Origin of the sequence: Pseudomonas mendocina (assembly GCF_003008615.1) — a bacterium.
GTDB lineage: Bacteria > Pseudomonadota > Gammaproteobacteria > Pseudomonadales > Pseudomonadaceae > Aquipseudomonas > Aquipseudomonas mendocina_C.
The window spans coordinates 2,089,293-2,202,496 of the sequence record NZ_CP027657.1 but is presented as its reverse complement, the minus strand read 5'-3'; the positions used below and the strand labels follow the sequence as shown (position 1 = coordinate 2,202,496).

Here is a 113,204-nt window from a genome sequence, read left to right as displayed (position 1 = left end):
TGACCCTGGTGCTGCTCTGCCTGGGCGTGGTGCTGTCGTTGCTCAAGGGCTTCGACTGGCTGGAGGCCCTGGTTCTCGCGGCCATCGCCGGCCTGCTGGCGTTGTTTCGCCGCGAGTTCTACCGCCGTAGCCGGTTGATGGATGTGCCGGCTTCCGGCCTGGTGCTGGCGGCCACGGCCGGGGTGATCGCCGCCTCGGTGTGGCTGCTGCTGTTCGCCTACCAGGATGTCGCCTACAGCCATCAGCTGTGGTGGCAGTTCGAGCTGGATGCCAATGCCCCGCGCGGCTTGCGCGCGGCGCTGGGCAGCGCGCTGGTGCTGCTGGCCGTCGGCCTGACTTGGTTGCTGCGCGCCACGCCGCCGAGCATCAGCCTGCCGGACAGCGAGGCGCTGCTGCGCGCGCGCGCCATCGTCCAGGCCTCGCGCCAGCCCGAAGGCGGCCTGGCACTGAGTGGCGACAAGGCCCTGCTGTTCCACCCCGATGGCGAAGCCTTCCTCATGTACGCCCGTCGCGGGCGCAGCCTGGTGGCGCTGTTCGATCCCATCGGCCCGCCAGCCGCGCGTGCCGAGCTGATCTGGCAGTTCCGCGACCTGTGCGACCGTCACCACGCACGGCCGGTGTTCTATCAGGTGCGCGCGGAGAACCTGCCCGGCTACATCGATATCGGCCTGACGGCGCTGAAGCTCGGTGAAGAGGCGCTGGTGGATCTGAAGACCTTCGACCTGGCCAGCAACGGTAAGGAGATGAAGGCCCTGCGCTACACCTGGAACCGCGGTCAGCGCGACGGCCTGAGCCTGGAATTCCACGCCCCCGGCCAGGTGCCGATGGCGGAGCTGCAGGCGATCTCCGATGCCTGGTTGCAAGGCAAGAGCGTGCGCGAGAAGGGCTTCTCACTGGGCCGTTTCAGCCCCGAATACCTGGCGCATTTCCGCGTCGTGGTGGTGCGTTTCGAAGGCCGCGCAGTGGCCTTTGCCAACCTCCTGGAGTGCGAGACGCACGCAGTGGCCAGCCTCGACCTGATGCGCGTGCTGCCGGATGCGCCGAAGTCGACCATGGAGTTCCTCATGCTCGGCCTGATCCAGCAGTTCCAGAGCGAGGGCTACGCCCGCTTCAGCCTCGGCATGGTGCCGCTGGCCGGCCTGCAGACGCGCAAGGGCGCGCCGCTGCCGCTGCGCCTCGGTGCGCTGGTATTCGACCGCGGTGAGAGTTTCTACAACTTCCAGGGCCTGCGCCGCTTCAAGGACAAGTTCCTGCCGCAGTGGGAGCCGCGCTACCTGGCCGTGCCGGCCGGGCTCGATCCCTGGGTGGCATTGGCCGACACCGCCACGTTGATCGCTGGCGGCCTGGGTGGACTGGTGAGGCGTTGAGATGAGCAGGACGACAAGGACGCTGGGTGGATTGTTGCTGGTTGTGGCCCTGGCTGCAGGCGCTGTGGGTTGGTGGTGGTCGATGCGTGCGGTTCCGCATCTGCAGACGGTGCAGATACAGGGCACCTCGGCGCAACTGCTGAGCCAGGGGGACGCGCGTCAGCGTGTGCTGCTGCTCGTACCGGCCGACCAGGCGCTGGACGAAACCACGTTGCGCCGCTTTGCCGAAGTGGGCGATCTGCGCCTGCTGCAATTGCCCTTCGTCGCGGGGGACTGCAAGGCGCAGCAGCAGTTGCTCAGCCAGGCCAGCGAACGCCTGGGTGGCGCGCCGACCCTGGTGGCTGGTATCGGCCCGGCGGCGGCCTCGGCCTGGCGCTGGCTGGCGGCGCAACACGATGATCAGGCCCAGGCGCTGTCGGTCGGCTTCGACCTGGCCAAGCCCGATTGCCCCGAGCCTTTGCCGAGCAAGGCCGAGCACGGCCACTGGATCGCCCTGTGGAACGACAATCCGGGGGATGACAACGCGCGGTTCCTGCGCGAGCAGGGCAACGGCGAGCCGCGGATCGGTGCGCTGGGTACGCCGCTGCCGACCCTGCTGGCCGATGAACTGCAACACCTGCTCGCCGGACAAGGTGCGGCGATGCCGGTGATCGAGCACCCCTCGACGCAACCGGCCGATACCCTGACCCTGTTCTATTCCGGCGATGGCGGCTGGCGTGACCTCGACCGCGCGTCCGCCGAGCACATGGCCGCGGCCGGTTATCCGGTGGTGGGCATCGACACCCTGCGTTACTACTGGCAGCACAAGAGCCCGGAACAGAGCGCCGCCGACCTGTCGCGGCTGATGCAGCAGTACCGCGACAAGTGGCAGGTGAAGCGCTTCGTGCTGGCCGGTTATTCCTTCGGCGCCGACGTGCTGCCGGCGATCTACAACCGCCTGCCGGCCAGTGATCAACAGCAGGTCGACGCCATGCTGCTGCTGGCCTTCGCCCGCAGCGGCAGTTTCGAGATCGCTGTCAGCGGCTGGCTCGGCAAGGATGGTGCGGAAGCGCCCACCGGCCCCGAACTGCGCAAGGTGCCGGCTGCCAAGGTGTATTGCATCTACGGCAGCGAGGAGACGGCCGAGAGCGGCTGCACCGAAGCCGGTGCCCCGGGGGAGCACCTGATGATCAAGGGCGGCCACCACTTCGACGGCGACTACGCTGCGCTGGCGCAGAAGATGCTGGCAGCGATCAAGGCGCGTCAGCAGCGTTAGTCTTGCTGACGCAGGCCAGTGGATTGCCGTGATTCTGTAGGAGCGGATTCATCCGCGAAAAATCGCGGCTAAAGCCGCTCCTACAAGGTTGCGCGCTGTCTCAACTGGCCTCGTTCACCGCACTCAGAAACGCTTTCGTCCGCTCCTGCTGCGGGTTGCCGAACAGCTGATCCGGGGTGCCCTGTTCATGGATGCAGCCTTGGTGGAAGAAGCACACGCGGTCGGCGAATTCGCGGGCGAAGCCCATCTGGTGGGTGACCATCAGCATGGTCAGGTTGTGCTCGCTGCCTAGGCGGCGGATGACATTGAGCACTTCGCCGCACAGCTCCGGGTCGAGCGCCGAGGTCACCTCGTCGAACAGCATTACCTTGGGTCGCATCGCCAGCGCGCGGGCGATGGCCACGCGTTGCTGCTGACCGCCGGAGAGCTGCGAGGGGAAATGGCGCAGCTTCTCGCCCAGGCCGACCATCGCGAGCAAGTCCTCGGCGCGTTCGGTGGCTTCCTTCCTGCCCATGCCGAGCACCTGCATCGGCGCTTCGATCACGTTCTGCAGCGCGCACATGTGCGGGAACAGGTTGAAGCTCTGGAACACCATGCCGATCTTGCCGCGCACCTTGCGCTGGTGGCTGGCGCTGGCCGGCACCAGACGACCGTCGCGGCCGGGCATGTGGGTCAGTGGTTCGTCGTCGACGGCGATCACGCCTTCGTCGATGCTCTCCAGAGTCATCAACGCACGCAGCAGGGTGGATTTGCCCGACCCGCTGGGGCCGATGATCGCCACCTTCTCGCCGGGGGCGACTTCCAGGTTGAGCTTGTTGAGCACGGTGAGATTGCCGTAACGCTTGGTCACGTCGGTGAAGCGAACGATGGGCTGGGGCATGGAGGAACTCCCGGCAGCGTCTGTGGAATTGAGGAAAGCAGTCATCGGGCAGTGACCTCCAGCCGATCTTCCACACGCCTTACGCACCAGGCCAGGGCCAGGCTCAGCAGGAGGAAGAAGAGACCGACCATGGTGATGGGCTCGAGGTAGCGGAAGCTTTCCGAGCCGATGTTCTTGGCCTGCTGCATGATTTCCACCACGGTGATGGCCGACAGCACCGGGGTGTCCTTGAGCATGGCCACCAGATAGTTGCCCAGCGCCGGCAGGATTGGCCGCAGCGCCTGCGGCAGGATGATCTGCCGGTAGGCCGACAGCGGCGACATGTTCAATGCCGTCACCGCTTCCCACTGGCCACGCGGCACGGCATCCAGCCCGGCGCGATACACCTCGGCGGTGTAGCAGGCGTAGTGCAGGGCGATGCCGAGGATGCCCGCCTGCAGCGCGGTGAGGTTCAGCCCGTAGTTGGGGAACACGTAGAACAGGAAGTACACCTGGATCAGCAGCGGCGTGCTGCGGATGAACTCGATCAGCCCGGCCACCGGCCATGACAGCCACAGATGCTTGCTGCGCCGGGCGATGGCCAGTAGCAGGCCGACGACGATGGCGATGGCGAAGCCGGCGAAAGTGATCAGCAGGGTGTTGAGCGAGGCCTTGAGCAGATCCGGGAGGATGCTCAGGGCGAAATCCCAGTCGAAGAAATTCATTGCAGGCCTCCGCGCATCCGGCCACGGGCAAGGCGTTTTTCCAGCAGGCGCATGCCGAGGTTGATCACCTGGGCCATGACGAAATACAGCAGCAGGGTCAGGGCGAAGATCTCCAGCGTCATGAAGGTCGCCTGATCCAGCTGGCGGGCGCGGAAGGCCAGGTCGGACAGGGTGATCAGCGACACCAGCGAGGTGTTCTTCAGTAGTTCGATCAGCAGGTTGGTGCCCGGTGGAATCGCCGCCAGCAGTGCCTGCGGGAGGATGATGCGCAGGAAGCGCTTCGAGGGCCGCATGTTCAGCGCCGTGCAGGCCTCGTACTGACCCTTGGCCACCGAGCGGATGGCGCCGCGCATCACTTCCGCGCCATAGGCGCCGATGTGCAGGCCGAGGCCGACGATGGCCACGGTGAAGGCGCTCATCTCGACGTTGAACGGTGGCATCGGCAGCACGAAGTACAGCCAGAACAGCTGCACCAGCAGCGAGGTGCCGCGAAAGATTTCGATATAGGTGATGGCCAGCCAGCGCAGTGGGGCGATCGGCGACAGCCGGCCCAGGGCGGCGATCACTGCCGAGACGATGGCCAGCAGCGAGCCCCAGAAGGTGACTTGCACGGTGACCCAGGCGCCTTGCAGCAGCAGGGGAAGAAGATCGGTCATGAATGTCTACCGCTCTATGTACGCAAGCGCGCCACGCACCGGAGTGCGCGGCGTGATCCGTTCATTACTGGCCGCAGAGTTCGGCGGCGGTCTTGTCGGTGATGTTGGACTGGTCGAAACCGAAGGGTTTCACCGTGGCCAGGTGCTCTTCGCTGCCGATCCATTCCTTCAATTGGGCATTGACCGCATCACGCAGATCCTTGTCTTCCGGGCGGAAGGCCAGGGCACCGTAGCCGGTGTGGGTCGGGTCGTCCTTGAACTCGGTGATGGCTTCGACGCTGTCGCCGCCCTTGTCGGCCAGGCCCTTCATGGTCAGCTGGGTGCCGACGGCGGCATCGGCGCGACCGGCGCGTACGGCCTGCAACTGCGCGGTAGTGTCCGGCACCTGGAGGATCTGCTCGTCGCTGATGCCGGCGTTACGGGCATAGCCCAGGTTCACTGTGCCGGACATGATCGCCAGCTTGGCACCGCTCTTGGCGATGTCTTCGTAGCTATGCAGGTTCTTCGGGTTACCGGCCTTGGTCAGCAGCGTATCGGGCAACTGGTAGTGCGGGTCGGTGAACAGCACCTGCTTGCAGCGCTCGGGGGTGATGTACATGCCGGCGGCGATCAGGTCGAAGCGGCTGGCGCGCAGGCCGGGGATCAGCGAGCCCCATTCGGTGAGCACCGGGTTGATCTTCTCGACACCCATGCGCTGAAAAATCTTGGTGACGATTTCCGGCGATTCGCCAGTGACCTTGCCATCGAGGGCGGTATAGGCGAAGGGGGTTTCGTTGGCATAGCCGATGCGCACGCTACTGCTGTCCTTGACCTTGTCCAGGGTCGAGGCCTGGGCGCCGGCGGCGAGGCCGGTGAGCAGGGCGCAGGCCAGCGCAAGGCGGCCGAAGCGGGAGGGGATAACGCTACTCATCTTGGTGTTCTCCTGTTTCTTGTAGTCCGCCAACGGCGGCGTGCTGTGTTAGGAGGCAGGTAAATCAAGAGCGTTGATGCACAGGAGACCTGCGCCGGGTGGTGGTTCTTCTAGGAATCTGTTTTCCACCCTTGGCCCGAGCATACAAAGGCTTTTTTGGCTGCGGCATTGCACTAGGACAATTGAATCGTAATGCCTCACGCGGGATGCTTGAACGCAGCCGCCGGAGGAGCCATCGATGCACAACTGGAAGAAGGCCCTGGCCAACGCTCGCCCGGGCGAGTCGAAATACAAGCTGCTGGTCCAGGCGGTCGCCGCCGACATCGAACAGGGTAACCTGATCGACGGCCAGCGGTTGCCACCGCAACGCCAGGTTTCGGATGCGCTGGGCATCAGCGTGCAGACCGTGACCAACGCCTACAAGGAACTGGAGCGCCAGGGCCGTGTGCGTTGCGAGGTGGGCCGTGGCAGCTTCGTCTCGCGGCGCACCAGCGAGCGCGTGGCCACCAGCATGCTCGATCGCAGCGAGCAGGCGCTGATGGACTTTTCCAACGCGCGCATCCTGCACACCGATGCCCACGACCGCCTGTGGCGACAGACCTGCCTGGAGCTGGCGCAGGAGCCGGATCAACCGTGGATTCATGCTTTTCGTCCGATTGCCGGTATGCAGCACCAGCGCGAGTCGGCAGTGCGCTGGCTGGCGCGTCTGGGCATGGATGTCGGCATCGAGGACGTGCTGCTGACCAGCGGCGCCGCCCACGCCATTTTTCTCGCCCTGGCCACCCTGGCCGGCCCAGATGACGTGGTGCTCTGCGAGGGCCTGACCGACCACGGGGCAATCGGCAGCTCGCAGGTGCTCGGCTTCACCCTCAAGGGTCTGGAGATGGATCGCTACGGCCTGAACCCTGAGCACTTCGAGGACATGTGCGGCAACGAACGGATCACTGCGCTGGTCTGCACGCCCAACCTGAACAACCCCACCAGCGCACTGATGCCCGACGAGCGCCGCCGCGAGATCGCCGAGATCGCTCGCCGCTATGGCGTTTACATCATCGAGGACGACGTCTACGGCCCGCTGCTGGCGGGCCAGCAGAGCACGCGGCCGCTGAGTCACTACGCGCCGGAGCTGTCGTTCTACTGCACCAGCATGACCAAGTCGGTGCTCACTGGCCTGCGCATCGGCTACCTGGTGATGCCCAAGCGCCTGGCCCTGCGCACCGAGAGCATCCTGCGGGTCAACAGCTGGATGGCGCCGTCGCTGCTCGGTGAGGTCGCCACACGCTGGATCGACTCGGGCGAGGCCGAGGATCTGGTGCAGTTGCAGCGGCAATTGCTGGCCAACCGGCAAGCGCTGGTGGAGCAGGAGCTGGGCGAGCACCTGATCGGCAATCACCCCTATTCGCTCAACAGTTGGTTGCGCGTGCCTGAAGGCTGGGAGACCGATGGCCTGCTGCGTGAGCTGCGCCGGCGCAACGTCGCGCTGACGTTACCCGATCCCTTCGTCCCGCCCGGCATGCCTCGGCCGCGCGCGGTGCGTCTGTGCGTCGGCGCCGAATGCAGCGAAGCGAAGATGCGCCAGGGCGTGCAGATCGTGCGTGACGTCTTCGAGCAGTACCCGAAGGTGCATGATTTTTAGCGCTGTTGAAGAGCTTCGCGGCTGAAGCCGCTCCCACAATTTCACCCGTCATGCTGATCAGCCCCCTCTCCCGCTTGCGGGAGAGGGTTGGGGAGAGGGGCTCGTGTAGCCCGGATGAAATCCGGGAGTGGTTTGCTCCGGTGCTACCCGGATTTCATCGAGGCTACAAGCTGCTGCGCGCGGCGCACCCTACGGTCGACGTGTCTGTAGGGTGCGCTGTGCGCACCGATTTCCACGCGGCACAAACGCCCAGATAAAAAATCGTCCTAGTACATTCAGCCTCTCAATTTCCCGCTCATACACTCGGCCGCACACCTTCACGGAACGTGCGCCATGTCTTCCATCCCCTTCGATGACCTGCTCCAGGCCCGCCAGCGTATCGCCGGCCTGGTGCGGCAGACGCCGCTGGAGCACTCGCCCAGCCTGAGTCGCCTGGCCGGTGTGCCGGTGTGGCTGAAGCTGGAATCGCAGCAGGCCACTGGCAGCTTCAAGCTGCGCGGTGCGAGCAACGCGGTGGCGCAGCTGGATGCCGAGCGCAAGCACCTTGGCGTGGTCACTGCCTCCACCGGCAACCATGGCCGTGCCCTCGCTTTCGCTGCTTCACAGCAAGGGGTAAAGGCCATCGTCTGCCTGTCCGAGCTGGTGCCGCAGAACAAGGTGCGTGCCATCCGTGAGTTGGGCGCTGAGGTGGTTATCAAAGGCCGCAGCCAGGACGATGCCCAGCTCGAAGCCCTGCGTATCGCCCGCGAACAGGGCGCCGCATTTATCCCGCCTTTCGATCACCCGCACGTGATAGCCGGCCAGGGCAGCCTGGGCCTGGAGATTCTCGAGCAGTGCCCGGACGTCTGCGAAGTGCTGGTGCCGCTGTCCGGTGGCGGTCTGTTCGCTGGCGTGGCACTGGCGATCAAGGCAGCCAGTCCGGCGATTCGTACCCACGGCATCAGCATGCAGCTGGGCGCCGCCATGCATGCCAGCCTCGAGGCTGGCGAACCGGTCGAGGTGGAGGAGCTGCCGACCCTGGCCGACTCGCTCGGCGGCGGTATCGGCCTGGACAACCGCTTCACCTATTCCATTACCCGCGAGCTGTGCGACCAGGTTCATCTGCTCGACGAAGCCGCCATCGCCCGCGGCATTCGCCATGCCTACCGCGAAGAAAGGCTGGTGGTCGAGGGCGCTGCCGCCGTCGGTATCGCCGCCCTGCTCGATGGGCTGATCGAGCCGCGCGGCCCGGTGGTGGTAGTGATCAGCGGCCGCAACATCGACATCGACCAGCACCTGCGGGTGATCAACGGCGCCGACTCCTGAGGAACCTCCATGGCCAAGACCCTGATTCTCAACCAGGCTGACCTGCGCGACTGCGTTGGCCTCGACACCGACAGCCTGGCAGTGGTGGAAAACGCCTTCCGCCTGCTTGCCACGGCCGCCGTGGCGATGCCGCCGATCCTGCGTCTGGACGTGCCCGAGCATAACGGCGAGGTCGACGTGAAGACCGCCTACCTGCCTGGCGTGGCGCACTTCGCGATCAAGGTCAGCCCCGGCTTTTTCGACAATCCCAAGCTCGGCTTGCCCAGCCTCAATGGCCTGATGATGCTGTTCTCGGCACAGACCGGCCTGGCCGATGCGCTGCTGTTGGATAACGGCCACCTCACTGCCGTGCGCACTGCCGCAGCCGGCGCCATCGCAGCCAAATGGCTGGCCCGCGAAGACGCCAAGGTGGTTGCCATTCTCGGTGCCGGCGAGCAGGCGCGCCTGCAGTTGCAGGCCCTGCGTCTGGTGCGCGATGTAAGCGAGGTGCGTATCTGGGCGCGTGATCCCGCCAAGGCCCAGGCCATGGCCGCCGAGCTGGACGATGCGCGCGCGGTGGACAGCGTCGACGCGGCGCTCGATGGTGCCGATATCGCCATCACCACCACGCCCAGTCGCGAGCCGCTGATCCAGCCGCAGCACCTGCGCTCCGGCTTGCATATCACCGCCATGGGCTCGGATGCCGAGCACAAGAACGAGATCGCTCCGGCCGTGCTGGCGCGGGTCGATGCCTACGTGGCCGACCGCCTGAGTCAGACCCGCGTGCTCGGGGAGCTCAATCACGCCATCGCCGCCGGCCTGGTGCATGCCAAGGATGACTTCGCCGAACTCGGCCAGGTGATCGCCGGCCAGCGCCCGGGGCGTACCGCCAATGACCAGATCACCCTGTGCGACCTGACCGGCACTGGAGCACAAGACACCGCCATCGCCAGCCTCGCCTACCAGCGCGCCGTCGCGGCCGGCAAAGGCCTCAGTTTCGATTCCTGAAACCTGCGGGCGCGGCACGCCGCGCCTGAATAACCGTTCCATCACGAGGGCAACGCAATGTCCGAAATCGTCGTCAACCTCCCCTTCAGCCGGGAGGAATATGCCCAGCGTCTGGCCAAGACGCGCAGCGCCATGCAGGCCAGAGGCATCGAACTGCTGATCGTCACCGACCCATCCAACATGGCCTGGCTCACCGGCTATGACGGTTGGTCGTTCTACGTGCACCAGTGCGTACTGCTGGCGCTCGATGGCGAGCCGGTCTGGTACGGCCGCGGCCAGGATGCCAACGGCGCCAAGCGCACGGTGTTCATGCAGCCGAGCAACATCGTCGGTTACCCCGATCACTACGTGCAGTCCACCGAGCGCCACCCGATGGACTACCTGTCCAAGGAAGTCATCGCCGCACGTGGCTGGGACAAGCTAACCATCGGCGTCGAGCTGGACAACTACTACTTCAGCGCCGCCGCCTATGGCTCGCTGCAGCGCAATCTGCCCAACGCGCGCTTCGTCGATTCGACTGCGTTGGTCAACTGGCAGCGGGCGATCAAATCGCCCACCGAGATCGGCTACATGCGTATCGCGGCGAAGATCGTCGAGAAGATGCACGCGGCGATCTTCGACAAGATCGAGCCGGGCCTGCGCAAGAACGAGCTGGTCGCCGAGATCTACCGCACCGGCATCCTCGGCGCCGACGGCCATGGCGGCGACTACCCGGCCATCGTCCCGCTGCTACCCACCGGCGCCGATGCCAGCGCGCCGCACCTGACCTGGGACGACTCGCCGATGATCAGCGGCGCCGGCACCTTCTTCGAGATCGCCGGCTGCTACAAGCGCTATCACTGCCCGCTGTCGCGCACCATCTACCTGGGCAAGCCGCCGCAGCATTTCCTCGACGGCGAGAAGGCCGTGGTCGAAGGCATCGCCGCCGGCCTGGAGGCGGCCAAGCCGGGCAACACCACCGGCGACATCGCCCGCGCCTTCTTCAAGGTGCTGGAGAAGTTCGGCATCCACAAGGACAGCCGCTGCGGCTACCCCATCGGTATCAGTTATCCGCCGGACTGGGGCGAGCGCACCATGAGCCTGCGCCCGAGTGACGAGAGCGTGCTGCAACCGGGGATGACCTTCCACTTCATGCCCGGCCTGTGGCTGGACGACTGGGGCCTGGAAATCACCGAATCGATCCTGATCACCGACAGCGGCGTGGAAACCTTCTGCGACGTGCCGCGCAAGCTGTTCGTGAAGGACTGATCCTGCGGCTGCCGCTCCACCTGTAGGAGCGGCCGGGCGGCGATCCGCTTTAGCCGCGAAGTTTTCCAGTCGCGGCTAAAGCCCCTCCCACAATGAGCTCCATCTTGAAGGCCCGACCATGACCCAACTGCGCGACAACCCCATCAGCCCCACCGTTGACTTCGACCGCGACGGCGTACAACACGGCTTCCTCAAGCTGCCCTATTCCCGCGACGATTCGGCCTGGGGCGCGGTGATGATTCCAGTCACCGTGGTGAAGCACGGCAGCGGTCCCACCGCGCTGCTTACCGGCGGCAACCATGGCGACGAGTACGAAGGCCCGCTGGCGCTGAGCAAACTGGCCCAGCGCCTGCGCGCCGAGGACGTCAGCGGTCGGGTGATCATCGTGCCGTTCATGAACACCCCGGCGGTGCAGGCCGGTACCCGCACTTCGCCCATCGACAAGGGCAACCTCAACCGCAGCTTTCCCGGCAAGCCGGACGGTACGGTGACGCAGAAGATCGCCGATTACTTCCAGCGCACGCTGCTGCCGTTGGCCGATGTGGTGCTGGACATTCACTCCGGCGGCAAGACCCTGGACTTTCTGCCCTTCGCCGCCTGCCACATGCTGCCGGACAAGGCGCAGGACGCCGCTTGCGCCGCCGGCATGCGCGCCTTCGCCGCGCCCTACTGCATGCGCATGCTGGAACTGGACGCGGTGGGCATGTACGACACCGCGGCCGAGGAGCTGGGCAAGGTGTTCGTCACCACCGAGCTCGGTGGTGGCGGCAGCAGCACGGCGAAAAGCCTGGCCATCGCCGAGCGCGGCGTGCGCAACCTGCTGATCCATTTCGGCTTGCTGCAAGGCGAGATCGAGGCGGGCGAGTCGGTGATGCTCGATATGCCCGACGGCGACTGCTTCGTCGCCAGTGAGGACGATGGCCTGCTGGAAATGTGCCGCGACCTTGGCGAGCTGGTCGAGAAGGGCGAAGTGATCGCCCGCGTACACAGCGCCCGCCGCACTGGCGCGCCGGCTGCCGAATATCGCGCCAAACGCAGTGGCTTGCTCGCAGCCCGGCATTTCCCGGGGCTGGTAAAAAGTGGGGATACCCTCGCGGTCATCGCCGAGGTGGTGGACTAGAAACGGTCGCGGCTAAAGCCCCTCCCACAGTCTGAGTGTCTCGTGGGAGGGGCTTTAGCCGCGATCTGGCCTCTACATCTTTAAACCCTTAGCCAACCGAGAAGCCGATGCACAAGCTCGACCGCTATGACCTGAAGATCCTGCGCATCCTGTCCGAGGATGGACGGATCACCAAGTCGGCCCTGGCCGAGGCGATCAACCTCTCGGTGACGCCGGCCTGGGAGCGGGTGCGCAAGCTGGAAAGCGCCGGGCTGATCAAGGGCTACCGCGCACAGATCGACTGGGCAGCGCTGTTTCGCAGCCAGCAGGTGCTGGTGGAAATCACCCTGGCCCGTCACACCGCGCAGGATATGCGCCGCTTTGAGCAGCGCCTGAGCGAGGCCCCGGAGGTGGGCTTCTGCTACGCCACCGGTGGCGGCGTCGACTACATCGCCATGATTCGCGCCCGCGATATCGACCACTACCAGCGCTTCATCGACCAGCTGCTGCTGGAAGACCTGGGCATCGAGCGCTACTTCACCTACATCGTCACCAAGACCATCAAGGCAGACACGTCGGGCGCGCCCGTCGAACTGGACGACTGACGTACGCCAACCATGAGATGTCGGACATCTGTAGGGTGGGTTAGCTGCCTGTTGAGGTGACCTAGCGTTTCGCTCCGTTGGTTGCGGCGTAACCCACCATCGGAGCACCACGTTTTCTCGCCTGGTGGGTTACGCGCCGCGCAGCGATAGTGGACATCTTCGATTCACGTTCAGCGTCGTTAACCCAGCCTACAGACAGTGGCTCGACCGCCCGCCTTCGTGTGATGTGGCAGCAGCGCTTCGTCTTCATCGCCGTGGCCTTGACGGCCTGTGGGGGCAGCTCACGGAGGGGCGCAATTGGGCGCCAATGGTCGGGAATACGAAGGCGTCAGCAGTAAACCGTTCGTCGACTGTTATCCCCTGGAACTGAACCAAAGGCTTTTTCCAGGAGTCCGTCTCCGGGACGGGCACGAGGCTCGTTTTCGATGCAATGCCTTGATTCGGAAAGGCTTCCGCGTAAAGGCCAATCACCAGGGTCACTGGGTTTGAATAAATTCTTCATGTCATTTTGTCTGGGAGGCGCTCTTTTACTGGGAATTTGTACCCAAGCCTCCGCCACCTTTCGCATTCATACCGTTCCCGCCGCCTCGCCGATAGCCGAGCCTGAGCCGGCCCGTGAAGTAATCGACCGAGCCTTGGGTGCACTGGGTACGCCTTATCGCTGGGGTGGTACCAGCCCCCGGCAGGGGTTCGATTGCAGCGGCCTGGTGCAATACGCCTTCAAGACCCAGGACGACCTCGACCTGCCGCGCACCTCCCGCGCGCTGTCGCGCCTGGACGCGCCTTCGGTGAAACGCAGCGACCTGCAGCCCGGCGACCTGCTGTTTTTCCGTATTCGCAGCCGCTCGGTGGATCACGTGGCCATCTACATCGGCGAGGGCCGCTTCGTCCATGCGCCACGTCGCGGCACCAAGGTGCGTATCGATCGCCTCAACAATTCGTACTGGCAGCGTCATTTCCAACTGGCCAAGCGGGTGGTGCCGGAGGCCTGATTGGCTGAGGATTTCCCACGGTAGCAGCCAGGCATACGTCATTCCCGCGAAAGCGGGAAACCATGGGGTGCCATGATGTTGTGCATGGCGTGGAGACGATGGTTTTGCACAAAGTCAGTTGTCACGCGTCATAGCTTCATCCGGGCGGCCGCCTGGCCGTCAGCTGGAAAACCTATCCTGCGGGTCAACAACGCGCTAGAATGCGCGCCGCTCGCGGCCATGTCGGCTGCGGCAGTGGGTTCCCTCACCCCACTCTACGAAAAAGGACATGCCATGACCCTGCTTCCTGCATCGGTCAGTCGCGCCGTGTTGGCTGCGCTGATCGCGTTTCATATCCTCATCATCATCGCCAGCAACTACCTCGTGCAGTTGCCGATGACTATCTTTGGCTGGCACACCACCTGGGGCGCCTTCAGCTTCCCGTTCATCTTCCTGGCTACTGACCTCACCGTGCGCCTGATCGGCAAGCATGCCGCGCGCGTGGTCATTGCACGGGTGATGGTGCCGGCGTTGGTGGCCTCTTACGTGGTCTCGGTGTTGTTCCATGAAGGCGCCTTCGGTGGCCTGGCGGCGCTCGGTGAGTTCAACCTGTTCGTGTTCCGCATCGCCCTGGCCAGCTTCCTCGCCTACGTGCTCGGGCAGCTGCTCGACATCCAGGTGTTCGATCGCCTGCGCCAGCTCAAGCACTGGTGGATCGCCCCGGCCGCTTCCAGCGTATTCGGTCAGGCCATGGACACCCTGGCGTTCTTCTCCATCGCCTTCTGGCAGAGCAGTGACCCGTTCATGGCGGCCAACTGGGTGGAGATCGCCGTGGTCGACTACGTGATCAAGCTGGCGGTCAGCCTGGCGCTGTTCGTACCGTTGTACGGCATGCTGCTCAGCGCCATCGTGCGGCGCTTGCCGCAGCGTACCGCCACAGCCTGAGCTGAATCCGTAGCCCGGATGCAATCCGGGAATGTTCTGTGCCCTGTCCCGGATTTCATCCGGGCTACGGCACACGAGAATTCCCCTATTGCCCCGCCACCTTCAGAAAAAACTGAGGTGACGCCGGGGCCGCTTGGAAAAAACGCCAAGCCGCTCTTCCCTAGCATGTCTCCCATGCCCATCGGCCCGGAGACATCGCCATGCCCCTCGACCATCCCCTGCTGTTCAAATCGCTGTGCTACGTCGACGGTCACTGGCTGCACAGCGACGACGGCGCCAGCATCGCCGTGCAGAATCCGGCCGACCAGAGCGTGATTGGCCACGTGCCGATGCTCAATCAGAAACAGATCATCGCTGCGGTGGACGCCGCCCAGCGTGCCTTCGCCGACTGGCGCGAACAGAGCCTGGAAACCCGCGCGGCGCTGCTGCGCCGTTGGGCCGAACTGATCCTGCAGCATCAGGAAGACCTGGCGCGCATCCTCAGCCAGGAACAGGGCAAGCCGCTGGCCGAAGCCCGTGGCGAGATCCGTTACGCCGCCAGCTTTATCCCCTGGTTCGCCGAAGAGGCGCGCCGCCTCTACGGCCAGACCATCCCTAGCCATATTCCGGGTGCCCAGCTCGGTACGCTGAAGGAGCCGGTCGGCGTTTGCGCCCTGCTCACGCCGTGGAATTTCCCCAGCGCGATGATCACCCGCAAGGCCGCCGCGGCCCTGGCCGCCGGCTGCACCGTGGTGGTCAAACCGGCGCATGAGACGCCCTATTCCGCCTTCGCCCTGGCGCAACTGGCCGAGGAAGCCGGGCTGCCCGCTGGCGTGTTCAACGTGGTGCTGGGCGAGCCGCAGATGGCCATGGAGACCCTGGTCAAGGACACCCGCGTGCGTTCGGTGAGCTTCACCGGCTCGACCCGCGTCGGCAAGCTGGTGCTGCAGGCGGCTGCCGAGGATGTGAAGAAGGTGGCGCTGGAGCTGGGCGGCAACGCGCCGCTGATCGTCTGCGCCGATGCCGATCTCGATCAGGCCGTGCAGGTCGCGCTGGACGCCAAGTTCCAGACCTCCGGCCAGGACTGCTGCGCCGCCAACCGTATCCTGGTCGAGCGCCCCGTCTACGAAGAATTCCTGCAGCGCTTCGCCAAGGCCGTGCGTGGCCTGCGCGTTGGCCCTGGCCATGACGAGCGCAACCAGATTGGCCCGCTGATGCACCAGGCTGCGCTGGACGCGACTGCTGCACGGGTCGCCGATGCGCTCGAACAGGGTGCGCGCCTACTGGCAGGTGGTGAGCCGCATGCCCTTGGCGGCTGGTTCTGGCAACCGACGTTGCTGGCGGACGTTACTGACAGCATGCGTATCTATCGCGAGGAGAACTTCGCGCCCATCGCCGGCGTGCGCGCCTTCGACACTCTGGACGAAGCCGTGACCATGGCCAATGACACCGAATACGGCCTGGCCGCCTACATTTGCTCCAACCGTGTGGATGTCGTCCACCCGCTGATCCGTCGCCTCGACCACGCCATGGTTGCGGTCAATGGCACCAAGTTCACCGGCCACCCGATCCCCTTCGGTGGCATGAAAGCCTCTGGCCTCGGCCGTGAGGGCGGCACGGAAGGCTTCGAGCCCTTCGTCGAAACCAAGTACTTCTGCATTCATCACCAGGGCCAGCGTTACTGAGCCCCTTCGGAGGATTACCCATGAGCCATTACGACGAGCTGTTCGCCCAGGACCGTGCCCACTTCATGCACCCGTCCACCCACGCTCACGATCACGCCAGCGGCGCGCTCAAGGGGCGCATCATCACCGGCGCCTCGGGTATCCGCATCCAGGATCATGAAGGCCGCGAGCTGATCGACGCCTTCGCCGGCCTGTACTGCGTGAACATCGGCTATGGCCGCACCGAGGTGGCCGAGGCCATCTACAAGCAGGCCAAGGAGCTGGCCTATTACCACACCTATGTTGGCCACTCGACCGAGGCCATCATCGAGCTGTCGGCGCGCATTATCGATTGGGCGCCGCAGGGTATGAAGAAGGTCTACTACGGTATGTCCGGCTCGGACGCCAACGAGACCCAGATCAAGCTGGTGCGTTACTACAACAACGTGCTCGGCCGCCCGGCGAAGAAGAAGATCATCTCCCGCCAGCGCGGCTACCACGGCTCGGGCATCATGACCGGCAGCCTCACTGGCCTGGCCAGCTTCCACCAGCACTTCGACCTGCCTCACGCGGACATCAAGCACGCCGCCTGCCCGCACTTCTACAAGGCGCCGGTCGGAATGGACGAAGCGGCCTTCGTGCGCCACTGCGCCGAGGATCTGGAGCGCCTGATCCTGGCCGAAGGGCCGGACACCGTGGCGGCCTTTATCGGCGAGCCGGTGATGGGTACCGGCGGCATCATCGTGCCGCCGCAAGGTTACTGGCAGGCGATCCAGGCCGTGCTGGCCAAGTACGACATCCTGCTGATCGCCGACGAAGTGGTCTGCGCCTTCGGCCGCCTGGGCACGCCGATGGGCAGCCAGATGTTCGGCATGCAGCCGGATCTGATCACCACTGCCAAGGGCCTGACCAGCGCCTATGCACCGTTGTCGGCGGTGATCGTCGGCGAGAAGGTGTGGAACGTGATCGACGAGGCCTCCAGCCGTGACGGCGCCATGGGTCATGGCTGGACCTACTCTGGCCATCCGATCTGCGCCGCCGCTGCGCTGGCCAACCTGAACATCCTGGAGCAGGAAAACATCGCCGCCAACGCCGCCGATGTTGGCGCCTACCTCAACCAGCAACTGCGTCAGACCTTCGAAGGCCATCCGCTGGTGGGTGAAGTGCGCGGTATCGGCATGCTCGCCGCGTTGGAGTTCATGGCCGACAAGGAGGCGCGTACGCCCTTCGACCCGGCGCTCAAGGTCGGCCCGCGGGTTTCCGCTGCCTGTCTGGAACGCGGCATGATCGCCCGCGCCATGCCGCACGGCGACATCCTCGGCTTCGCCCCGCCGCTGGTGCTGACCAAGGTCGAGGCGGATGAGGTGGTGGGGATCGCCAAGGCGGCGGTGGATGCGGTGGCCAGCGAGGTGCTCTGAGGCTGGCTGAACGGCGTAGGGTGCGCTGTGCGCACCGCGGCTGGCTCGGTGCTTCGGCCATCCATTCGCAGAGTTGCAGACGAAAGTGTGGGAGGGACATCAGCCGCGACAGCTTGAGTCCCTGAGAACAGGAGGTGATGGTTTTGTTTCGGTGCGCACGGCGCACCCTACGGTTCACAACGGTGCTGTAGGGTGTGCCCAGGCCGTGCGCACCGAGTCGATCAGCGTGGCTTGTCCAGCTTGCGCAGGAACACCGTCATTTCCTTCTCGGCCTGCTTGTCGCCCTTGGCCTGTGCCGCGGCGATGCCCTGCTGCCAGGCCCGGCGAGCGCCGTCGTGGTCGCCCTCGACCTGCAGCGCCTTGCCCAGCAGCTTCCAGGCGGCGGAGTAACTTGGGTCGAACTCGACACAGCGTTGCAGGTGCTCGGCCGCCTGTGCGGCATTGCCGCCATCCAGATAACCCTTGCCCAGGCCGAATCGCAGCAGGGCGTTGTCCATGCCCTTGGCCAGCATCTTTTCCAGCGCTTCGGTACTCATCTTGGCTCCTGCATCGTTATGTGGGCATCCCCGGATTTCATCCGGGCTACGCGCTGGTAGCCGGATGTGATGAGGGACTCAGAAGAACGTCAGGCCAGCCTGGAACAGGCGCTCGACGTCGCGGATGTACTTCTTGTCGACCAGGAACAGGATCACGTGGTCGCCGGACTCGATCACCGTGCTGTCATGGGCGATCAGCACTTCCTCGTCGCGAATGATGGCGCCGATGGTGGTGCTCGGTGGCAGGGCGATGTCCTTGATCATGCGGCCGATCACCTTGCTCGATTTGGCGTCGCCGTGGGCAATCACCTCCAGCGCTTCGGCGGCGCCACGACGCAGGCTGTGCACGCTCTCGATATCGCCGCGGCGCACATGGGTCAGCAGGGTGCCGATGGTGGCCAGCTGCGGGCTGATGGCGATGTCGATCTCGCCGCCCTGCACCAGGTCGACGTAGGCCGGGTTGTTGATGATGGTCATCACCTTGCGCGCGCCCATGCGCTTGGCCAGCAGCGAGGACATGATGTTGGCCTCGTCGTCGTTGGTCAGCGCCAGGAAGATGTCGGCGTCGTTGATGTTCTCTTCCATCAGCAGGTCGCGGTCGGAGGCACTGCCCTGCAGGACGATGGTGCTTTCCAGGTTTTCCGAGAGGTAGCGGCAGCGCGCCGGGTTCATCTCGATGATCTTCACCTGGTAGCGACTCTCGATGGCTTCGGCCAGGCGCTCGCCGATATGCCCGCCGCCGGCGATGACCACTTTCTTGTAGTCGTCCTCGAGGCGGCGCATCTCGCTCATCACCGCGCGGATGTGCGCCTTGGCGGCGATGAAGAACACCTCGTCATCGGCCTCGATGACCGTGTCGCCCTGCGGCATGATCGGTCGGTTGCGGCGAAAGATGGCCGCTACGCGGGTGTCGACGTTGGGCATGTGCGCGCGGATCTGGCGCAGCTGCTGGCCCACCAGCGGGCCGCCGTAGTAGGCCTTGACCGCCACCAGTTGCGCCTTGCCTTCGGCGAAGTCGATCACCTGCAGGGCGCCGGGGTATTCGATCAGGCGCTTGATGTAGTTGGTCACCACCTGTTCGGGGCTGATCAGCACGTCGACCGGGATCGCTTCGTTGTCGAACAGCGCTTCGCGGGTCAGGTAGGCGGCCTCGCGCACGCGGGCGATACGCGTCGGCGTGTGGAACAGGGTATAGGCCACCTGACAGGCGATCATGTTGACTTCGTCGCTGTTGGTCACCGCCACCAGCATGTCGGCGTCATCGGCGCCGGCCTGGCGCAGCACGGTGGGGAAGGAGCCCTTGCCCTGCACGGTGCGAATGTCCAGACGATCGCCAAGGTCGCGCAGGCGGTCGCCGTCGGTGTCGACCACGGTGATGTCGTTGGCCTCGCTGGCGAGGTGTTCTGCCAGGGTTCCACCCACCTGGCCGGCGCCGAGAATGATGATTTTCACCGATACGCTCCGTTGGAGAAATGCTGAGTAACCTTACTGTCACTCCCGCGAAGGCGGGAGCCCAGGCGCTGTGGCTCTCTGGGTTCCCGTCCCCGACCAAGAGCGTTTCGAGGACAGGCTCTTCGCGGGAATGACGACTCTTTCAAAGTACCTATGGCATTTTGAGCAGCTTGGCATAGTAGAAGCCGTCGTGGCCGTCCAACTGTGGCAGCAGTTGGCGGCCGTGGGCTGGCTGCAGGCCGAACTCGCCAGCGATGGCGACTTCCTGAGCATCGGGAGTGCGGGCGAGGAACGCGGCGATGGTTTCGCTGTTTTCCGTCGGCAGTACCGAGCAGGTGGCATAGAGCAGGATGCCGCCGGGGGCCAGGGTCGGCCACAGCGCATTGAGCAGCTCGCCCTGTAGCTGTGCCAGGGCGGGAATGTCCTCGGGCTGGCGTGTCAGCTTGATGTCCGGGTGGCGGCGGATTACGCCGGTGGCCGAACAGGGTGCATCGAGCAGGATGCGTTGGAACGGCTGGCCATCCCACCAGGCGGCGGTATTGCGGCCATCGGCGGCGATCAGCGTGGCGTCGAGGCGCAGACGGTCGAGGTTTTCGCGCACCCGTGCCAGGCGTTTGGCCTCCAGATCGACGGCAACCACTTCACTCAACGCCGGCTCGACTTCCAGCAGGTGACAGGTCTTGCCGCCCGGTGCGGCGCAGGCGTCGAGCACGCGCTGGTCGGGCGCCAGTTCTAGCAGGTCGGCGGCCAGCTGTGCCGCTTCATCCTGCACGCTGACGCGGCCCTCCCTGAAGCCGGGCAGCGTGGTCACGTCGCAGGGTTGCAACAGGCGCACGCCGTCGCGGCTGTAGGTGCAGGGCACGGCCTCGAAGCCGGCGCTGCGCAGTTCGGCCAGGTACTCATCACGGCTGCCATGGCGGCGATTGACCCGCAGGATCAGCGGCGGATGCGCGTTGTTGGCGGCGCAGATGGCTTGCCAGTGCTCGGGCCAGAAGGCCTTGAGCTGTTTTTGCAGCCAGCGCGGGTGCGCGGTGTGCAGCACCGGATCGCGATCGAGTTCGGCGAAAATCGCTTCATGCTCGCGCTGAGCGCGGCGCAGCACGGCGTTGAGCAGGCCCTTGGCCCAGGGCTTCTTCAGTGCGCCGGCGCAGCCGACCGTTTCGCCGATGGCGGCGTGCTCGGGGATGCGGCTGTGCAGCAACTGGTAGAGGCCGATCAGCAGCAGCGCTTCCACGTCCTTGTCGGCGGTCTTGAAGGGTTTCTCCAGCAGCTTCTCGGCCAGCAGTTGCAGGCGCGGCTGCCAGCGTGCGGCGCCGAAGGCCAGATCCTGCGCCAGGGCGCGGTCGTGGTGCTCGACCTTGTCCAACTGCGGCGGCAGGCTACTGCCCAACGAGGCCTTGCCGGACAGCACGGCAGTCAGGGCGCGTGCGGCAGCCAGACGTGGATTCATTGACCGAGCACCAGGCCAGGCGCGAACTGCTCGCGGCGGCTGTTATAGAGGTCACTGAAGGCCAGCGGCTTGCCGCCGGGCAATTGCAGTCGGGTCAGGCGCAGCGCGCCTTCGCCACAGGCCACGGTCAGGCCGTTTTTGTCGGCGGCGAGAATACTGCCCGGGGCGCCCTCGCCTTCACCGATCTCGGCCGCATGCACCTTGAGTGCATCACTGCCCAGCGTGGTGTGGCAGATCGGCCAGGGGTGGAAGGCGCGCACCAGGCGCTCCAGTTCCACGGCCGGGCGGCTGAAGTCGAGGCGTGCCTCGTCCTTGTTCAGCTTGTGTGCATAGTTGGCCAGGGCATTGTCCTGCACTTCGCCCTTCAGCGTGCCGGCGGCCAGGCCCTCGATGGCCTGCAGTACCGCCTGCGGGCCGAGCTGGGCGAGGCGGTCGTGCAGGCTGCCGCCGGTGTCGCTGGCGCTGATCGGCGTGCTGACCTTGAGCAGCATCGGCCCGGTGTCGAGGCCGGCCTCCATCTGCATCACGGTGACGCCACTCTCGGCGTCGCCGGCTTGCACCGCGCGCTGGATCGGCGCGGCGCCACGCCAGCGAGGCAGCAAGGAGGCGTGACTGTTGATGCAGCCCAGGCGCGGGGTGTCGAGCACCACCTGCGGCAGGATCAGGCCGTAGGCGACCACCACCATCAGATCCGGCTGCAGTGCCGCCAGCTCGGCCTGAGCCTCTTCACTGCGCAGGCTGGCCGGCTGGTAGACCGGGATACCGTGCTCGACGGCGAGCTGCTTGACCGGGCTGGGCATCAGCTTCTGGCCACGGCCGGCCGGGCGATCCGGCTGGGTGTAGACGGCGATGATCTGGTGCGGGCTGGCCAGCAGGGCCTTGAGGTGCTCGGCGGCGAATTCCGGGGTGCCGGCAAAGACGATACGCAGTGAATCAGGCATGGGGGCTCGCTAAAGAAAAAGGCTTGCCGTGGCAAGCCTTCTGGATGGGGGCTCAAGCGCGCTGGCGATGCTGTTTTTCCAGCTTCTTCTTGATCCGGTCGCGCTTGAGGCTGGACAGGTAGTCGACGAACAGCTTGCCGTTGAGGTGATCGCACTCGTGCTGGATGCACACGGCCAGCAGGCCTTCGGCGATCAGCTCATAGGGCTGGCCATCGCGATCCAGCGCCTTGATCCTGACCTTCTGCGGGCGGTCGACGTTCTCGTAGAAGCCGGGCACCGACAGGCAACCTTCCTGGTACTGGTCCATCTCGTCGGTCAAAGACTCGAACTCGGGGTTGATGAACACCCGCGGCTCGGACTTGTCCTCGGACAGATCCATGACCACCACGCGTTTGTGCACGTTGACCTGCGTCGCGGCCAGGCCGATACCGGGTGCGTCGTACATGGTCTCGAACATGTCGTCGACCAGTTGACGGATGGAGTCGTCCACGACGTCCACCGGTTTGGCGATGGTACGCAGGCGTGGATCAGGAAATTCGAGGATATTCAGGATCGCCATATGCGTTTGTGATGCACTTGTGGAATAAAGTCAAAATCCGCTGCTAAGATGATGAACAGCATTGAAAAACGGCTTCACGCCGCGGATTCAGCGGGTTTGAACGCGGCGCTAGGGCGCTTCACGTGAAGGCACATAATAAAGGGATTCACCGCATGAGGAAATCACTACTCGCCCTGCTGCTCGTTGCAGCCGGCGGATTGGCCCAGACCGGAATGGCCCTGGCCGAAGTGCAGCTCAAGGACGGTCATCCGGACCGTTACACCGTGGTCAAGGGCGATACCCTCTGGGACATCTCCGGAAAATTCCTGCGCCAACCGTGGAAGTGGCCGGAAATCTGGCATGCCAACCCGCAGGTTTCCAATCCGCACCTGATCTATCCCGGTGACACCCTAAACCTCGTCTACATCGATGGTCAGCCGCGCCTGATGCTCAACCGTGGCGAGTCGCGCGGCACCATCAAGCTGTCACCACAGGTGCGCAGCACGCCGATGGCCGAGGCGATACCGACCATTCCGCTGGAGGCTATCAACAGTTTCCTGCTGAGCAACCGCATCGTCGACACCCCGGAAGACTTCAGTGGTAAGCCCTACGTCGTCGCCGGTAACGCTGAGCGCGTGGTCAGCGGTGCAGGGGATCGTGTCTATGCTCGTGGCCAGTTCGATGAGCAGCACCCGGTCTACGGCATCTTCCGTCAGGGCAAGACCTACACGGATCCGGATACCAAGGAATTCCTCGGTATCAATGCCGATGACATCGGTACCGGTGAAATCGTCGCTGAAGAAGGTGACATCGGTACGCTGGTGTTGAGTCGCTCGACCCAGGAAGTGCGTCTTGGCGACCGCTTGTTCCCCACCGAGGAGCGCGCGATCAACTCCACCTTCATGCCCAGCGAGCCGGCCAGTGAGATCAATGGTCTGATTCTCGATGTGCCGCGTGGTGTGACCCAGATCGGTCAGTTCGACGTAGTCACCCTGAACAAGGGCGCGCGCGATGGTCTGGAGATCGGCAACGTGCTGGCGGTGTACAAAACGGGTGAGACCGTACGTGATCGCGTCACGGGTGAAAGCGTAAAAATTCCGGATGAGCGTTCTGGTCTGCTGATGGTGTTCCGCACCTACGACAAGCTCAGCTATGGCCTGGTACTTGGCGCTACACGCCAACTGGCCGTGATGGACAAGGTTCGCAATCCGTAATACCCGATGAGCCCCGCAATCGCGGGGCTCATGCTTTCTGGTCGCCAGGATGGCGACGTCATCGATCAGGGACGAATCATCATGCCTATTCCTGCCTCGCTGTCTCCCGCCGAACTCGAAGCCCGCCTACGCCTGCATTTGCTGCCGGAATTGGGGCCGCGACGTTTCCGCAAGCTGCTCAGTGCTTTCGACAGTGCGTCGTCTGCTCTCAGTGCGCCAGCCAGCGCCTGGCGGGCTCTCGGGTTGCCAGCCGCTTGCGCCGAGCCCAGGCGCAGTGCGGAAATTCGCGAACGAGCGGCAGCGGCACTGCTGTGGCTGGAAGTGCCTGATCAACACCTGCTGATGTGGGATGACCCGCACTACCCGGGGTTGCTCGCTGAGCTGGCGGATGCGCCGCCACTGTTGTTCGTGGCGGGTGATCCGAGTGTGCTGGAGTTGCCGCAGCTGGCGATGGTCGGCAGTCGGCGTGCCTCGCAGCCTGGCCTGGATAACGCTCGCGCCTTTGCCCGCAGCCTGGCAGCCGGTGGTTTTGCGATCACCAGTGGCCTGGCCTTGGGAATCGACGGCGCCGCGCACCAAGGCGCCCTGGACGGGGGTGGCAGGACAGTGGCGGTGCTCGGTACGGGGTTGCAGTGCTTGTACCCCCGGCGACATGCCCGGTTGGCGGCGCAGATCGTCGAACGGGGCAGTGCTCTGGTTTCCGAGTTGCCGCTGGATTGTCCGCCTCAGGCGAGCAACTTTCCCCGGCGTAATCGAATCATCAGCGGTCTCTCGGTCGGCGTGCTGGTGGTCGAGGCCAGCCCTTCCAGCGGGTCTCTGATCACCGCACGACTGGCCGCCGAGCAAGGGCGCGAGGTGTATGCCATTCCCGGTTCGATCCACCACCCGGGAGCACGCGGTTGCCATCAACTGATTCGCGATGGTGCCACGCTGGTGGAGAGCATCGACCATATTCTCGAAGCGCTACAAGGCTGGCAGGCTCCGCGCATCAGCCTTGCTCCGGTTCGAGCCACCAGGGTCGAGCATCCGCTTCTGGCGCTGCTACATGCCGCACCGCACAGCACCGAAGCCCTGGTGCAGAGTAGTGGCTGGGCGCTGGCAGATGTGCTGGCGGCACTGACCGAACTGGAGCTGGATGGTTTGGTATGCAACGAGGCTGGGCGCTGGCTGGCGCGAAACCCCTAGCCGGATAAAGCCCGGCCGTTCATACCGGTCATCGCGCATCGCGTCCGGGCTACAGTCGCATGGCCGACTTGGATAGACTGCCGCCCATTCGTTCAGCGGGAGACAGTCGATGGCCAGCAATTGGCAGATACAGCAAACGGCGCGGGTGGTGCGTGAGGGGGGCGTGATCGCTTATCCGACCGAGGCGGTCTGGGGGCTGGGTTGTGACCCGTGGAACGAAGCTGCGGTGGATCGTCTGCTGGCGCTCAAGGAGCGACCGATGCACAAGGGACTGATCCTGGTCGCCGACGACATCGAGCAATTCGACTTTCTTCTCGATGACCTGCCCGAGGTCTGGCAGGAGCGTCTCGCCGGTAGTTGGCCTGGGCCGAATACCTGGCTGGTGCCGCATCAGAATCGTTTGCCCGAGTGGGTGACCGGTCAGCACGACACTGTTGCCCTGCGTGTCAGTGATCATCCGCTGGTACGTGCACTGTGCCGCTACACCGGGCCGTTGATCTCCACCTCGGCCAACCCGGCCGGCCGCCCTTCGGCACGTTCACGCCTGCGTGTGGAGCAGTACTTTCCGGGTGAGTTGGACAAAGTGCTGGTCGGTGCCCTGGGGGGGCGCAAGAACCCCAGCCTGATCCGCGACCTGCGCACGGGCGATGTGATCCGCCCTTCCTGACTGAATTACGCTCGCGCCGAAAAAGCTCGCGGCTAAAGCCCCTCCTACAGTCCGTACGCCTGTGGGAGGGGCTTTAGCCGCGAAGGTCTGGCCGATTTCTAGGGCAGCCTCGTAGCGCGTATACAATCCGGGAATAACCCCCGTGCTTGCGTTGTGCGCACCATCAAGACTGCACTCGCGGCAGGGGCGGTGCGCATGGCGCACCCTACCGTCATGGCAAGAGGATGGTCGAACCGGTGGTCTTGCGTGCGCTCATCGCATCCTGGGCGGCGGCGGCATCCTTGAGTGCATAGCGGTTGCTGATTTCCACCTGCAGTTTGCCGCTGGCGATCATCGCGAACAGTTCGTCGGCCATGGCTTGCAGGTTTTGCGGCGTGTTGGCGTAGCTGGCCAGGGTCGGCCTCGTGACGTACAGCGAGCCCTTCTGCGCAAGGATGCCCAGGTTGACCCCGGTGACCGCGCCGGAGGCATTGCCGAAGCTGACCAGCAGGCCGCGGGGCGCCACGCAGTCCAGCGAGGTTTCCCAGGTGTCCTTGCCGACGCCGTCATAGACCACCGGGCACTTGGCCCCGTCAGTCAGCTCCAGCACGCGCTGGACGACGTTCTCATGGCTGTAGTCGATGGTCGCCCAGGCACCCAGCTCCTTGGCAAGGGCAGCCTTTTTCGCCGAGCTGACGGTACCGATCAGTTTCACACCCAGGGCCTTGGCCCACTGGCAGGCGAACGAGCCAACGCCACCGGCAGCCGCATGGAAAAGAATGGTTTCGCCGCCCTTGAGCTCATAGGTCTGGCGCAGCAGATACTGCACGGTCAGGCCCTTGAGGATGACAGCGGCAGCTTCCTCGAAACTGATGCTGTCCGGCAGGTGCACCAGGTTGTCTGCCGACAACACATGCAGCTCACCGTAGGAGCCCAGCGGGCCGGTGGCGTAGGCCACACGGTCACCGACAGCGAAACGGGTGACTTCGCTGCCGACCGCCTCGACCACGCCGGCGGCTTCGGTGCCCAGGCTCGACGGCAGGGCTGGAGGCACGTAGAGGCCATTGCGGTAATAGGTGTCGATGAAGTTCAGGCCGATGGCCTTGTTGGCGACTCGTACCTCGCGCGGGCCTGGAGCTGCCGGCTGGTAGTCACGGTACTCCAGCACTTCGCTGCCGCCGTGCTGGCTGAACTGAATACGCTTGGCCATCTCGGATTCCTTATTTGGTCGGAGCCGCTGCATGCGGCGAAAGGGTCTATCCAATCGTCCTGATTGACCGACGTCAACTGCGGATGTGCCTGGGTGAATGCTATGCTGCCCGCCGATTTCGACCCGCTCTCTGTTCAAGGTGCCGCCGTGACTGACCGTACCGAGGCCGTGAAGGCCTACCTGCTCGACCTGCAAGATCGCATCTGCTCCGCCCTGCAAGCCGAAGACGGCCAGGCCGTTTTCGCCGAGGACGCCTGGCAGCGTCCAGCCGGTGGTGGCGGTCGTACGCGGGTGATCGAGAACGGCGCGCTGATCGAAAAAGGCGGGGTGAATTTCTCTCACGTGTTCGGCGACAGCCTGCCGCCCTCGGCCAGCGCTCATCGTCCCGAGCTGGCCGGTCGTGGCTTCCAGGCCCTGGGTGTGTCGCTGGTGATCCACCCGGAAAACCCCTACGTGCCCACCTCGCACGCCAACGTGCGCTTCTTCAGCGCGGAGAAGGAAGGCGAGGAACCTGTGTGGTGGTTCGGCGGTGGCTTCGACCTGACGCCCTACTACGCCAACGAAGAAGATTGCGTGTACTGGCACCAGGTCGCCCGCGATGCGTGCGAGCCGTTCGGCGCCGAGGTCTATCCGAAGTTCAAGGCCTGGTGCGACCGCTACTTCCACCTCAAGCATCGCGGCGAGCCGCGCGGTATTGGCGGACTGTTCTTCGATGACCTCAATGAGTGGGATTTCGACACCTGCTTCGCCTTCATTCGCGCCATCGGTGATGCCTACATTCAGGCCTATCTGCCCATCGTCCAGCGCCGTAAGCTGACGCCGTTCGGCGAGCGTGAGCGCGAGTTCCAGGCCTTTCGTCGCGGCCGCTACGTCGAGTTCAACCTGGTGTTCGACCGTGGCACCCTGTTCGGCCTGCAGTCGGGCGGGCGCACCGAGTCGATCCTCATGTCGCTGCCGCCGCACGTGCGTTGGGGTTACGACTGGAAGCCGGAGCCGGGTAGCGAGGAAGCGCGTCTGACCGAGTATTTCCTGACCGATCGCGACTGGCTCGTGCAGGCATAATCTGGGTAGGGTGCGCCGTGCGCACCAAACACCATCCGGTGCGCATAGCGCACCCTAACGAGTTCTGTAGCCCGGATGAAATCCGGGAGTCCCTTCGCCCGTTCCCGGATTGTATCCGGCTACCACCGCCAGGAATTCTATGGATCGCTACTGCGTCTTCGGCAACCCCATCGGTCACAGCAAATCGCCGCAGATTCATCGTCTGTTCGCCGAGCAGACCGGCCAGGTGCTCGACTATCAGGCACGCCTGGCGCCGCTGGACGATTTCACCGCCAATGCCCGTGCCTTCTTCACCGAAGGCCTGGGCGGCAATGTCACCGTGCCGTTCAAGGAAGAGGCTTTTCGCCTTTGCGACGAGCTCACCGAGCGCGCGCGCCGCGCCGGCGCGGTGAACACGCTGAAGAAGCTCGAAGGCGGTCGCCTGTTAGGTGACAACACCGACGGTGCTGGGCTGACCCGTGATCTGCAGGACAACGCCGGCTTCGCCCTGGCCGGCAAACGCATTCTTATCCTCGGTGCGGGTGGCGCGGTGCGCGGTGTGCTCGAGCCTTTTCTGGCGCAGCGCCCGGCGGTGCTGGTAATCGCCAACCGCACGGTGGCCAAGGCCGAGCAACTGGTACGCGAATTCGCCGATCTTGGCCCACTGGTCGCTGCCGGTTTCGACTGGATCGACGCCCCGGTGGATCTGATCGTCAACGGCACCTCGGCCAGCCTCGGCGGTGACCTGCCACCCATTGCCCCGAGCCTGATCCAGCCTGGCCACACCGTTTGCTACGACATGATGTACAGCCGCGAAGCGACCGCCTTCAATCGCTGGGCCGCCGAGCACGGTGCGGCGCGTTGCCTCGATGGCCTCGGCATGCTGGTCGGGCAGGCTGCCGAGGCCTTCGCATTGTGGCGCGGCGTGCGTCCGGACACCGCGCCGGTACTGGCCGAGCTGCGCCGTCAACTGGCGGGCTGAGCGTGATGAGTGACGAGGAGCTGCTGCGGATCAAGGGCTACCACGCTCACGTCTATTTCGACGCCGCCACCCTCGAGCAGGCCCGCATATTGTGCGAGGAGGCTGCACGGCGTTTTCCGCTGAAGATGGGGCGAATGCATCAACGTCCGGTTGGCCCGCACCCGGACTGGAGCTGCCAACTAGCTTTCCGCCCTGAGCTGTTCGGTGAACTGGTGCCCTGGCTGATGCAGCGGCGCGACGGTCTCAATGTGCTGGTGCACCCGATCACCGACGATGAGCTGCGCGATCATCGTGACTGGCCGCTGTGGCTCGGCCAGGTGCGTCCGCTGGATCTGAGCACGCTCACCCCGTAATTGGCGGTGCCATCGGTGCGCATGGCGCACCCTACGGTAGAGCTCATAGGTGGCGTGTAGGGTGCGCCGCGCGCACCGGGTCGGCGCGATGTCAGAGCACATTGCTCACTCCTCGAAGCGCAACGGGCAGCCGGCGCGGCCTTCCAGCTTGAGGATTTCCTCCACCACCTGCGGGCGTGCCTGGCGCAGCACCAGGTGGCGTTGCAGCACCTGCAGGCGACGCGCCTCCTGGTGCAGCATCTCCACCCCGGCGTAGTCGATGAAGTTGATATGCCGGGCGTCGATCACCAGACGCGGTGCATGGCTGTTCTGCAGCAGTTGCTGGATGTACTGGCAGGCGCCGAAGAAGATCGAGCCCTCGATACGCAGCACCTCGTCATCGCCGTCCTGCCACAGGCGCACGCGCGGCTGCGAGGTGCGCTTGAGGTAGAAGAACAGCGAGGCCAGCACGCCGGCGTAGATCGCCGTCTGCAGCTCCAGCAGCAGGGTGGCGGCGAAGGTCAGCAGCATCACCACGAACTCGGCGTGGCTGACCCGGCGCAACGCGCGAATCGCCGCTAGATCCACCAGACCCCAGCAGATCAGCAGGATACCGGCGGCCATCACCGGCAGCGGGATATGTGCCAGCAGCGACGCGCCGAACAGGGCGAACAGCGCCACCAGCAGCGCGGAGAAAACCCCGGCCAGTGGCGTGCGCGCCCCCGCCTGCAGATTCAACGCCGAGCGGGTGAAGGAGCCGGCCGATAGCGAACCGCAGAACCAAGGCCCGAGTATGTTCGACAGGCCCTGAGCGCGCACTTCCTGATTGGCATCGAGGAACTGGTGCGACTTCACCGCCAGGGCGCGAGCGATGGACAGGCTGGTGACCAGCCCGAGCATGCCGCAGGCCACTGCCGATGGCAGCAGTTGCAGCACCGCGTTGAGGTTGAAATCGAGCACTGCGAAGGGCGGCAGGCTACCGGCGAAGGACGCAACCAGGGCGATCTCGCCGCTGTAGCGTGCCGGCAGCAACGCCACCAGTAGGCTGCCGAGCAGCAAGCCGAGGAGCAACGCCGGTGCCCGTGGCCAGAGTCGGCGTATCGCCAGGCTCAGCAGCAGGGTGATGCCCGCCACGGTCAGGCTTGGCCAATGCACCTCGGGCAGGTGCTGGCTGATCTGCAGCAGGCTTGCCAGCGCCGTCGCCTGGCTTGGCAACTCGACGCCGAGCAGGTTGGGCACCTGGCCGATGGCGATTACCAGCGCGGCGCCGAGGGTGAAACCGAGCACCACCGACTGTGAGACGAAATTCACCAGCGCACCGAAACGCAGCAGACCGAGCAGCCACTGGAACAGCCCTGCGAGAAAGGTCAGCTGCAGGATCAGGGCGATGAAGTGCTCGCTGCCCGCCGTGGCCATGGGGCTGACGCTGGTGAACAGGACGATGGAGATGGCCGCCGTCGGCCCGCAGATCAGGTGCCAGGACGAGCCCCACAGGCAGGCGATGAGCACCGGCACGATGGCGGCGTAGAGACCGTACTCGGCTGGTAGGCCAGCGATCAGCGCATAGGCCAGCGATTGCGGCAGTGCCAGGATGGCGCCGGTCAGGCCCGCCAGCGCGTCGTTGCCGAGGGTGCGACAGTCGACGCCTGGTAGCCAGCGCAGAAACGGCAGCAGCGCCTGTTTGTCAGGTAGCGGCATGGCGAAACTCGCACGGGCAACCGCTGGCTGCCCGTGATCGGGAGGGCGTTACAGACGGGTCTTCACGGCAGCCAGACCCTCGCCGCCATCGCGGGTGGTGACGCCGTCCAGCCAGCCATCGAGCACCTGCGGGTTGGCTGTGATCCAGGCCTTTATCGCGGCGTCGTTGCTGACTTCCTTGCTCAGCACCTGATCCATGATGGCGTTCTCCATGTCCTGGGTGAACTTGAGGTTGGCGAGCAGCTTGCCGACGTTCGGGCACTGCGCGGCATAGCCCTTGCGCGCCAGGGTGTTGACCTGTCCGCTGTCGCCGAAATATTTCTCGCCACCCTTGAGGTACTTCATGTCGTACTGCACGTTCATCGGGTGCGGTGTCCAGCCGAGGAACACCACGTACTGATCGCGGCGCACCGCGCGGCCGACCTGCACCAGCATCGCCTGTTCGCTGGATTCCACCAGTTGCCAGTCGCCCAGGCCGAACTCATCGCCAGCGATCATCTGCTTGATCGACTCGTTGGCCGGCGAGCCGGAAGCGATGCCATAGAGCTTCTTGCCGAACTTGTCGGCGTGCTTGTCGAGGTCGGCGAAGGTCTTCACTCCAGCCTCATAGGCATAGGTCGGCACGGCCAGGGTGTACTCGGTGCCTTCGAGGTTCTGCGCCAGCTTGTCGACCTCGCCGCTGGCGACGAACTTGTCGTAGTTGCTCTGTTGCGCCGGCATCCAGTTGCCGAGGAAGACGTCGATCTGCCCCTTCTGCAGCCCGGCGAAAATGATCGGCACCGCCAGGGTCTGGCTCTGGGTCTGATAGCCGAGGCCTTCGAGCAGGAAGCGGGCGATGCCGTTGGTCACGGCAATGTCGCTCCAGCCCGGGTCACCCAGCTTGACCGTGCCGCAGGCGGCGTCTTCGGCCCAGACATTGCCGGCGCTGGTGAGCGCTGCGGCGAGTAGTAGCACGCTGAATCGGTTCATGGCGTCTCTCCTTTTTTCTTCTGTGTGGGCACCTCTAAAAACGTAGGCGAGGCAGCCAGCGCAAGGCAAAAACAGGCGAAAAAGCGCAGTTTACGAGTTGTAAATGAGCATTTTGAGCCTGTTTTTAACGCAGTGATGGCAACGCAGGTAGTTTTTATAGGTGTCCTTTTGGGGGCGGCAGTAGGCAAAGATTCATACCTGGGGAAAACGGGCGCGGCGCTCCAGATCGTCGAGGTCGATGTGGTTGCGCATGTATTGCTGGCTGGCATCGACCCAGGGCTGGTGATCCCAACTGGTCAGCTTGCCCTGGCTTAGCGCCTCGGCCACCAGACGGCGGCGACGCTGGCTGGCGAGGGTGGCGGCGTGGATGGTCGGGATGTCCCAGCGCTCGCATGCTTCGGCGACGAAACCGGCGAGGATGCCGCGATGCTCGCTGGACTCGGCCAGGTTCTGACGTTCGAACGGGTCGCTGTCCAGATCGAACAGCAGCAGTGGATCCTGATTGGAGTAGATGAACTTCCACGGGCCGCGGCGAATCATCATCAGTGGGCTGACGGTGCCCTCGGCCATGTATTCGCCGAGCACTTCATCGTGGCCGCCCTTGCCTTGCAGATGTGGCAGCAGCGAGTGGCCCTCCAGTTCCAGGTCATCGTCGATCTGGCCGCCGGCCAGTTCTACCAGGGTCGGCAAGAGATCGAGGGTCGAAACCGACTGGCTCACCCGGTGCGCGGCGAAGCGTTTCGGCGCATGTACCAGCAGCGGCACGCGGGCGGACATCTCGAACCAGTGCATCTTGTACCAGAGGCCGCGCTCACCCAGCATGTCGCCGTGGTCGCCGGAGAAGACGATCAGGGTGTCCTCGGCCAGGCCGCATTCCTCCAGGGTCTTCAGCAGCTTGCCGATGTTGTCGTCGATATAGCTGCAGGCGCCGAAGTAGGCGCGGCGGGCTTCGCGGATCTTGTCCTCGGGCAACGGCTTGTCCCACAGGTCGATGACCTTGAGCAGGCGCTGCGAGTGCGGATCCTGCTCGGCCTGGTCGATGTGCTGGCGCGGCATGGGAATGTCCACGCCCTCGTAGCGATCCCAGTATTCGCACGGGATGGTGTAGGGGTCGTGCGGGTGGGTCATCGATACAGTCAGGCAGAACGGCTGATCCGGACTCATGCGCACGTGGTCGTAGAGGTACTGACGGGCCTTGAACACCACCTCTTCGTCGAAATCCAGCTGGTTGCTGCGCACGCACGGGCCGGCCTGCAGCACCGAGGACATGTTGTGGTACCAGCTGGCGCGCACGTCCGGCTCGTCCCAGTTCACCGCCCAACCGTAGTCGGCCGGGTAGATGTCGCTGGTCAGACGCTCCTCGTAGCCGTGCAACTGATCCGGGCCGCAGAAGTGCATCTTGCCCGACAGTGCGGTGCGGTAGCCGAGGCGGCGCAGGTAGTGGGCGTAGGTGGGTACGTCGGCGGGAAAATCGGCGGCGTTGTCGTAGGCACCGATCTTCGATGGCAGGCGGCCGCTGACCAGGGTGAAGCGCGATGGCGCACAGAGCGGGCTGTTGCAGTAGGCTGAGTCGAACACCACGGCCTGCTCGGCCAGCTTCATCAGGTTGGGCATCTGCACCGGCGAGGCAGCATCGTGCAGCGGCAGGATCGGCGCGGCCATCTGGTCGGCCATGATGAAGAGGATGTTCGGGCGCTTCATGGTGGCGGGTATTCCATACTGTTGGTTTATGCGACAGTGCTGGCACCATGATTCCGGTAGAACGGCAGCAGGGTAAACCCGGCTGCGACACATGCCTCGGATAAGCAGAGCTTATGTTTAAAGCCATCGATGGGCTGTCGCTCGACGCATTGCGGGTGTTCGAGTCGGCGGCGCGCCAGCTCAGTTTCACCGCCGCCGCCAGCGAGCTGGGCAGCAGCCAGCCGGCCATCAGCCAGCAGATCAAGCGCCTGGAACAACAACTGGCGACGCGCCTGTTCGACCGCGTCTATCGCGGCATCGTCCTGACCGAGGCCGGCGAGCTGCTGCTGAGCCATGTGCAGGAGGGCTTGGCCAGCCTCGACGCCGGGCTCGTCGCGGTCACCGCGCGGCAGCAGCATGAGGTGCTGCAGGTGGCCACCGACTTCGCTTTCGCCGCCTACTGGCTGATGCCGCGTCTGCAGCGCTTCAATCGCCTGTACCCGGAAGTGGACGTCAGTCTGATCACCAGCGAGCGCGATACGGCCACGCTGTCCAGCGAGATCGATGTGGCGATCCACTTCGGTGACGGCCGCTTCAAGCACGGCGAAGCGCACCTGCTGTTTCGCGAGGAGGTGTTCCCGGTGTGCAGCCCGCGCCTGCTCGGCGAGCGCCAGCCGCCGCTGCCGAGCGCTGTGCTGACCGAGCTGCCGCTGTTGCACCTGCGCCCGGAGCACCGCTCGCGCTGGTTCGACTGGGAGGGCTTGTTCCGCGCCCTCGGCATCGCCAGCCTGCCGACACCCGGCGCGCTGCGCTTCGACAACTACACCCTGCTGATCCAGGCGGCCATCGCCGGGCAAGGCGTGGCCATCGGCTGGCGCCATCTGGTGGATGAACTTCTCGCGCAGGGGCTGCTCTGTCGTCTGGGTGACGCCGAAGCGCACTCGGCGCTTGGCTATTACCTGGTACTGCCCGAGCGTAAGCGTCGCCAGCGCCTGACCGAGCGTTTCGTCGACTGGTTGCAGGCTGAGCTGGATTCGCCAGCAGCAACCGTTTGACCGGGCCATACTGCAATAGCCAAGCGTGATCCCTATACTGGTCGCCGCCGCTCTAGCCGGTCTTTTTTCATCACCTGCCAGCGGCTCCCACACTCCAACCGGTGAAGTGAACCGTGAAACTCCGTCATTCGATTTTGGGTTTGCTGCTGTGCAGCAGCCTTGTTGTTTCGAACCTCCAGGCCGCGCCGGCCCAGCCAAAGCAGGAGCTGGCCGCCGGTAGCGCATTGCTGATCGATCTGAAAACTGGCCAGGAGCTCTATTCCAGTAATCCGGATCTACGCCTGCCGGTCGCTTCGGTCACCAAGCTGATGACCGCCATGGTAGTGCTCGACGCCAAGCTGCCACTGGACGAGGTACTGCCGATCACCATCCGCGATACCCAGGAAATGCAGGGCGTGTTCTCTCGTGTGCGAGTGGGCAGCGAGATCACGCGCCGCGAGATGCTGCACCTGGCACTGATGTCCTCGGAAAACCGCGCCGCCGCCAGCCTCGCCCACCACTACCCAGGTGGCCACTCGGCCTTCGTCGCGGCCATGAACGCCAAGGCCAAGGCGCTGGGTATGCGCAACAGCCACTTCGTTGAGCCGACCGGTCTGTCGGAGCAGAACGTCGCCACCGCGCGTGATCTGGCGATGATGGTCAAGGCCGCCAGCCAGTACCCGTTGATCCACCAGTTCAGCACCGACTCGGAAGCCACCGTGGCCTTCCGCAAACCCAACTACACCCTGGGCTTTCGCAACACCAATGCCCTGGTGCGCAAGGCGGACTGGAACATCAACCTGAGCAAGACCGGCTTCACCAATGCCGCTGGTCGCTGCCTGGTGATGGCTACCACCATCGCCAACCGCCCGGTGGCGTTCGTCGTGCTCGGCGCCTTCGGCAAGTACACCCACATGGCTGACGCCAACCGCCTCAAGCGCTGGATGGAGACCGGCAAGGTCACCCCGGTGCCAGCCGCCGCGCTCAGCTACAAGCAGCAGAAGCTCGCCGAGTGGAGCATGCAGGCCGCGCAGTGATCCGCTGCTGACGATAAAGGGCGACTCAATGAGTCGCCTTTTTCTTTGTGCCTTAGAGCCTGTTTACGATCTCGCAAGCTAGAGCGATACAACACCGATGGCGGCCCCGCAAAAACAAGCGAGGAGTGGTCGGAGTCGCGCTCGACTTTACGGGTGGTAAATGAGCATGACTCGCTTCGCTCGCCCCTTCGGGGCCGCACTGAAGTGCGTTAGCCGCAAGCGGCTTTCCGAGCTTGTTTTTAACGCAGTAGCGCCGACGCGCAGCAGATCGTAAACAGGTTCTTAGAGCCTGTTCAAAGTCTCGCGAGCTAGAGCCAGGGAAGGCGAAATCGAGCGAAGAAGCGCAGTTTACGAGATGTAAATGAGCATTCTGAGCTTGATTTCAACGCTGCATGGCCGACGCGCAGCAGACTTTGAACACGCTCTTAGGCCGGGCAGCCCAGACGCTCGCTTAGGTAATCGAGGAAACAGGTGATGCGTGAGGCCAGTGCGGTGTTGCGGTAGTACACCGCATTGACCGGTTGGCGCACCTCCACGCGTTGTTCAGCCAGCACTTCTACCAGTGCACCGCTGGCGCGGGCGGCATCGGTCATGAAGTCCGACAAGCACACCAGGCCTTCCCCGATCAGCGCCAGTTCGAGCATGGTGTCGCCGCTGGAGGCGCGCAGGCTTGGGGTGATGCGCCAGCGTTCGCCGAGGGCGTGGCGCAGCGGCCATTCGTTGAGACTGTCCGGCTCGGTGAAGCCGATCAGGCTGTGCTGCGAGAGGTCTTCGGTACGTGTCGGTGCGCCATGGCGCGCCAGATACGCGGGGCTGGCCAGCACGCGGCGGCGGCTATGGCACAACGGCCGGGCATGCAGGCTGGAGTCCGGCAGGTGGCCGATGCGAATGGCCAGGTCGGTACGTCGTTCCAGCAGGTCGATGATGCGGTCATCACTGTTCAATTCCAGCTCGATCTGGGGGTAACGTGCACGAAAGTCGCCGATCAGCGGCACGATCACATGCAGCATGAACGGCGAGGCAGTATTGATGCGCAGGCGCCCGGCCGGTGCCTGGCGCCGTAGTGTCATCTGCTCCTCGGCCTCCTCTACGCTGGCCAGAATACGCCGCGCCTGGGTCAGGAATACCTCGCCCTCCTCGGTCAGCTCCAGGCGCCGCGTGGTTCGGCGCAGCAGGGTAACCGCGAGTTTTTCCTCCAGGCGACTCAGTGCACGGCTGACGCCGGAAGCGGTCTGATCCAGTTGCTCGGCGGCGGCGCTGATGGAGCCGCTGTCGACCACGCTGACGAAGGCGAGCATTTCTTCCAGGCTGATCTTCATTGTTGATCTTCAGTCAAAGGTGTTTGCTGGGCTATCGGCTTTTTCCGCATGAGTCTGGCCCGGATACTGCGCGTCATCAACTGCCTTCGGGCCTGTCCGTGACCACGGGGCCGCTGGCGCGCCTCGGACATCGATCAAGGAGATCTGCATGAAATTCATTCCCCCTTTCGGCCTGGGTACTTTCCGTCTCAAGGATCAGGTTGCCATCGACTCGGTGCGCACGGGGCTGGAGTTGGGCTACCGGCATATCGACACCGCGCAGATCTACGGCAACGAGGCCGCGGTTGGCCAGGCCATCGCTGCTAGCAGCGTGGCGCGTGATGAGTTGTTCGTCACCACCAAGATCTGGACTGAAAACCTCGGCAGCGGCCGGGTACTTGCCAGCCTGCAGGAGAGCCTGCAGCGCCTGGGTCTGGAACGGGTCGACCTGACGTTGATCCACTGGCCGTCGCCGAACGATGAAATCCCCGTGGCGCAGTATCTGGGCGAGCTGCTGGAGGCCAAGCGCCAGGGGCTGACGGCAGCGATTGGCGTGTCCAACTTCACCATTGCCCATCTACGGCAGGCCATCGATGCCGTGGGTGTCGACGAGATCGCCACCAACCAGGTGGAGATCCATCCGCTGCTGCAGAACCGCCAGTTGGTGGATTTCGCCCGTCAGCAGGGCATCCACCTGACTGCCTACATGCCGCTGGCCTACGGCAAGGTGCTGGCCGAGCCGGAGATCCAGCGTATCGCCGCCGCTCATGGCGTCAGCCCGGCGCAGGTGGCACTGGCCTGGTCGCTGCAGCAGGGTTATGCGGTGATTCCGTCCTCGACCAAACGCGAGAACCTGGCGGCCAACCTGGGCGCCGCCGAGCTGCGCCTGAGTGCCGACGACATGGCCGTCATCGCCACCCTGGAGCGTGGCGAGCGGGTCGCCAACCCCGGCTTCGCGCCCCGTTGGGATTGAGCCTGCGGAAAGTCGTCTGGCTTGTCAGCGGTACGCATGGCGCACCCTACCTCGCGCTAAACGCCTAGGGTGCGCCGTGCACAGCGGATACGAGGGGATATGGGGCGTGCTTTAGCGGCCGCCCGCGATATCGATCAGCGCGCCGGTGGTGTAGCTGGCCTTGTCATCGAGCAGCCAGACGATGGCTTCGGCGACCTCTTCGGCCCGTCCGGCGCGGCCTAGTGGTGTGGTCTTGCCCAGGCGCTCGGCGCGACCCGGTTGGCCGCCGCTAGCGTGGATTTCGGTGTCGATCAGCCCTGGCCTCACGGCGTTGACCCGCACGCCCTCGCCGCCCAGTTCCTTGGCCAGCCCGCGGGTCAGCACGTCCATTGCGCCTTTGGCGCCGGCATAGTCGACGTATTCGAATGGCGAGCCGAGGCTGGCGGCTACCGACGACACCAGCACCATCGAGCCCCCTTCGCCGCCACGACTGCGCGCCATGCGCCGGGCGCCTTCGCGGGCGGTGAGGTAGCTGCCCAGCACGTTGACGTCGAACATGCGTCGCAGGCGTTCGCCACTCATGTCCAGCAACGGCATGGGTGGGGCGACGATACCGGCGTTGACCACCAGACCGTGCAGGGTGCCGAGCTTGTCCATGGCTTCGAACAGGCGCTGCGCGTCGTCTTCGTTGGCCACGTCGCCCTGCAGGGCGACGGCCTGGCCGCCCGCCGCGAGAATCTGCTTCACCACTTCGTCGGCGGCGCTGCGGTCGCTTCGGTAATTCACGCCCACCGTCCAACCCTGGGTGGCGGCCAGCAGGGCGGTAGCGCGACCGATGCCACGGCTGGCACCGGTGATCAGCAGGTTCTTGCTCATTGGCATGCTCCTTGTCGTGAAGGCCCAAGAGTGCCTGTTCAGATCCAGCCTAGCCAGCGCCACCAGGTCAGCGCGAACACCAGCGTCAGGAGGTAGCCGACCAGCGTCAGCCAGATGCCGGTACGCAGGAACTGCCGTGCAGTGAAGGTTTCCGTGCCGATGCAGACCATGTTCTGCGGCGCGTTGATCGGCAGCAGGAAGCCGAAGCTAACCACGTAGCCGAGCAGCATGCTCATGCCCAGCGGGTTGATGTCGCCGCCCAGCTGCAGTAGCAGCGCGATCATGATCGGCAGCATGGCCGAGGTCAGCGCCGTGGCGCTGGCGAAACCCAGGTGGATGAGGATCAGGAACAGGCCGAGCACGGCGAACACCCAGAACGGTGACAGCCCTTCCATGCCGAGGTAGGTCACCAGCAGCCTGGCCAGCCAGGTGCCGGCGCCGGTGGCCAGCACTGCGCTGCCGAGGCTGATGCCGACGCCGAAGACGATCACCGTGCCCCATGGAATGCGCGGCTGCGCCTGTTTCCAGCTCATCACGCCGAGGCCGGGCATCAGCAGAACGGCAAGCCCCACCAGAGTAGTGGAGGCCGTATCGAAGCTGTGCAGCTTGCCTTCGGTGGCCCAGAAGCCGAGCAGGGTGAGGACGGTGATCAGCAGCTTGCGTTCGTCGAAGGTCATCGGGCCGAGCTCGGCGAGTGCCTTGCGCACCGCCTCCTTGCCGCCTTCGATACGGTCGGTCTCCGGCGGCATCACGCGCAGTATCACCCAGTACAGCACCGCCGACATCAGCAGGCTCCAGGGTGCGCCGGCGATCAGCCAGTCGGTCCAGGTCACCGATTCGCCGAGCAGCTTATGCATGAAACCGGCGGTGAGCAGGTTCTGCGCTGCCGAAGTCTGGATGCCGACGTTCCAGATGCTGGTGGCCTGGGCGACCAGGATCATGATGCCACCCGCGAAGGCCGAGCGTTTGTCGACGCCGAAGGCAGCAATCACCCCCATCATGATCGGCACCACGCAGGCCACTCGCGCGGTCGCGCTGGGCACGATGAAGCTGAGCAATATGGTCACCACGATGGCGCCCAGTAGCACGCGATGGGTGCTGGCGCCGACCTTAGACAGGGTCAGCAGGGCAATGCGCTTGTCCAGCCCGGTCTGGGTCATTGCGGCGGCGATGAACAATGCCGAGGCCACCAGTGCCAGTGCCGAATTGGCGAAGCCGCCGAGCGCCATGCTCAAGGCGTCCTTGGTGCCGATCAGCGTGTCCGGGTCGCTCAGCGTCGGCGCGCTGCCAAGGAGGAAGGCCATCAGCGCCAGAATCATGATGGCGCTGACTTCATAGCTGACCGATTCACTGATCCAGACGATCACGGCGAAAGCCAGGATCGCCAGCATGCGCTGTCCGGCGAGCGGCAGGCCGGCCTGCTCAGGCAGCAGGATGATGCCGACCAGCGCCAACAGGGCGAGCAACAGCCCCCATGGAACGCGTGGAGTACTGGTTTGTGCGATGACGGGCATGGCGTTTCTCCGGGAGACATCCAATGGTTGGAATCTAGTTCCCGGTGATCGCCGCGCCATTGAGGCAGGTCAGTCCGTGGCGATGTTGGGTGGCTTCATTTTGCGCACCTAATTGGTGCAATTTGCCTGTTCAATATGGTGCAAATTGCACCTGAAACGATCATTTTCGATAGTTGTGTGTCTGGATGTGGCACTTTGTGCGTCGCAGCCCAGGATAGGCGATGCTTGAGCCTGTCCCGGCATGTGCCGTACAGCCAACAGCCGCTCCACCCGCATTGGACAAGGGTGAGAAGATGGCTGGATTTTCTTGCGTCGCCTTATCTGGAGGCGCAATTTTTGCTAGAAAACCAAGGGTTTGTCTCATGTTCCGGGTTTGCCGGGGGCGTGCACAGTTTTCGACCGACCCATCCCCTCCGCTGCAGTTATCAGCCTGGGGCTGACCTAAGGAGCCGCGATGGAACACAACGTCTCACTCATCACAATGCTGGCAGGGGGCTTCGGCCTTGCGCTGATTTTCGGCTTCATCGCCGAGAAGATCCGCCTGCCAGCATTGGTCGGCTATCTGTTTGCCGGCATCATCATGGGCCCTGCCACTCCCGGTTTCGTGGCAGATATGGAACTGGCGCCGCAGCTGCTGGAAATCGGCGTGATGTTGCTGATGTTCGGTGTCGGCCTGCACTTTTCCCTCAAGGATCTGCTCGCGGTAAAAAAGATCGCCCTGCCCGGCGCCGTGGTACAGATGGGCCTGGCCACCGTGCTTGGACTGGGTGTCGCCAGTTGGTGGGGGTGGACCTTCGGTGAGAGCCTGCTGCTCGGTCTGTCGTTGTCCTGCGCCAGTACCGTGGTGCTGCTCAAGGCGCTGGAAACCCGTGGCATTCTCGATTCGATGAACGGCCGCATCGCCGTTGGCTGGCTGGTGGTCGAGGATCTCGCCACCGTGTTGGTGCTGGTACTGCTGCCGCCGTTGGCGGGTGTGCTGGGCGGCCACAGCCCAGCGGCCGGGGATGCCAGTTCACCGTTGTGGTACGTGCTGGGCGTGACCCTGCTGCAGGTCGCCGGTTTCATCGCGCTGATGCTGCTGGTGGGGCGCCGCGTATTGCCGTGGATGCTGATGCAGATCGCCAAGACCGGCTCACGCGAACTCTTCACTCTGTCCGTGGTGGCGGCTGCCATCGGTATCGCTTATGGGGCATCGGTGCTGTTCCATGTGTCGTTCGCCCTCGGCGCTTTCTTCGCCGGCACCGTGATGCGCGAATCGGATCTGTCGCACCGTGCCGCCGAAGAGTCGCTGCCGCTACGTGATGCCTTCTCCGTATTGTTCTTCGTTTCGGTGGGCATGCTGTTCGACCCGACCGTGCTGCTGGCCGAACCGCTGCGCGTGGTTGCGGTGGTGGCGATCATCATCATTGGCAAGGGCCTGGCGGCCGTGTTCCTGGTATTGGCCTTCCGCTACCCGTTGAATACGGCGCTGACTGTGGCCGCGAGTCTGGCGCAGATCGGCGAGTTCTCCTTCATCCTCGCCGGTCTCGGCATGGCCCTGGGGCTCTTGCCGCAGGAGGGTATGAGCCTGGTGCTGGCCGGTGCGCTGATTTCCATCGCGCTCAATCCGCTGGTGTTCGGCATGATCCAGCCGTTCAAGGCGCTGGTGCTCAAGCGCTCGGCCCTGGCTCGACGCCTGGAGCATCGTGCCGACCCGCTGGCCGTGCTGCCGATGAGCACCGAGAAGAAATTCCTCGAAGGTCAGGTGGTGGTGGTCGGCTACGGTCGCGTGGGTCGGCGCATCGTCAAGGCGCTGGGCGAACGGCACATCCCGTTCGTGGTGGTCGAGCAGAATCGCGAGCGCGTCGAGCAGATTCGTGCCGAAGGCCTGGCGGCGGTCAGCGGTGACTCCGGTGATCCGGGCACGCTGATCCAGGCGCACATCGCCAAGGCCTCGATGCTGGTCATCGCCACGCCGGATCCGATGAACGTGCAGCGCATGGTGGAAATCGCCCGCACGCTCAACCCGGACATCGAAGTGGTGATCCGTACCCACAGCCCGGATGCCGTGCAGATCTTCCGTCGTGACGGTATCGGCGAGGTGTTCTTCGACGAGGAAGAACTGGCTCGCGGGATGAAGAATCACATCCTGTCCAAGTTCGCCCCAGCCGAAGCCGAGAGCCACAAACCGGCTCACGGTCACTGACAGCCGGGATGACCCAAGCCGCTGGCGGAGCGATTCGCCAGCGGCTTTTTTGTGCCGATTTCTTTTGTCGAAAACCCCGCAGTAGAGCGCTGCCAGGTTGGTGAGGCATGCCACAAATCGGGCCGTGTACAACGCAGGGCGGACATGCTGCGGTACTATCGGCGCCCCTCGCGTTCGCCAGCGAGCGCATCCTGACCCGATAAGGAGATCACCATGAAAGAACTGCTGTTCGTATCCCTGGCCGTTGCCCTATCCAGCGCTAGCGCTTTTGCCGCCTCGGTCGACAAAGACCAGCTCGTCGGTATCTGGGCCATGAAACCATTGAACAACGGCATCGCCAACGTGGTGGAGTTCACCGCTGACGGCAAGAGCAACCTGCACCCCTTCAATTGCGAAGAGCCAAGCCCAAGCCAGCCGGAAGTGGAAGTCTCCGACTACCGCATCAGCGAGGACGGAAAGACCATCCAGATCACCTCGCCCTACCAGAGCTTCGACCTGCAGGTGCTGAGCTTCGCGCCGGCCACCATGCAGCTGGGTATGGAGATCGAAGGCCATCAACTGCAGTTCTCCTACCTCAAGCGCGACAAGATCGAGTCGCTCTGCGCGCAGTGATCCTCGCCTGATCACCAACCTCTCGAACGCTGCAAGCAGTTGCTCAGGCGTGCCGCTACCAACGAATGAGGACGAGCTTCACCCGCTGAGCGTGATGGTCATGGGCTGGTAGACCAGCCCATCGTACTCGCCGATCTCGCCCGCCCGGTTGAAGCCATAGCGCTCGTAGGCGGCAACCGAGGTCAGCGAGGCACTGACCGTGACCACCTCGCTACGCGCGTGCGCCAAGGCTGCCGCGACCAGTTGCCGGCCAACGCCCCTGCTCTGCTGTTGCGGGTCGACGAAGAGCATGGCCACATGACGGCCCTCCTTCAGCTCGATGACGCCCAGCACCTGATTCTCCTGGACGAACACCAGCATCAGGTTGTCGCCAGCCATGCGTTTGGCAAAGCTGTCAGCGGCCGCTATCTGGGTAAAGGGCGCCACGCCCTGCGGCGACAACGACGGTGCCACCGCTGTCATGAACGCAGAGATGCACAGCGCACTGACGGCCTCGAGATCGCTTTCGACCAGCTTGCGTATGCTCATGTCAGTTGCCTGCTCCTGATATGCCGAGGCGGCTGATGGTGGTGCCGGGTTGATGCACTTCTCGGAACCATCGCATAAGTGCCAACCCTAAGCACTATCCTCGCTGGCAAAAGGAACAAGACTGCCGGCTACGGAGTCGGGTTTGGGGTTTCGGGGCGCTTTGCCCTATCCTCGCGCCCCTTTCGAAAACGCGACCATAGGACGATACCCGTGTCTGCACTTCTCGAAGCCTTTTCCGGCTGGCTCTGGAGCTACCTCGCCATTCCCATGCTGCTGCTCAGCGGGGTGTACCTGACCTATATCTGCCGGGGTGTGCAGATTCGCCTGATCCCGGAGATGTTCAGGGTCATCACCGAGCACAATCACGGTGACAAGGAGGCGATCTCCTCGTTCAAGGCCTTCACCATCTCCGCCGCCTCACGGGTCGGCACCGGCAATATCGCCGGGGTGGCCACGGCGATCGCCCTGGGCGGGCCGGGTGCGGTGTTCTGGATGTGGATGGTGGCGCTGGTCGGTGGCGCGACCTCCTTCGTCGAGTCGACTCTGGGCCAGTTGTACAAGTCCGAGAAGCAGTACCGTTACCACGGTGGGCCGGCCTACTACATCCAGCGCGCGCTGGGTTGGCGCTGGCTGGCAGTGGTGTTCGCGGTGATGATCAGCATCACCTACGGCCTGGTCTTCAATTCGGTGCAGGCCAACTCCATCGTCGATGCCATGCAGACTTCCTTCGGGGGCGAAGGCGGCAGCGAGACGCTGGCCTGGGGTGTCGGCATAGCACTGACGATTCTCACCGGCCTGATCATCTTCGGCGGCGTACAGACCATCTCCAAGGTGTCGGTGACCGTGGTGCCGGTGATGGCCGTGCTGTACCTGGGCATCGGCGCGCTGGTCATTCTGCTCAACCTCGACCGTGTGCCGGCGATGTTCGGCGAGATCTTCGCGCATGCCTTCGGCCTTCGTGAAATCGCCAGTGGCGGGGTCGGTGCGGCGATCATGATGGGCGTACGGCGTGGCCTGTTCTCCAACGAAGCCGGCATGGGTTCGGTGCCCAATGCCAGCGCCACGGCCTCCGTCTCGCACCCGGTCAAGCAAGGCCTGGTGCAGACCCTTGGGGTGTATTTCGACACGCTGGTGATCTGCACCATGACGGCAGTGATCATCCTGCTGGCCGACCCCAGCCACGCCTATGGCGACCAGACCCTCGGCGCCAGCCTCACGCAATGGGCGCTGGCCGAGCAACTGGGCAACTGGGCGATCCACTTCCTGACCTTCGCCATCCTGCTGTTTGCCTTCACCTCGGTGATCGGTAACTACTACTACGGTGAGTCGAACATCCAGTACATGTTCGGCGGCAAGCTGTGGTTGCAGCTGTTCCGTGTGCTGGTGCTGGCCTTCGTGCTGATCGGCTCGGTGGCCAAGGTCTCGGTGGTATGGGCCATGGCGGATGTATTCATGCCGTTGCTGGCGCTGACCAACCTGATCGCTATCCTGCCGCTGGCCGGTATCGTCGCGCGGCTGCTCAAGCATTACCGGGATCAGCGACGCCAGGGCGTGGAGCCGGTGTTCCACCGTGACGACATGCCGGATCTGAAGAACATCGAATGCTGGGACGGCACTGATCACGTCACCCGCGCCGAGACCTACGGCGATGCGGCGCTGAGGGCACTGAAGAACTGAGCGAAGAAGCGTTCGGGCATAAAAAAACCGCTGCTGTCGCAGCGGTTTTTCTTTCTGGGTCGAGGTGTGGCGATCAGCGACGGGCGCTGCGCACTCCTTCAGCCAGCTCACGGCACAGGCCAAGCACGCCCTCGATGGCCTGCTGCGGGCTTTTCGCCTCGGCGATCTTGTCGATCAGCGCCGAGCCGACCACCGCGCCCTCGGCGCGCTTGGCCACTTCGGCGGCGTGCTGCGGGGTGCGGATGCCGAAGCCGATGCACACGGGTAGAGCGGTGTGGCGACGCAGACGTGTCACGGCTTCCTCGACGTGATCCATGGTCGCTGCACCGGCGCCGGTAACGCCGGCCACCGATACGTAGTAGACGAAGCCGGAGCTGCCGGCCAGCACGGTCGGCAGGCGGTCGTCGTCGGTGGTCGGGGTGGTCAGGCGGATGAAGTCGATGCCGGCGCTCTGCGCCGGTTCGCACAGCTCGTCGTTGTGCTCCGGCGGCAGGTCGACCACGATCAGGCCATCGACGCCGGCCTCTTTGGCGTCATTGATGAAACGCTCGACGCCGTAGACGAAGATCGGGTTGTAGTAGCCCATCAGCACCAGCGGCGTGCTCTGGTCGCCAGCGCGGAATTCACGAACCATCTGCAGCGTCTGCTGCATGCCCTGCTTGCCGGCCAGTGCGCGGATGTTGGCGAGCTGGATGGCTGGGCCGTCGGCCATCGGGTCGGTGAACGGCATGCCCAGCTCGATCACGTCGGCGCCGGCGTCCGGCAGGCCCTTGAGGATGCTCAGCGAGGTGGCGTAGTCGGGATCACCGGCGGTGACGAAGGTGACCAGCGCGGCGCGGTTTTCCGCTTTCAGTTCGGCGAAACGGTTCTGCAGGCGGCTCATGCGTGCTTCTCCTGGTTGTCCTGCATGTGGTGCATCACGGTCTGCATGTCCTTGTCGCCACGACCGGACAGGTTGATCACCATCAGGTGATCCTTGGGCAGCTTGGGTGCACGTTTGAAGGCTTCGGCCAGCGCGTGGGCGCTTTCCAGGGCCGGGATGATGCCTTCCAGGCGGCAGCAGTGGTGGAAGGCTTCGAGGGCTTCGTCATCGCTGATCGGCACGTATTCGACGCGCTTGATCTCGTGCAACCAGGCGTGTTCCGGGCCGACGCCGGGGTAGTCGAGGCCGGCGGAAATCGAGTGGGCATCGGTGATCTGGCCGTCCTCGTCCTGCAGCAGGAAGGTGCGGTTGCCGTGCAGCACACCCGGCGCGCCGCCAGCCATGCTCGCCGCATGCTTGCCGGTGTCGATGCCGTGGCCGGCCGCCTCGACGCCGACGATCTGCACGCCGCTATCGTCGAGGAAGGGGTGGAACAGGCCGATGGCGTTGGAGCCGCCGCCGATGCAGGCCACCAGCGAGTCGGGCAGGCGCCCTTCCTTCTCGAGGATCTGCTCGCGCACTTCGTTGCCGATCACCGACTGGAAGTCACGCACCATGGCCGGGTAAGGGTGCGGGCCGGCTGCGGTGCCGATCAGGTAGAAGGTGTTGTGGACGTTGGTCACCCAGTCGCGCAGGGCCTCGTTCATGGCGTCCTTGAGGGTACCGGTGCCGGCAGTGACCGGGATCACCTCGGCGCCGAGCAGTTTCATGCGGAAGACGTTGGCCTGCTGGCGGTCGATGTCGGTGGTGCCCATGTACACCACGCACTGCATGCCGAAGCGCGCGGCCACGGTGGCGGTGGCCACGCCGTGCATGCCAGCGCCGGTCTCGGCGATGATGCGCTGCTTGCCCATGCGCTTGGCCAGCAGGATCTGGCCGATGCAGTTGTTGATCTTGTGCGCACCGGTGTGGTTCAGGTCTTCGCGCTTGAGGTAGATCTTCGCCCCGCCGAAGTGTTCGGAGAGGCGCTCGGCGTAGTACAGCGGGCTGGCGCGGCCGATGTAATCGCGCTGGAAGTAGGCCAGTTCTTCGAGGAAGGCCGGATCGTTCTTGGCCTTCTCGTATTCGGCGGCCAGCGAGTTGATCAGCGGCATCAGGGTTTCGGCGACGAACTGGCCGCCGAAGCGACCGAACAGGCCGCGAGTGTCGGGGCCGGTGCGAAATGAGGTCATGGCGTGCTCCTGAGGTTGGATGGGCTGGCCGTCGGTTGACGGACAAGGCCGAAGCGTCTGTCGATGGCCGCAGACTAACGCCGCGGGGGGCGTGAGAAAAGCGATAGCTTCGCTCTGACCTGTGAGGAAATATCACGAATTGATGCTGCAGCCGATTGGCGGTGGCGCGCACCATGGCAGTCCACGCATGCACTCATTTGCTCGCCGATGGTGCGCAATGACCCTCCCGTGCTGTGCATTTCTTGCGTCTGGCGGCCTTTTGAAGGGTTGGCATGCTTCATGCCTTTGTAACTTCATTCAAGTTGCTTGAATAAATATCCATCTCTTCAAGAAGAGGCCTCGCCATGCATCGCCGTGCCGTGAAAAACCTGACATTCGCCTTGGCCACCCTGCTTGCCAGCTCCCTGGCCCAGGCCGATGACCTGCTGCAACGCATCCAGCAGGCCAAACAGATCACCATCGCCACCGAAGCCCGCTTCGCACCGTTCGAGTCGGTGGAGAACGGCAAGATCGTCGGTTATGGCGTCGATCTGATGAACTACGTGCTCAAGGATCTGCCCGACGTCAAGGTCAAGCAACTGGATCTGCCCTTCCAGGGCATTCTGCCGGGCCTGGATACCGGCAAGTTCGATTTCGTGGTCACCTCGGTCACGGTGAACAAGGCGCGCTTCGATCAGTTCGCCTTCACCGCCCCGATTGCAGAGTCCACCGTGGCGCTGCTCAAGCGTGCCGACGATGCTTCGGTCAGCAGCCTGAGCGACCTCAATGGCAAGATCGTCGGTTCGCAGAGCGGGTCCGGCCAGCTGCAGGTATTGATGGCCTATGACGCCAAGCTCAAGGCCGAAGGTCAGCCGGGCCTCAGAGGTATTCGTGAGTACGTCAGCTTCGACGAAGCCTATGCAGACCTCGCGCTCGGCCGCCTGGATGGCGTGGCGCAGTCGCTGTCCAACCTGGGGCCGCTGATCAAGTCGCGCCCAGGCCTGTTCGTCACCCTGAATGAAATGCTTGGGCCGAAGACCTACTACGGCTGGGTCGGCCGCAAGGGCGAAGACAGCGCCAGCCTGGTCAAGCTGTTCAGCGAAGGGATCGGCCGCGCCAACCGCGACGGCACGATGAAGGCCCTGCAGGAAAAATGGTTCGGTTTCAGCATGGACGTGCCTGCTGACGCCATGCCTGAGCCGAGCATCTGAGTCGTCGCTGATGAATGATTTTGGCGCTCGCTTCGCACTCTACTGGCCAGCTTTGCTCGACGGCGCGCTGACTACCTTGTGGTTGTGTCTGGCCGGCATGCTGCTGGGCTTCGTGCTCGGTGTGCTGATCTATCTGCTGGGCAATAGCCGCAGCCGTGGCTGCGTGGCGTTCGCCAGGGTCTACGTCAGTTTCTTTCGTGGCACGCCGATGCTGGCGCAGCTGCTGTTGCTGTTCTATCTGCCCGCCGGGCTGGGGCTGGATGTTCCGGCGCTGGTCGCGGCAGGCCTGGCCTTGGCGATGAATACCGCGGCCTATCAGTCGCAGATTCTGCGCAGCGGTTTCGCCGCCATCCCGGCCGGGCAGCTGGAGGCCGCGGCGGTGTTCAGCATCAGCCGCTGGCGCATGTTGCTGCATATCCAGTTGCCGCAGGTGCTGCGTCTGACCCTGCCGGCGCTGATCTCCGAGCTGATCGACGTGATCAAGGTGTCGGCGGTGGTCTCGGTGATCTCCATCACCGACCTGATGCGGGTCAGCCAGCAGTTGGTGTCGCAGACCTACCGACCGCTTGAGGTCTACCTAGTCGCGGCGCTGTTCTACCTGGCGTTGACCAGCCTGCTGGCCCTGCTCGGGCGTGAGCTGGAACGACGCTGGCAGGCACGCAGCTGATGGAGAACTGGATGAACTACCTCCCCGATTTCGGTCAGGCGCTGCTGGTCACCCTGGGCATCAGCTTTGCCGGCGCAGCCTTCGGTCTGCTGTTGGGCTTCGTGCTCAATGCCCTGCGCCTGGCCGTGCCCGGTTTCATCGGCCTGTATCGGCTTTACGTCTGGCTGGTGCGCGGAACACCGTTCCTGGCCCAACTGCTGCTGATCTACTTTGGCCTGCCAGTGCTGGGCCTGACCCTCGATGCGGTGCAGGCCAGCATCCTTGCGCTGGGCCTGTACAGCGCGGCCTATTTCGCCGAACTGCTGCGCTCGGCCTGGGCCAGCGTGCCCAACGGGCAGCTGGAGGCGGCGCGCGTGCACGGCCTCAGTGGCGTGCAGACCTTCTGGCATATCCAGGCGCCGCAGGCCATGGCCTTCGCCCTGCCGCTGCTGGGCAACCAGGTGATCCTGACCATCAAGGAAAGCGCGGTGGCGTCGATCATCACCGTGCCGGAACTGACCATGACCGCCGGACAGATCGTGTCCAGCACCTTTTCCTATGTCGTGCCCTATGTGCTGCTGGTGCTTTCGTACTGGCTGCTGACGCTGCTGGTCGGTTTCGTTGCCGCCGGGCTTGGCCGGCGCGCCACGCGCTACCTGCGAGGATGAATCGATGAGCAACCTCCCCCTTCTTGAACTGCGCGGCGTTGGCAAGTCCTACGGCGCCAACCGCGTGCTGCAGGGCTTCGACCTCAGTGTGCACGCGGGCGAGATCGTCTCGCTGATCGGCCCGTCCGGTTCGGGCAAGACCACCGCGCTGCGTTGCATGAATTTTCTCGAAGCCTATGACGAAGGCGAGGTGTGGATCGACGGTCAGTTGCTCGGTTACAGCGGCCCGGGCCGCAAACCACGGGATCAGGACAGCCCTGCGGCCATCGCCGAGGTGCGTCGGCCGCTGTCCATGGTGTTCCAGCAATTCAACCTGTGGCCGCACATGACCGTGCTGGAGAACGTCATGGCGCCCCTGCTGCTGGGCAAGGGCATGAACAAGGGCGAAGCGCGTGCCCTGGCCGAAAGCGCGTTGCAGCGTGTCGGCCTGGCGGCCAAGGCCGATGCCTACCCCGCGCGGCTTTCCGGGGGGCAGCAGCAACGTGTCGGTATCGCCCGGGCGCTGGCGGTGAAACCGCGTCTGATGTTGCTCGACGAGCCGACCTCGGCGCTCGACCCGGAGCTGGTCGAGGAAGTGCTGCAGGTGATCCGCAGCCTGGCCGACGATGGCATGACCATGGTCATGGTCACCCACGAGATGAGCTTTGCCGCGCAGATTTCCAGCCAGGTGGTGTTCATGGAAGCTGGACGCATCGTCGAGACCGGCGCGCCGGGCGAGATGTTCCAGCAACCGGCCACCGAGCGCCTGAAACAGTTTCTCAAGCCCTGGTTCAACCGCAGCCTCAGCCCGCGTGCGGAGGTGACGGCATGACGGCTGTACGGGTGATGAATGCCGTGCGTGGCGAACGCCTGCAGGGTTTGCTGACAACCCTGGCCGACTTCGGTGGCCTTGAGGGTGGCGGGATGAATCGCCAGGCGCTGTCGGCGGAGGATCTCGACGCGCGCGCCTGGCTGATCGGCGAAGCCCGGCGTATCGGTTGCCGGCTGTGGACGGATGCCTGCGCCAACCTGTTCATTCGTCGCGACGGCCTGGAAGACCTGCCGCCGGTGATGACCGGCAGCCATATCGATACCCAGCCCAACGGCGGCCGTTATGACGGCTGCTACGGCGTGATGGCCGGGCTGGAATGCCTGCTGGCCCTGCATGACCAGAATCTGCGTACGCGCCGGCCTATCGAACTGGTGGTCTGGACCAACGAGGAAGGCAGCCGTTTCAGCCCGGGGGCCATGGGCTCCAGTGCCTTCGTCGAACCACAGCGCATGAACGCCTATCGCGGCAGCCTCGATGCCAATGGCATCAGCCTGGGGGAGGCGCTGGACGCCCATACCGAGCGTTTCGCCGACCTGCCGCTGCGCGAGAAGATCGCCGCCCATGCTTTCGTCGAGCTGCATATCGAACAGGGCCCGGTGCTGGAGCGTGCCGAGGTGCCACTGGGGGTGGTGTCCGGCATTCAGGGCGTGCGCTGGTATCAGATTCGCTGCCAGGGCGCCTCGGCCCACGCCGGCACCACGCCGATGGACATGCGCCGCGATGCCATGCTGCAGGCCACGCGCTGTCTGCCGGCCATCGAGGCCTTGGCCGAGCGCCTGGCCGGTGCCGAACAGCGCCTGACCTTCGGCCGCTGGCAGGTGAAACCCAATTCGATCAATACCGTGGCGGGCGACGTGACCTTCAGTATCGACTTCCGCCATGCCGACCCGGCCGTGCTGGAGGCCTTCGACGCCGAGTTGCCGAACTGCCTGCCCGAAGGCGCCGAGCTGCAGCCACTGTTCAGCCATCCGCCGGTGGCCTTCGAGGCCGGCATCGTCGAGGTGCTGCAGCAGGCCGCCGATGCCACGGGTGAGGCGTCCCTGAGCCTGCGCTCTGGTGCCTTCCACGATGCCATGTACCTGGCTGGGCATTGCCCCACCGGCATGCTGTTCGTGCCCAGCCGCGATGGCATCAGCCACAACCCCAACGAATACACCGAACCTTCCCAGCTCGAAGCCGGCGCCCGTGCGCTGGCCTGGAGCCTCGTCCAACTGGCCGAACAAGTCTGATCTGCCATTGCCCACCTAGGAGCGACCATGAGCCATTCCAACCACGCCCACGACTATCCCGCCTGCTGCCAGCCCGACAACGGCGCCGCGCTGGGCATCAACGCCACTCTCAACGAGCCACTGTCGGCCGACGGCACGCCCGAGCTGGGCAAGACCTACACCGTGCCGGCCCGCTGCGGCCGCGCCGTGCGTCTGAAGGCCGGTGAGGTGATCAAGATCATCAATACCCACGGCACCCAGGTCTGCGACACCTGGCTGTTCAACAGCGAAGACCTCAGCGAATTCCTTTCCATGGAACACGCCCGTGCGCATATCGACCGCATCATTCCCAAGGCGGGTGACGAGCTGTTCAGCAACCGTCGCCGCACCATCGGCACCTTGCTGAGCGACACCTCGCCGGGCGTGCACGACACCCTGATCGCCGCCTGCGACCTGCATCGCTATACCAACCTCGGTGTCGAGGGTTATCACGACAGCTGCGCCGACAACATGCGCCTGGCCTTGCAGGCCATCGGTCTGCGTGCCCGTGAAGTGCCGCAGCCGTTCAACCTGTGGATGAACATCCCGGTCAAGGCGGACTACAGCATCGAGTGGCTGCCACCGGTTTCCAAGGCCGGTGACTACGTGGAAATCCAGGCAGCCATGGACTGCGTGGTGGTGATGTCCGCCTGCCCTCAGGACATCGTGCCGATCAACGACCTGAACCCGGTGGAAGTGCACTTCGTGGTCAGCGCCGGCTGACCTGCTGCCAGGCCTGTGCCTCTCTGGCATGGGCCTGGCATAACGTACAGAGTCACGCCAAGGGCGTTCACGGCTTAATTCCGTGAGCGCCTTGCGCGATACTGTGCCGTTCGTGGCTGTACCCGTTGTCATCCATTGATCGAGATGTACATGCGCAAACCCAGTCCTACCCCTTCGACCAAGGCTCACCACACCGATGGCCTGCCCAGCCTGGGCATGCGTCTGCGCCATGCGCGCAAGGTCGCCGGGCTGACCCTCAAGCAGGTGGCGGTTGCCGCTGGCTGCTCGGAAAGCCTGATCTCCAAGCTGGAGAACGATGCGGCTTCGCCTTCGCTGGCCATGCTGCACCGTTTGGCGGGTGCGCTGGGCAGCAACGTGTCGACGCTCACGTCCGAGGAATGGGTATCCGACGAGCCCGTGCTGCGCGCCGGCGACAGGCCGGTGAAGCGTTTCGTCAAACGCAACAAGGACGGCGAGATAGGCCTGGAGCGCATCACGCATCTGCAGAAGGGTGGTCTGCTGCAGGGCAATATCCATATTGTTGCGCCTGGCGTGGCCAGCGATGGCCTGATCGAACACCCCGGTGAGGAAATGGGCTACGTGCTGACCGGCAGCATCGAGCTGACCATCGGCGAGCAGACCTACAGCCTGACGGCTGGCGATGCCTTCCATTTCCCCAGCAACCTGCCTCACGGCTACCGCAACGGTGGCGATAGCGAGGCCCGCATTCTCTGGGTCAATACGCCGGTCACCTTCTGATCGGGGCCGATGCATCGGCTGCCAGGCGGCCATGGTCAGGCAGCAGAAAAATCATTAGAGTTTTCCGACTTGTCAGGAAAATTCACTCGATATGAGCCGAGACCTTCCACCACTCAATGCCCTGCGCGCTTTCGAGGCTGCCGCTCGCCTGCAGAGCGTCAGCCGTGCCGGCGATGAGCTGCATGTCACCCACGGTGCGATCAGCCGGCAGATTCGTGCGCTGGAGGAACAGCTCGGGGTCAGCCTGTTCGACAAGGACGGGCGCGGCGTAAAACTCACCGATGCCGGCTTGCGCCTGCGCGATGTCACCTCGGAAAGCTTCGAGCGCTTGCGTGGCGTCTGTGCCGACCTGCGCCGTCAGCAGGAAGAGCGGCCCTTCGTGCTTGGTTGCCCCGGCAGCCTGCTGGCGCGCTGGTTCATCCCGCGGCTGGATCGCCTGCAGCGCGAACTGCCGGAGTTGCGCCTGCAACTGTCGGCCAGCCAGGGCGAGCTGGATCCGCGCAGCGCCGAGGTGGACGCGACCCTGCTGTTCGCCGATCCGCCCTGGCCGGCCGACATGCAGGTGTTCGAGCTGGCGCCCGAGCGCATCGGCCCGGTGCTCAGCCCGCGTTATGCCAACCATGCACGCCTGGCCGCAGCCACTGCCGAGGCGCTGTACGCCGAGCCGTTGCTGCACACCACCTCGCGTCCCCAGGCCTGGCCACAATGGGCGGCTGCGCAGGGCCTGGCGGCAGAACGCATGCAGCAGGGACAGGGTTTCGAGCACCTCTACTATCTGCTGGAGGCGGCAGCCGCCGGGCTGGGCGTGGCCATCGCCCCGCAGACGCTGGTGGCGGATGACCTGCGTGCCGGTCGCCTGGTCGCGCCCTGGGGCTTCGTCGAGACTACCGGCTGCCTGGCGCTGTGGACACGTCGCGTCGACCCGCGTAGCGAGCGCCTGGCGGGCTGGCTACGGGAAGAACTGGCAACCGCTACGGATTGAGCGGATGGCGTCTGGTTAGGTCGCCAATGCCGATACGCGCGACGTTACCAGCGAGGTAGTGCGAGAAACCGGTTGCTAGCATCGCGGGACTTTCTTTCGCACAACGGCCTGGCCGGTTCAGACGAGGCGTCAATGTCCAACCCGTGCAGCAGTTCCACCGATTTCATCCCCTACACGCTGGAGGTGACTGGCAAGGGTATTCGTGAAGTCGAGCAGGCTCGAGCGGCGATACCTGCAGGCACACCGATCAACATTGCCTTTCTGGGCAATGAAGACCATGCCCAGCGCATCCATGCGGCCAAGGTCATCCGTGCGTGCTGCGCCGAGCCTGTACCGATCATTTCCTCACGTCGGCTGCGCAGCGAGGAGGATCGCGACGAGCTGATCGGCGCGCTGGTCGAGCAGGCGGCACCCAGGCGCTTCATGTTCGTCGGCGGCGATCCGGCCATTCCTGCCGGCCCCTACCACGACTCCCTGGCGCTACTGGCCAGTGGCGTGCTGGAGCGCCACGGCATCGATCAGGTGGTGATCACCGGCTATCCGGAAGGGCACCCGAAGATCGACAGCGGCGAACTCATGCGCGCCCTGAAATGGAAACTGGATTTTCTGCGTGAGGCCGGTTGCGCTGTGGAGATCACCACGCAGTTTGGTTTCGATGCCGAGGCGGTGGTGCGCTGGATCGCGCAACTGCGCCAGCAGGGCATCGAAACGCCCATCCGCATTGGCGTGCCTGGGCCTGCCGATGTTGGCAAGCTGCTGCGCTTTGCCCGTCAGTTCGGCGTGGCGACCTCTGCCTCCATCCTGCGGCTCTATGGGTTATCGATGACCAACCTGATGCAGCGCGTCGGCGCCGAACGTTACTGGGATCAGTTGCAGGCCGGGCTGGGTGGCAGGCGACTGGGTAGCATCGGCTGGCATCTTTACCCCTTCGGCGGAATAGAGGATGGCGTTACCTGGATCAATGCGCGTTTGAGCGCTGCCGCCAGCCTCCAGGTGTCGTCGCGCTAGAGAACGGCAACGCTCCAAGAGCAGACATGACGCCTGGGATATTGCCAAGCCGGCCTGGCAAAGATGACAATGCAATTCATTGTCATTTGATACGAAATCGCGCCATGTCTGCCGAAGTCCAGGTGCTGGATACCCTCTATCGTGATCATCACAGCTGGCTGCAAGGCTGGCTGCGACGGCGCCTGGGCAACCGTTGCGATGCTGCCGACCTGGCGCAGGACACCTTCGTGCGTCTGCTACGTGCCGGCAACGCGGCGAGCATCCGTGAACCGCGCGATTACCTGGCCACCGTGGCGCGCGGGCTGATGGTCGACTTCCTGCGCCGCCGCTCGCTGGAGCAGGCCTACCTCGATGTGCTGGCCAGCCAGCCGCAGGCAGAACACCCCAGCGCCGAACAGCAGGCGTTGCTGCTGGAAGCGCTGATGGACGTCGACCGTATGCTCGACGGTCTCGGTCGCACGGTGCGCGAGGTGTTCATCCTGTCTCAGCTCGACGGCCTCACCTACGCGCAGATTGCTGCCCGTCTGGGTATCTCCCTGCGCAGTGTGAACAACTACATGGCTCGCGCTGTGGAACACTGCTGCCTGTTGCAGGCAGGTTGGCAGTCGTGAACGAGGCACAGCGCGTCGCGCTCAAGGCTGCCAGCGGCTGGTACGCACGGCTGTGCTCTGGCAGCAGCGATGCCAGCGAGCAGCAGGCCTGGCAACGCTGGTATGACGCCGATGCGCATCATCGCCAGGCCTGGCAGCAGATCGAGAAGCTGCGTGAGCAATTGGGGCTGCTGCCTGGCCCCATTGCCTCGTCGACCCTGCGCGGCGTCGACCACGGCCGGCGGCGCCTGCTCGGCAGTCTGGCGTTGGTCGGCCTGGCTGCGCCGCTGGGCTGGTTCGCCTGGCAGAGCGACACCCGGCGTTACTGGCTGGCCGACTACCGCAGTGGCGTAGGTGAGCGTCGCCAATGGCAACTGAGCGATGGCAGCGAGTTGATGCTCGGCACCGCCAGCGCGGCGCAGTGGCATGTCGACGGGCAACGGCGCCTGCTGCGTTTGTTGAGTGGCGAAGCGTTGATCCACTGCCCAGGCGAGGCCCGCCCGCTGCTGGTGGAAACCCGCCATGGCCTGGTACGCAGCCAGGGTGCGCGTTTCTGCGTGCGCAGCGATGAGCAAGGCAGCCAGGTCGCCGTGCTGGAACAGCACGTGGAGGTCGCGCCCCTGCGCCATCTGCAATCCATGCAGACGCTGACTGCCGGGCATCACCTGCGCTTCGATGCCGGGCAGCTCGGGTCACCGCTTGCCAACGATGCGGCCACGGCGGCCTGGACGCAGGGCAGCCTGATCGCTCTCGATCAGCCGCTGGGCGAGGTGATCGCCGAGCTGGCGCGCTATCGCCATGGCGTGCTGCGGCTCGATCCGGCCCTGGGCGGGCTGAAGGTATCCGGCAGTTTCCCCCTGGCCGACACCGATCGCGCCCTGGCCGCGCTGGAGCACAGCTTCCCGGTACGGGTGGTGCGGCGTACCGACTACTGGGTGACGCTGGTGCCGAAGGTATAGCGTTTAAAAAATATTGATTGTCGTTTGCACTTTTTTCTCGACTGGCTCGGCCCTCCTGAAATACCGGCTACAGGCCTTCCATTCTCAGGGGAAATTCATGCGTCAACCTCGTTGCAAACTGCATTCGCTGACCGTGGCCGTTCAGGCCGCACTGCTCTGCTCCGGCCTGGCACTGACGGTGCCGACGCTCAGTGCCGCGCCAGCAGAGTCTGCCGTGCAGGCACAGTCTTTCGATATCGCTGGCGGCCCGCTGGCCGAGGTGTTGAACCGCTATGCCAGTGCAGCCGGCATCGCTCTGTCGTTCGATGCCACTGCGTTGCAGGGGCAGCGCAGTCAGGGTCTGCAAGGTACCTATGAGGTCGAGGAAGGTTTCGCCCGCCTGCTGCAAGACAGCGGTCTGCGCGCCGTGCGCCAGGGCGAGGGCATCTACGGCCTGGAACCACAGCCGCAGCAACGTCCGGTGAACAGCGACGTGCTGGAGCTGGACGCCACCCAGATCACCGTCAGCACCCTGCGTGGCGATACCGCTGTCGGCCAGACCAGCCAGCGCGTGACCGTGATCGATCGGCAGCAGATCGAACAGCAGCTGGCGCTGAGCAGCGACCCAGGGCAGGTGCTGAGCAACCTGATTCCGTCCTATTCGCCAAGCCGGCAGAAGATGTCCAACGCCGGTGAAACGCTGCGTGGCCGTACCCCGCAATTTCTCGTCGACGGTGTGCCGCAGGCCAGCTCGATCCGTAACGACGGGCGCAGCAGCTACACCATCGATCTGGCGCAGATCGAGCGCATCGAGGTGATCCACGGAGCTTCGGCCGAGCATGGCGGCGGCGCCACTGGCGGTATCGTCAACTTCATCAGTCGCCGCCCCGAGAGCGATGGCATCAATCAGCACGCCGGCGTCAGCCTGGAGAGCGATGACCGCTTCAGCAAGGATGGCCTGAGCTACAAGATGAACTACCGGGTCAGCGCCCAGCAGGGCGACTGGGAAACCCTGTTCGGCGCCACCTGGCAGGAGCGCGGCGCATTCTACGACGCCAACGATGAGCTGATCGGCGTCGCCTACCCTGGCGAGATCCAGGACACCCGTGACCATGACTTGATGTTCAAGCTCGGTTACTGGATTGACGAGGTACAGCACCTGCAGTTCAGCGCCAACCACTACGAACTCAAGGGCAACAACGACTACGTGCCGGTGCTCGGTGACCGCGCCGCGGGCATCCCCACCACCGCGCGCAAGGGCGACCCGCAAGGCGATCCGGCGTTCAACGAAAACCGTCAGTACACCTTCAGCTACAGCAACCAGGATCTGTACGGCAACGTGCTCGACGTGCAGCTCTATCACCAGCGTTACCGCGGCCAGTTCGGCGCGCTGATGTCGGCCGCCTTCCAGGATCCCAACATCGCGCCGGTCGGCACGTTGTGGGAGCAGAGCCGCAGCGACTCGGAGAAATGGGGCGGCAAGCTGACCCTGCGCCGCAGCGGCCTGTTCGACGGCCTGCTCGACCTGACCGGCGGCGTCGACCTGATGCGTGACAAGGGCGAACAGGTGCTGGTGCAGACCAACCGCAGCTACGTGCCGCCGTCCACCTACGACAACCAGGCCGGCTTCCTCCAGGGCGACCTGCACCTGACCGACAAATTGACCCTGATGGCCGGCGTGCGCCGCGAGCACTCCGAGCTGGACGTGGATGACTTCCGCACCGTATGGGGCACCAACAACGCCGGGGGGGTTAGCGTCACCGGTGGCAAGGTGTCGTTCGGCAAGACCCTGAGCAACTACGGTTTCACCTACCAGGCCACCGACTGGGCGCAGCTCTACGGCGGCTACTCGGAAGGTTTCGGCATGCCCGACATCGGCCGCGTGCTGCGCGGGCTCGACGAACCGGGCCTGGACGTGGAAAGCCTGCTGGAGCTGGAGCCGATCGTCACCCGCTCGCGCGAGGTGGGCCTGCGCCTGAACTTCGACCGAGTGGACATGGAGCTGAGCTACTACGAGTCCTTCTCCAACGTCGGCGAGCGCCTGTCGGTAAACAGCGATGGCAACTACATCGCCAACCGCGAGCGGGTGGAGATCCAGGGCTATGAGTTGACCGGCAATTGGCACTTGAACGACCGCCACAGCCTGCGCGGTAGCTATGCCCACAGCCAGGGCAAGTCCGACACCGATGATGACGGCAAGGTGGATACGCGCCTGACCGGCCTGAACATCTCACCGGATCAGTACAGCCTGGCCTGGCAGGCCAACTGGAACGAGGACTGGTCGAGCTACCTGCAATACAACTACTACGTCAGCCGCAGCTTCGACGACCCGCGCCTGGAGTTCGACGGTTATGCCCTGCTCTCGGCCAGCGTCAGCCGCCGCCTGCCGGTGGGCAGCCTGTCACTGGGTATCGACAACCTGCTCGACGAGGACTACTTCACCTACTACTCGCAGTCGGCACGCATCGCCAACGACTACAACTTCAAGGGTCGCGGCCGTACCTTCACGCTGGGTTATCAGGTGGAGTTCTGATCGAGGCTTCGAGCATAGCGCCAATGTCGCCCTTAGCGGCATTGGCGATCTGGCGAGAAGTTTTGTGAGGGACGGAGTGGGTGACGCGCAGCTTGTCCGGCCTGATGTTTTATCGAAGCCTCTAGGCTAGGGCGCTCAAGCCAGGCTTGTGGTGAGCGCCCTGCCGGTCAGAACGAATGCGACAGACTTGCCGTCAGGCTGCGCGGAGTGCCATACCAACCGCGCGCGCCGATGGCGGTGTAGTAGGTCTCGTCGAAGGCGTTGTTGAGGTTCAATGACACGCTGGTCTCGGGGGTGAAGGCATACTGCGCCATCAGATCCACCACGCTGTAGGCGCCCTGGTGGAAGGTGGCGTTGTTGGGGCCGGCGCCCTTGTAGTACTCCGCACCCTGCCAGCGCACGCCACCACCGACTTTCAGTTGCGGAATGGATTGCAGGCGATAGCTGGTGAACAGCTTGAAGGTGTCGCGCGGCACCTCGGTGAGCATGCGCTGGTCATCGGCGTTCTTGATCACCGCATAGGAATAGCTGGCAGCAACCTGCCAGTCCGGCAGGATCTCACCCGCCATTTCCACCTCGAAACCACGGGTCTTGGTGCCGGATTCGGGGATGGAGTAGCCGGGGTTGTTAGGGTCTGCCACAGGCAGGTTGTCCTGGCGTACCTCGAAGACGCTGAGGCCGGCCGTCAGGCGCTTGTCCCAGAACTCGCTCTTGAGGCCCAGCTCATAGCTTTCGCCTTCCTTCGGCTCGAGATAGGTGCCGCCGACCTGCTGCACATTCTGAGGGTTGAAGATGGTGGTGTAGCTGGCATAGGCAGACCAGTTCTCGGCGAAGTCGTAGATGAGGCCAAGGTAAGGCGTGACGATGCCATTTTCCTGTTCTCGGGTGGAGGTGACATTGCCGGTCGCCAGCACGCGTGAAGACTTGTCGCGTTGCCAGTCGATCACCCGTGTGCCGGTGATCAGCGAGAGACTGTCAGCCAGGCTCCAGCGTGCCGCCGCGACCCATCCCGTCTGTGTTTCATCCAGCGCATCTTCCGAATACTTGTCACGCACGATGTCGGGTATCGGCAGCGAGCCGTCCCAGGTGAAGATGTTGTCGATGCTCTGGAACCCCCAGAGGTTGTAGCCGTAGCTGCGGTAATAGGACTTGGCGTGGCTGGCGCCCAGGTGCAATTCATGTTCGCGGGAGAATAGCTCGAAGGGGCCGGACGCTGAGAGGTCGAACGAGGTCTGGCGCGGCTCGCCTGCCCAGCGGCCTGTCCAGGTGGAGATACCGCTGCCATCGGGATTGACCCTGCCGCTGGCAGCAGTGGCGAAGGCATCGTCATAACTGCGGCGGCTGTGCTCGGCGTTGAATTTCACTTGCCAGCCATTGCCCAGCGCATGTTCCAGGGTGGTGAACAGCGTCTTGGTTTCACGCTTGTGGTAGCTCCAGTCGGCGCCGGAGTTGAACGAGCGCGATGGTTTGAAGTGGGTACCGTTGGCGTTGTACATCGGGAAGCCGTGGTTGCCTGCTCCGTCGTTATCCATCTTCTGGTACTCCGCACCCACGGTCAGCATGGTGGCATCGCTGATGTCCCATTCCAGTACGCCATAGGCCACCTGTTTCTCCAGCTCCTGGCGGTCGACATGGCTCTTGCTGTCGCTCTTCGAGGCGACGAAACGGCCGCGTACATGGCCGCTTTCCGAGAGCTTGCCCGATACGTCCAGGTCGGTTCGGTAGCTATCCCAGGAGCCCGCCTGCACGGTCAGCTTGCGCTGCGTCTCCAGGGTCGGCTTCTTGCGGATCAGGTTCACGGTGGCACTGGGGTCGCCAGTGCCCGACATCAGCCCAGTCGCGCCGCGCACCACTTCGACCCGGTCATAAGTGACCATGTCGGCGAGGTCGTCACGAAAGCCGTAGCTGTCGGTGCGGTTGATACCGTCGACCTGGATGTTGCCGATCTCCATGCCGCGCACGTAGATGTGGTTGGCGTCGCTGCCGGCTGGGCCCATGCTGTCGACGACCACGCCGGGGGTCTGTTCGAGTACCTGGGCGATGTCGGTGAGGTTCTGATCCTCGATCTGCTGACGGGTCACCACGCTGACCGCCTGCGGCGTCTCGCGCATCGACAGGTTCAGCCCGGTCGCGGTGTTGGTCGAGCCGGTGGTGTAGCTGCCGGTGCCTTCGGTGGTGGCGCCCAACTGCGCACCGGATACGGTCATCGCACTCAGCTCCAACGCGCCTTCCTGGCTCGGGCGAACCAGTACGTAGCGCTTGTCGCCAGCCTGCTGCACCTGCAGGCCACTGCCTTGCAGCAACACGGCGAAGCCCTGATCCACCTCGTACTTGCCATGCAGGCCGCTGCTACTCAGCCCAGCCGTTTCTTCACTGCTGAAGCTGATGGTCACGCCGCTGGCGGCGGCGAACTGACTGAGCGCGGCGGCCAGGCTGCCAGCGGGAATGCTGTAGCTGAGCGGTTCGGCCCAAGCGCTGGCGGTAGCCAGCAGTGAGCCGGACAGGCTCAGGGCCAGGACTGCCTGGCGAATACTACGGGCGAGTGGAGAGGGGGATGCTGACATCGAATGGCTCCTGTTCAGGTGGCCTGGGCGGGCAGGCGGAAATGGACGTGAACATGGAGCCGAAATAGGAATGAAAATCTGTTACCCCCAAGATGAAAATATTTACGCCTCTGTGCATGCCCCCACATTTCATGCGGCACCGTGGATCGGGCGACGCTACCCCGCTCGCTGGGCTGGCGCCGTCATGCCTCGCGCGCCTCGATGCGTATCCAGTAACGGGTCATGCGGTGCATCTGGATCGGCAGGGCGTCCAGCAGGCTGGCCAGCGTGGCCTCGCTGTCGTTCAGGTTGAAGGCCCCGGATAGACGCAGGGCCGCGACCTGTGGCGAGCAGCCCAGGTAGCCGTGACGATGACGTGACAGTTCGGCGAGCACTTCGTCCAGGCGCCAGTCGACCACCACCAGCATGCCCTGCGTCCAGGCCGAGGCGCTGGCCGCTGCCGGGCGCAGCGCGCCGACCCTGGTGCTGGTGAAATCGCATGCCTGGCCGGCTTCCACTCGCACCGCCTGAGCCGTGGCCTGGCTCGGGCGGATTTCCACGGCATGTTCCTCGACTGTCACTCGTGTCTGGCTACTGGCCTGGTGCACGCCGAAGCGGGTGCCGAGCGCAAGGATGTGCCCTTCGGCGGTCTGTACGCGCAGCGGGCGCGGATCCTTGGCAGTGGTGACGAGAATCTCGCCGTGCAGCAGATGGATCAGTCGCTGCCCGGCCGTGAAGCGGATATCCACCCGGGTGTCGGTATTGAGGTCGAGGCGGCTGCCATCGGCCAGCGTTACGCGTCGCCGTTCGCCGACGCGAGTGACGTAATCGGCGCTCCACGGCGAAACCTGATAGCCCTGCCAGCCGACCAGGCCGACGCCTAGTAGCACGGCCAGCGTTTTCATCACGTTGCGGCGGCTGTGTCGGGCGTTCTCCAGGGCCAGTGCGGCGATGCCCTGTGGCGCCTGGTCGAAGCGCTGGCACAGGTTTTCCAGACGCGCCCAGGCCTGGGCGTGGCGCGGATCCTCGGTGAGCCAGGCCTGCCAGGCGGCACGCTGGGCATCGGTGACCTGGCTGTCGTTCAGGCAGACGTACCAGTCCACGGCCTGGCTGAGGGCGACCTTCATGCTTCGTCCAGCAACAGGCAGTGCATCAGCGCGCTGGCCAGGTGTTTGCGCACGGTGGTGACGGAGACTCCAACCCGCTCGGCAGCCTTCTCGTAGCTCAGGCCGTCCAGCTGCACGGCGAGAAAGATTGCGCGGGTACGTTCGCCCAGGCCATCGAGCAGGCGGTCGATGGCCAGCAGGCTATCGAGGATCAGGGCGCGGGTTTCGGCAGCGGGCTCGTAGCGCTCGGGCTGCAGTGCCAGAGCTTCGAGATAGGCCTGCTCCAGCGAGCGGCGACGATACAGATCGATCACCAGGCCGCGGGCGACGGTCGCCAGGTAATGGCGCGGTTCGCGCAGGCTGCCGGCACTGCGGGCGAGCAGCACACGGATGAAGGTGTCCTGAGCCAGGTCGGCGGCATCGGCGGAGCTGTTCAGGCGTTGACGCAGCCAGCCACGCAGCCAGCTGTGATGCTCGCGGTAGAGCACGGCCAACTGGGCGTGGTTGCCCGTTTCGGATAGCAGCGTGGACATCCAGCCTCCTGCTGAGAGATTGCGAATAAGAATTTATCGCAACTATACGCAGGAGGATGGTGGTTGGGAATGGTCGTTGAGTGGTTGCTGGCGAGTAGGCGGCCCTGCGCTCCTTCGAGCGCAGGTGCTACCCGAATCAGAAGTCCGCTTTGACCGTCAGCATGAAGTTACGCGGCTCGCCGTAGAAGTTCCCCCAGGAAACGGCACCTACGCTCTGGTAGTACTTCTTGTCGAACAGGTTGTTGCCGTTGAGCGCGACAGACCAATTTTCATCGATACGGAAGCCTACGCGGCCGCTCCAGATCGCATAACCGGCCTGCACCGAACTGACGGCGGGGCTCACGTTCGCATCTCGGTAGGTGATGTCGCTTTGTACGCTCACGCCGGCGCCGAGGTTCCAGCGCTCCAGCTCGCCGGGCAACTGGTAGTCGGCCCAGGCTCGGAATAGGTGGCGTGGGAAGTAGGTGACGGAAAAGGTCGGCTCTTGCGGGTCGAGGTTGGCGCTTTCCAGGTACTTGGTCTGGGTGTAGGTGTAGCCTGCCAGCAGTTGGAGTCGATCAACGAGCTCGCCACTGATTTCTGCTTCGAAGCCTTGCGCGCGCACCTTGCCCACGTCGCTGTAGCAGAATCCGTCGGAAGAACCCAGGCAACTGGTGCTGTAGTTCGCTTCTGCACGGTGCTCTTCGACGGTTCGGAACAGGTTGAATGCCGTATTGACGCGGCCCTGCATCAACTCACCCTTGATACCCAGCTCGTAGCTGGCGCCGGTCTTGGGCTGTATCGGGCTGTTGGACTCGTCGGTGTAAGTGCTCTGCGGCTGGAAGATGTCGGCATAGCTGGTGTACACGGACCAGTTGTCGTTCAGGTCGTAGATCAGTGCGGCAAAGGGGGTGACTTCGCCGTTCTCCTGGCTCCTGTCGTGTTGCCAGTAGTTCCAGGCGCGGGTGTAGGAGTCGCGGCTGTTGCGATACCAACTGACGCGAGAGCCCAGCACGAATGTCAGCGGTTCGGCGAGTTTCAGGCGCAGCGTGGCGTAGGTACCGAATTGCCGGGTATCCGACTCGGTGGGTACCGAACCACCACGATAGGAGTTGGGGGCGTAGAAGCTGTCCGGTGGTTCGGGAATATGCGCGTTCGGTTTGAACGGATCCTGTGTCGTGCCCAGCAATGAGGTCATATTGATGAGCGCCATGTGGTCACGGGTCTTGCCGCGGCTGGCATTGGCCCCGACGGTCAGCTCGTGTTCCAGGCCGAAGGCATCGAATTTCCCATCCAGGTAGGCGTCGAAACCGTAGTCGGTCTGGTCATAGTCGAACAGGCCTGAGTAGACATTGGATGGTGCCGATGTGGCGCCTGGAGTGACGCCGCCGTTGGTTTCGGACAGCGCGTATTTGATCTCCTGCTTGTTGCGGGTGTAAACGCTGGCGAACTTGAAGGCCCAGTCCTCGTTCAGTCGATGTGACAGGTCTGCGAAGACTGTGGTGCGCTCGCTCTCCCAGTTATTCCAGGATGCGCCCAGGCAAGTGGAGCGACTCAGCTTCAGATCTTTACCGTTGCTGGCGCGGGGAAGGCCATGCCAGCAAGGGGTGGCGTCCAGACTTTCGTAGGCGACGCCCACACCGACGGTGGTGTCTGGTGTGAGGTCATAATCCAGGGCGCCGTAGAGGATCTGATCCTCCCGTTCGCCGAGGTCGTAAAAGTACTGGCGATCCTGCTGAGCCATGACGGCACGGCCGCGCAGGGTTCCCGACTCGTTCAGCGGGCCGCCGACATCCACTTGGCCGCGGTAGTTGTCCCAGGAGCCGGCCGAAAGTGTCAGGCTGGTCGTGAATTGGTCCTGACCACGCTTACGCACGAAGTTGACCCCGCCGGCAGAACCACCGGAGCCTTTCATCATACCCGCCGCGCCCTTGAGCACTTCGACGCGGTCGTAGTAAGCCATGTCGCCCGAGAAGCTATTGGCCTGGACGTACTCCGCGCCTACGTCCAGAGGCACGCCGTCGTACTGGTACTGCCCCTGCATCATGAAGCCACGGGAGTAGAAGTACTTACCACCCATTGGGGACTCATATACCGCGATGCCCGGGGTTTTCTCCATTACCTGATCAATGCTGGTGATGTTTTGGTCATCCATATACTTGCGAGTCATGACCGTAATGGACTGCGGTGTTTCCTTCAGCGTGTGCTGGCCCTTGCCAATGGTCACTGCACTGGCGGTGTAGGAGCCGCTACCCTCGGTCATCGCATTGAGGCTGCTACCGGTTACGGTTGTCGCCCCCAACTCAAGCGCATCGCTATGCACCGCCGCCATTTCCAGCATGTAGTTGCCATTGACACTGAGCGCGCGCAGGCCGGTGCCGGCCAGCAGCCGCGCCAGGCCTTCATCCACCGAATAGCTGCCGCTGAGCCCCGGGCTGCGCTTACCGGCGGTGAGCTGGCCGTCGGCTGAAAGCAGGATGCCGGCTTCGCTGGCGAAGCGGTTAAGCGCCTGGTCGAGATTGCCTGCGGGAATGGCGTAGCTGCGGGCCTGTTCGCTGGCAATGGCCTGGGACACAGGTATGGTCAGCAGTAGCGGGCCGCCGGTCAGCAGACTGGCGAACAGGGCGTGGCGAACCGCGAGGCTCAGCCGGGAACGTGTCGAAGTGGGCAGATGCGGCATTCTGGATGATCCTCTTGAGAATGCTTCTTGGTTGAGTTCAAGAGGTATCCCGAACGAATCGGCAAAACCGACAAAGGGCTGCAGAGAAATTTTCACGATGCATTCGTGGCCGACATAGCGCTCGCCGGAGAGCTATCCGTAGGGTGCGCGATGCGCACCGCCCGGATGCCTCAATATAAGGTTGGTGCGCACGGCGCACCCTACGCGGGGCCGATCGTGACCCAGTAGCGTGTCAAGCTGTGCACCTTTACCGGCAGCGACTGCTGCAGCGCCGTCAGCACGCGGTCTGTGTCGGCCAGCGGGAATACGCCGGTCAGCGTCAGGTTGGCAACAGCCGGGTCACAGCGCAGCACGCCGGGGCGATGGCGGGACAGTTCGGCGATGAACTGTTTCAGTGGCATGCGCTCGGCGATCAGGCGGCCGTCTTGCCAGGCGATGGTGTTGGTATCGGCCCTGGCGAGTTCGCCAAACCCGGTGGCGGAGAACCAGCGACTCTGCCCGGCCTGCAAACGCAGTGGCGATGCACTGCGCGGACGCAATTCCAGCTCGCCCTCGAACAGTTTCACCTGGCTGCCACCATCACGCTGATAAACGGAAAAGCGTGTGCCCAGCGCCTGGATTTCCCCGGCTGCGGTTTCCACGATCAGCGGGCGTTGCGCCGCGTCATGGCCGCTGTCGAGCAGCAACTCACCCTCAAGCAGACGGATGCGTCGCTCGCTGGCGCTGAACAGGATATTCACCGCGCTGCCGCTGTTGAGGCTCAGCCGGCTGCCATCGGCCAGGGTGCGTTGCAGGCGCTCGCCGGTGCCGCTGTGCAGGTCGGCCATGGCCTCGCGCCATGGCAGTTGCGACTGGGCGAGGTAGCCGCTGCCGCCGACCAGCAACAGCGTGCCGAGCAGCTTGAGCGTCTGCCGTCGACGCGCATCGGGCAGTTCGCGCAGTACCGCGCAGGCGGTGTCGGCCGGCACGCCGCTCAGGGTAGTTTGCAGCTGTTCGAGGCGCTGCCAGGCGCGGCCATGTTCGGGGTCGGCGGCGCGCCATTCGCGGAAGCGGCGCTGCTGTTCGTCATCCATCTCGCCGCCCCACTGCAGCATCAACCAGTGGCTGGCCTGCTCGACGATGGCAGGGGCGATAGGTGCTTCGCTGGCGGCTTTCATTCGGCGTAGAACGCCTGATAGCAGGCAGCGATGGCGCGCAGCATGTACTTCTGCACCGAGCTGACGCTGACCCCCAGGCGCTCGGCGATCTGTGGATAAGTCAGCCCTTCGAACTGGGACAACAGGAAGGCTTCGCGCACCTTGGCCGGCATGCCGTCGAGCATGGCGTCGATCTGCGTCAGGGTTTCGATGACCATGGCGCGGGTTTCCAGCGACGGGGTTTCCGGTTCCGGCAGAGCGGCGAGGCTTTCCAGATAGGCCTGTTCGATGCGCTGGCGGCGCCACTGGTCGATCACCAGGTTGCGGGCGATCTGCGCGAGGAAGCGGCGGCCTTCGCCGTGCTCCGGCATGCGCCGTGTTACCAGCAGACGAAGGAAGGTGTCCTGGGCGATATCAGCGGCCCGCTCACGGTCGCCCAGGCGGCGGCGTAGCCAACCTTGCAGCCAGCCGTGGTGATTGTTGTAAAGCCTGTGTACGTCATCATGCAGCGATGACGGCGGCAGAACGCTGGACACCCTGGGCTCCCTGGCACGCCGATGCAGATAAGAATTGATCGCGATTGTATGGAGGCGCTGCGGATTTGGGAACAGCTGCAGTGAGAATTGGCTGAGTATTCGGATGGTTGCGTGGGGGCTGTATGCCGCACGGGCGCGGAGCGCCCTGGGCTGCGTTCCCACGCAGAGCGTGGGAACGATCATCGATGATGGGGCGGCACCACAACATGCAGGAGGCGCTTCAGCGGCGAGTTTCTTGTCGCGGCTAAAGCCCCTTCCACAAGCCGGTATTGCCTGATGCCATACCGGCAGGCTCGCCTGTCAGTAGGTGTAGCTCAGGGAGGTCATCACGTTACGTGGCGCGCCGAACGCGGCCATGTTGCCGGCGATGGCCAGGTAGTACTCCTTGTTGAACAGGTTGTTGACGCTGATCGACGCCGATAGGTGCTCGTTGATGTCGTAGCGGCCCAGCAGGTTGACCAGCATGTAACTGCCCTGCTCGACGAAGGCGTTGTCGTGGGTGCGGCTTTCCCAGTTGAAGCCACCGCCGATGGTGAACTTGTCCAGCGTGCCCGGCAGCCGGTAGGTGGTGAAGGTCTTCAGGCTGTGCAGCGGCACTCGCGGGAGGATGCGCTCATCGTCGTCGTTGCGGCTTTCGCTGTAGGCATAGCCGCTGCTGAACTGCCAGCCTTCGGCCAGTTCGCCGGCCAACTCCAGTTCCACGCCTTCGGTGGTGGCTTTGGTGCCTATGTAGGAGAAAGAGATGGCGTCCCATACCGCCAGATTTTCCTGCTCGGTCCTGAACAGGGAAAGACTGGCGTTGAGGGCGCCGTCATTGAAACGGGCCTTGATGCCGGTTTCGTAGCTGGTGCCCTCGGTGGGGTCGATGGGCGAGTTGGAGTACAGATTGGTCAAGTAGTCATGCGGCTGGAAGATCTTGGTGTAGCTGGCATAGATCGCCCAGGTTTCATCGAGATCGTGAACGATACCGGCATAGGGGATAAAGATCCCACTGCGTTTGTCCGTCGTCTTGGTGCGAGCGCCGGTGCTGTAGGTGACCGCCTCGCGGCTGTTCTTCCAGTCAATCACGCGGCTGCCGAGCAGCAACTTGGTGTCGTCGCTCAGGTGCAGCCGTGTGCTGACAAAGGCGCTGCGCTGGTCTTCCCGGGTATCCGACTTGCCGCTCTTGGTGAAGGACGGCTTGGGTACATCGTCGGTCCAGCTATCCAGATTGAGGTTGCTGAACGCCGGCGAGATCCGGGTCGTGCTGGGTGCATAGGTGTCGAGTTGCGAAAGCGTGAAGCCGCCGATCAACTCATGCTCGCGGCCCAATAGCGAGAATGGCCCGGTGACGTAGGTATCCAGGCTGTCCTGCTCGCTGTGCCCGATATAACGCTGGAACACCAGGCCGGGCATGGTATTGGTCGCCTGATTGGCCGCTCCGCTCAGCCCCGCGCCAGTGGCGTCATGCTTGTAGTCGGCGTGGCTGAACTCGCTCTTCAGGCTCCAGCCGGAGTCGAACTGATGTTCGATGGAGGTGAAGACGTTCTGCAGCTCGTGGTCGTAGTAGGCCCAGCCTGGGCTGTCGTTATCGCCAGCGTCGGCGCCGGTGGGCTGACCGTTGCTGTAGTACACCGGGAAGGTGTTGGTCTGCGACGTGCTCTTGCGCTTTATCTGGCTGGCGCCGAGGGTGAGTATGGTCGACTCGCTCAGGTCCGCCTCGACGATGCCGTAGAGCGTCTGGTACTCCTGCTCGAAGTTGTCGGTCCAGCCATGCTGGTTCTTGTAGTCGGCGACGAAACGCCCGCGCAGGTTGCCGCTTTCGGTCAGCGGGCCGGAGACATCGGCCATGCTGCCGTAGCGATCCCAACTGCCTGCCTCCACGTTGAGCTTTAGCTGCGGCTCGAAGGTCGGCCGCTTGCGGATCATGTTGACGGTAGCGGATGGGTTGCCCAGGCCGCTCATCATGCCGGTGGCACCTTTGACGATCTCGACCCGGTCGTACAGGGCGGTACTCTGCACGTAGTTCGACATGGATGCCGAACTGGGCACGCCATCGACCTGGTAGTTGCGGATGTTCGAGCCGCGCGCCCAGATCTGCGGGCCGTCGCCACCGCCGGAGAAGGGTTTGACGATTACCCCGGTGGTCGCGCTGAGCGCATCGGGCAGGTTGTCCAGATTCTGGTCTTCCATGCGCTGCTGGGTCAGCACGGTGATCGACTGCGGGGTTTCCTGCAGCGACAGGTTGAGCCTCGTGGAACTGCTGGTCGAGCCAGTGGTGTAGCTACCGGTGCCCTCGGTGATCGAACCCGGTGCCTTGCCGGAAATACTCATCACCGACAGTTCCAGGGCGTTACCGCTGTTGCTCGCTGGGATGATGCTGAAATCACTCGAGCCGCTGGCGACCGCCTGCAACCCGCTACCCACCAACAACTGTGCAAAACCCTGTTCCACGCTATAGCTGCCCTGCAAACCTGGGCTTTGCTTGCCATTGGTAAGCGTCGCATCGAACGACAGCACTACACCCGCCTCGTTGGCGAAACGGCTAAGCACCGAGCCCAGGGTCCCAGCGGCTATGGCGTAGGTCTTTACCGCCTCTTCGGCGTGGGCCTTGCTGGCGTCGCTCAACAGCGGCAGGATAAAGCCAGCGTTCAGAGCCAGGGTGGCGCCGAGGATGGCGATGGCCAGAGGCTTTCTGGCGTGCTGGTGGATATGCGACATGAGGGCTCCTTCAAATACCGGTAAGGCGGTTTGCAGGAGAGGTCGAGCGAGATTGGAAAACCGACAATCGCTAATGAAAAATATTTTCACTTGCGCGCTTTGATGCTTACCCAATAGCGCGTGCGGGTCTCGATGCGCACCGGCAGCGCCTGGGCGATGGCGCTCAGGGCACGGTCGATATCGTCCAACGGGTAGGCGCCGGAAAGACGCAAACCGGCAACGTCATCGGCACAAACGATGACACCAGGACGGTAGCGCTGCAGTTCGGCCAGGGTACGATCCAGGCGCCAGTCATCGATCACCAGGCGTCCTTGGCTCCAGGTACTGTGATTAAGGTCGATGGGGTGCGGGGTTGCCAGTGCGCCAGCAGCGAAGTCCAGCCCCATGCCGCTCTCGACACGGACTTCTTCACGGCCCGGTGCGTTACGCACGGCGACGGCATGCTCCAGCACGCTGAGCGTGGTGCGATCTTCATGCTGACGCACGTTAAAGCGCGTGCCCAAAGCGCGCATCTCGCCATGGGCGCTGCGCACCTTGAACGGGCGCGAATCCTTGGCCGTCTCGATAAGGATTTCACCGGCACGCAGAATGATTAGCCGTTGCTGGGCGTCGAAGCGGATATCCACCGCGCTGGCGGTGTTGAGGATCAGGCGGGTGCCATCCTGCAGGGTCAGGCTACGCCGTTCGCCGGTGGCGGTGCGTTGGTCGGCCAGCCAGATCGGACTCTGCCGGTAGCCCGTCCAGGCCAGGCTGGAAACGCCCAGGCCGAGCACCAGGCCCTTGAGCAGGGTGCGCCGAGTCGCCTGCACGCTCGCTCCCATGGCGCGGCGCGCCAGCGGCCCAGGCAGGCCCTGGAGTTCGGCCTGCAGGTCTTCCAGGCGCTGCCAGGCCCATTGGTGCAAGGCGCTCTGCCGGTGCCAGGCCTGCCATTGCTGCTGCGTCTGCGCGCAGCTCGGGGCGGCGCCGAGGCGGGCATGCCAGTGGGCGGCATCGCGCAGCGCCAGGCGCTGTTCGGCGGCGTTCACCCTTCGGCATCCAGGGCGAACAACAGGCACTGAGTGGTGGCCTTGGCCATGTACTTGGTCACCGAACTGACGGAAACCTCCAGGCGCTGGGCGATTTCGGCATAGCTCAGGCCTTCCAGCTGCGCGAACAGAAACGCCTGGCGCACCTTGGTGCCGAGGCCGTCGAGCATGGCATCGAGTTGCAGCAGGGTTTCCAGCATCAGCAGGCGCTGTTCCGGCGAGCATTCCTGCAACTCGGGCTCCTGCGTCAGGGCTTCCAGGTAGGCCTGCTCCAGGCTGCGTCGACGCAGGTGATCGACCATCACCCGCTTGGCCACGGTCGCCAGAAAGCTGCGCGGCTCGCGTAATGGATGAGCCACGGTGGAAGCGATCAGGCGTACGAACGTGTCATGGGAAATGTCCTCCGCGCGCTGCCGGTCGCCCAGGCGCTTGCGCAGCCAGCTCTGCAGCCAGCCGGCGTGATCGCGATAGAGGCAGTGCATTTCATCGTGCAGCGAGGCGCGGGACACCCGGATCTTCCTTTGACAAAAGCGATGCGGATAAGAATTGATCGCGATTGTATTCGGGTGACTCTGTTTTTGAAACAACAGTCGAGGGAAAAGGCTCAATGCCGCCAGGACATTGCGAAGGGCATCGGTGGAGAGAAAGGCATTTGGTTGTTCGAGGCTTTTAGAGGCTTTTCGGGTCGACCCGGGCGCCGAGCAGTTGGCAGAAGGTCTCTGCGGCGGTGTCTTCGGCGTCGGCGCGACTGCGCAGTTGGCGGTGGACGTATTGCAGCAGCCAGCGGTGGTGGTCGATGAAGGAAAATCCCAGCTTGGAGGCAGTCGACAAGAGAGGTGTCTCATAATGAATGAGAACTTGTCGCATTTTTGCGATCTGGCGAGGTGCCTGTAAATGACACTTCTGCTGCGGCGGCTAGTCTCAAGGGGGAACCCTCAGGACTCAGGAGTCCATCATGTCCACCCAGCATACCTATAAGAAGATCGAGATCGTCGGCTCGTCCCGTACCAGCATCGAGGATGCCATCGAGAACGCTTTGGCCGAATGTGCCAAGAGCGTGCGCAATATGGATTGGTTCGAGGTCGTCGACACCCGTGGGCATATCGAGGACGGCAAGGTCGGCCACTATCAGGTGACGCTCAAGGTCGGCTTTCGCCTCAGCGGTAGCTGAGGCCTTGCGCCTTGAGAAAGGCGACGAAGGTCTCGCCGGCGATTAGTGTCCATTGCGGGTGCTGGATGGCCAGCTCTGCAAGCAGTTGATGGCTGATGAAACCGGCTGCACTGGTGATCAAAATACGCATGGAAGGTTCCTGGCGGCGTACCCGTTCAACGGCCGAACGCCTAGCAAACCAGTGCGTGACGATTCGATAAACGGGCCTTGTGATTGTTGTTCTAGCCCGTGCTCAGGCTAGGCGGATGCAGCCGGCCAGTGAGGGTGGCGATTCACGCCAGGCGGACGAATGATGTGGCGTCGCGCACAGCTGTAACGGCTGCAAGTGGCGAGGCGTGCCTGGATCGGGCAAGCTGCTCGCGCTCATTCAGGGAGGAATGCCATGTTCAGGAACGTGCTGATGATGCTCAGCCTATTGTCGCTCGTGGGTTGCATCGACCACGAAACACCGCTCGCCGAAGAGCGGCGACTGCTGCTCAGCAGTGAGGATTTCGCGGCCTATGAGGCGCCGGCCGAAGGCCGTTACGAGAAGCTGGTGACCTACGCGGCGCGCAGCATCGACCTCAGTTTCGAGAGTGAGGACAGCGACTGGTTCTATCTCTACAGCGGCGTCTCGCTCTACCCGCGGCCCGCTGATGCGTTGATGACCAGTTATGCCGAGACCTTCGGTGCGTCGTTCGGTCTGCGCGACAGCGGCCTGGCCCAACAGGAGCTGGAACTGGACACGCAGCTGGCGACCCGCGCCAGTCTCAGGTTGCTGACCCAGGATGGTGAGCCGGTGGGCAACCTGTTCTATGCCACGGTCGGCAACAAATCGATGTTCACCATCTTCACGGGCGTGTATTTCGAGCAGGCCGACGACTTCGAAGCGTTCATCGAACCCAAATTGCTGGCCTTGCGCGAATATGACCATGCCGACCCGGTGCTGAGCTGGGTCGGCGACAAGCTGGGGTTTGCCTCCGACTGAACTGTTCCGCTTCCTGGGATCAGCCGAAGAACCAGTAGGTGACGGTGATCGCGGCGATCACCCCGGCCAGCTCCGCCAGCAAGGCGCAGCCTACGGCGTGGCGTGCACGCTGGATACCGACCGCGCCGAAGTACACTGCCAGCACGTAGAAGGTGGTTTCCGTACTGCCCTGGATGATCGCCGCGGCCAGCGCCGGGAAGCTGTCCACACCATGGCTTTGCATGGTCTCGATCAGCATGGCGCGTGCCGCGCTGCCGGAGAACGGCTTGACCAGCGCGGTGGGCAGCGCCTCGACGAAGCGGGTGTCCCAGCCGAAGGCCTCGACCATCCAGCGGATGCCGTCGAGACCGAACTCCAGGGCGCCCGAGGCGCGCAGCACACCAATGGCGCAGAGCATCGCCACCAGGTATGGCAGCAGGCTCTTGGCGATGTCGAAGCCTTCGCGCGCGCCCTCGATAAACTGCTCGTAGACCTTGACCTTGCGCAGCGCACCGACTACCAGGAAGGCCAGGATCACCCCAAACAGCGTCAGGTTGCCGAGCAGCGATGACAGCGCCGCCAGTGCCGTGGCGCTCAGGCCGGCCAGCAGCGCCATGAAGCCGCCGAGCAGCAGTGCACCGGGAATCAGATAGGCCAGCACCACCGGATCCCATAGTCGCAGGCGCTGCATCAGGGCCACCGACAGCAGGCCGACCAGGGTCGAGGCGCTGGTCGCCAGAAGAATCGGCAGGAATACCAGGGTTGGGTCTTCGGCGCCCTGCTGCACGCGGTACATGAAGATCGATACCGGCAGCACGGTGAGCGACGAAGCGTTGAGCACCAGAAAGAGAATCTGCGCGTTGCTGGCCGTGAGCTTGTCCGGGTTCAGCTCCTGCAGGCTGCGCATGGCCTTGAGGCCGATGGGCGTGGCGGCGTTGTCCAGGCCCAGGCCATTGGCGGCGAAGTTCATGGTGATCAGCCCGAGCGCGGGATGGCCGCGCGGTACTTCCGGCATCAGGCGGGCGAACAGCGGGCCCAGTACGCGCGCCAGCGCATCCACCAGGCCGGCTTGCTCGGCGATTCTCAGCAGGCCGAGCCACAGGGTCATGGTGCCGAACAACAGCACCATCACTTCCACCGAAAGCTTGGCCATGGCGAACAGGCTTTCGACCATGGCACCGAACACCGTCGGGTCATCGCCGATCAGCCAGCGGGAAAAGCCCGCGACTGCTGCCACCAGAAAAAAGCTCAGCCACAGGCCATTGAGCATGCCGCACCCCCTCGTCGTTCTGGCGGGGGATGATAACGCGCCGGCCGCCTCTATGGGACGGCCGGCAAACTGCCGTTACTCAGAGCCTGTTCAAAGTCTCGCGAGCTAGAGCAATGCAAGGCGAAAACAGGCGAGGACGCGGAGTTTACGAGCTGTAAATGAGCAGTCCGAGCCTGTTTTTAACGCCGCAGTGCCGACGCGCAGCAGACTTTGAACAGGTTCTTAGGGAGGCTGACACCTCATCGCGGTCTGGCGCGACGGATGTGTGGGCGAACCCTAGTACCAGTTGGGGTCGCTGCGCAGCTGTTCCATCAGCATCTGCTGGACTTCCTCGTCCGGCTCACCCAACCAGCGCAGGCTGGCATGTTCGCTGGGCGCACGGTCTTCCGGCAGGCCTTGAGGCACCTGCACATAAAGTGCGTAGGCGTCGTCATCATTCCATTCGAAGGCGACGTAGACCCGCTGGCTGAAGCAGTTCTGCACCTCGCAGACCTGGCCGACCAGATAGCGATCACCGTCGGCTTCCACCGACTGCATAGGTGTCGACAGGCCGCTGAGGTTCATCAGCCAGTCTGGCAGGCGTTCCTCGTTCTTCACCACGTCCTGCCAGGCATTGCGGTTCTCGGCATTGCTGGTCAGCAGCTCGGCAGGGTGAAAGGTGGCATCACGGTCGGCGGCCTGGGCCGCCAGGGCGCCGCCCAGCAACAGGGCGGCGGCAATGGCGTGGATTGACTGCATCAACCTCTCCTTACAAACGTGGGCGACGGCCCATGATGAACGAGATGACGAACAGCACCAGGAAGACCACGAACAGAATCTTGGCGATCCCGGTAGCGGTGCCGGCGATACCACCGAAGCCCAGTACAGCAGCGACAATGGCGATGATCAGGAAGGTAATTGCCCAGCTCAGCATGGCGTTTCTCCTCGGTGGATCAGTGAGTAATGGCCCAGGTAGGCCAGGGGTCTTGCGTATTGCTCGGTTGCGCTTGTGGCTGGCGTGCATTGCCTTCGGGCAGCTCCAGCTCGGCGGTGTTGCGGCTTGCGCACAGGGTCTGGCCAACCAGCATGACGCTGGCGAGCGTCAGGCCGAGCAGTAGCAGCAGGCTGGCAATCAGCAGGGCGACTATCCACATGGCGGTTCTCCTGTCGGGCGGCGTGGCAGCTTCATGAAGGTGTCTGCGTTGCCTGTCTCCAGTTTCGAGATCGGTACCTATCGATCCTTTGCAGTAGTCATTGCACTGCCCGTGCCAGCCTGCGCGTTCAAATAAAATCATTGAAAATCAGTAGGTTATTTTTATCGGGAAATAACGGCGGCGGGCATCCTGCCCGACGAGCCCATTGCGGGTCGTGCGTTTTGCCCGATAAGCCAGCTGTGGCGGTGTCTGCAGCGCCATCTAGAGTGGTCGCTCGGCGACTGTTCAGTCGGTATACTCGCCGAGCCCACCTGCTATGCGGGTTCCGCGCCCAGAACAACAACCGCGCCGCGAGTCTCGAGCCGATGAACGACTACGAACAGGAAGATCCGATCCCCCAGGGCGACCTTGCCCTGCAGATCACCGCCTTGCCGCGCGAGACCAATGGTTTCGGGGATATCTATGGCGGCTGGCTGGTATCGCAGATGGATCTGGCCGGCACCGCCATGGCCAGCAAGATCGCCGGTGGTCGCGTCGCTACGGTAGCCATCGATCGCATGGCCTTTCTCGTACCGGTTGCCGTGGGTGCGCAGTTGTCGTTCTACACGCAGGCGCTGGAAGTGGGGCGTAGCTCGATCCAGATGATGGTCGAGGTGTGGAGCGACGATCCGTTGTCCAATGAATGGCGCAAGGTCACCGAGGCGGTGTTCGTTTTTGTCGCCATCGATGGCAGCGGCCGCACTCGTCCGGTACCGCCACGGCGCGGCTGAGCCGAACCGATCGCCTGCGGCAATATCCGTTAACGAAAACGCCGGCCCTGAGGCCGGCGTTTTTCCGTGTGCCAGAAACCCGTTGGGGATCAGCCGCGGATGTTGTAGATGTCTTTCTCGTTGCTTTCTGCATAGTCGTACAGACGCTGCAGATAGGCTTTCTGGTGTTCCCAGACTTTCTTCGCGGCCGGGTCGGCGTTGGCCGAGGTCTCGACCACTTCGGCAGCCACTTCCTTCAGGCGGGCCAATACTTCGTCAGGCAGGCGACGGACATCGACGCCCTCGGACTTGAGCTGCTCCATGGCCTCCATGTTCTTGGCGTTGTAGTCGTCGAGCATGTCGCCGTTGACGTCGCGGGCAGCGGCGCGAACGATGGCTTGCAGATCCGGCGGCAGGGTTTCCCAGGCCTTCAGGTTGACGTCCAGCTCGAACAGTACGCTCGGCTCCTGCCAGCCCGGGGTGTAGTAGTGCTTGGCAGCCTTGTGCAGGCCCAGAGCCAGGTCGTTGTACGGGCCGATCCACTCGGTGGCGTCGATGGCGCCAGTCTGCAGGGCAGTGAAGATTTCACCCGCCGGCATGTTGACCACGGTGCCGCCCATCTTGGTCAGCACTTCGCCGCCCAGGCCCGGGGTGCGCATCTTCAGGCCTTTGAAATCATCGACCGAATTGATTTCCTTGTTGAACCAGCCAGCGGTCTGTACGCCAGTGTTACCGCACGCCATCGGCAGTACGCCAAATGGTTTGTACACCTCTTCCCACAGCTTGATGCCGCCGCCGTGGTGCAGCCAGGCGTTCATTTCCTGAGCATTGGGGCCGAACGGCAGGGCGCAGAAGAACTGTGCCGCCGGTACCTTGCCCTTCCAGTAGTACGGTGCGCCGTGCCCCAGTTCGGCGGTACCGCGGGAAACGGCGTCGAAGACTTCCAGCGCCGGAACCAGTTCGCCAGCCGCATAGATGCGAACCTTCAGGCGACCATTACTCATTTCATCGACCAGCTTGGCGAAGCGCTCTGCGCCTACGCCCACGCCAGGGAAGTTTTTCGGCCAGGAGGTGACCATTTTCCAGGTGAAGGTTTGAGAACTCGAGCCCTCTTGAGGCGCTGCGGCGTTTTTCGAGTCTTCTTTGCAACCTGCGAGGGCGGTTGCTGCAAGGCCTACACCCGCTGCGGCGAGTATGTCGCGACGTTTCATTCAATGCTCCTTTTTTTGTTGTATTGGTCTGACCACGGGATCGCCGGCGTCAAACCCGTCCTGAGTAACATAAGGTGGCGACACCCTCAAGCTACAGAAGTGCGACTAAAGTTGTAGTGGCATTGCTGATCCCCGCATGGCCTGCATAAAATCGCCGGCCGCAGCCCACAAGGATGCGCGCGGCGCGATGGCAGGCCAACAGGCTCGTCGTCATGTCCCTAAACCATAATGATAAGGACTCCTTATGTCCGACAAGCCTTCAATCCCCCTCAAGCTTGCATACCTCATTGACGGCCTTAATGGCTGGCTCGGCAGAATAATCGCTTGGTTCACCCTGTTCCTCGTCCTCGGTACGGCTGTGGTCGTGGTGCTGCGCTATGGCTTCGGCATTGGCGCCACCGCTCTGCAAGAGGGCGTGCTCTACGCTCATGCGCTGGTGTTCATGGGCGCCGCTGCCTGGGTTCTGCAGCGTAACGGCCACGTGCGCGTGGACATCTTCTTCCAGAAATTCAGCGGTCGTCGTCAGGCAGTGGTGGAGCTGCTTGGCAGTCTGTTCCTGCTCCTGCCGGTGTGTCTGTACCTGGGCTGGGCCAGCTGGGATTACGTGACCAACTCCTGGGCGACCAAGGAAATTTCCAATGAAACCGGCGGGCTGCGGTTCGTCTACCTGCAAAAGAGCATCATCCTGCTATTGGCAGTGGGCATGAGCCTGCAAGGCCTGTCCAACCTGATCAAGGCTGCGTACGTCATCGCTGGCCGCATCCCGGCGCCGGAGGTGAAACATGGCTGAGTTCATGGCGATTCTGCTGTTCGTCAGCATCTGTGTGGTGCTGATGGCGGGTTATCCGGTGGCCTTCACGCTGGCTGGTGTCTCCTTGTTGTTCGCCGGCATCGGTGTGCTGACTGGCACCTTCGACCCGGGCTATCTGAGCGCCCTGCCGAACCGCCTGTTCGGCATCATGAACAACCAGACCATGCTGGCTGTGCCGCTGTTCGTGTTCATGGGCGTGATGCTGGAAAAGTCCAAGGTCGCCGAAGACCTGCTGGAATCCATGTCCCGTCTGTTCGGTAGCCTGCGTGGCGGCCTGATCATCTCGGTCTGCGTGGTGGGCGCCCTGCTCGCTGCTTCGACCGGTATCGTCGGTGCTACCGTGGTGACCATGGGCCTGCTGGCCCTGCCGACCCTGCTCAAGCGCGGTTACGATCCAGGTATCGCCACCGGTACGCTGGCGGCCACTGGCACCCTGGGTCAGATCATTCCGCCGTCGATCGTACTGGTGCTGCTGGGCGACGTGATGTCCAGCGCCTACCAGCAGGCGCAGCTGAAGATGGGCATCTTCTCGCCGAAGACCGTATCGGTGGGCGACCTGTTCATGGGCGCGCTGATCCCTGGTCTGATGCTGGTCGGCCTGTACGTGCTGTATCTGGTCGTGATGATCTTCATCAAGCCGGAGAAGATGCCGGCGATTCCCAAGGAAGAGCTGGGCGAGGTGGAGTGGGGCAAGCTGCTCGGCGCCCTGGTTCCGCCGCTGGCGCTGATCGTCATCGTGCTCGGTTCGATCCTTGCCGGTTTCGCTACGCCGACCGAGGCAGCAGCCATCGGTGCCGTGGGTGCGACCCTGCTGGCGCTGTTCAAGGGGCAGCTCAATCTGGGACAACTGCGCAGCGTTGCGCACGGCACCACCGACATCACCTGCATGGTGTTCCTGATCCTGATTGGTGCTTCGCTGTTCTCCCTGATCTTCCGCGGCTTTGGTGGCGAGCATCTGATCGAGGAAGTATTCCACTCGCTGCCAGGCGGCGTGCTGGGTGCGTTCTTCCTGGTGATGCTGGTGATCTTCCTGCTCGGCTTCATCCTCGACTTCATCGAAATCATCTTCGTGGTGGTGCCGATCGTAGGTCCAGTGCTGCTGGCCATGGGGCTCGACCCGATCTGGCTGGGCGTGATGATCGCGCTGAACCTGCAGACGTCCTTCCTCACCCCGCCGCTGGGTTTCTCGCTGTTCTACCTGCGCGGTGTCACGCCACGTTCGGTGACCACCGGCACCATGTACCGCGGCGTGATTCCCTTCATTGGCATCCAGTTGCTGATGCTGGTGATCGCCTACCTGTTCCCAGGCATCATCACCTGGCTGCCGGAACAGATTTACGGCAAGTGATGCTGTTGCGGTCATGACAAAACGCCCGTCCTCGTGACGGGCGTTTTGCTTTTTGCGTTGTCACATTATTCATCATCTATCCCAACGAGAGATCGTCATGAGCACTGCCCAAGTCGAATGCGTGGAACTGGATCAACTGACCTGCTGGCGGATTCGTGCCGCCGAGAGCGAATTACTGGTTGCTCAGCAGGGCGCGCAGATTCTCAGCTACCAGCAGGGTGACCAGCCGCCGTTGATCTGGTTGAGCCCGGATGCTGCTTATAAAGGTGGCCAGAGCGTGCGCGGCGGTGTGCCGATCTGCTGGCCCTGGTTCGGCGACCTGCGGCGCAATCCACAGGCCGTGCAGGCGCACTACCAGCAGGACGAGGCGCCGGCCCACGGGCTGGTGCGGGCGCTGGACTGGGAACTGCTGGGGATCGACGAGGAAGACGATGCGGTGACTCTGCGTTTCGCCTACGACACGCGTGATCAGCCATTGGCGGGATGGCCCCGCGATGCCGGTCTGAGCTTCGTCGTGCGCTTGGCGCAGGATCTCAGCATGAGTCTGGAAACCCACAACCGCAGCGATACGCCTCTGGTTCTTAGCCAGGCGTTGCACACCTATTTTGCCGTCAGCGATGTGCGCCAAGTCAGCGTCGAAGGGCTGGAGGGCTGTCGCTATCTCGATACCCTGCAAGGCTGGCAGGAACTGCGCCAGCAGGGCGAGCCGACCTTTGGCGCAGAGACGGATCGTATCTATCTCGACACGCCGGCTCGCTTGAGCATCGTCGATCCTGGCTGGAAGCGGCGTATTCACCTGGATGCCCGCGGTTCGCGTTCGGCGGTGCTGTGGAACCCTTGGGTCGACAAGGCGCAGCGGTTGTCGCAGTTCCCCGACGATGCCTGGCAGGACATGCTGTGTATCGAGACGGCCAACCTGATGGAGGATATCGTGCAGCTGCAGTCCGACGAACGGCACCGGCTCGAACTGCGTCTTTCCAGCGAACCGTTGCGTCCCTGAATCCCTCCCATGTTTTTCATGTGCCCTGGCATAAAAGCCAGGGCAGTAACCGCGCTCGGCATCACAAAAAATAATGGCAAGTCGCCATTAAATGTGACGTGCCACTAATTTGCCAGTAAGTAATTTCCTACAACTAACGGCGAACTTGTCTGAGTGGCAAAGCCACGATAGGAACTTGTTAGAAGTGCATTATGAATTATCGTGACTGATGTTCTGGTAATAATTTGAAAGATCTCTTCGAATGTTAGGTATTTCACACTTCGGGCGGTTGCTCACCTTCGATCATGGGGCTAGGATGCCCGTCCTATAAGGCTCTTGCGCAATTTGTTGCACAAGAAAGTGCGCAAAAAGTTGCGCACTTTGATGTTTCAACTGGGCTGGATGGTTCAGTTTACTGTCACGGAAGTTGCCCTCTTTAATAGTTGAGTCATGGAATGACGTACTCCAGCAAGCTGACCGCGCATTATCTCAATTTGGCCAAGTCTCCTATTAATGAAGGAAACTTCGCCGGTGAGGATGTACGCTATTCCAGCGAATACGAGATGCTGGAAACCGAGCTGGGCAAGGCCTCGTCCCTGCATGAAACCGCTGCCATCGACTGGCAGAAGGTGAGGGAAGGCAGCGAGAACCTGCTGACCACTCAATCCAAGGATCTGCGCGCCGCCACCTGGCTGACCTGGGGGCTGTTCCAGCGCGAGTCCTTCGCCGGCCTGCAGGCCGGCCTGAATCTTCTGCACTACCTCTGCGAGCACCACTGGCACGAGCTGCATCCGCGCAAGCCGCGAACCCGCGCCGCCGCCCTCAACTGGCTGCTGCCGCGCCTGGAGCAGGCGCTGGCCGAGCATGTGCCGATCAGCGAGCAACTGCCGCTGTTCCGCCGTCTGGCCGAGCACCTGCATGGCCTCGAGGCCAGCCTGTCGAGCCATCTCGGCGAAGATTCGCCGCTGCTGCTGCCGCTGTGCCGTCGCCTCGACGAGCAGATCAAGCGCGCCAGCCAGGGCCAGGCCGAGCCCGGCGCCGTGGGCGCCGCCATCGCCCAGGTCAAGCAGGTCGCCACCCAGATCATCACCGGCACCGGCCCCATCGAGAACGAGAAGGACGCGCACAAGGCCCTGCGTACTCAGCAGGACGCGGCCCGTCCGCTGTGCGCCTGGTGGCTGAAGAACAAGGCCACCGACCTCAAGCCGTTGCGCCTGTCGCGCACCCTGCTGTGGCTGCCCATCGAGTCGCTGCCCGAGCGTAACGCCGAACACATCACCGCCCTGCGCGGCCTGCCGGCCGACAAGCTGGCGTCTTACAAGGAACGCTTCGCCCAGGGCGCCTATGCCGATTTGCTCGCCGACCTCGAAGCCAGCATCGCCCGCGCGCCGTTCTGGCTCGACGGCCAGCGCCTGGTCTGGGAGTGCCTGCAGGAACTCAAGGCCGAGCAGGCCATGCGCGAAGTTGAAATCCAGTTCGCCCTGTTCCTGCAGCGCGTTCCCGGCCTCGACGAACTGCGCTTCCACGACGGCGTGCCCTTCGCTGACGCCGAAACCCGTGCCTGGATCGGCGCTCACGTGCTGCCGCACCTGCAGGCGCCGGAAATCGAGAAGAAGCCTGCCGCCAGCGAGATGGGCGCCACGCCACCCTGGGAAGAAGCCTTGCAGAAGGTGCTGCCCGGCCTGCGCAAAGACGGCTTGAAGGCCGCCGTGCAGCAGCTCAAGGAAGGCATGTCGCGCGCCCGTGGCGGGCGCGAGCGCTTCTTCTGGCAACTGACCCTGGCCCGTCTGTGCTTCGCCGCGAAGAAGTACGACCTGGCCAAGACCCAACTCGAATCACTCGACCAGACGCTGCAGGCCTCCGGCCTCGGCGAGTGGGAACCCGATCTCGCTCTGGATGTGCTGCGTCTGCTGCACAACTGCTGCGAGCTCCTGCCGCAGAACCATGCGGTGCGCGACAGCAAGGACGAGATCTATCGCAGGTTGTGCCACCTCGACCTCGAGGTGGTGCTGGAGTAAGGCGCCAACACGCCAATCAAGGCCTCCGGGCCATCAACGCAAAGGAGAACACCCATGGCCAAAGAAGGCTCGGTAGCCCCCAAGGAACGCATCAACGTCACCTTCAAACCCGCCACCGGCGGCGCTCAGGAAGAAATCGAACTGCCGCTGAAACTCATGGTGCTCGGCGATTTCACTCAGCGTGCCGACGATCGCAAGATCGAAGACCGCAAGCCCATCAGCATCGACAAGAACAGCTTCGATGAAGTGCTGGCCAAGCAGGAGCTGAACCTGACCTTCGCCGTGCCGAACCGCCTGCAGGACGAGCAGGAAGGCGACGAGCTGGCCGTGCAGTTGAAGATCAACTCCATGAAGGACTTCAACCCGGCCAACCTGGTCGACCAGGTTCCCGAGCTGAAGAAGCTGATGGAGCTGCGCGACGCCCTGGTCGCCCTGAAAGGCCCGCTGGGCAACGCCCCGGCTTTCCGCAAGGCCATCGAGAGCGTGCTCTCCGACGACGACTCGCGCGACCGCGTGCTCGGCGAACTGGGCCTGGCCGCCCAAGGCAAGCTCGATTCCTGATTCTCACTGACAAGGACGCATATTCATGAGCACGACTAGCGCAGCAGTAGAAGGCGGCCGCAGCGCCGCTGAACTCGGCATCCTCGACCGCATCATCGCGGAAACCAAGCTGACTCCGGACGACGAAGCCTACGACATCGCCAAGCGTGGTGTGTCGGCCTTCATCGAAGAGCTGCTCAAGCCGCAGAACGAAAACGAGCCGGTGAAGAAGGCCATGGTCGACCGCATGATCGCGGAGATCGACGCCAAGCTCAGCCGGCAGATGGACGAAATCCTCCACCATGAGCAGTTCCAGGCTCTGGAATCCTCCTGGCGCGGCCTCAAGCTGCTGGTGGATCGCACCAACTTCCGCGAGAACATCAAGCTGGAGATTCTCAACGCCTCCAAACAGGATCTGCTCGATGACTTTGAAGACAGTCCGGAAATCGTTCAGTCCGGTCTGTACAAGCACATCTACACCGCCGAGTACGGCCAGTTCGGTGGCCAGCCGGTCGGCGCCCTGATCGCCAACTACTTCTTCGATCCGAGCGCCCCGGACGTCAAGACCCTGCAGTACGTCGCCTCGGTGGCCTGCATGTCCCACGCGCCGTTCATCGCTGCTGCCGGCCCGAAATTCTTCGGCCTGGAGACCTTCACCGGCCTGCCGGATCTGAAGGATCTGAAAGACCACTTCGAAGGCCCGCAATTCACCAAGTGGCAGAGCTTCCGTGAGCAGGAGGATGCCCGCTACGTCGGCCTGACCGTACCGCGCTTCCTGTTGCGCAACCCGTACGACCCGGAAGACAACCCGGTGAAGACCTTCGTCTACAAGGAAAACGTGGCCAACAGTCACGAGCACTACCTGTGGGGCAACACCGCTTACGCCTTCGCCAGCCGTCTGACCGACAGCTTCGCCAAGTTCCGCTGGTGCCCGAACATCATCGGCCCGCAGAGCGGTGGCGCGGTGGAAGACCTGCCGCTGCACCACTTCGAGAGCATGGGCGAGATCGAGACCAAGATCCCCACCGAAGTGCTGGTGTCCGACCGTCGCGAGTATGAGCTGGCCGAGGAAGGCTTCATCGCCCTGACCATGCGCAAGGGCAGCGACAACGCCGCGTTCTTCTCCGCCAACTCGGCGCAGAAGCCGAAGTTCTTCGGCATCAGTGAAGAAGGCAAGACCGCCGAGCTGAACTACAAGCTGGGCACCCAGCTGCCATACATGTTCATCGTCAACCGCCTGGCTCACTACCTGAAAGTGCTGCAGCGCGAGCAGATCGGTGCCTGGAAAGAGCGTACCGACCTTGAGCTGGAACTGAACAAGTGGATTCGCCAGTACGTTGCCGACCAGGAGAACCCGAGCTCCGAAGTGCGTAGCCGTCGTCCGCTGCGTGCCGCCCAGGTCATCGTCAGCGATGTCGAAGGCGAGCCGGGCTGGTACCGCGTCAGCCTGAACGTGCGCCCGCACTTCAAGTACATGGGTGCCGACTTCACCTTGTCGCTGGTCGGCAAGCTGGACAAGGAGTAAGCACGCATGGCCTACGGCAGCCTGTTCGAGCGCCTCGGTGGCGAGGTCGGCCAACGTGCCGGCTGGAGCCGCGAGGTCGCCGCCATGGCCTCGGTGGCTGCCCATCTGGCCAAGATGCTCAGCACCCGTGCGGGCAGCGTGCAAACGCTGCCCGACTACGGGTTGCCCGATTTGAACGATATGCGCCTGTCGCTGCACGACTCGTTGCAGCAGGCGCGTATCGCCATCGAACGCTTTATCGAAGCGTACGAACCACGACTGACCCAGGTGCGGGTGATTTCCCTGCCGCGTACCCATGACCCTTTGCGTCAGGCCTTCGCCATCGACGCCATGTTGGAAATGGACGGTATCAAACGTCAGGTCAGTTTCTCCGCGAGCCTGGATGGCAGCGGTCAGGTCAACGTCAACCCAGGAGCGTCACATGTCCGGTAAACCCGCCGCCCGCCTGAGCGATCCCACTGCCTGCCCGATTCCCGGCCACGGCACCAACCCGATCGCCGCCGGTTCACCCGACGTGCTGTTCGACAGCCTGCCGGCCGCCCGCATGGGCGACCCTTCCGCCTGTGGCGGCGCCATGGCTGGCGCGGTGATTCCTACCGTGCTGATCAACGGCAAGCCAGCGGCGGTGGTGGGTAGCGTGGGCAGCCATGGCAATACCGTGGTGGCTGGCTCCGGCACCGTGTTGATTGGCGGTTGAGTTGCTCGTGATGAATCGCCTCCTGCGCTATTCGACTCGATGGAGCGGTCTGCTCGCTGTGCTTGCGTTGCAGGGTTGCGTGTTGGCACCACATGCGGCGCCGATCAATCCGGCCATCGGTGGGCGTCTGGTTTCCGCAGAGAACGGTCAGCCGGTGCGTGGTGCGGCGCTCATTCTTGAGGTCGCCAGCGACACTTCGCACAGCTATCAGGTGCGCAGCGACAGTCAGGGTCGATTCGCCTTTGGCGCCCACGAGGATTGGCGGCTCTTCGCTGTGCTGGCAGATGCGCCGCTGTGCATCGTTGTCATGACGGTCGAAGCGCAAGGGTTCCAGCCACGGCATTGCGTCTGGACGTCCCGTAATGGTTGCCCGACCCAGAGCCCGCCGATAGGCGACCTGGAATTGATCCCCGCGCAGTGGAACGACCACCGCGCCGACGCCTTGCTGGCTAATGCCAGCGACTGTGTCGACCCAGCCACATGGACGAGCCGCTGAGATGTCTTTCAACCACTACTACCAAAGCGAACTCACCGCCTTGCGCCAACTGGGCAAGCGTTTCGCCGAGCGTAGCCCGGCGCTGGCGCCGTTCCTCGGCCAGGCGGGGCGCGACCCGGACGTCGAGCGCCTGCTCGAAGGTTTCGCCTTCCTCACCGGGCGCCTGCGTCAGAAGCTCGACGACGAGCTGCCGGAGCTGACCCATTCGCTGATGCACCTGCTGTGGCCGAACTACATGCGCCCGCTGCCGGCCTTCAGCATGCTGCAGTTCGATCCGCTGACCCGCCCCGGCCCGGCGCTGCCGGTCAGTCGTGGTACCCCGGTGGAGGCCAAGGCCATCGAGGGCGTCACCTGCCGCTTTCGCACCTGCTTCCCCACTGAAGTACTGCCGCTGGCGTTGAACGGCCTGGATTACTCGGTCAAGGGCGACGGTGCACTGCTCAGCCTGCGCCTGGCCATGAGCGCCGATGGTCACATCGGTGAGATCGGCCTGAACAAGCTGCGCCTGCACTTGGCCGGCGAACGTTATATCGGCCAGATGCTTTACCTGGCGCTGCTACGCAACCTCGGCAGCATTCAGCTGGTGTTGCTCGACCAGGCCGGCAAGCCGCTGCAGGATGCCTTCGGCCAGACGCTCGGCACCCTGCAGCTCAAGTCCGAGCAGGTGCAACCGGTAGGCTTCGCCGAGGACGAGGCGCTGATCCCCTACCCGCTGAACACCTTCCGCGGCTATCGCTATCTGCAGGAATACTTCGCCTTCCAGGAGAAATTCCTGTTCGTCGACCTGCTCGGTCTGGATGCCATCCACAGCCTGCCTGAAGACCTGCTCAAGCAGGCGCGTGGCCTGGAGCTGCGTTTCGATATCCACAAGGCCGGCGTGCAGCGCATCCGCCCGACCCTGGAGAACGTGCGCCTGTACTGCACGCCGGTGGTCAACCTGTTCCAGCACGACGCCATTCCGATCCGCCTCGATGGCAAGCAGGATCAATACCTGCTGTTGCCGGCCGAGTTCGATTCGCAGCATTGCGGTGTGTTCTCGGTCGATCGCGTCACCGGTTGGAAGCCGGGCGGCATGGGTTACGAAGAGTACGTGCCGTTCGAGTCGTTCGAGCACGACCCCAGCTTCGACGTGCCGGTGGCGCGCCCGCACTACAGCGTGCGCCAGCAACCCTCGATGCTCGGCGACGGTCTGGAGACCTGGCTCAGTTTCGGTCTGCGCAACCTCGATCAGCATGAGACGCTGTCCATCGAGCTGACCTGCACCAACCAGAATCTGCCGCGCCAGCTGCGCCTGGGCGATATCTGCCTGCCCAGCGAGGACACTCCAGATTTCCTCAGCTTCCGCAATATCAGCGCGGTCACGCCATGCTACGCGCCGCCGCTGCACCGCGACTTCCTGTGGAAGCTGATTTCCAACATGTCGCTGAACTACCTGTCGTTGGCCAACGTCGAGGCGCTCAAGGTGATCCTCGAGACCTACGACCTGCCGCGCTACTACGACCAGCACGCCGAGCGCGTCAGCAAGCGCCTGCTCGGCGGCCTCAAGAACATCGGCCACCGTCACGTCGACCGCCTGCACCGCGGCCTGCCGGTACGCGGGGTGCGCACCGAACTGACCATGAACCCGGAAGGCTATCTGGGTGAGGGCGATCTGTTTCTGTTCGCCTCGGTACTCAATGAATTTTTCGCCCTCTACGCCAGCCTTAACAGCTACCACGAGCTGCACGTACAGAGCACACAGGGAGAGTTGTACAAATGGACGCCACGTATGGGGCAGCAGCCCCTGCTCTAAGTCGATTGAGCAAAGGCATCCGCGAGTACAGCCTGTTCCAGGCCGTACAGCTGGTGCTGGAGCGCTTGGGTGCTGCTCATCCGCATCTGGATGAGGAGCGCCTCTACGAGTACCTGGAGTTCCAGGCCAACCCGAGCCTGGGTTTTCCTGGCAGCGATATCGATCGCGTGCAGTTCTTCGAGGAGCATGGCGAGCTGCGCGCGCGCATGCGCGTCAACCTGGTAGGCCTGTTCGGCGGAGGTTCGCCACTGCCGGCGTTCTACAGCGAACAGGCCCTGGGCGACAGCGAGGACGGCAACCCGACCCGCGATTTCCTCGACCTGTTCAACAACCGCCTGCAACGCCTGTTGCTGCCGATCTGGAAGAAGTACCGCTACCGCGCCAGCTTCCAGAGCGGGGCCATGGACGCCTTCTCGGCGCACCTGTTCGCCCTGATCGGCCTGGGCAGCGAGCAGATTCGCCAGGCCCAGGAGCTGAACTGGAAGCGCCTGCTGCCCTACCTCGGCCTGCTCAGCCTGCGCGCTCACTCGGCGGCACTGATCGAGTCGGTACTGCGTTACTACTTCAAGCACGCCGAGCTGTTCATTGAGCAGTGCCTGGAGCGCCAGGTGACGGTACTGGAAGAGCAGCGCAACCGCCTCGGCCTCGCCAACAGCCTGCTCGGTGAGGACGCCGTGCTCGGCGAGCGCGTGCGCGACCGTGGCGGCAAGTTTCGTATTCACGTGCGCCAGCTGGGCTGGACGCGCTTTCACGAATTCCTGCCGATCGGTACGGGCTACCAGCCGCTCTGTGCGCTGGTGCGCTTCACCCTGCGCGATCCGCTGGACTACGACATCCGCCTGGAACTGCGTCAGGACGAAATCCGTGACCTGCGCATCGGCGAAGAAAACCCCTGCCTGCTCGGCTGGACGACCTGGCTCGGCCGTGAGAACGCCGATGGCCTTGTCACTCTGGGCAGCAAGATTCATTAAGGACAGATGAAATGATCAACGTCGATCTGCAACAACTGGTTCAAGCCCTGGACGCCGCGAGCAAGCGCGACCTGGAAATGGCCGCCGAACGCTGTGTAGTGCGCGGCGGCAACAAGATCCTCGTCGAAGACCTGCTGCTGGGCTTGCTGGAGCGCCCGGAAAGCCTGTTGGCGCGAGCCCTGCAGGACGCCGAGATCGATGCCGGCGAGCTGGCCCAGGCACTGCAGCCGCGCGGCGAACACAGCGAGTCGCGCAACCCGGTGTTCAGCGCCGAGCTGGTGCAATGGCTGCAGGATGCCCTGCTGGTCGCCAACCTGGAGCTGGGCGCCAGCCAGATCGACCAGGCTGCGCTGATCCTCGCCCTGCTGCGCAACCCCATGCGCTACGCCGGCAGCCGTTACCAGGCGCTGCTGGGCAAGCTCAACGCCGAGCGCCTGCGCGACTTTGCCCTCAGCCAGCAGCCGCAAGGCAGTGCCGGCAAGCCGGCAGCCAGTGGCGAATCCAACCTGGCGCGCTTCACCCACAACTTCACCCAGCAGGCCCGCGACGGCAAGCTCGACCCGGTGCTGTGCCGTGACGGCGCGATCCGCCAGATGATCGATATCCTCGCCCGCCGCCGCAAGAACAACCCCATCGTGGTCGGCGAGGCTGGCGTCGGCAAGACCGCCATCGTCGAGGGCCTGGCCCTGCGCATCGCCACCGGCGAGGTGCCGCAGGTGCTCAAGGGCGTCGAGCTGCTGTGCCTGGATCTCGGCCTGCTGCAGGCCGGCGCCAGCGTCAAGGGCGAGTTCGAGCGCCGCCTGCAGGGCGTGATCGACGAAGTGAAGGCCTCGCCCAAGCCGATCATCCTGTTCATCGACGAAGCCCATACCCTGATCGGCGCTGGTGGCCAGGCCGGCAGCGGCGACGCCGCCAACCTGCTCAAGCCGGCGCTGGCCCGTGGCGAGCTGCGCACCATCGCCGCCACCACCTGGAGCGAATACAAGAAGTACTTCGAGAAGGATCCGGCCCTGGCCCGCCGCTTCCAGCCGGTGCAACTGCACGAGCCTACTGTCGACGAGGCGGTGACCATCTTGCGCGGCCTGGCGCCGGTGTACGAGAAGAGCCACGGTATCTACCTGCGCGATGACGCGGTGGTTGCTGCTGCCGAACTGTCGGCGCGCTACCTGGCCGGCCGCCAGTTGCCGGACAAGGCCGTGGACGTGCTCGACACCGCCTGCGCTCGCGTGCGTATCAGCCTGGCCGCCGCGCCTGAGGCACTGGAGCGCCTGCGCGGCGAGATCGCCGAGGGCGAGCGCCAGGGTGAAGCCATGCGCCGCGATCTGGATGCCGGCCTGGCCATCGATGGTGAAGCACTGGACGCACTGGACAGTCGTCTGGTCGCCGCCCGTGCCGAGCTGGAGCAAGTGGAAACCCGCTGGGCCGTGCAACGTGACCTGGCCGAACGCCTGCTGGAGCAGCGCAAACAATGCGCCGCTGCGCGTCTGGGTAACGACGAAGAGGCCGGCGACGAACCACGCCCGAGCCTGGAGGAGCTGGAAGCCGAACTGCGCGCCATCCAGGCCGAGTTGGCCGCTGCGCAGGCCAGCGAGCGTCTGGTCAGCTTCGAGGTCTGCCCACGCCTGGTGGCCGAGGTGATCAGCCACTGGACGGGTGTACCGCTGAGTCAGCTGGCGCGTGAGCACAACACCAAGGTCATCACCTTCGCCGACGACCTGCGCCAGCGCGTGCGCGGCCAGGAGCAGGCGATCCAGGCGCTGGACAAGGCCATGCGCGCCACCGCTGCTGGTTTGAACAAGCCCGATGCACCGGTGGGCGTGTTCCTGCTGGTCGGCCCCAGCGGTGTCGGAAAGACCGAGACCGCTCTGGCACTGGCCGACCTGCTGTATGGCGGCGAGCGTTTCCTCACCGTGATCAACATGTCCGAATTCCAGGAGAAGCACACCGTTTCCCGCCTGATCGGCGCGCCGCCTGGCTACGTCGGTTACGGCGAAGGCGGCATGCTCACCGAGGCCGTGCGGCAGAAACCCTACTCGGTGATCCTGCTCGACGAAGTCGAAAAAGCCGACCCGGACGTGATGAACGTCTTCTATCAGATCTTCGACAAGGGCGTGGCCAACGACGGTGAAGGGCGCGAGATCAACTTCCGCAACACCCTGATCCTGATGACCAGCAACCTGGCCAGCGAGCGTATCGCCAGTCTCTGCGCCGGCGGCGAGCGCCCGGCCACCGAGGATCTGGAACTGGCCATCCGCCCGCAACTGACCCAGCACTTCAAGCCGGCCCTGCTCGGGCGCATGCGCGTGGTGCCCTACTACCCCATGGACAGCGACCTGCTGCGCCAGCTGGTCGGCCTAAAGCTGGCCCGTTTCGGCGAGCGCCTGGCGCGTCGCCAGCTCGCCTTTAGTCATTGCGACGGCCTGGTCGAGCATCTGGCTGAACGCTGCACCCATGGCGACAGCGGTGCGCGTTTGATCGATCACCTGATTGACCAGCACCTGCAACCGCTGGTGGTCGATCGCCTGCTTGATGCCATGGCTGCCGGTGAAAGCCTGCAGCGCGTGCATGCCACGCTGGATGCCGATTCCACCGTGACCTGTGAGTTCGCCTGAGGTGCCGCCGATGTTCGCCGAAGTCCCACAACCACTGCGCTACGCCGAAGCCTTGCTCGGTCGTTACGCCGAGCTGGCTGGCGCTGCCAGCAGCGAGCGCCTGCTCGCCAACCTGGTGCGTGCCGCCGCCGAACTGGCCGATTGCGCCCTGGGCCAGCTATACCTGCTGGATCACACCAACACCCGCCTGACCCTCTCTGCCGAGTGGCTCGACGGCCTGCTGCAACCGCGTGAGGCAGCCAGCCTGCCCAGTGACTACGACGGCGAACAACTGCTGCAGTACTGCCTGTGCCAGAACCAGGTGCTGTGCATCGACGAGCTCGACGGCGGCCTGCATAGCGTCGCCTGCCTGCCGGAGGCTGGGCGCGCCTGGCGCAGCCTGCTGTGCCTGCCACTGCATGATGGAGCTGGCCATACCCGTGGCCTGCTGCTGGTGGCCAGTCATGAGCGGCGCATCCTACAGGGCTTCGCCGCTTCCTTCGCCCAGCTCGGTCGTTTCGCCCTGGCTCAGCTGCACCTGTTGCAGCGCCTGCGCGCACCGGCCGTCGACGGTGAAACCAGCACCGAAACCGTCTCCCCTGCCCCTGGCACACCCTGCGCCAGCGGCTACGGCTTGCTCGGCCAGAGCCAGGCCATGCGCCGCGTCTATCAGTTGATCGGCAAGGTGCTGCACAGCCCGGTCAGCGTGCTGTTGACCGGCGAGACCGGCACCGGCAAGGAACTGGTCGCCCGCGCCATCCACGATTGCGGTGCGCGGCGCAGCAAGGCCTTCATCGTGCAGAACTGCGCAGCACTGCCGGAAAACCTGCTGGAGAGCGAACTGTTCGGCTACCGCAAGGGCGCTTTCACCGGTGCTGACCGCGACAAGCCGGGCCTGTTCGATGCGGCCGATGGCGGCACGTTGTTTCTCGACGAGATCGGCGATATGCCGTTGACGCTGCAGGCCAAGCTGCTGCGCGTGCTGCAGGAAGGCGAAGTGCGCCCGCTGGGCAGCAGCGAGACGCACAAGGTCGATGTGCGCATCGTCGCCGCGACTCACCAGGAGCTGCGCAAGCGTGTCGAGGAAGGGAGCTTCCGCGAAGACCTGTTCTATCGCCTGTCGCATTTCCCCATCGAGCTGCCGGCGCTGCGTGAGCGCGACGAGGACATCCTTTTGCTCGCCCGCCACTTCGCCAGTACCGCCAGCGGCTTGCTGCAGCGTGACGCCTGCCGTTGGAGTGACGCCGCGCTGGAGCACCTGGCCGGCTATGCCTTCCCCGGCAACGTGCGCGAGCTCAAGGGCCTGGTCGAGCGCGCCGTGCTGCTCTGCGAGGGTGGAGAGCTGCTACCCGAGCACTTCAACCTGGAGCAGACCCAGAGCACCGATAGCGCGCCGCTGAGCCTGCGCGAGCGCATGGATCGGCTCGAACGCAACCTACTGCTCGACTGCCTGCGCAAGAACCGCGGCAACCAGACCAACGCCGCCAACGAGCTGGGTCTGCCCCGACGCACCCTGCTGTACCGCATGCAGCGGCTGAAGATCAGCCCGAGCGAGGTCTGAGCATGCCTGCCCATCTTCTACCCACTGTCACCCAAGGAGCGCATTCCATGCTGCATCGCTACCGGACCGCCGCCCTGCTGGCCCTGGCCATCGCCCTGGCCGGCTGCACTGGCAATTACAAGTTCAGCGACGACCAATACCGCCCGCTGGGCGACCCGCAAGCCGAGAAACGCGGCCACTGACCGCAAGGAGTAGGTTCACCATGGAACTGGTATTCGATGTGGTCAGCGCGCAGCAGTTCGTGCCAGGTCTGTTGACCACCAAAACCTTCAAGCAGGCCGGCGGCGTGATCGGTCGTGCCGACGAGTGCGACTGGGTGATTCCGGATCGCAAGCGCATCCTCTCCAGTCGGCATGCGGAAGTCAGCTATCGCGATGGCGCCTTCTACCTGACCGACACCAGCAGCAATGGCATCCAGCTCAAGGACAGCGGCGCCAGCCTGGCCAAGGGCAGCCCGCAGCGCATCGAGCATGGCAGCGTCTATTGCCTGGGCGACTTCGAGATTCGCGCACGGCTGGTTCAGGATCCGGCCATGTTTGAAGGGGATATCGGCCTGCCGCAGGCCGCCGGCAGCATCATCCCGGATGATGCCTTCCTCGACCTCGATCCGCTCACCGCGCTGGATCAGCAGGAGCGCGTGTACGCCGAGGTGGACGATCTCACCGCCGTACTGCGCCCCAGTACCGCACAGGCGCAGCAGCGCGACTACGCGCAGATCGACGAAGAAAACCTGCTGGTACCCGAGCTGGTGATGCCGACACCTGCGCCGCAACCGAAAGTCGCCCCGGAACCCGAGCGTCTGCCGCCGACTTTCTGGGAGAAGTTCTCCGATGCCCTTGGCGTGCGTGTCGACGACCTCGATGACGATGCCCGCGAAGCGCTGGCGCTGAATGCTGCCAAGCTGCTCAAGCAGAGCGTCGGCAGCCTGCAGCAGGCCCTGCGTACCCGCAGCGAGCTGAAGAACGAACTGCGTCTGGCCCTGACCACCGTGCAGAGCGCTGGCAACAACCCGCTCAAGCATGGCCTGGATACCAGCGAGACGCTGACCGCGCTGCTGCGCGGTGGCAAGCCTGGCCAACTGCCGGCCGAGCAGGCCATCAACCGCAGCTTCCGCGACCTGCAGGCGCACCAGGTGGCACTGCTCGCCGCCAGCCGCGCAGCCGTTCAGGGCATGTTCGAACAGTTCGCCCCGGAGCAACTGACCATGCGTTTCGAGCGTAACGGTCGCAAGCCGTTGCTGCCGACCGATGGCGGCCGCTGGCGCGCCTATCGCCGTCTGCATGCCTCGCTGGAGCAGAACGACGACTGGAGCGATCGCCTGTTCGCTCGTGATTTCGCCAGTGCCTACGAAGAGCAGGTTCGCCTGATCGCCACCCTCAATACCGACCTTCAAGGATGAACACCATGCCTCGCCTGCTTTCCCTGGCCCTGTGCGCCGCGCTGCTGACCCTCGCCGGCTGCGCCGCGATGTCGCCTTACTCGACCATGACCAAGCTGGATCTGAGCCTCACCGGCAGCGACCAGCTCAACCCGGATCTGCACGGTCGCCCCTCGCCCATCGTGCTGCGGCTGATCGAACTCAAGCACCCGGTGGCCTTCGAGAACGCCGATTTCTTCTCCCTCTACCAGCGGCCCAAGGAAGCCCTGGCACCTGATCTGGTGACCCTGGAAGAACTCGAGCTGCGCCCGGGTGAAACCCGTGAGTTGAAGGTTTCGGTGCAGGAAGGCAGCCGCTACGTCGCTGTGCTCGCCGCCTATCGCGACTTGCCGGAAGCCAACTGGCGCTATGTGATCGCAATCAACGAGCAGCAGCGCAACGTGGCCAACTTGCGTCTCGACGAGCGCGGCATTCGTAACCTGGATGACCCGCAGGAGCGCAGCCGATGAGCCAGCATAAAGTCATCTGGCAGGAAGGCATGCTGCTGCGCCCGCAGCACTTCCAGCAGAACGATCGTTACTTCGATCATCAGCTCAAGGTGCGTACGCAGAAGCTGGACAGCTATGCCTGGGGCTTCTTTGAGCTGGAGATCGACCGCCAGTTCCTCAACATGGGCAAGCTGGTGGTGAGCAAGGCCAGCGGCGTGCTGCCCGACGGCAGCCTCTTCGACCTTGGCGCCGAGCGCGAGCCGCTGGGCCTGGACGTGCCGCCGAACACCGGCAACACCCCGGTCTACCTGGCGCTGCCGCTGGTTACCGGCAACCACATCGAGAGCCGCCGCCCGGAGCAGCGTGACGTGCTGGCGCGCTATGTCGCCTTCGACGAGGAAGTGGCCGACTGCAACGCCGGCGACAGCAGCGTCAGCCAGGTCAGCACCGGTCGTCCGGACTTCCGCCTGCTGCTCGGCGAGCAGCAGAGCGACCAGGCCTATGTGAAGCTCAAGCTGTGCGACGTGCTCGACACCACGCCGGATGGGGTGATCAGCCTCGATCCGGAATTCAGCCCGACCTACGTCAACTTCCAGGCCTCCGGCTACCTGCTGAGCTGCCTCAAGGAAGTGATCAGCATGCTCGCCCACCGTGGCGACATCCTCGCCGAGCGCATTCGCGCCACCGGCAAGGTGGGCGGTGCCGAGGTCGGCGACTTCATGATGCTGCAGCTGATCAACCGCTACGAGCCGATCCTGCGTCATCACCTGGGCGTCGAGCAGGTGCACCCGGAGCAGATCTACCGTGAGCTGGTCGGCCTGCTCGGCGAATTGGCGACCTTCTCCAGCGAGACCAAGCGCCCGCGCCTGGAAGGCCGCTACCTGCACAGCGACCAGGGCCTGAGCTTTCGCAAGCTGATGGACGCCATCCGTCAGGTGCTGTCGATGGTGCTCGAACAGCACGCCATCGAGATGCTCCTGCAGCAGCGCCAGTACGGTATCCAGGTGTCGCCGCTGCACGACCACAAGTTGCTCGGCACCTCCAGTTTCGTGCTCGCCGCCAGCGCCCAGTGCGACTCCGAGGAGCTGCGCCAGCGCCTGCCTGCGCACCTCAAGGTCGGCCCGGTGGAGCGCATCCGCCAACTGGTCAACCTGCACCTGCCGGGGATCAAGGTCAAACCGCTGCCGGTGGCGCCACGGCAGATTCCCTTCCATTCGGGCAAGACCTACTTCGCCTTGGAGCTCAGCTCCGAGGAACTGGCGCAGCTGGAACGCTCCGGCGGCTTCGCCTTCCACGTGTCCGGCGAGTTCTCCGGGCTTGAGCTGAAATTCTGGGCGATCAGGAACTGACCATGACAACCAAGGAAATGGAATACGGCCAGGATGACAAGACGGTCATCCTCAACCGCAAGGGTGAATCGCGCGCAGAAAGCCCGCTGACCGACTTCAGCGCGCCGCCGAAATTCGAGCAGCTGGAAGAGCGCATGATTTTCGCCGCGCGCCTGCGTCCGGCGGAGAGTTTCAACATCAGCCTCAACCCACTGGTGGCGGCGGCGTCCTCGCTGCTCTCGGAAGTGGTGCGCCTCAAGCACAGTTTTGAGAGCGAGGATCTGGACGCCCTCAATCAGCGCCTGACCCGTGAGATCAAGCTGTTCGAGCACCGCGCCCTGCACGACGGCGCCGAGAGCAGCCAGGTGATGGCCGCCCGCTACGTGCTGTGCACCGTGGTCGACGAGGCGGTGGTGACCACGCCCTGGGGCAACGAGAGCCAGTGGTCGCAGATGAGCCTGTTGTCCTCGTTCCACAACGAGACCTTCGGCGGTGAGAAGTTCTTCCAGTTGCTCGAGCGCCTGTCGCGCAACCCGGTCAAGCACCTGCCGATGCTGGAGCTGATGTACTTGTGCCTGTCGCTCGGCTTCGAAGGCAAATACCGCGTGCTGCAGCGCGGCATGCTCGAACTGGAAGCGGTGCGCGACAGCCTCTACCGGCAGATTCGCCAGCTGCGCGGCGACGTGCCGCGCGAAGTCTCGCCGCACTGGCAGGGCCTGAAGGACCCCCGTCGGCGCCTGGTACGCATCGTGCCGTGGTGGCTGGTGGCGCTGTTCACCCTGATGTGCCTGGTGATGATGTACGCCGGCTTCGCCTGGGTGCTCGGCGAGCAGCGCGACACCGTTCTCAAGCCGTACCAGCAACTCGACCCGGCCTCGGGTGTCAGCATGGATGACGTGAAATGAAGAGTTTCTTCGCCAAACTTGGCGCCTTTTTCCGCAAGACCTGGGTCTGGAGCCTGTTGCTGGTTCTGATCCTTGCGCTGCTGGTGTGGTTCGTCGGCCCGCTGCTGGCGGTCAGTGACTACAAATTCTGGGAGTCGGCCACCAGCCGTCTGCTGACCATCAGCCTGCTGTTCCTGCTCTGGGGCCTGGGCATGGTATTCGCCAGCTGGCGCTCCACTGCGCGCAAGAAGGCCGAAGAGAACGATGCCGATGCGCAGGAACGCCTGCGCCGTGAGGAGCAGATCAGCGAGGAGCAGAACGAGCTGCGCCATCGCTTCAAGGACGCCCTGCGCACCCTCAAACGCTCCACTCTGTACCGTGGTCGCAGCGAGAAATGGCGCAACGACCTGCCCTGGTATCTGCTGCTCGGTCCGCAGGGCAGCGGCAAGACCAGTTTGCTGGACTTCTCCGGACTGGACTTTCCGCTCAACCGTGGCGACAACCAGCGTCTGACCAAGGACGTGTCCGGCACCCGTTACGCCGACTGGTATTTCGCCGACCACGCCGTGCTGATCGACACCGCCGGCCGCTACCTGACCCAGCCTGACGTTCAGGTCGACGGTCGCGCCTGGGGCACCCTGCTCGGCCTGCTGCGCCAGCGCCGCGCGCGTCCGCTCAACGGTGTGCTGGTGAGCATCCCGGTCGAGCAACTGCAGGGCGGCAGCGAAGTGGAGCTGGAAACCCTGGCCCGTCAGACCCGCCAGCGCCTGCACGAGATTCATCAGCGTCTGGGCGCCGATGTGCCGGTCTACCTGGTGCTGAGCAAGGCCGACAAGGTGCTGGGCTTCGACGAGTTCTTCGACCAGCTGTCGCGTGAGGAAAGCGAGCAGGTGCTCGGCGCCAGCTTCCGCAAGGAGCAGAACGCCAGCGATGTAAGCGTCGTGCGTCAGGAGTTCGAAGAACTGCTGCGCCGCCTCAACAGCCAGGTGATCCTGCGTATGCACCAGGAGCGCGATACCCAGCGCCGTGGTCGCATCCTCGACTTCCCGCACCAGCTCGGCCAGATCGGCGAGCGCCTGTGCCTGTTCATCGAACTGGCCTTCGCCGGCAACCGCTACCAGCGAGCCAGCAAGCTGCGCGGCTTCTATCTGACCAGCGCGCCACAACTCAGTGAGCAGCTCGACCCGCTGACTGCCGGCATCGGCCGTAACCTCGGCCTGGCCGGCAGTGCGCTGCCGACCTTCCGCAGTGGTCGTGCACGCTTCATCCACCACCTGCTCAGCCAGGTGATTTTCCCCGAGGCGGAGCTGGCCGGCCTGGATCAGAAGGAAGTGCGCCGCATCGACTGGGGCCAGCGCGCCATGTATGCCACCGCCTTCGCCGTGCTGGCGCTGTTCGGTGTGCTCTGGGCCACCGGCTTCTCGGCCAACCACGGGCGTCTGGAAGAACTGCGCGAGATCGCCCAGAAGCTCACCCGCGAGCACGGTGCGATCAGCCCGCAGGACGATGCCCAGCAGGTGCTCAAGGCACTGGACAGCAGCTACGCCGCGACCTTGGTGTTCCCACCCAAGGGCGACGTGTCCTACCTGCAGCGTACTGGTCTGTTCCAGGGCGAGGCGGTCAATCCGTCGTTGCACTCGACCTACCGCGCCGAGTTGGAAAACCTCTTGCTGCCACGCGTGGCGCGCCAACTGGAAGCGCAGATCCGCGCCAACCTCAGCGACCGTGAACGCCTGCTCGGCAGCCTGCGCGCCTACCTGATGCTCAACCTCGAAGAGCGCCGCGATGCCGATTTCCTCAAAGAATGGGTCGCTGCCGACTGGTCGCTGCGCTACGCCGGCAACAGCCCGGCGCAGCATGGCCTGAACACGCACTTCGCGCGTCTGCTCGATGAATCCTTCGCACCCTATGCGCTCAACGCCCAGCTGGTTGCCCAGGCACGTCAGGTGCTGCGCAGCGAGTCGCTGGCCAACGTCGTCTACCGCATGCTGCGTGAGCAGGCACGTAGCCTGCCGGACTACCGCCTGAGCCAGAAACTCGGCCCGCAGGCCGGTCTGATCAACGGCAGCGACTACGCCATCCCCGGCTTCTACACCCAGAGCGGTTACAGCAAGACCTTCACCGCTCAGGGCGGCAACCTGGTGCGTGAGATCCTGCGTGACAACTGGGTGCTGGGCGAAGGCGAAACCCTTAGCGCCGGTGACCTCGGTCGCCTGATGGTGGAACTGGAGCAACTGTACTTCCGTGACTACGGCAACTACTGGGGCGAAGCCATCGCCCAGCTCAGCCTGGAGCCGATCGGCAGCGCCGGTCGTGGCGCCAGCCTGCTGGGTGGCCTGACTGCCGCCAACTCGCCGCTGCTGCAACTGCTGGTGGAAGTGCGCGACAACACCCGCTTCAAGGGGCTGGCCGAGGCTGCTGACGACGCCGGTGCCGCCGCTGCCGCGCTGGAAGGCACCAAGGGCAAGTTGGGCAAGGCCGCCAAGCTGGCCAGCGCCGCTGCCGAACAAGCGCAGCAGGCTCTGGCCAAGAACACCCCGGACACCGCGCGCAAGACGCTGGAACGTCGCTTCGAGAGCCTGCACAAGCTGCTTGACGATAACGGCGGTGCCGGTGTCGAACTGGCCGCCGGCCTGCAGGCGCTGGACGAGCTGCAACGTCAGCTGGCCAGTTTGGCCAACGCCGGCGCCAGCGATCAGGCCGCGTTCGAGATGGCCAAGGCGCGCATGGGCGGCAAGCGCGATGCGATCAACCAGGTACGCAGCGCCGCTTCGCGCTTGCCGCAACCGGTAGGCAACTGGCTGGCGCTGCTGGCCGAGGACAGCTGGACGCTGGTACTCAACGACGCCTACCACTTCCTCAACCAGCGCTACCAGAGCGAGCTGTACGCCGCCTACGACAACTCGCTGAAGCAGCGTTATCCGTTCACCGCGCACAGCGAAAGCGATGTGGCGGTGGCCGACTTCCGCGAGTTCTTCAAGGCTCAGGGCATCGCCGAACGCTTCTTCGACAGCTACCTGCGTCCCTTCGTCAGCGGCAGTGCCGACGAATACCGCCTGCGTCGTGTCGATGGCCGTGGCCTGCCGCTGTCGCGCGAGTTCCTCCTGCAGATGAGCCGTGCCCAGGTGATCCGCCGCAGCTTCTTCGCCGAGAACCCGGCCGAGCCGCAGGTGCTGTTCAAGCTCGAACCCTACTCGCTGGACTCCAGCCTGAGCCGCGCCGACTTCCGCTTCGGCAAGCAGCAACTGGAATACCGCCACGGGCCGATCGTCGCCACCGCCTTCCGCTGGCCGGCAGCGAGCGAGGAAGACCGCACCAGCCTGGTGGTCGAAGAGCTGGGTGGCCGCCGCGTCGGTATCGAGAAGAACACCGGCCCCTGGTCGCTGTTCCGCCTGCTCGACCTGATGGACGTGGACTACCACAGCGGTCGTGACGTGCTGATCCTCAAGGCCAACCTCGGTGGTCTGCACGCCAACTACCTGCTGCACAGCCAGCGCTCGCCGAACCCGTTCGACATCGGCTTGCTGCGCAGCTTCAAGCTGCCGGCGACGCTCTGATGAGTGAAGTCGCCAACGCCTGGCGCAGCGCCGCGCGCACCGACACCGGCAAGGTGCGTGCGCGCAACGAGGACGCCTTCCTGGCCCTGCCCGAGCAGGGCCTGTGGGTGGTGGCCGACGGCATGGGCGGGCACCAGAACGGCGCCCTGGCCAGTCGCCTGATTGTCGAGCATCTGGCTGAGCTGCCGGAGGGTAGCTTCGACCAGCGCCTCGCGGAGTTGCGTCAGTGCCTGCACCGGCTCAACCATCGCCTCGGCCAGGAGCTGACGGTCACTGCCGAGCGCACCGACACGGTGATCGGCAGCACCGTGGTGGCCCTGTTGCTCGAAGGCGAGCGCGCCGTCTGCGTCTGGGCCGGTGACAGCCGCTGTTACCTGTGGCGCGCCTCACGGTTGTATCAACTGAGCCGCGACCACTCGCTGGTGCAGCAACTGATCGACGAGCAGGGCCTTGCACCGCAGGAGGCCGCGCGCCATCCGGCGGCGCATGCCCTGACCCGCGCCATCGGTGCCAGCGAAACCCTGCAACTCGACATTCTCGAACTCGATGTGCTGCCCGGCGATGTCTTCCTGCTGTGCAGCGACGGGCTCTACCAGGGCGTGCCGGCCGACGAGCTGGGCGCTTGCCTCAACCTGCCTTCGCCGCATCTGGCCGTGGAGCGCCTGTTCCAGCGCGCGCTCGATGGTCCGGCCCGTGACAACCTCAGCGCCGTGGTAATCCGCCGATGACCGAAACCGCCGAAGCCAGTGACCTCACCTACTTCGCCCTGGCCGCCACCGCGGCCAAGGAGCCTGTGCGTGAAACGCCGCGCCAGGCACCGGGCGAGCTGCCGGACGTGCTCGGCGGCCGCTACAAGATCGAGCGCCTGCTCGGTGTCGGCGGCATGGGCGCGGTGTACCGTGCGCGTGACCTGCTGCGCGAACAGTTCGGCGACCCCGAGCCCTACGTCGCGCTAAAGACCCTGAGCGACGACTTCGCCGAATACCCGGACGCCAACGCCCTGCTCTACAGCGAGTTCGCCCTCACCTCGCGGCTCAACCATCGGCATGTGGTGCGCCTGTTCGGCTTCGAGGTCGACACCGCCTGCGAGCGCGCCTTCATCACCCTGGAGTTGATGCGCGGCCTGACCCTGGATCAGTTGCTCTGCGAACGCCCGGAAGGGCTGTCCTGGGAGGAGTTGCGCGCCATCGCCATCCCCTTGCTCGATGCCCTCGCCTATTCCCATGAACTCGGTGTGCTGCATGGCGACCTGAAGCCCAGCAATGTGATGTTGGCCGACGACGGCCTGCGCTTGTTCGACTATGGTCTGGGCCAGCCCGTGGAAGGCCTGCTGCCAGGCCTGCCGCGCTTGTGCCGCAATCGTATCGCCGCCTGGACGCCGCGTTACGCCGCGCTGGAGCTGCTCGAAGGCGCTGCGCTGTCGGCCGCTGCCGATGTCTATGCAGTGGCCTGCGTGCTGGTCGAGCTGGCCAGTGGACAACACCCGTTCCGTCGCCTCAGTGCCAAGCAGGCCAAGAGCATGGAGCTGGACAAGCAACTACAACGCCCGGCGCAGGTGCCGCTGCACTGCTGGCAGGCCCTGCGTACGGCGCTGGCCTTCGAGGAAAGCCAGCGGCAGATCGACTGCAGCGCGCTGCTCGACGCGTTTCGCCGGCCACCGGCTTCGCGCCTGCAACGCTGGCTGGGCAAGGCATGACAGGCTGTTGAAAAGGACTCTTTCGAAAGGATACGCATATGTTCAACCCGGCCAATGAAACCCATTTCAGCCTGAGCATCGAGGGCGTCGAGCATGACCTGCAGGTGCTCGAGTTCAACGGCCGCGAGGCCATCAGCCAGCCCTACCGCTTCGACGTCGAGCTGATCAGCGAACGCCCGGATCTCGACCTGACGAGTCTGCTGCACCAGCGTGCCTTCCTCGCCTTCAGTCCCAATGGCGACGGTATCCATGGGCTGATCCATCGCGTCGAACAGGGCGAATCCGGCAAGCGCCTGACCCGCTACCGCCTGGCCATCGTGCCGCAGCTGGCGTACCTGGCGCATCGCACCAACCAGCGCATCTTCCAGCATCTCACCGTGCCGCAGATCGTCGCCCAGGTGCTGGAAGAGCACGGCATCGTCGAGGGCGGCTACCAGTTCCAGCTCGGCCCCACCGTCTACCCCGAGCGCGACTACTGCGTGCAGTACGACGAGAGCGACCTGCACTTCATCCAGCGCCTGTGCGAAGAGGAAGGCATCCACTACCACTTCCAGCACAGCGAAAGCGGTCACGTATTGATGTTCGGCGACGATCAGACCGCCTTCGCCAAGCTCGGCCAACCCACGCCCTATATCCAGGACAGCGGCATGACCGCCGATGACCCGGTGATCAAGCGTCTGGCCCTGCGTCTGGAAACCCGCACCCGCCGCACCACCCGCCGCGACTACGACTTCGAGCAGCCGCGCCTGCTGCTGGAAGCGGCTTACCAGGGCGAACAGGCCGGTGAGAACGACGGTCTGCCCGATCTGGAAGACTACGACTACCCTGGCCGTTACACCGACCGCACGCGCGGCAAGCACCTGGCCAAACGTGCTCTGGAGCGCCACCGCGCCGACTATCGTCAGCTCGACGGTCAGAGTGACCAGCCGCGCCTGGTCACCGGGCACCTGCTGGAGATTTCCGAGCACCCGCGCAGCGACTGGAACGACCTCTGGCTGCTCACCGAAGTGCTGCACGAAGGCAAGCAACCGCAGGTACTGGAAGAGTCGGTCACCAGTGATTCGGTGCTGGGCAAGGGGCTCTCCGCCCTGCTACGTGGCGTCACCGGCAAGGCGGACGCCTACGCAGACGATGATTTCCGCCAGGGTTACCGCAACCGCTTCCTCGCGACTCCCTGGGACGTGCCCTACAGACCTTCCCTGGCCCACCCGAAGCCTCGTGTTCTGGGTAGCCAGCGTGCTGTGGTCACTGGCCCGGCTGGCGAAGAAATCCACTGCGACCAATACGGCCGGGTGAAGGTGCAATTCTTCTGGGATCGCGAAGGCCAGGCCGACGAGAAAACCAGCTGCTGGTTACGCGTCAGCTCCAGCTGGGCGGGTGATCGCTACGGCGCCATCACCATCCCGCGCATCGGCATGGAAGTGCTGGTCACCTTCCTCGAAGGCGACCCCGATCAGCCTTTGGTCACTGGTTGCCTGTACCACGCCGAACACGTCGTGCCCTACGACCTGCCGGCGAACAAGACCCGCAGCGTCTTCAAGACCCTCAGCAGCCCCGGCGGTGGCGGCTACAACGAACTGCGCATCGAGGATCGCAAGGGTGCCGAGCAGATCTACATCCACGCCCAGCGCGACTGGGACGAGAACATCGAGCACGACCAGAAGATCCGCGTCGGCAACGAGCGCCACGACACCGTGGAGAAGAACAGCTACACCGAGCTGATGGCTGAGGAACACCTGACAGTCACCGCCGACCGCAAGGTCGAAGTCAAACTGCAGGATCACCTGACGGTGGCCACCGACCAGCACATTCAGCTGGGCACCGCACAACTGAGCAAGGCCGGCCGCGAGATCCACCTCAAGGCCGGACAGAAAATGGTCATCGAAGCCGGCATCGAACTGACCATCAAGGCCGGCGGCAGCTTCATCAAACTCGACCCCGGCGGCATCACCATCAGCGGCCCACTGGCCCGGCTCAATGCCGGCGGCGCGCCAGGCAAGGGCTCGGGTATCGGCATCAAACCGCCCGTACTGCCGGGCGCAGCGGATAGTGACAAGGCGGGTGATGTACTGGAGCAAGTGGTCAGCAACTGCGTGGACAAGCCGCAGCAAGCGGTATGCGAAGAATGTCTGCTCCGTGCGCAAAGCAAAGCCCAAGCGCTAGTCGCACGTTGAGAGGTACCGGAACGCTATGAAATCCTTGACTCATACCTGGCTGAATCTGCTCCGTGAGCATGCGGAGCAAGAACGTTTGCAGTATTTCGATCTGCTGGTCGATGCCAGCAACCTGCGCTATCCGCTGCTTTCACGCCTCGATAAACTTGAGCAGCCCCCGGAAATTGCAATGCTTCTGGAAGGCACGCCAGAAGAGACCATCGCAGCCAAGGGCCCTCTGTTGATCCGTGTGGGCCTCGACCAACTCGAACAACAGCCCTGGCTTGACGAATTGCTCGCCAGCAAGAATGCGCACCAGCATCTTCTGGCGTTGCTCAGTCCTTGGCCCTTTGCCCTGCTTGCCAGCCACCTACGTCACTGCACCCAGGTCGAGTGGAACGATGGCCGGAGCAGTGGCCTGCTGCGTTTCTATGACCCACGCATGCTGGTACCCACCAGTGAAGCGCTGGATCCGCAACAGATATGGTTCCACGCCCCGGTAATCACCTGGCACTGGCGGGATCGTGATCGGCAGCAACGTAGTTTGCCTGGCAACTTTATGCGTTCAGCGGAATTACCTTCACCGCTACCGGTCTTGCGGCTGACGAGAGCACAGATGTCCAGCCTGCTGGCCTGGAGCGCTGCCGAGGACTATCGGCGCAGTTGGGGGGTGCAACCACAGGACTACGGCATGGCCCAGCAGGAACCCTTGATGCGCCATCTGATGCATGGGCAGTTGGCGGCAAGCCGCGAGGGGCTGCATGACTTTGACCAGCGAGACACCTTTATCCGTGCCTGGTTGGCCAAGAACTCGCCTGTTGCGCCGCCTGAAGAGACTGCTGAGGTATGGGTATGACTCACAGGGCCTTGGCCTGCCTTCTGGTGGTTCTATTGCTGAGTGGCTGTATGGCCAAGGACTCCGAGATGCTTGGTGCGCCTGTCGAGGGCTATAACCACACGTCCGCTGCCATCAACCGTTTCACTGTCAACGGTGCTGGAGGCCCTAATCTAGGGCCTTATGGTGGCGGGGGCGGACAGGTTTGTTGCGGCTCTGTGCCGCGCCATTGGCGACCGGGGCTTAGAGCCATTGTGGAGTGGGAAAAAGATCCTAATCCAGGCGCCTCTGTTGGATGGCCACCTCATGGCACGGATGGATGGCGAGAGGCATATAAGAAACACGCAGCTAATTACACCCGCCACCGGGTAGTGGTGGAGATTCCTCAGTACCAGGAGGCAGGGACGTTGAAAGTACACTTTCTGCCCTGCAATCAGGTGAGGGTATCGGCAGACAATATTTTCTATGGGGTTTCCGGCTACCCCTACAACTTTCCCCGCAAGATGGAGGATACGGAATGTCCCACTCCTTGAACCTTAGGCTCGCCCGCAATCCGATAGGCCGATACCCATTCGTTGGTTTATCGCTGGTGCTATTGCTTGTCAGCGGGTGTATGGCCAAGGAATCCGAGATGCTCGGTGCTCCTGTGGAGGGCTATAACCACACTTCCGCTGCCATAAACCGTTTTACCGTCAACGGCGCTGGAGGGCCAAATCTAGGGCCTTATGGTGGTGGGGGCGGACAGGTTTGTTGTGGCTCTGTGCCGCGCCATTGGCGACCAGGGCTTAGAGCCATTGTGGAGTGGGAGAAAGATCCTAATCCTCGGGGATACGGTAGTTGGCCGGAACGACCATATTCGGATGCTTGGAACAAACGTATGGACGAACACCGCAGTCATTACACTCGCCACCGTGTAGTGGTGGAGATACCTCAGTACGACCGTCCAGGCCCTCTCAAAGTGCATTTTCTTCCATGCGATCAAGTCAGAGTTACAGCGGCTGGCGTACTCCCTAGCCACCCTGACTATCCATACAACTTTCCCCGCAAGATGGAGGATACGGAATGTCCCAAACCTTGAACCCGCCACCTGCCAGTGTGCTGATTGCACGTCCTTTCGAACGTACGGGCCTACCAATAAACTCATGGGAAGTTCTCGTTAATATTCGTGGACAGGAAAGAGACGAGAAAAAAGCCTGGAGCCGAGCTTTAAGCGCTGCCGCAAAACAGGGTGAAGAAGCTTCTGAGCCTTGCTGCAAGGCCCTACATATAAGCCTTTGCTTCGATGGCACCAACAATCACGAGCCTTCGGACTCCATTGCCGACCCGATATGCACGAGCAATGTGGCGCGTTTGTACCATGCGAGTATCGAGAAAACAGAAAAAGGATTTTTTCGATACTACAGCCCAGGTGTGGGCACTGTTTTCGAGGAAATTAAAGAGTACCTGCCGAGCCAGGCTGGCCTGATCGGAGCGAGTGGTGGTGAGGACCGAATCAATTGGGGGCTTACTCGGCTAATCGATGCTGTACAAACGACGCTGACGCAACAACCATTGTTACTTGATCAGACCCAAGCTTTGGTTGAGGCCATGGCCACCAACTGGACTGCTTCCGTATTGAGCGGAGGCATATTGGAAAATGGCGCCCGCAAGCGCAAGGCAGCGATGCAACCCTATGAGGATGAGCTGGCCAGTTTGCTGGAGCAGCGGAGAAACAGTGGTGAAAAACCGGAAATCCTCGCCTTGCGCCTCTATGTCTACGGCTTTTCCCGTGGTGCAGCCCAGGCCCGCGCTTTCGCTAACTGGTTGATGGAGCTGACGCGCCAGCAAAACGGCGAGGCCAGCGAATACCGGTTCGCCGGGTTGCCCATTTCCATCGAATTTCTCGGCCTGTTCGATACCGTGGCCGCAGTGGGCCTGGCTGACAGTGTGCCTTTCGCTGCCGGTCATATGGATTGGGCCAGTGGCACCATGCGCTTGCCGGACGAAACCCCGGCGCGGGCCTGCATGCCAACTGAGCTGCCTGAAGATTGCCTCTTTCTCAAGCGCTGCGTGCATCTGGTTTCCGCTCATGAGCAACGTGCCAGCTTCCCGCTGGACTCCATTCGCCGCCGAGAGAAAACAGCCGATGGGATGCGTGATGACTCACGCCCTTCCGCCTATCGTAAAGACACTTGGGAATACGTCTATCCGGGTATGCACACCGATGTGGGTGGTGGCTATCCGCCTGGCGATCAGGGCAAGGCTCGTGGTGGTCAGGGCGAATTGCTGTCGCAGATTCCTCTGCACCATATGTACCGCTCAGCCTTTGCCGCGGGCGCGCCTTTACAGGTTCCCGAAGCCGTTGCAGAGGGCCTCGAACAATGGCGAAAAATGGATCCTGAGACATTCGGAGAGTTTGCTGTAGGCGATACACTCACAATCCGCTTCAACGCCTGGCAGAAACAGGCCAAGGCCGAATCTCTCGAGGATGTGATCAAGCGTGAACAAGCCCTGATCACGGCCTGGCGTATCGATCGTTATGCCGGCGGCATCGACAAGCAGAGCTTTTACAGCCATGTAAAAGATCAGGACATGAGCGATGAGGAGTGGGATGCTCTGAAGCGCCTGCATGCCCACAAGCTGGCGGAAAACGCTGCAGCGGCGCAGGGTAAGGAACCGCCTGTGCTCAGTGCGCGAGAGCAGCGACAACGCGAGGCGGATCTTGAGTTGGTCGGGGGCACCGATGCTTATGCGCGCATCAATACCAACAAGACGTTCGAGCCAGCGCTGGATGACCAGCAATTGCGCCGTGCCGCCGCTGAGTTCAAGCGTGATTACGAGCGTAACTGGGGCGTCCTCGAGGATACATTCGAGCCTGGCGGGATAATCAACCTGTTGCTTGGTGGCACTGTCTATCTCATCAACGAAGAAGATGAAGCTCAGGAGTACGCAGAGCTTTACCAGAATGGGACGCAGCGCCATGGCAAGCTATTCGCCATGCCGGGAGTTATCGTCAATGGGCAGCAGGATTTGATCGCACTCTTCGATGAGCAGGTACACGATTCACGTGCCTGGTTCACCAATTCCTCTCCGTTTGGCGAGCGCGAGCCTTTCACCGATTACTTCCGCTACCGCCTGGTGCATTTCGACAATGAATCGAACAAGAGCCTGTCGGTACTGGCCAATGCGGGTCGCGTGGTTGGAATGGGTATCGCCTTGGCCAGTATCGGGCTCTCAATCAAGAAGCGTAATCCACGCTACTTGCTCGGCCTTTTCCTGCCCTCGTTGGCGACGCCTGTACTGACGGGCAGGCCAGGATTACCGGCTTTCCCGGAAATCAGTGCATTCGATCCTTTAACCGGTATTGCACTGCCGATGATGGAGGGTATGGAAGCCGTACGAGCCTTTACTCAAAAGCCTGGTGACGTGGTGGCCATGCTCAACGCCATGCCTTTGCCCGTACCGCTCACCGAGCAAACCGCTACTACGCCAGAGCTGCAAGCCGTCTTCAAAGCCGCTGAGGCGGTCAAGGCGGTCAAGGCGGCTAATGATTCCGGCGATATGAGCGGCTTGTTGGGGCAAGCGATGGACATGATGGACAAGGGTGCCCCCAAGCCTGGACTGCAATCTCCCGGTTGGCTGGATCAGGCTAAAGGCATGGCCAAGGAGTTTACGGGCTAGGAGCAAAGGGCAGCGGTACATATCTGCGCTGCTGCCCCTTTCCGGCTTACGGCTCTACCGCCTCTAGAGCACTCTTCAATGCCCCCGCCTCCCTGAACACCTTCTGCTCCACCAACTTCCCATCCTCCAACTGCAACCACAGCACCTCACCCTCACCAGCCGGATAGCGCGGGGCGATGCGGGCGTCGCGGTCGAGGAGGATGCGGTGGTTGTAGTCGCGCATCTTTGGCAGGGCGAAGAGGGTGGCGATGACGCTGGGCATGCGGCTGATGTCGGCGAGGAAGACCGTGTAGCGCTCGTCCAGATAACCCTTGGGCTTGCCTTCCAGAGCAGCGTTGATCAGCCTTGCGAAAAGGGGATAGATTTATTTTTCGGTGGTGAGGTTGCCAGATAAATAAATCTGTCCCTTTTTACTAGTGTGCGGATAAAGTGCTTTATTTAAAGGTCAAAATTTTTGATGCCGTAGTGGTCTAGCCTCACCTGGCATGTCTTGCACGGACAAATATAGAAAGTGCCGTCTGGCTTTCTACGAATATAGCTATGCAAGCTCTTGTCTGGTGAATCAGGGTAGGGGAACGCCGTATTGCTGATACCTAATAAACCACCTTCGCCCGTTTCCATAACCGCATACATGATTTGCTTTTCTGCGCAGCCCGCGTTTCTAACATGGCTCCCGCCTATAAATGAAATCTCATCATCTTTCTCACGTGGGCCGGCGGGCCTTTGTTGGGGAGGGCAATATGTGACTGGTGCGATAGGGCTCAAGTTGCTCTCTATAAAGTTTTTAAACTCCTGTGAGCCAGCTTTATATTTAAATCTCTTCCCTCGTCCATTGCTATATGTAAAATTTTGAGTCATTCCTGGTGACATTCCCAAATACAGAACAAGCCCTTCTGCATCAAGGTACTGAGTAAGTGTCAACGGCTCCACTAGGTCTTTGGGGCGTATCGGCCCTTTCTTCGAAAGTCCAAGAGCGACACTGATGACGCCTTGTGCCATGTCTCCTTGAGGTTGAGCTACCGCGCTCAGTAAGTAAGCGGATCTTTTCGCAACTGACTTTGCAATTTCACTACGTGTGTTCTGGATTAAAGGTATTTTACCGAGTAACTGCCGCATCTCTTAATTCCCTTAAAAAGATCCGTTTGGTTTCTGGGTTCCAAAAACAATAGCTTGAGCGGTGTGGCTTTGCAAAACTTAGTGCAGCTTTTCCTCTGCGTGCGGTGCGCGCCTGGAAATTAGATAAACCGACTTAGATACCAGTTTCCTCATTAGGAAAATCAGAAGGAAAAAACTGTGACAACCTCGCACCTCTTGCCGAAAGTATCATCGTTATCCGAGCGTCGCCAGAGTATGGTCGCTCCCCGGTTGACGGTGGCATTGCTCGGCTTGTGCTGGCTCTCAGCCGCAAAGGCCGTCGGCGACGTTGAGTTCAACGATCCTCTGATATCGTCAGGTTTGCTGCTTTACTCCCCTATTCTGACCAGCATGGCAACTACCGCACCATTCATCTGGACGACTGCGGCAATAGAGGGGCGTAACGAAAAGGTAATCATGCAGGCGCGGGATGATGCAGCCTTGTACGTTGCCAGCGACGGCCGTGAATTGGGAATCTATCTGACCGCCGCGCTCTTTCTGCTTCGTGAGCAAGGCGCAGCGGGAGATGATCGGATGTTGGCGCGATGGATTCTTATGCAGGCTTCACGCTAAACGATGATGGGCTGTGTGCCTTGCGCCATTTCGTGCGCGAGGTGCTTACCCCTATCAGTGCTGTACCGACTCCAGTGCTTGACCCAAAGCCTCCGCCTCCCTGAACACCTTCTGCTCCACCAACTTCCCGTTCTCCAACTGCAACCACAGCACTTCACCCTCGCCAGCCGGATAACGCGGGGCGATGCGGGCGTCGCGGTCGAGGAGGATGCGGTAGTTGTAGTCGCGCATCTTCGGCAGAGCGAAGAGGGTGGCGATGACGCTGGGCATGCGGCTTATGTCGGCGAGGAACACGGCCTGGCGTTCGTCCAGGTAGCCCTTGGGCTTGCCTTCCAGGGCGGCGTTGACCAGTTTGGCGCCGTCCATGTCACGGGCGACCAGGAGGATGCGGGTCTGATCGTTCAGGGTATAAGGCGCGTCGAACTGATCCAGCAGTGTCCAGGGCGCCAGGCGTTCGCCGGGCTCCACGGCCAGTGCAGTGGTGGACAGCAGGCACAGCAACAGCAGGGCAGCAGCTTTCATGCTGGAACTCCTAGCAGGGATAGCAGGGGATTAGAGGTCTTCATCGGTCACCAGACGCACTTCGCCGGCATCCATGGCGTAGGCGGCGTCGGCCAGGTCGTTGCTGACCTGCTCCACCTTTAGCTCGCCGCTGACCCACAGTGGGGCGTAGATGTCGTCGAGCGGGATGCCTTTCGGGTAGCGCACCAGTACCAGTTGGTTGGGCGGCGGTGGCGGTACGTGGATGCAGGCGCCCGGATAGGGCACCAGGAAGAACAGGGTGCTGTTGCCTTTCTCGTCGCTTTCCAGCGGTACCGGGTAGCCACCCAGGCGGATGGCCTTGCCGTCGAGTGCGGCGACGGTCTTGGCGGAGTACATCACCGCAGGCAGATCCTTGTCCTGTTGGCGCAGACCGCCTTCGCTGTAGAAGGTGCTGTCGCCTTCGGGGGTGTCGTGGCTGATGTCGGGCATTTCCTCGAGGGCCTTGCGGTCTTCGGGGGGCATCAGGTCGAGCCAGTCGGTTTCCGGCAGTTCGGCGTGAGCCAGACCGGAGAGCAGCAGCAAGGCGAGCAGCAGGTGGCGCATGGTGTAGGACGTCTCGTGGCAGCGGGAATCGGGAGCCGGCATGGTTGGCATGCCGGCTCCCGACGAAGGATATCTAGTCCTTCTTTATTGCGCCGTAGATTACCAGCAGAACGATGGCGCCGATCACTGCGCCGATGAAGCCGGCAGCTTGTCCGGCTTCGTAGATGCCCAGGGCCTGGCCACCGTAAGTGGCCGCGATGGAGCCACCGATGCCGAGCAGGATGGTCATGATCCAGCCCATGCTGTCATCACCCGGTTTGAGGAAGCGTGCGATGAGGCCAACGATCAGACCGATGAAGATGGTGCCAATAATACCCATAGGCGTGTCTCCTTGATGAGTGCCGCGTATGCGGCAGGCTCTGCTTGAGACAGGTTGTGATGGCTATCGGTTCGCTTCATCCGGTGGCGGAACGCCATAGCGATGGTAGATCAGCGCGATTTCTCCTTGCGCGCGCATGCGCTCGAGCTCCGCGGCCAGGCTGTCGTAGAGCGCACGACGATCACTTCGGTAGCGCTTGAGCGATGCGCCAAAGTGATTGCCCAGCACCTGGCGATGCACGTAGTGGGCATAGCTGAATCCCGTGAAACCCAGTGCGGCGAATTGCGCTTCCATCGGCATGACGTCGAGCACGGCGATGGCGTCCAGGCGGCCTGCGCGAAACATCGCCGCCAGCTGTGCATCGTCGCTGGCGTAGGCCCGTTGCAGCAGGACATCGCTGTCGAAGGGTTCGAAATAGGCGGTGCCGCGTTTGACGCCTACGGCCAGCGTATAGAGATCGTCGTAGCGACGCAGTTCGGCTTCATGCCCTGGGCGGACGATGAAGCGCACGTTCAACTGCTGGTTGCCGATGCTGGGCAGGAAGTGGATGTACTCGCGGCGCTGTTCGGTGAGCAGTACCCGTGGCACCAGGTCGACTCGCCCGGAGCGCAGGTCGTCGAGGCTGCGCAGGAAGGGCGTCAGGCGCCAATGCAGGCGTACG

General features: G+C 63.6%; 104 protein-coding genes and 3 pseudogenes (2 of these 107 cut by a window edge). 66 read left to right on the top strand and 41 right to left on the bottom strand.

Annotation, left to right across the window (positions count from 1 at the left end; translation table 11 throughout):
- Positions 1–1,367 carry the 3' portion of a bifunctional lysylphosphatidylglycerol flippase/synthetase MprF gene (mprF, locus tag C7A17_RS10235; protein WP_106737930.1) on the top strand. 1,270 nt of this gene lie to the left of the window's left edge, so only the last 1,367 of its 2,637 coding nucleotides appear in the window; its start codon lies off the left edge, out of view; its stop codon occupies positions 1,365–1,367.
- A gap of 1 nt (position 1,368) precedes the next feature.
- Entirely contained in the window at positions 1,369–2,622 is a 1,254-nt protein-coding gene (locus C7A17_RS10230) for a virulence factor family protein (RefSeq protein ID WP_394337065.1), read from the top strand.
- A gap of 100 nt (positions 2,623–2,722) precedes the next feature.
- Here the strand turns inward: C7A17_RS10230 and ehuA are convergent, their stop codons facing one another.
- The 4 genes from ehuA to ehuB form a co-directional block, all read right to left on the bottom strand.
- Entirely contained in the window at positions 2,723–3,502 is a 780-nt protein-coding gene (gene ehuA, locus C7A17_RS10225) for an ectoine/hydroxyectoine ABC transporter ATP-binding protein EhuA (protein ID WP_106737928.1), read from the bottom strand.
- Positions 3,503–3,543: 41 nt separating this feature from the next.
- Positions 3,544–4,206: an ectoine/hydroxyectoine ABC transporter permease subunit EhuD gene (ehuD, locus tag C7A17_RS10220; protein WP_072425130.1), complete on the bottom strand. Its 663-nt coding sequence runs from the start codon at positions 4,204–4,206 to the stop codon at positions 3,544–3,546.
- Complete coding sequence (gene ehuC, locus C7A17_RS10215) at positions 4,203–4,862, bottom strand: ectoine/hydroxyectoine ABC transporter permease subunit EhuC (protein WP_106737927.1); 660 nt, start codon at positions 4,860–4,862, stop codon at positions 4,203–4,205. Before ehuC ends, ehuD begins: the two co-directional genes overlap by 4 nt.
- A gap of 64 nt (positions 4,863–4,926) precedes the next feature.
- Positions 4,927–5,772 (bottom strand): ectoine/hydroxyectoine ABC transporter substrate-binding protein EhuB, encoded by an 846-nt coding sequence (ehuB, locus tag C7A17_RS10210; protein WP_106737926.1) that lies wholly within the window; start codon positions 5,770–5,772, stop codon positions 4,927–4,929.
- Positions 5,773–6,010: 238 nt separating this feature from the next.
- Between ehuB and ehuR the strand changes: the two genes are divergently transcribed.
- From ehuR to C7A17_RS10160, 10 genes are all read left to right on the top strand, one after another.
- Positions 6,011–7,408 (top strand): MocR-like ectoine utilization transcription factor EhuR, encoded by a 1,398-nt coding sequence (gene ehuR / locus C7A17_RS10205; protein WP_106737925.1) that lies wholly within the window; start codon positions 6,011–6,013, stop codon positions 7,406–7,408.
- 333 nt (positions 7,409–7,741) lie between these two features.
- Positions 7,742–8,713, top strand: a complete 972-nt coding sequence (gene eutB, locus C7A17_RS10200; protein ID WP_106737924.1) for a hydroxyectoine utilization dehydratase EutB — start codon at positions 7,742–7,744, stop codon at positions 8,711–8,713.
- Between the two features lie 9 nt (positions 8,714–8,722).
- Positions 8,723–9,700 carry an ectoine utilization protein EutC gene (gene eutC, locus C7A17_RS10195; RefSeq protein WP_106737923.1) on the top strand — a complete coding sequence of 326 codons (978 nt, stop codon included), beginning with the start codon at positions 8,723–8,725 and terminating at the stop codon, positions 9,698–9,700.
- Between the two features lie 57 nt (positions 9,701–9,757).
- Positions 9,758–10,948, top strand: a complete 1,191-nt coding sequence (gene doeA / locus C7A17_RS10190; RefSeq protein WP_106737922.1) for an ectoine hydrolase DoeA — start codon at positions 9,758–9,760, stop codon at positions 10,946–10,948.
- A 118-nt stretch (positions 10,949–11,066) separates the two neighbouring features.
- Positions 11,067–12,068 carry a N(2)-acetyl-L-2,4-diaminobutanoate deacetylase DoeB gene (gene doeB, locus C7A17_RS10185; RefSeq protein ID WP_106737921.1) on the top strand — a complete coding sequence of 334 codons (1,002 nt, stop codon included), beginning with the start codon at positions 11,067–11,069 and terminating at the stop codon, positions 12,066–12,068.
- Between the two features lie 107 nt (positions 12,069–12,175).
- On the top strand, positions 12,176–12,652 hold the full coding sequence (locus C7A17_RS10180; RefSeq protein WP_106737920.1) for an Lrp/AsnC family transcriptional regulator: 477 nt from the start codon (positions 12,176–12,178) through the stop codon (positions 12,650–12,652).
- Positions 12,653–13,077: 425 nt separating this feature from the next.
- Positions 13,078–13,644, top strand: coding sequence for a C40 family peptidase (locus C7A17_RS10175; protein WP_106737919.1), 567 nt, complete (start codon positions 13,078–13,080; stop codon positions 13,642–13,644).
- Positions 13,645–13,917: 273 nt separating this feature from the next.
- Positions 13,918–14,568 carry a 7-cyano-7-deazaguanine/7-aminomethyl-7-deazaguanine transporter gene (locus C7A17_RS10170; RefSeq protein WP_106737918.1) on the top strand — a complete coding sequence of 217 codons (651 nt, stop codon included), beginning with the start codon at positions 13,918–13,920 and terminating at the stop codon, positions 14,566–14,568.
- A 200-nt stretch (positions 14,569–14,768) separates the two neighbouring features.
- A complete protein-coding gene (locus C7A17_RS10165; protein ID WP_106737917.1) occupies positions 14,769–16,232 on the top strand; it encodes an NAD-dependent succinate-semialdehyde dehydrogenase in 1,464 nt (487 codons plus the stop codon).
- Between the two features lie 20 nt (positions 16,233–16,252).
- Positions 16,253–17,629 carry an aspartate aminotransferase family protein gene (locus C7A17_RS10160; protein WP_106737916.1) on the top strand — a complete coding sequence of 459 codons (1,377 nt, stop codon included), beginning with the start codon at positions 16,253–16,255 and terminating at the stop codon, positions 17,627–17,629.
- Positions 17,630–17,850: 221 nt separating this feature from the next.
- Here the strand turns inward: C7A17_RS10160 and C7A17_RS10155 are convergent, their stop codons facing one another.
- The 5 genes from C7A17_RS10155 to def all read right to left on the bottom strand — a co-directional run bounded on the left by C7A17_RS10155 (position 17,851) and on the right by def (position 22,567).
- A complete protein-coding gene (locus tag C7A17_RS10155) occupies positions 17,851–18,165 on the bottom strand; it encodes a tetratricopeptide repeat protein (RefSeq protein WP_106737915.1) in 315 nt (104 codons plus the stop codon).
- 78 nt (positions 18,166–18,243) lie between these two features.
- Positions 18,244–19,617 carry a Trk system potassium transporter TrkA gene (gene trkA / locus C7A17_RS10150; RefSeq protein WP_106737914.1) on the bottom strand — a complete coding sequence of 458 codons (1,374 nt, stop codon included), beginning with the start codon at positions 19,615–19,617 and terminating at the stop codon, positions 18,244–18,246.
- A gap of 151 nt (positions 19,618–19,768) precedes the next feature.
- The gene (rsmB, locus tag C7A17_RS10145; protein ID WP_106737913.1) at positions 19,769–21,067 is read right to left on the bottom strand and encodes a 16S rRNA (cytosine(967)-C(5))-methyltransferase RsmB; all 1,299 of its coding nucleotides are present in this window, start codon (positions 21,065–21,067) and stop codon (positions 19,769–19,771) included.
- The gene (gene fmt, locus C7A17_RS10140; RefSeq protein ID WP_106737912.1) at positions 21,064–22,008 is read right to left on the bottom strand and encodes a methionyl-tRNA formyltransferase; all 945 of its coding nucleotides are present in this window, start codon (positions 22,006–22,008) and stop codon (positions 21,064–21,066) included. The genes rsmB and fmt overlap by 4 nt, the downstream gene beginning before the upstream one ends.
- Positions 22,009–22,060: 52 nt before the next feature.
- The gene (gene def, locus C7A17_RS10135; protein WP_106737911.1) at positions 22,061–22,567 is read right to left on the bottom strand and encodes a peptide deformylase; all 507 of its coding nucleotides are present in this window, start codon (positions 22,565–22,567) and stop codon (positions 22,061–22,063) included.
- 152 nt (positions 22,568–22,719) lie between these two features.
- Between def and C7A17_RS10130 the strand changes: the two genes are divergently transcribed.
- The 3 genes from C7A17_RS10130 to tsaC all read left to right on the top strand — a co-directional run bounded on the left by C7A17_RS10130 (position 22,720) and on the right by tsaC (position 25,612).
- A complete protein-coding gene (locus C7A17_RS10130) occupies positions 22,720–23,760 on the top strand; it encodes a LysM peptidoglycan-binding domain-containing protein (protein WP_106737910.1) in 1,041 nt (346 codons plus the stop codon).
- Positions 23,761–23,841: 81 nt separating this feature from the next.
- Complete coding sequence (gene dprA / locus C7A17_RS10125; protein WP_106742854.1) at positions 23,842–24,945, top strand: DNA-processing protein DprA; 1,104 nt, start codon at positions 23,842–23,844, stop codon at positions 24,943–24,945.
- A 109-nt stretch (positions 24,946–25,054) separates the two neighbouring features.
- The gene (gene tsaC / locus C7A17_RS10120) at positions 25,055–25,612 is read left to right on the top strand and encodes an L-threonylcarbamoyladenylate synthase type 1 TsaC (RefSeq protein ID WP_106737909.1); all 558 of its coding nucleotides are present in this window, start codon (positions 25,055–25,057) and stop codon (positions 25,610–25,612) included.
- A 211-nt stretch (positions 25,613–25,823) separates the two neighbouring features.
- On the opposite strand, the gene C7A17_RS10115 is transcribed toward tsaC, so the two are convergent.
- Positions 25,824–26,801, bottom strand: coding sequence for an NADPH:quinone reductase (locus tag C7A17_RS10115; RefSeq protein WP_106737908.1), 978 nt, complete (start codon positions 26,799–26,801; stop codon positions 25,824–25,826).
- Between the two features lie 147 nt (positions 26,802–26,948).
- On the opposite strand from C7A17_RS10115, the gene hemF reads away from it, so the two are divergent.
- From hemF to C7A17_RS10100, 3 genes are all read left to right on the top strand, one after another.
- A complete protein-coding gene (gene hemF, locus C7A17_RS10110) occupies positions 26,949–27,863 on the top strand; it encodes an oxygen-dependent coproporphyrinogen oxidase (protein ID WP_106742851.1) in 915 nt (304 codons plus the stop codon).
- A 139-nt stretch (positions 27,864–28,002) separates the two neighbouring features.
- Positions 28,003–28,824 carry a shikimate dehydrogenase gene (aroE, locus tag C7A17_RS10105; RefSeq protein WP_106737907.1) on the top strand — a complete coding sequence of 274 codons (822 nt, stop codon included), beginning with the start codon at positions 28,003–28,005 and terminating at the stop codon, positions 28,822–28,824.
- Positions 28,825–28,829: 5 nt separating this feature from the next.
- Positions 28,830–29,177, top strand: a complete 348-nt coding sequence (locus tag C7A17_RS10100) for a DOPA 4,5-dioxygenase family protein (RefSeq protein WP_106737906.1) — start codon at positions 28,830–28,832, stop codon at positions 29,175–29,177.
- A 105-nt stretch (positions 29,178–29,282) separates the two neighbouring features.
- Here C7A17_RS10100 and C7A17_RS10095 read toward each other — a convergent pair whose 3' ends face one another.
- The 3 genes from C7A17_RS10095 to betC form a co-directional block, all read right to left on the bottom strand.
- On the bottom strand, positions 29,283–30,854 hold the full coding sequence (locus C7A17_RS10095; protein ID WP_106737905.1) for a SulP family inorganic anion transporter: 1,572 nt from the start codon (positions 30,852–30,854) through the stop codon (positions 29,283–29,285).
- 48 nt (positions 30,855–30,902) lie between these two features.
- A complete protein-coding gene (gene choX / locus C7A17_RS10090) occupies positions 30,903–31,823 on the bottom strand; it encodes a choline ABC transporter substrate-binding protein (RefSeq protein ID WP_106737904.1) in 921 nt (306 codons plus the stop codon).
- A gap of 192 nt (positions 31,824–32,015) precedes the next feature.
- Positions 32,016–33,524: a choline-sulfatase gene (gene betC / locus C7A17_RS10080; RefSeq protein ID WP_106737903.1), complete on the bottom strand. Its 1,509-nt coding sequence runs from the start codon at positions 33,522–33,524 to the stop codon at positions 32,016–32,018.
- Positions 33,525–33,637: 113 nt separating this feature from the next.
- Between betC and C7A17_RS10075 the strand changes: the two genes are divergently transcribed.
- Both C7A17_RS10075 and pbpG read left to right on the top strand, forming a co-directional pair.
- The gene (locus tag C7A17_RS10075) at positions 33,638–34,558 is read left to right on the top strand and encodes a choline sulfate utilization transcriptional regulator (RefSeq protein WP_106737902.1); all 921 of its coding nucleotides are present in this window, start codon (positions 33,638–33,640) and stop codon (positions 34,556–34,558) included.
- Between the two features lie 113 nt (positions 34,559–34,671).
- Complete coding sequence (gene pbpG, locus C7A17_RS10070; protein ID WP_106737901.1) at positions 34,672–35,574, top strand: D-alanyl-D-alanine endopeptidase; 903 nt, start codon at positions 34,672–34,674, stop codon at positions 35,572–35,574.
- 425 nt (positions 35,575–35,999) lie between these two features.
- Here the strand turns inward: pbpG and C7A17_RS10065 are convergent, their stop codons facing one another.
- Complete coding sequence (locus C7A17_RS10065) at positions 36,000–36,893, bottom strand: LysR substrate-binding domain-containing protein (protein ID WP_106737900.1); 894 nt, start codon at positions 36,891–36,893, stop codon at positions 36,000–36,002.
- Positions 36,894–37,041: 148 nt separating this feature from the next.
- On the opposite strand from C7A17_RS10065, the gene dkgB reads away from it, so the two are divergent.
- Positions 37,042–37,845, top strand: coding sequence for a 2,5-didehydrogluconate reductase DkgB (gene dkgB, locus C7A17_RS10060; protein ID WP_106737899.1), 804 nt, complete (start codon positions 37,042–37,044; stop codon positions 37,843–37,845).
- A gap of 111 nt (positions 37,846–37,956) precedes the next feature.
- On the opposite strand, the gene C7A17_RS10055 is transcribed toward dkgB, so the two are convergent.
- Complete coding sequence (locus C7A17_RS10055) at positions 37,957–38,700, bottom strand: SDR family oxidoreductase (protein WP_106737898.1); 744 nt, start codon at positions 38,698–38,700, stop codon at positions 37,957–37,959.
- A 38-nt stretch (positions 38,701–38,738) separates the two neighbouring features.
- The gene (locus tag C7A17_RS10050) at positions 38,739–40,214 is read right to left on the bottom strand and encodes a DASS family sodium-coupled anion symporter (protein ID WP_106737897.1); all 1,476 of its coding nucleotides are present in this window, start codon (positions 40,212–40,214) and stop codon (positions 38,739–38,741) included.
- Positions 40,215–40,668: 454 nt separating this feature from the next.
- Between C7A17_RS10050 and C7A17_RS10045 the strand changes: the two genes are divergently transcribed.
- On the top strand, positions 40,669–42,399 hold the full coding sequence (locus C7A17_RS10045) for a cation:proton antiporter domain-containing protein (RefSeq protein ID WP_106737896.1): 1,731 nt from the start codon (positions 40,669–40,671) through the stop codon (positions 42,397–42,399).
- Positions 42,400–42,612: 213 nt separating this feature from the next.
- Positions 42,613–43,011 carry a hypothetical protein gene (locus tag C7A17_RS10040; RefSeq protein WP_106737895.1) on the top strand — a complete coding sequence of 133 codons (399 nt, stop codon included), beginning with the start codon at positions 42,613–42,615 and terminating at the stop codon, positions 43,009–43,011.
- A 78-nt stretch (positions 43,012–43,089) separates the two neighbouring features.
- Here the strand turns inward: C7A17_RS10040 and C7A17_RS10035 are convergent, their stop codons facing one another.
- Positions 43,090–43,539 (bottom strand): GNAT family N-acetyltransferase, encoded by a 450-nt coding sequence (locus tag C7A17_RS10035; RefSeq protein ID WP_199796413.1) that lies wholly within the window; start codon positions 43,537–43,539, stop codon positions 43,090–43,092.
- 210 nt (positions 43,540–43,749) lie between these two features.
- Here C7A17_RS10035 and C7A17_RS10030 point away from each other — a divergent pair, with 210 nt between their 5' ends.
- A complete protein-coding gene (locus C7A17_RS10030; RefSeq protein ID WP_106737894.1) occupies positions 43,750–45,216 on the top strand; it encodes an alanine/glycine:cation symporter family protein in 1,467 nt (488 codons plus the stop codon).
- A gap of 73 nt (positions 45,217–45,289) precedes the next feature.
- On the opposite strand, the gene trpA is transcribed toward C7A17_RS10030, so the two are convergent.
- Complete coding sequence (gene trpA / locus C7A17_RS10025) at positions 45,290–46,099, bottom strand: tryptophan synthase subunit alpha (RefSeq protein WP_106737893.1); 810 nt, start codon at positions 46,097–46,099, stop codon at positions 45,290–45,292.
- A complete protein-coding gene (gene trpB, locus C7A17_RS10020; protein WP_106737892.1) occupies positions 46,096–47,310 on the bottom strand; it encodes a tryptophan synthase subunit beta in 1,215 nt (404 codons plus the stop codon). The genes trpA and trpB overlap by 4 nt, the downstream gene beginning before the upstream one ends.
- Positions 47,311–47,654: 344 nt before the next feature.
- On the opposite strand from trpB, the gene C7A17_RS10015 reads away from it, so the two are divergent.
- The 12 genes from C7A17_RS10015 (at position 47,655) to C7A17_RS09960 (ending at position 59,405) form a co-directional block, all read left to right on the top strand.
- The gene (locus C7A17_RS10015) at positions 47,655–48,500 is read left to right on the top strand and encodes a transporter substrate-binding domain-containing protein (protein ID WP_106737891.1); all 846 of its coding nucleotides are present in this window, start codon (positions 47,655–47,657) and stop codon (positions 48,498–48,500) included.
- A gap of 10 nt (positions 48,501–48,510) precedes the next feature.
- The gene (locus C7A17_RS10010; protein WP_074938752.1) at positions 48,511–49,167 is read left to right on the top strand and encodes an amino acid ABC transporter permease; all 657 of its coding nucleotides are present in this window, start codon (positions 48,511–48,513) and stop codon (positions 49,165–49,167) included.
- An 11-nt stretch (positions 49,168–49,178) separates the two neighbouring features.
- Positions 49,179–49,814 (top strand): amino acid ABC transporter permease, encoded by a 636-nt coding sequence (locus C7A17_RS10005; RefSeq protein WP_234035902.1) that lies wholly within the window; start codon positions 49,179–49,181, stop codon positions 49,812–49,814.
- Between the two features lie 4 nt (positions 49,815–49,818).
- A complete protein-coding gene (locus tag C7A17_RS10000) occupies positions 49,819–50,625 on the top strand; it encodes an amino acid ABC transporter ATP-binding protein (RefSeq protein WP_106737890.1) in 807 nt (268 codons plus the stop codon).
- Entirely contained in the window at positions 50,622–51,854 is a 1,233-nt protein-coding gene (locus C7A17_RS09995) for a M20 family metallo-hydrolase (RefSeq protein ID WP_106737889.1), read from the top strand. The genes C7A17_RS10000 and C7A17_RS09995 overlap by 4 nt, the downstream gene beginning before the upstream one ends.
- A 27-nt stretch (positions 51,855–51,881) precedes the next feature.
- The gene (locus tag C7A17_RS09990; protein ID WP_074938756.1) at positions 51,882–52,595 is read left to right on the top strand and encodes a DUF1989 domain-containing protein; all 714 of its coding nucleotides are present in this window, start codon (positions 51,882–51,884) and stop codon (positions 52,593–52,595) included.
- A 150-nt stretch (positions 52,596–52,745) separates the two neighbouring features.
- The gene (locus tag C7A17_RS09985) at positions 52,746–53,354 is read left to right on the top strand and encodes a cupin domain-containing protein (RefSeq protein WP_074938758.1); all 609 of its coding nucleotides are present in this window, start codon (positions 52,746–52,748) and stop codon (positions 53,352–53,354) included.
- A gap of 91 nt (positions 53,355–53,445) precedes the next feature.
- On the top strand, positions 53,446–54,336 hold the full coding sequence (locus C7A17_RS09980; protein WP_106737888.1) for a LysR family transcriptional regulator: 891 nt from the start codon (positions 53,446–53,448) through the stop codon (positions 54,334–54,336).
- Between the two features lie 132 nt (positions 54,337–54,468).
- Entirely contained in the window at positions 54,469–55,344 is an 876-nt protein-coding gene (locus C7A17_RS09975) for a methylenetetrahydrofolate reductase (protein ID WP_106737887.1), read from the top strand.
- Positions 55,345–55,448: 104 nt separating this feature from the next.
- Positions 55,449–55,955, top strand: a complete 507-nt coding sequence (locus tag C7A17_RS09970) for a sigma-70 family RNA polymerase sigma factor (RefSeq protein WP_106737886.1) — start codon at positions 55,449–55,451, stop codon at positions 55,953–55,955.
- Entirely contained in the window at positions 55,952–56,893 is a 942-nt protein-coding gene (locus C7A17_RS09965) for a FecR domain-containing protein (protein WP_106737885.1), read from the top strand. Before C7A17_RS09970 ends, C7A17_RS09965 begins: the two co-directional genes overlap by 4 nt.
- A gap of 97 nt (positions 56,894–56,990) precedes the next feature.
- Positions 56,991–59,405 carry a TonB-dependent receptor gene (locus C7A17_RS09960; protein WP_106737884.1) on the top strand — a complete coding sequence of 805 codons (2,415 nt, stop codon included), beginning with the start codon at positions 56,991–56,993 and terminating at the stop codon, positions 59,403–59,405.
- A 167-nt stretch (positions 59,406–59,572) separates the two neighbouring features.
- Here C7A17_RS09960 and C7A17_RS09955 read toward each other — a convergent pair whose 3' ends face one another.
- From C7A17_RS09955 to C7A17_RS09905, 10 genes and pseudogenes are all read right to left on the bottom strand, one after another.
- Entirely contained in the window at positions 59,573–61,969 is a 2,397-nt protein-coding gene (locus C7A17_RS09955; RefSeq protein WP_106737883.1) for a TonB-dependent siderophore receptor, read from the bottom strand.
- Between the two features lie 182 nt (positions 61,970–62,151).
- Positions 62,152–63,075, bottom strand: a complete 924-nt coding sequence (locus tag C7A17_RS09950; RefSeq protein ID WP_106737882.1) for a FecR domain-containing protein — start codon at positions 63,073–63,075, stop codon at positions 62,152–62,154.
- Positions 63,072–63,587, bottom strand: coding sequence for a sigma-70 family RNA polymerase sigma factor (locus C7A17_RS09945; RefSeq protein WP_106737881.1), 516 nt, complete (start codon positions 63,585–63,587; stop codon positions 63,072–63,074). Before C7A17_RS09945 ends, C7A17_RS09950 begins: the two co-directional genes overlap by 4 nt.
- 136 nt (positions 63,588–63,723) lie before the next feature.
- Positions 63,724–66,246 (bottom strand): TonB-dependent siderophore receptor, encoded by a 2,523-nt coding sequence (locus tag C7A17_RS09940; protein ID WP_106737880.1) that lies wholly within the window; start codon positions 66,244–66,246, stop codon positions 63,724–63,726.
- Between the two features lie 200 nt (positions 66,247–66,446).
- Positions 66,447–67,403 carry a FecR domain-containing protein gene (locus tag C7A17_RS09930; RefSeq protein WP_106737878.1) on the bottom strand — a complete coding sequence of 319 codons (957 nt, stop codon included), beginning with the start codon at positions 67,401–67,403 and terminating at the stop codon, positions 66,447–66,449.
- Positions 67,400–67,918 (bottom strand): sigma-70 family RNA polymerase sigma factor, encoded by a 519-nt coding sequence (locus C7A17_RS09925; RefSeq protein WP_106737877.1) that lies wholly within the window; start codon positions 67,916–67,918, stop codon positions 67,400–67,402. Before C7A17_RS09925 ends, C7A17_RS09930 begins: the two co-directional genes overlap by 4 nt.
- Before the next feature lie 300 nt (positions 67,919–68,218).
- Positions 68,219–70,618: a TonB-dependent siderophore receptor gene (locus C7A17_RS09920; RefSeq protein ID WP_106737876.1), complete on the bottom strand. Its 2,400-nt coding sequence runs from the start codon at positions 70,616–70,618 to the stop codon at positions 68,219–68,221.
- A gap of 86 nt (positions 70,619–70,704) precedes the next feature.
- Entirely contained in the window at positions 70,705–71,643 is a 939-nt protein-coding gene (locus C7A17_RS09915) for a FecR domain-containing protein (RefSeq protein ID WP_106737875.1), read from the bottom strand.
- Positions 71,640–72,125 (bottom strand): sigma-70 family RNA polymerase sigma factor, encoded by a 486-nt coding sequence (locus C7A17_RS09910; protein WP_106742846.1) that lies wholly within the window; start codon positions 72,123–72,125, stop codon positions 71,640–71,642. The genes C7A17_RS09915 and C7A17_RS09910 overlap by 4 nt, the downstream gene beginning before the upstream one ends.
- A 190-nt stretch (positions 72,126–72,315) precedes the next feature.
- Positions 72,316–72,510: pseudogene (locus tag C7A17_RS09905) on the bottom strand (hypothetical protein); the annotation flags it as partial.
- 88 nt (positions 72,511–72,598) lie between these two features.
- Here C7A17_RS09905 and C7A17_RS09900 point away from each other — a divergent pair.
- Positions 72,599–72,814: a dodecin gene (locus tag C7A17_RS09900; RefSeq protein ID WP_106737874.1), complete on the top strand. Its 216-nt coding sequence runs from the start codon at positions 72,599–72,601 to the stop codon at positions 72,812–72,814.
- A 31-nt stretch (positions 72,815–72,845) separates the two neighbouring features.
- On the opposite strand, the pseudogene C7A17_RS09895 reads toward C7A17_RS09900, so the two are convergent.
- Positions 72,846–72,944, bottom strand: a pseudogene (locus C7A17_RS09895) (epimerase); the annotation flags it as partial.
- Positions 72,945–73,196: 252 nt separating this feature from the next.
- Here C7A17_RS09895 and C7A17_RS09890 point away from each other — a divergent pair.
- Positions 73,197–73,781 carry a hypothetical protein gene (locus C7A17_RS09890; protein WP_106737873.1) on the top strand — a complete coding sequence of 195 codons (585 nt, stop codon included), beginning with the start codon at positions 73,197–73,199 and terminating at the stop codon, positions 73,779–73,781.
- A 19-nt stretch (positions 73,782–73,800) separates the two neighbouring features.
- Here C7A17_RS09890 and C7A17_RS09885 read toward each other — a convergent pair whose 3' ends face one another.
- From C7A17_RS09885 to C7A17_RS09870, 4 genes are all read right to left on the bottom strand, one after another.
- Positions 73,801–75,030 carry a nucleoside recognition domain-containing protein gene (locus tag C7A17_RS09885; protein ID WP_106737872.1) on the bottom strand — a complete coding sequence of 410 codons (1,230 nt, stop codon included), beginning with the start codon at positions 75,028–75,030 and terminating at the stop codon, positions 73,801–73,803.
- Positions 75,031–75,306: 276 nt separating this feature from the next.
- Positions 75,307–75,768: an inhibitor of vertebrate lysozyme family protein gene (locus C7A17_RS09880; protein WP_106737871.1), complete on the bottom strand. Its 462-nt coding sequence runs from the start codon at positions 75,766–75,768 to the stop codon at positions 75,307–75,309.
- A gap of 10 nt (positions 75,769–75,778) precedes the next feature.
- A complete protein-coding gene (locus C7A17_RS09875; RefSeq protein ID WP_106737870.1) occupies positions 75,779–75,943 on the bottom strand; it encodes a DUF1328 domain-containing protein in 165 nt (54 codons plus the stop codon).
- Between the two features lie 19 nt (positions 75,944–75,962).
- Complete coding sequence (locus C7A17_RS09870; protein ID WP_106737869.1) at positions 75,963–76,163, bottom strand: hypothetical protein; 201 nt, start codon at positions 76,161–76,163, stop codon at positions 75,963–75,965.
- A gap of 365 nt (positions 76,164–76,528) precedes the next feature.
- Between C7A17_RS09870 and C7A17_RS09865 the strand changes: the two genes are divergently transcribed.
- On the top strand, positions 76,529–76,933 hold the full coding sequence (locus tag C7A17_RS09865) for an acyl-CoA thioesterase (protein WP_106737868.1): 405 nt from the start codon (positions 76,529–76,531) through the stop codon (positions 76,931–76,933).
- 89 nt (positions 76,934–77,022) lie between these two features.
- Here C7A17_RS09865 and C7A17_RS09860 read toward each other — a convergent pair whose 3' ends face one another.
- Positions 77,023–78,123, bottom strand: a complete 1,101-nt coding sequence (locus C7A17_RS09860; protein WP_106737867.1) for a TRAP transporter substrate-binding protein — start codon at positions 78,121–78,123, stop codon at positions 77,023–77,025.
- Positions 78,124–78,367: 244 nt separating this feature from the next.
- Between C7A17_RS09860 and C7A17_RS09855 the strand changes: the two genes are divergently transcribed.
- From C7A17_RS09855 to C7A17_RS09730, 26 genes are all read left to right on the top strand, one after another.
- Positions 78,368–78,913, top strand: coding sequence for a TRAP transporter small permease subunit (locus tag C7A17_RS09855; protein ID WP_106737866.1), 546 nt, complete (start codon positions 78,368–78,370; stop codon positions 78,911–78,913).
- Positions 78,906–80,282, top strand: a complete 1,377-nt coding sequence (locus C7A17_RS09850; protein WP_106737865.1) for a TRAP transporter large permease — start codon at positions 78,906–78,908, stop codon at positions 80,280–80,282. Before C7A17_RS09855 ends, C7A17_RS09850 begins: the two co-directional genes overlap by 8 nt.
- A 97-nt stretch (positions 80,283–80,379) precedes the next feature.
- A complete protein-coding gene (locus C7A17_RS09845) occupies positions 80,380–81,282 on the top strand; it encodes a D-hexose-6-phosphate mutarotase (protein ID WP_106737864.1) in 903 nt (300 codons plus the stop codon).
- Between the two features lie 434 nt (positions 81,283–81,716).
- Positions 81,717–83,279: a type VI secretion system protein TssA gene (gene tssA, locus C7A17_RS09840; protein ID WP_106737863.1), complete on the top strand. Its 1,563-nt coding sequence runs from the start codon at positions 81,717–81,719 to the stop codon at positions 83,277–83,279.
- A 54-nt stretch (positions 83,280–83,333) separates the two neighbouring features.
- Entirely contained in the window at positions 83,334–83,840 is a 507-nt protein-coding gene (gene tssB / locus C7A17_RS09835; RefSeq protein ID WP_017676347.1) for a type VI secretion system contractile sheath small subunit, read from the top strand.
- 25 nt (positions 83,841–83,865) lie between these two features.
- The gene (gene tssC / locus C7A17_RS09830) at positions 83,866–85,344 is read left to right on the top strand and encodes a type VI secretion system contractile sheath large subunit (RefSeq protein ID WP_106737862.1); all 1,479 of its coding nucleotides are present in this window, start codon (positions 83,866–83,868) and stop codon (positions 85,342–85,344) included.
- Between the two features lie 6 nt (positions 85,345–85,350).
- Positions 85,351–85,776, top strand: a complete 426-nt coding sequence (gene tssE, locus C7A17_RS09825; RefSeq protein ID WP_045733607.1) for a type VI secretion system baseplate subunit TssE — start codon at positions 85,351–85,353, stop codon at positions 85,774–85,776.
- Positions 85,766–86,041, top strand: coding sequence for a PAAR domain-containing protein (locus tag C7A17_RS09820; protein ID WP_106737861.1), 276 nt, complete (start codon positions 85,766–85,768; stop codon positions 86,039–86,041). The genes tssE and C7A17_RS09820 overlap by 11 nt, the downstream gene beginning before the upstream one ends.
- A gap of 10 nt (positions 86,042–86,051) precedes the next feature.
- Complete coding sequence (locus C7A17_RS09815; protein ID WP_234035901.1) at positions 86,052–86,537, top strand: carboxypeptidase-like regulatory domain-containing protein; 486 nt, start codon at positions 86,052–86,054, stop codon at positions 86,535–86,537.
- A gap of 1 nt (position 86,538) precedes the next feature.
- On the top strand, positions 86,539–88,329 hold the full coding sequence (gene tssF, locus C7A17_RS09810) for a type VI secretion system baseplate subunit TssF (protein ID WP_106737860.1): 1,791 nt from the start codon (positions 86,539–86,541) through the stop codon (positions 88,327–88,329).
- Positions 88,293–89,300: a type VI secretion system baseplate subunit TssG gene (gene tssG / locus C7A17_RS09805; protein WP_106737859.1), complete on the top strand. Its 1,008-nt coding sequence runs from the start codon at positions 88,293–88,295 to the stop codon at positions 89,298–89,300. Before tssF ends, tssG begins: the two co-directional genes overlap by 37 nt.
- A gap of 11 nt (positions 89,301–89,311) precedes the next feature.
- A complete protein-coding gene (gene tssH / locus C7A17_RS09800) occupies positions 89,312–91,912 on the top strand; it encodes a type VI secretion system ATPase TssH (RefSeq protein ID WP_106737858.1) in 2,601 nt (866 codons plus the stop codon).
- 10 nt (positions 91,913–91,922) lie between these two features.
- On the top strand, positions 91,923–93,452 hold the full coding sequence (locus tag C7A17_RS09795; protein ID WP_106737857.1) for a sigma-54-dependent Fis family transcriptional regulator: 1,530 nt from the start codon (positions 91,923–91,925) through the stop codon (positions 93,450–93,452).
- 47 nt (positions 93,453–93,499) lie between these two features.
- Positions 93,500–93,634 (top strand): hypothetical protein, encoded by a 135-nt coding sequence (locus C7A17_RS09790; protein ID WP_017676356.1) that lies wholly within the window; start codon positions 93,500–93,502, stop codon positions 93,632–93,634.
- Between the two features lie 20 nt (positions 93,635–93,654).
- Positions 93,655–94,851, top strand: a complete 1,197-nt coding sequence (gene tagH, locus C7A17_RS09785) for a type VI secretion system-associated FHA domain protein TagH (RefSeq protein WP_106737856.1) — start codon at positions 93,655–93,657, stop codon at positions 94,849–94,851.
- Positions 94,852–94,856: 5 nt separating this feature from the next.
- A complete protein-coding gene (gene tssJ / locus C7A17_RS09780; protein WP_106737855.1) occupies positions 94,857–95,339 on the top strand; it encodes a type VI secretion system lipoprotein TssJ in 483 nt (160 codons plus the stop codon).
- Positions 95,336–96,667: a type VI secretion system baseplate subunit TssK gene (gene tssK / locus C7A17_RS09775; RefSeq protein ID WP_106737854.1), complete on the top strand. Its 1,332-nt coding sequence runs from the start codon at positions 95,336–95,338 to the stop codon at positions 96,665–96,667. The genes tssJ and tssK overlap by 4 nt, the downstream gene beginning before the upstream one ends.
- Before the next feature lie 2 nt (positions 96,668–96,669).
- Entirely contained in the window at positions 96,670–97,551 is an 882-nt protein-coding gene (icmH, locus tag C7A17_RS09770) for a type IVB secretion system protein IcmH/DotU (protein ID WP_106737853.1), read from the top strand.
- Positions 97,548–101,087 carry a type VI secretion system membrane subunit TssM gene (gene tssM, locus C7A17_RS09765; RefSeq protein ID WP_106737852.1) on the top strand — a complete coding sequence of 1,180 codons (3,540 nt, stop codon included), beginning with the start codon at positions 97,548–97,550 and terminating at the stop codon, positions 101,085–101,087. The genes icmH and tssM overlap by 4 nt, the downstream gene beginning before the upstream one ends.
- Positions 101,087–101,815: a PP2C family protein-serine/threonine phosphatase gene (locus tag C7A17_RS09760; RefSeq protein ID WP_106737851.1), complete on the top strand. Its 729-nt coding sequence runs from the start codon at positions 101,087–101,089 to the stop codon at positions 101,813–101,815. The genes tssM and C7A17_RS09760 overlap by 1 nt, the downstream gene beginning before the upstream one ends.
- On the top strand, positions 101,812–102,783 hold the full coding sequence (locus tag C7A17_RS09755) for a serine/threonine-protein kinase (protein ID WP_106737850.1): 972 nt from the start codon (positions 101,812–101,814) through the stop codon (positions 102,781–102,783). Before C7A17_RS09760 ends, C7A17_RS09755 begins: the two co-directional genes overlap by 4 nt.
- Before the next feature lie 38 nt (positions 102,784–102,821).
- On the top strand, positions 102,822–104,957 hold the full coding sequence (locus tag C7A17_RS09750; RefSeq protein ID WP_106737849.1) for a type VI secretion system Vgr family protein: 2,136 nt from the start codon (positions 102,822–102,824) through the stop codon (positions 104,955–104,957).
- A gap of 16 nt (positions 104,958–104,973) precedes the next feature.
- The gene (locus C7A17_RS09745) at positions 104,974–105,792 is read left to right on the top strand and encodes a DUF4123 domain-containing protein (RefSeq protein ID WP_106737848.1); all 819 of its coding nucleotides are present in this window, start codon (positions 104,974–104,976) and stop codon (positions 105,790–105,792) included.
- Entirely contained in the window at positions 105,789–106,304 is a 516-nt protein-coding gene (locus tag C7A17_RS09740) for a DUF3304 domain-containing protein (protein WP_106742840.1), read from the top strand. The genes C7A17_RS09745 and C7A17_RS09740 overlap by 4 nt, the downstream gene beginning before the upstream one ends.
- 80 nt (positions 106,305–106,384) lie before the next feature.
- Positions 106,385–106,849 (top strand): DUF3304 domain-containing protein, encoded by a 465-nt coding sequence (locus tag C7A17_RS09735; protein WP_234035937.1) that lies wholly within the window; start codon positions 106,385–106,387, stop codon positions 106,847–106,849.
- Positions 106,834–109,431, top strand: coding sequence for a T6SS phospholipase effector Tle1-like catalytic domain-containing protein (locus C7A17_RS09730; RefSeq protein ID WP_106737846.1), 2,598 nt, complete (start codon positions 106,834–106,836; stop codon positions 109,429–109,431). Before C7A17_RS09735 ends, C7A17_RS09730 begins: the two co-directional genes overlap by 16 nt.
- Before the next feature lie 46 nt (positions 109,432–109,477).
- On the opposite strand, the pseudogene C7A17_RS09725 reads toward C7A17_RS09730, so the two are convergent.
- Together C7A17_RS09725 and C7A17_RS26740 are read right to left on the bottom strand one after the other, a co-directional pair.
- Positions 109,478–109,780 (bottom strand): annotated as a pseudogene (locus tag C7A17_RS09725) (FAD/FMN-containing dehydrogenase); the annotation flags it as partial.
- Positions 109,781–109,869: 89 nt separating this feature from the next.
- Entirely contained in the window at positions 109,870–110,547 is a 678-nt protein-coding gene (locus tag C7A17_RS26740; RefSeq protein WP_158704651.1) for a hypothetical protein, read from the bottom strand.
- A gap of 177 nt (positions 110,548–110,724) precedes the next feature.
- On the opposite strand from C7A17_RS26740, the gene C7A17_RS09720 reads away from it, so the two are divergent.
- Positions 110,725–111,138, top strand: a complete 414-nt coding sequence (locus C7A17_RS09720) for a DUF2388 domain-containing protein (RefSeq protein ID WP_106737845.1) — start codon at positions 110,725–110,727, stop codon at positions 111,136–111,138.
- A 54-nt stretch (positions 111,139–111,192) separates the two neighbouring features.
- Here C7A17_RS09720 and C7A17_RS09715 read toward each other — a convergent pair whose 3' ends face one another.
- The 4 genes from C7A17_RS09715 to C7A17_RS09700 form a co-directional block, all read right to left on the bottom strand.
- Complete coding sequence (locus tag C7A17_RS09715; RefSeq protein WP_106737844.1) at positions 111,193–111,660, bottom strand: FAD/FMN-containing dehydrogenase; 468 nt, start codon at positions 111,658–111,660, stop codon at positions 111,193–111,195.
- A 30-nt stretch (positions 111,661–111,690) separates the two neighbouring features.
- Complete coding sequence (locus C7A17_RS09710) at positions 111,691–112,224, bottom strand: DUF3299 domain-containing protein (RefSeq protein ID WP_106742837.1); 534 nt, start codon at positions 112,222–112,224, stop codon at positions 111,691–111,693.
- 73 nt (positions 112,225–112,297) lie between these two features.
- Positions 112,298–112,543: a GlsB/YeaQ/YmgE family stress response membrane protein gene (locus C7A17_RS09705; RefSeq protein WP_106737843.1), complete on the bottom strand. Its 246-nt coding sequence runs from the start codon at positions 112,541–112,543 to the stop codon at positions 112,298–112,300.
- A gap of 63 nt (positions 112,544–112,606) precedes the next feature.
- Positions 112,607–113,204, bottom strand: the 3' portion of a protein-coding gene (locus C7A17_RS09700) for a substrate-binding periplasmic protein (RefSeq protein ID WP_106737842.1). It continues 170 nt past the right edge of the window; the window shows 598 of its 768 coding nt (coding positions 171–768); its start codon lies off the right edge, out of view; its stop codon occupies positions 112,607–112,609.

Excerpts from the sequence above, each read along its gene's own strand:
- C7A17_RS10130 (WP_106737910.1), top strand. The coding sequence starts at position 22,720 with ATGAGGAAATCACTACTCGCCCTGCTGCTCGTTGCAGCCGGCGGATTG.
- icmH (WP_106737853.1), top strand. The coding sequence starts at position 96,670 with ATGACAACCAAGGAAATGGAATACGGCCAGGATGACAAGACGGTCATC.
- tssC (WP_106737862.1), top strand. The coding sequence starts at position 83,866 with ATGAGCACGACTAGCGCAGCAGTAGAAGGCGGCCGCAGCGCCGCTGAA.
- trpB (WP_106737892.1), bottom strand. The coding sequence starts at position 47,310 with ATGACCTCATTTCGCACCGGCCCCGACACTCGCGGCCTGTTCGGTCGC.
- C7A17_RS09730 (WP_106737846.1), top strand. The coding sequence starts at position 106,834 with ATGTCCCAAACCTTGAACCCGCCACCTGCCAGTGTGCTGATTGCACGT.
- C7A17_RS10115 (WP_106737908.1), bottom strand. The coding sequence starts at position 26,801 with ATGGCCAAGCGTATTCAGTTCAGCCAGCACGGCGGCAGCGAAGTGCTG.
- C7A17_RS09955 (WP_106737883.1), bottom strand. The coding sequence starts at position 61,969 with ATGTCAGCATCCCCCTCTCCACTCGCCCGTAGTATTCGCCAGGCAGTC.
- C7A17_RS09910 (WP_106742846.1), bottom strand. The coding sequence starts at position 72,125 with ATGCACTGCCTCTATCGCGATCACGCCGGCTGGCTGCAGAGCTGGCTG.
- C7A17_RS10015 (WP_106737891.1), top strand. The coding sequence starts at position 47,655 with ATGCATCGCCGTGCCGTGAAAAACCTGACATTCGCCTTGGCCACCCTG.
- C7A17_RS10175 (WP_106737919.1), top strand. The coding sequence starts at position 13,078 with ATGCAATGCCTTGATTCGGAAAGGCTTCCGCGTAAAGGCCAATCACCA.
- C7A17_RS09750 (WP_106737849.1), top strand. The coding sequence starts at position 102,822 with ATGTTCAACCCGGCCAATGAAACCCATTTCAGCCTGAGCATCGAGGGC.
- C7A17_RS09995 (WP_106737889.1), top strand. The coding sequence starts at position 50,622 with ATGACGGCTGTACGGGTGATGAATGCCGTGCGTGGCGAACGCCTGCAG.
- trpA (WP_106737893.1), bottom strand. The coding sequence starts at position 46,099 with ATGAGCCGCCTGCAGAACCGTTTCGCCGAACTGAAAGCGGAAAACCGC.
- C7A17_RS10160 (WP_106737916.1), top strand. The coding sequence starts at position 16,253 with ATGAGCCATTACGACGAGCTGTTCGCCCAGGACCGTGCCCACTTCATG.
- C7A17_RS10165 (WP_106737917.1), top strand. The coding sequence starts at position 14,769 with ATGCCCCTCGACCATCCCCTGCTGTTCAAATCGCTGTGCTACGTCGAC.
- C7A17_RS09870 (WP_106737869.1), bottom strand. The coding sequence starts at position 76,163 with ATGTGGATAGTCGCCCTGCTGATTGCCAGCCTGCTGCTACTGCTCGGC.
- C7A17_RS10170 (WP_106737918.1), top strand. The coding sequence starts at position 13,918 with ATGACCCTGCTTCCTGCATCGGTCAGTCGCGCCGTGTTGGCTGCGCTG.
- C7A17_RS09950 (WP_106737882.1), bottom strand. The coding sequence starts at position 63,075 with ATGAAGGTCGCCCTCAGCCAGGCCGTGGACTGGTACGTCTGCCTGAAC.
- tssE (WP_045733607.1), top strand. The coding sequence starts at position 85,351 with ATGGCCTACGGCAGCCTGTTCGAGCGCCTCGGTGGCGAGGTCGGCCAA.
- C7A17_RS09990 (WP_074938756.1), top strand. The coding sequence starts at position 51,882 with ATGAGCCATTCCAACCACGCCCACGACTATCCCGCCTGCTGCCAGCCC.
- C7A17_RS09945 (WP_106737881.1), bottom strand. The coding sequence starts at position 63,587 with ATGTCCACGCTGCTATCCGAAACGGGCAACCACGCCCAGTTGGCCGTG.
- C7A17_RS09850 (WP_106737865.1), top strand. The coding sequence starts at position 78,906 with ATGGCTGAGTTCATGGCGATTCTGCTGTTCGTCAGCATCTGTGTGGTG.
- C7A17_RS10180 (WP_106737920.1), top strand. The coding sequence starts at position 12,176 with ATGCACAAGCTCGACCGCTATGACCTGAAGATCCTGCGCATCCTGTCC.
- ehuA (WP_106737928.1), bottom strand. The coding sequence starts at position 3,502 with ATGCCCCAGCCCATCGTTCGCTTCACCGACGTGACCAAGCGTTACGGC.
- C7A17_RS09880 (WP_106737871.1), bottom strand. The coding sequence starts at position 75,768 with ATGCAGTCAATCCACGCCATTGCCGCCGCCCTGTTGCTGGGCGGCGCC.
- C7A17_RS09710 (WP_106742837.1), bottom strand. The coding sequence starts at position 112,224 with ATGCGCCACCTGCTGCTCGCCTTGCTGCTGCTCTCCGGTCTGGCTCAC.
- C7A17_RS09900 (WP_106737874.1), top strand. The coding sequence starts at position 72,599 with ATGTCCACCCAGCATACCTATAAGAAGATCGAGATCGTCGGCTCGTCC.
- rsmB (WP_106737913.1), bottom strand. The coding sequence starts at position 21,067 with ATGAATCCACGTCTGGCTGCCGCACGCGCCCTGACTGCCGTGCTGTCC.
- C7A17_RS09735 (WP_234035937.1), top strand. The coding sequence starts at position 106,385 with ATGGCCAAGGAATCCGAGATGCTCGGTGCTCCTGTGGAGGGCTATAAC.
- C7A17_RS10005 (WP_234035902.1), top strand. The coding sequence starts at position 49,179 with ATGAACTACCTCCCCGATTTCGGTCAGGCGCTGCTGGTCACCCTGGGC.
- C7A17_RS09745 (WP_106737848.1), top strand. The coding sequence starts at position 104,974 with ATGAAATCCTTGACTCATACCTGGCTGAATCTGCTCCGTGAGCATGCG.
- C7A17_RS09975 (WP_106737887.1), top strand. The coding sequence starts at position 54,469 with ATGTCCAACCCGTGCAGCAGTTCCACCGATTTCATCCCCTACACGCTG.
- choX (WP_106737904.1), bottom strand. The coding sequence starts at position 31,823 with ATGAACCGATTCAGCGTGCTACTACTCGCCGCAGCGCTCACCAGCGCC.
- C7A17_RS26740 (WP_158704651.1), bottom strand. The coding sequence starts at position 110,547 with ATGCGGCAGTTACTCGGTAAAATACCTTTAATCCAGAACACACGTAGT.
- fmt (WP_106737912.1), bottom strand. The coding sequence starts at position 22,008 with ATGCCTGATTCACTGCGTATCGTCTTTGCCGGCACCCCGGAATTCGCC.
- C7A17_RS09715 (WP_106737844.1), bottom strand. The coding sequence starts at position 111,660 with ATGAAAGCTGCTGCCCTGCTGTTGCTGTGCCTGCTGTCCACCACTGCA.
- C7A17_RS09755 (WP_106737850.1), top strand. The coding sequence starts at position 101,812 with ATGACCGAAACCGCCGAAGCCAGTGACCTCACCTACTTCGCCCTGGCC.
- C7A17_RS09795 (WP_106737857.1), top strand. The coding sequence starts at position 91,923 with ATGTTCGCCGAAGTCCCACAACCACTGCGCTACGCCGAAGCCTTGCTC.
- C7A17_RS09815 (WP_234035901.1), top strand. The coding sequence starts at position 86,052 with ATGAATCGCCTCCTGCGCTATTCGACTCGATGGAGCGGTCTGCTCGCT.
- ehuD (WP_072425130.1), bottom strand. The coding sequence starts at position 4,206 with ATGAATTTCTTCGACTGGGATTTCGCCCTGAGCATCCTCCCGGATCTG.
- eutB (WP_106737924.1), top strand. The coding sequence starts at position 7,742 with ATGTCTTCCATCCCCTTCGATGACCTGCTCCAGGCCCGCCAGCGTATC.
- C7A17_RS10095 (WP_106737905.1), bottom strand. The coding sequence starts at position 30,854 with ATGCCGCTACCTGACAAACAGGCGCTGCTGCCGTTTCTGCGCTGGCTA.
- tssA (WP_106737863.1), top strand. The coding sequence starts at position 81,717 with ATGACGTACTCCAGCAAGCTGACCGCGCATTATCTCAATTTGGCCAAG.
- C7A17_RS09970 (WP_106737886.1), top strand. The coding sequence starts at position 55,449 with ATGTCTGCCGAAGTCCAGGTGCTGGATACCCTCTATCGTGATCATCAC.
- C7A17_RS09940 (WP_106737880.1), bottom strand. The coding sequence starts at position 66,246 with ATGCCGCATCTGCCCACTTCGACACGTTCCCGGCTGAGCCTCGCGGTT.
- tssM (WP_106737852.1), top strand. The coding sequence starts at position 97,548 with ATGAAGAGTTTCTTCGCCAAACTTGGCGCCTTTTTCCGCAAGACCTGG.
- tagH (WP_106737856.1), top strand. The coding sequence starts at position 93,655 with ATGGAACTGGTATTCGATGTGGTCAGCGCGCAGCAGTTCGTGCCAGGT.
- C7A17_RS09855 (WP_106737866.1), top strand. The coding sequence starts at position 78,368 with ATGTCCGACAAGCCTTCAATCCCCCTCAAGCTTGCATACCTCATTGAC.
- C7A17_RS10075 (WP_106737902.1), top strand. The coding sequence starts at position 33,638 with ATGTTTAAAGCCATCGATGGGCTGTCGCTCGACGCATTGCGGGTGTTC.
- tsaC (WP_106737909.1), top strand. The coding sequence starts at position 25,055 with ATGGCCAGCAATTGGCAGATACAGCAAACGGCGCGGGTGGTGCGTGAG.
- C7A17_RS09980 (WP_106737888.1), top strand. The coding sequence starts at position 53,446 with ATGAGCCGAGACCTTCCACCACTCAATGCCCTGCGCGCTTTCGAGGCT.
- C7A17_RS10100 (WP_106737906.1), top strand. The coding sequence starts at position 28,830 with ATGAGTGACGAGGAGCTGCTGCGGATCAAGGGCTACCACGCTCACGTC.
- C7A17_RS09790 (WP_017676356.1), top strand. The coding sequence starts at position 93,500 with ATGCTGCATCGCTACCGGACCGCCGCCCTGCTGGCCCTGGCCATCGCC.
- tssH (WP_106737858.1), top strand. The coding sequence starts at position 89,312 with ATGATCAACGTCGATCTGCAACAACTGGTTCAAGCCCTGGACGCCGCG.
- C7A17_RS09985 (WP_074938758.1), top strand. The coding sequence starts at position 52,746 with ATGCGCAAACCCAGTCCTACCCCTTCGACCAAGGCTCACCACACCGAT.
- C7A17_RS09890 (WP_106737873.1), top strand. The coding sequence starts at position 73,197 with ATGTTCAGGAACGTGCTGATGATGCTCAGCCTATTGTCGCTCGTGGGT.
- betC (WP_106737903.1), bottom strand. The coding sequence starts at position 33,524 with ATGAAGCGCCCGAACATCCTCTTCATCATGGCCGACCAGATGGCCGCG.
- def (WP_106737911.1), bottom strand. The coding sequence starts at position 22,567 with ATGGCGATCCTGAATATCCTCGAATTTCCTGATCCACGCCTGCGTACC.
- tssJ (WP_106737855.1), top strand. The coding sequence starts at position 94,857 with ATGCCTCGCCTGCTTTCCCTGGCCCTGTGCGCCGCGCTGCTGACCCTC.
- C7A17_RS10065 (WP_106737900.1), bottom strand. The coding sequence starts at position 36,893 with ATGAAGATCAGCCTGGAAGAAATGCTCGCCTTCGTCAGCGTGGTCGAC.
- C7A17_RS09740 (WP_106742840.1), top strand. The coding sequence starts at position 105,789 with ATGACTCACAGGGCCTTGGCCTGCCTTCTGGTGGTTCTATTGCTGAGT.
- C7A17_RS10050 (WP_106737897.1), bottom strand. The coding sequence starts at position 40,214 with ATGCCCGTCATCGCACAAACCAGTACTCCACGCGTTCCATGGGGGCTG.
- eutC (WP_106737923.1), top strand. The coding sequence starts at position 8,723 with ATGGCCAAGACCCTGATTCTCAACCAGGCTGACCTGCGCGACTGCGTT.
- C7A17_RS10035 (WP_199796413.1), bottom strand. The coding sequence starts at position 43,539 with ATGAGCATACGCAAGCTGGTCGAAAGCGATCTCGAGGCCGTCAGTGCG.
- dprA (WP_106742854.1), top strand. The coding sequence starts at position 23,842 with ATGCCTATTCCTGCCTCGCTGTCTCCCGCCGAACTCGAAGCCCGCCTA.
- ehuR (WP_106737925.1), top strand. The coding sequence starts at position 6,011 with ATGCACAACTGGAAGAAGGCCCTGGCCAACGCTCGCCCGGGCGAGTCG.
- C7A17_RS09705 (WP_106737843.1), bottom strand. The coding sequence starts at position 112,543 with ATGGGTATTATTGGCACCATCTTCATCGGTCTGATCGTTGGCCTCATC.
- ehuC (WP_106737927.1), bottom strand. The coding sequence starts at position 4,862 with ATGACCGATCTTCTTCCCCTGCTGCTGCAAGGCGCCTGGGTCACCGTG.
- ehuB (WP_106737926.1), bottom strand. The coding sequence starts at position 5,772 with ATGAGTAGCGTTATCCCCTCCCGCTTCGGCCGCCTTGCGCTGGCCTGC.
- tssK (WP_106737854.1), top strand. The coding sequence starts at position 95,336 with ATGAGCCAGCATAAAGTCATCTGGCAGGAAGGCATGCTGCTGCGCCCG.
- C7A17_RS09960 (WP_106737884.1), top strand. The coding sequence starts at position 56,991 with ATGCGTCAACCTCGTTGCAAACTGCATTCGCTGACCGTGGCCGTTCAG.
- C7A17_RS09845 (WP_106737864.1), top strand. The coding sequence starts at position 80,380 with ATGAGCACTGCCCAAGTCGAATGCGTGGAACTGGATCAACTGACCTGC.
- aroE (WP_106737907.1), top strand. The coding sequence starts at position 28,003 with ATGGATCGCTACTGCGTCTTCGGCAACCCCATCGGTCACAGCAAATCG.
- tssF (WP_106737860.1), top strand. The coding sequence starts at position 86,539 with ATGTCTTTCAACCACTACTACCAAAGCGAACTCACCGCCTTGCGCCAA.
- C7A17_RS10155 (WP_106737915.1), bottom strand. The coding sequence starts at position 18,165 with ATGAGTACCGAAGCGCTGGAAAAGATGCTGGCCAAGGGCATGGACAAC.
- C7A17_RS10055 (WP_106737898.1), bottom strand. The coding sequence starts at position 38,700 with ATGAGCAAGAACCTGCTGATCACCGGTGCCAGCCGTGGCATCGGTCGC.
- doeA (WP_106737922.1), top strand. The coding sequence starts at position 9,758 with ATGTCCGAAATCGTCGTCAACCTCCCCTTCAGCCGGGAGGAATATGCC.
- C7A17_RS09920 (WP_106737876.1), bottom strand. The coding sequence starts at position 70,618 with ATGTCGCATATCCACCAGCACGCCAGAAAGCCTCTGGCCATCGCCATC.
- C7A17_RS10045 (WP_106737896.1), top strand. The coding sequence starts at position 40,669 with ATGGAACACAACGTCTCACTCATCACAATGCTGGCAGGGGGCTTCGGC.
- C7A17_RS10040 (WP_106737895.1), top strand. The coding sequence starts at position 42,613 with ATGAAAGAACTGCTGTTCGTATCCCTGGCCGTTGCCCTATCCAGCGCT.
- C7A17_RS10000 (WP_106737890.1), top strand. The coding sequence starts at position 49,819 with ATGAGCAACCTCCCCCTTCTTGAACTGCGCGGCGTTGGCAAGTCCTAC.
- C7A17_RS09860 (WP_106737867.1), bottom strand. The coding sequence starts at position 78,123 with ATGAAACGTCGCGACATACTCGCCGCAGCGGGTGTAGGCCTTGCAGCA.
- C7A17_RS09930 (WP_106737878.1), bottom strand. The coding sequence starts at position 67,403 with ATGAAAGCCGCCAGCGAAGCACCTATCGCCCCTGCCATCGTCGAGCAG.
- doeB (WP_106737921.1), top strand. The coding sequence starts at position 11,067 with ATGACCCAACTGCGCGACAACCCCATCAGCCCCACCGTTGACTTCGAC.
- tssB (WP_017676347.1), top strand. The coding sequence starts at position 83,334 with ATGGCCAAAGAAGGCTCGGTAGCCCCCAAGGAACGCATCAACGTCACC.
- C7A17_RS09760 (WP_106737851.1), top strand. The coding sequence starts at position 101,087 with ATGAGTGAAGTCGCCAACGCCTGGCGCAGCGCCGCGCGCACCGACACC.
- dkgB (WP_106737899.1), top strand. The coding sequence starts at position 37,042 with ATGAAATTCATTCCCCCTTTCGGCCTGGGTACTTTCCGTCTCAAGGAT.
- C7A17_RS09875 (WP_106737870.1), bottom strand. The coding sequence starts at position 75,943 with ATGCTGAGCTGGGCAATTACCTTCCTGATCATCGCCATTGTCGCTGCT.
- C7A17_RS10010 (WP_074938752.1), top strand. The coding sequence starts at position 48,511 with ATGAATGATTTTGGCGCTCGCTTCGCACTCTACTGGCCAGCTTTGCTC.
- tssG (WP_106737859.1), top strand. The coding sequence starts at position 88,293 with ATGGACGCCACGTATGGGGCAGCAGCCCCTGCTCTAAGTCGATTGAGC.
- C7A17_RS09865 (WP_106737868.1), top strand. The coding sequence starts at position 76,529 with ATGAACGACTACGAACAGGAAGATCCGATCCCCCAGGGCGACCTTGCC.
- C7A17_RS09885 (WP_106737872.1), bottom strand. The coding sequence starts at position 75,030 with ATGCTCAATGGCCTGTGGCTGAGCTTTTTTCTGGTGGCAGCAGTCGCG.
- C7A17_RS09820 (WP_106737861.1), top strand. The coding sequence starts at position 85,766 with ATGTCCGGTAAACCCGCCGCCCGCCTGAGCGATCCCACTGCCTGCCCG.
- C7A17_RS10230 (WP_394337065.1), top strand. The coding sequence starts at position 1,369 with ATGAGCAGGACGACAAGGACGCTGGGTGGATTGTTGCTGGTTGTGGCC.